Below are 115343 nucleotides of genomic sequence, written 5' to 3' on the forward strand. Positions count from 1 at the left end.
GATGAGATTGTGAATCAGGAAAAAAGACGCTTGCAGCAAGCACTAGATGCTAATGATCAGGACTTTCGGCAGAAAATGAGAGCTATGGGAGGATAAGTGATGGATGCTGTCGAATATGCATATAGAGAACTAGAAAAAAGTATACAAAAAGCAACGATAAAGTCGAAAGGGTTTTCGGCTGTTGAACGTAATCTCAGTAATACTACTAAGATTCAAGATCAGTGTAAAATGAAAATTACTCCCGTGGTTTCAAATTTAAGTGCTTCTACCAGAGCGTTAAAAGTTGCTGTTAAGGGACGCTTTGGTCAGAAATTAACACGTTTAATAAAAAAAGAAGTCGCTTCATTAACTGACTTTTAAAGTCAGTATAGGGTATATATAACCATAGCTGGAAAACAACATCATTTGGGATACTTTGACACGATAGAAAAAGCTATAAAATCTAGAAAAGAAGCAGAAAGGAAGTATATAGAAAAGTATGGAGAAAGATAAGGATATCATAGTAAATCTTACTGAGATAGAAAGCTATATCAAAAACGGCAATCTAGCAGAGCTATCCAGGGGAACAGGCATACCTTACAGAACGCTTGAAAACTGGAAAGCTGGTAACAACAAATGGTTTACAGATGTTATTGACAGAATGACAAAAATACAAAATTTTTTGGATGAAAACTAGCTAGCTTATGAAACTTGCTGAATTGCTTGATAAGTTAGTTGATCATTATAGTGTGATTTAAAAAAAGTTTTTTGGCACATTCAAAACAAAAAGCCTTATATTATAAGGCTTTTTAGCGTATTATAATGTCCCCCGCCGGAATCGAACCAGCATCAAACCCTTAGGAGGGGCCCGTAATATCCGTTATACTAGAGGGACAAATGTGGTGAATCACCACAGTATAGTATATCATTTTAGACTGATAAATTCACCAGCTTTAAGTATTTTTTCAGTTTGTTTTTGGTAGTGTTTGACATTTTTTTCATCAAAAGAATTACCAACAATGTTCACGACGTGACCTATTTTACCCATACGACCTGTACGGCCTGCTCTATGGGTGTAACTTTCGTTTGTTACTGGGATATCAAAGTTGATTACATAGTCCAAATCATCGATATCAAGTCCACGTGCAGCGATATCTGTCGCAAGGAGTAGTGTGATTTGGCCGGATTTAAATTTCTCGATAATCGTTTTTCTAAATCTACCATTCACATCACTTGCGATAGACACCGCAGCGATATTTTGGAACGTTAGTTTTTCTTCAGCATTACCAAGATCTTCTAGGCGGTTAAAGAATACAAGACCACGCATCCCTTTGATGTGGGCGATATGTTTTAACAAGTCTATTTTCTTACGATTTTCAACTTTAACCATAAAGTGATCAACTGTAGGCTCAGTTTTTGCAACATTAATCTCAACTAAGTCAGGTGCAAACTCAGACATACGCTCAAAGACTTGGTGAGCAGTCGCACTGGATGCGATAAATTGATATGCTTTTGGTGTTCTTTTAATAATCTGTTTTACAAACTGCCACTGAGAGGTTTCTAATAGATTGTCCACCTCATCTAAGATGATCGTATTAATCGCCGTCATCTTAATTTTTTTATCTTTGACAAGCTCCAACGCTCGACCAGGTGTCGCAACGATAATTTCTGGTCCTTTTTTAATCCGCTCGATTTGGCGTTTAATACTGGCACCAGAGATAACTAGATTTGCTGTAAGTCCTAAAGGCGTTGCAAGTGATTTAACGACTTCAAAGATCTGTCCCGCTAATTCACTATTTGGCGCTAAAATAAGAAGTTGTTGGCCTTGTTTTTTGTTTACAGCTAATAAACTAGGCAGCAAATAGGCTAAAGTTTTACCAGTACCAGTTGGACTAGTTGCTAGTGTATTTTTTCCAGATGAGATAGCATCAAATGAAGCGTGTTGTACCTCTGTGAATTCAGAGATATTAGCTAAGCTATCCATCCAGACTTCTGGTAGGTTATTTTTGGTCAGCATCGAATTTGATTCCTGCACTTTCTCGCATGGCATAGCTAGTTTCGGCAACATTAATGGCAAGATTCAGCCATTCTTCGTATTTGTCAAAGTTTTCCCTTGTATCTGGGTCTAACATGATGTTGGCAAAATCTAAGGCTTCTTCTTGCATATTATTTGGTGATGTTTTAATCGGTAATTCATATGTTGTCCCATCAAGAGAGATGAAACGTGCATATTTGATGGCGTTCACAGCATCTAGGACTAGCGTACCAGTTGTTGTAAAAATTTCACATGGCACAAAAGAATTATAATGGCCACCAGTTTTAATAGAGACATCAAATCCGTTATAACTCAGAATGCCAATACCTGATAGATCAACGCCTGAATCGAGTAGTTGTGCTTTATAAGTCGCATACTTAGGTTTGCCAAAAAAGGCATGTGCGGCATATAAAAGATACACACCTAAGTCAGCTAACAAGCCACCAGAAAAGGCGGGATTAAACTTGTTTGGTAACTCTCCTGCTAATAATGCGGGCATTCTTGATGAATACTTAGCATAAGTAAAATCAGCTCCGATGATTGTTTTATCCTGTAAAAATTGACGAATCACGTCAAATGATTTTTCATGTAGGTTTCTTGCAGCTTCAAAACATAATACCTTATTTTCGGCAGCCAGTTTCACTATTTCGTCAAGTTCTGTAGGATTTGAAAATGCTGGTTTTTCAACGATGACGTGTTTACCAGATAAAATCGCAGCTTTTGCTTGTGAAAAGTGGAGTGAGTTAGGGCTAGCGATATAAACAACATCTAAATCAGATGCCAACATATCTGCTAGCTCATCAAATATATCTATATGGTGGAAATCTTCAGTAAAAGTCACACCAGTTTCTAATCTTCGCGTATAGACTGCTGAGAACTCATATTTGCCTGTGGCAATCGCGCCATCTATAAAGTTACGTGAAATCCATCCAGTACCAATTACACCAAGTTTTAATTTCATTTACTTATGCCTCGTTCTAATTTTTTTTGTTGCTTCCCATATGATGAGCTTATGGATTATAAAAACGGATTCCATAGTCTCCCACCATTTATGATGACTAGACTAATACTAATTATAACAGAAAACAAAGCTAGGAGTAGGACAACCTTATCAAATGTTGTAAGTGTTGAAGCGTTATAAAAAGTCCTGTGCCTTTTTTTACCAAAATGTCGATAAGTTAAGACATTATGTTGCGTCGTTTGTATGAAAAGGATAAAAGCACGATACCTTGAAAAAGGATGATTTTGTGCAATTGCCGCTTGTTTGCGTTGCGTATAAAAAGTATTAAATCGAGAACCTAGACTGAAAAATTGTCCGATTTTATACGCTATACGATAAGGTACTTTAAGGTGTGTAAGACTAATCTCAAGTTCTGAGGGTTGACTTGTCAAAATAAAGTATTGTAAAAAATTGAGGATAACGATATCTTTACATAAGATATTTCCCAAATAAAGTGCTTCCTGAAGTGTAAAATCATAAAGCCATGTGATGTTGTAATGATAAAGACTGACACCATGATCTGGATCTATGAGATACATCACAAGCACATGAAGTAGTACCAGTATGACTAGGTTTATACGCAATTTAAGTTTTGGACTGACATAACAAGTCATCGAGATTAGCGCGAGTACTGCTAAAAATCGTGTATCGTTTGAAATTAACACTGCAACAGTCGATAAACAAAAAACTAAACATTTTGTGAGCGGGGTTAGGTGTAGACGTCTCATACATGCACCTCTCTATCCATCAGTGGTAAAAACAATTTGCTAGCTGAGGTCAAAATCACTGTAACACCTTTTTGGTCTAGATAATGTAGAATCTCAGAGAAGCAGGCTATCTCTGGTTGATCAAAGATAACGATAGGTGTGTCTTGCATCAAAATACACGCTGTGGTAAATAATTTTTGTTGTCTAAAACTAAGCGTTGATAGTTTGTCGTGCTTAAACGCTGAGAGACCACAGAGTGCTAAGATATCGTCAGAAATTGCAGCTTTGCTAATCTTGTTGACAACTATCATATCTTGGGGATTTGCCATGACATAGCCTATTTTTCGCCCTCTTTTATCAAGCGTTTGATGAGTGATATCTTCATAATAATAATCGACTTCACCTGGTGTGTCATAGAACCCCGCTATCATATCAGCAATCCTGATATCAAGTGGTGCAGTTATCATGACTTTTTCACCTTCAAACACGCTGAAACTGATATCTTTGGCTAACTCTGTTACTGAAAGAATGGCTTTGTTGGGATTAAATGCCCGAGTATAGTCGCACGCAGTATCTATATGCTCTGATTTAGATGGGGCTTTGGATAAGTCGATAACTTGATCAAATAACTCCGGATCAAAATCACCAGTGACAATCAGTGTGCCAGTGTAGTCAGCAGGTAGTGCGTAGGGGTCATCTAAAAGTAAGATAGGTGTTGGATGTATTAAGATTTGCGCCAAGGAAAGGACTTGTTTGTGGTAAGTTGATAAGGTATTTACTTGCGAGTCTAGCAGATCACTTAATCCATACAAGTCAGCCGTTGTGTTAACACTTGTTAAGATAGTATGTCTTGGTACGGCATCATTTTCTAGGTTAAAGGCAAGATTTTCCCCGACTGTGCCTGAAATAAAATTATCATTTAAAGTTTGAGATAGAAAATCAAACTGGTTTTTGGGTAGTTGTTGTGCAATGCTGAGTAAAAACTGAGTCTTGCCACTAGCCATGTCACCTTTAATCAAGATTTTCTCATCCTGATAGATGTTAAAGCTATCTATAGTTAGTATCAATTCTTTTTCCATATACTGATTATTTTACCAAAAAACAGTTTAAATTGATACAAAATATAAGATAGCTCGCGTGATTGTACCGTATTTGTCTGGTATCGCAGTGGTATTGACGATGTGATAGGTTATGATGCGAACGCATAAGGTGAATTATTTGCATTACCTGATAAAAGCATTATAATGAAGTATATACACTAAAAAATTAGAAAATTATAATGTTTTTGTGAAAATGCTATTATGCGTGATGCACATGCGTTGACATAATACTTTGAGGGAGATTGGTAATGATGAATGAGTTAGCAACAAAACGTCTGTGTCAAGGTATCTTTAGTGGTGCTAAGTTAGTCATCCAAAATAAGATAGAATTAAATCATATCAATGTATTCCCTGTGGCAGATGGTGATACAGGTAGTAATCTTGCCTCGTTGATGCAAGCTATTTTAAATGATGTACCATCAGAAAATGAATCTATAAAGGCGTTATTAGATAAGGTTTCTGCGGCAGCAATTGTTGGTGCTAGGGGGAATTCAGGGTTGATTTTTGCTCAATATTTAAGTGGTTTGGCGGAAAATTATCAAGAGGAAGGGTGTGCTGAGGTCAAGCTTGTCAGAACAGTTAAGCGCGCGGTATCAAAAGCTTATGAAGCAGTAGAAAATCCCAAAGAGGGCACTATCTTATCAGTGATGCGTGTATGGGCCGAATCTTTAAGTCAGCACTTTGAACAAACAAATACGCTTTCTGATGCACTGACGCTTGCGCATCAAGCGCTTGAAAAAGCGGTGTTAGATACCAGGTTACAGTTAGCAGTCCTAACAAAAAATAATCTAGTGGACTCTGGCGCTAAGGGATTTTACTATTTTGTCACTGGTTTGACGACGACATTTTGTAACGACAGCCAAGAGGATAATCAAGATCATGAGTCGTTAATGATTGAACAAGACAATCAGCTTGCGCACGTGAGTACAGAGAAACCAACGTATCGCTACTGTACAGAATTTATTTTAAATGATGTTAAAGTTTCAACTAGTGATATACGTGCTACATTAGCTAGTCTTGGGGATTCATTGATTGTTATTGGTAATGAAAATGTGATGAAGATTCACATACATACCAATCAACCGATGCAAGTCTTATCCTTGATTGAGCGACTTGCTCTGGTGAGTTATCAAAAGGTTGATGATATGCTCATCCAATATATGGTCACTAAAGCACAAGCCTCTCGTATTGCTATCGTGACAGATTCTATCGCAGATTTACCACATGAGTATGTCTTGCAACATCAAGTACACTGTCTCCCTATCAACATCTTAAGTGATGGACAAGCCTTTTTGGATAAGTTGACACTGGATATGGACACAATCGATCAAAAAATAAAAGCAGGACAAGTCTTGACAACGTCACAGCCTAGTATACAAACAGTCGATGCGCTACTATCCTTTTTAGAAGATAAGTATGATCATGTTTTAGTATTAACGGTGTCAAAAAAATTAAGTGGGACTTATCAATTAATTACCCAAAGAATTAAGGAAAAACAGTTGTCTGAAAATTGGATACAGGTGGTGGATTCTAGAACCAATTCTGCTGCCCAAGGGTTGTTGGTACAAAAAGCTGTCGCATTAGCAGAGCAAGACACGTCATTTTCAGACTTAGTTACTGCCGTTCAAGATTATCGAGCACAGACGTTTATCTATGTCGCTGTCGCCGATCTAAACCCGATGATCAAATCAGGCAGGATACCAAAAGTGCTTGGCCAAATTGCCAAACGTCTATCTATCGTCCCTATCGTCACTTTAGATGAAGTGGGGGCTGGTATTTTGAAAGGCGTTGGGTTGAGTCAAAAACATACTATCAATAAGATAGTTAAGTTGGTGCGCCGTATGGCGCGTGACGGACAATTAGCAGCACTTGCAGTCACACATGTCTCATCACCTAAGGTTGCCAATCGACTAGCTAAGCGATTGGTTAGCCTGACAAATGTACCGTGTGAGGTAGTTGATAGCTCAGGTGCCATAGCAATCAGCGCAGGTAGCGGTAGTATTGCCGTTGCAGGAATGAAGAAGGAGTCGTAAATGTTTTATAGTAAAATCGCTTTATCATTATTGGTCTACTTTATCATATGGTTTCTTATCTGCCTATACAAGAAAAAATATTCACTCGTAGATATTGCTTGGGGCAGTGGGTTTGTAGTTGTCGCGTGGGTGAGTTACCTCATCGCTCAGGCATCTTCTATGCAATCAACGCTTATCCTTATTTTGGTAACGCTTTGGGGAGGCCGTCTCTTTTGGCATTTGGCGAGGAGAAATTGGCATAAACCTGAGGATTATCGATATGTGAACATGAGAAAAAGATGGGGGACATCCTTCGTTTATCTTAAAGCTTTTCTAAACGTTTTTGTTTTACAAGGTATCTTATTATTTATCATTGCTTTACCTATCATGCATGTGTTTGCTCATATCGATAGTGAGATGAGATGGTGGCAATACATTGGGTGTGTCGTGTGGATCATTGGTTTCTTCTTTGAAGTGGTAGGAGACTATCAACTGGAACAGTTTAAAAAGGATCCAGCTAATAAGGGTAAGCTTTTAACGACTGGCTTGTGGCGTTTGACGAGACATCCTAACTATTTTGGTGAAGCAACTTGTTGGATAGGTATTTTCCTGATAGCAGTCACAGGTATTAGCAATAGTTGGTTAATAGTTAGCCCCTTAATCATCACACTTTTGTTACTATTTGTTTCTGGTGTGCCTTTACTAGAAAAGAAATATCGAAAGCGAGAAGACTTCAAAGCTTATGCAGCTAAAACGTCTAAATTTTTCCCAGTTATCGGGAAAAAAGGACTATAAGTTTTTCATTAATATAGAAGATACACATATTCAGGGTTAAACTTTGGTTATGTGTATTTTATTAGCGAAAAATGACAGGCTAACTATTAAGTTAGGCCCAAACAGTTTTTTTAGAATCATTGGTAAACAGATATCAGTTAGCTAATTTCTCAGCTAGTATAAAATATTTTTGATTGATTAAGCTAACAACAAGCTGCAAAGCATAGAACAGCGGATAGTTATATGCTATAATATTTCTATGATTAAAAAACCTATTATTATCGGTGTAGCGGGTGGGTCTGCATCTGGAAAAAGTTCTGTTAGTCAAGCGATATTAGCCAATTTTTCTGATGAACATATTGCGCTAATCGCTCATGATTCTTATTATAAAGACCAAACGCATTTGGCGTTTGAAGAGCGTCTGAAAACGAATTACGACCATCCTTTTGCTTTTGATACAGATTACTTGTTAACACAGCTCCAAGCCTTACAAGAGGGAAAAGAAGTCGCGATCCCGATTTATGACTACACAAAACATACACGTAGTAAAGAGACATATTGTCAAAATCCGGTTGATGTGATTATTGTTGAAGGTATCTTAGTTTTAGATGATAAAAGACTACGTGATATGATGGACATTAAAATATTTGTAGATACTGATGATGACGTGCGTATTATCCGTCGGATTAAGCGAGATATGGCTGAGCGTGATAGAAGTCTAGATAGTATCATCAAACAGTATTTAACAGCTGTTAAACCTATGTACCATGAGTTTATTGAGCCAACCAAGCGCTATGCGGATTTAATCATTCCTGAAGGGGTGAGTAATCTAGTTGGTCTGGATATCATCAATACAAAGATTGATGCAATTTTGAAGGAAAAATAAGCAAGCGAAACCGTTTACATTGTTTTATATTTTGTGCTATACTGTTTTTGAACAAATAAATAATTTACATATTATTAGGAAAGAGCATACTAATGAAGAATGACTTGTTTGACGGACTTAAAGCTAAAATTGCAGGAAAGCACTTAAAAATAGTCTTTCCAGAAGGTATCGAAACACGCATTATTGGTGCGGCATATCGTTTGCAGGCAGAAGAATTAATTACGCCGATTTTGTTAGGTAACGTAGAAGAAGTTTCAGCGACCTTGCGTGCACGAGGGTTACAATCATCAAGTTTTACGATTATTGATCCAGCTGATTATGATCAATTTGATAAGATGGTTGCGGCTTTTGTGGAACGTCGTGGTGGTAAAGTCTCAGAAGCACAAGCACGAGATATCTTATTAGATGTCAACTACTTTGGCACAATGCTTGTCTATATGGGACTTGCTGATGGCTTGGTTTCAGGAGCAATTCACTCAACAGCTGATACCGTAAGGCCGGCGCTACAAATCATTAAAACTAAACCTGGTGTATCTAGAACTTCGGGTGCCTTTTTGATGGTACGTGCTTATGGTAAAGAAAAATATATTTTTAGTGATTGTGCCATCAACATTGAGCCTGATGCTAAGGCGCTATCTGAGATTGCGATTGATTCAGCAGAAACGGCTCAGTTGTTTGATATCGAGCCTCGTGTGGCTATGTTAAGTTTCTCTACTAACGGTTCTGGTGCGTCACCCGATGTAACTAGAGTGGTCGAGGCAACTAAACTTGCTAAAGAAAGTCGCCCTGATCTTAAAATTGATGGTGAAATGCAGTTTGATGCTGCGTTTGTACCAGAAGTTGGTCGATTGAAGTTTCCTGATTCGCAAGTTGCCGGTAATGCGACAGTGTTTGTCTTTCCAGATTTACAATCAGGCAATATTGGCTACAAAATCGCGCAACGTCTAGGGAACTTTGAAGCGATTGGTCCTATCTTACAAGGGTTAAATAAACCAGTGTCAGATTTGTCTCGTGGGTCAAACGAAGAAGACGTTTATAAATTATCTATTATTACAGCAGCACAAGCATTAATGTAAGCAAAAAAACCTACCAATTATCTAGTACATGCTAGTATTTGGTAGGTTTTTTATATATAAAAGCATAAAAGTTTGATGTTTAAGACTAGAAAAGGTGTTAGATTATAGCAAATCCCAGTGTTCAAATGCATTAATAATGCCGCGGTCTGTGTTAGCAGTTGTGACAAAATCAGCGGTAGTTTTAAGCTCATCTATGGCATTGCCCATCGCTGTCGCATAATCAACATTAGCCAATAAGTCAATATCATTAGGGCCATCACCAAAACCATAGGTTTTACCAGTAAATCCAAGTAAATCTATGACTTTGTTCACACCAGTTCCTTTGTTTGATCCTGCATTAACAATATCAATAGAAAAAGGTGAGTTTTTGAAGTAAGCTAATTCTGGAACGTGCTCACGATAATAAGTGACGTCCTCTGGTTGATCGCTAAATACGAGTAACATATTGACTTCATCTGTTAAATGTTTAGTGTCATTGATCCCAGGAAGTGGCGTATTGATGTAGGCATATGCGTCCTTAACAAGCTGTGTCATACGAGAAACCCAGTTACCAGATTTATCATAGAAGGCCATGGCTTGTTGTTTAGCATCAGCTAGTGCTTTTAGTTTTGTGATATGCGCGACATCGATTGGGTCATGGTAGAGTGTCTCTCCCTCAATGATGATATATTGGCCATTCATGGCGATCGCACTTGTGATACCAGAAAGTGCCATCAACTCCGTCAACTCAAAATGTCCACGACCAGTCGCAATAATCGGTAATGTACCTTTATCACGTATTGTATGAAGTGCTTGTATCACGTCTTTATCTAACTGGCTTTTTTTATTTAAAAGCGTGCCATCTAAATCAAAGAAAGCAAGTGAATGATAGTGTTTATTAATGTTTTCCATAATTATATTTTATACTATTTTACTTTAAAATGCCAAGTATCACCCCATAAAGTTGATCAATTAAGCGGTTGATATATCCTAGATGATATCTTAGCACATATCAAGTAAAGAGGACAAGCTGTTTAATAGTGCTTATCTATATAAGATTAAATAGACTGCCTTTCTAGTATTAGGGTATGTGGTCGTATGAACTAAGGAGGAATTATGGTATAATATAGACAATTATGGCTAAAAAAACACAAAGAAAAACGACAACGAATAAAAATAGAAAAATATCTAAAAAAGCACAAGCAGCATTAGCAGAAAGAAACAAAAAAATTGCTTTCTTTGTTGTGCTTTTCTTACTCTTATTTTCTGCAACAAAATTAGGCGTTATCGGTATCATGTTATATAATTTTAACCGCATTATAGTGGGGAGTTTGGCTTATGTGTTTATTTTTGGATTAGTTGCCGTTATGTTAGCTACTTTCTTTAAAAAAGATAAGTCAGATCGATCTGGTAGACCAATTTTAGGTGCTGTTCTGATTTTTTTATCATTGGTTTTAAGTTTTCAAGCCTATTTTGATAAAGTATCAGGGACTAGTCATACTTGGCAGGTCGTCTCTAGTCAATTTTTAAAAATGAAAGTAACGGAGTTCGCTGGTGCAGGTATGTTGGGGCATTTGCTATATGCGCCGATTAAGGTATTGGTATCGGTGATAGGGGTTTACTTGATTTCAGGACTATGCCTACTTTTAGGGCTTTATTTCTTGGCGCCTAATTTTTGGCAATCATTTTTCAAATCAATAACAGATAAAGTTCAGCAGCACCATTCAGATCGCAAAGCTCGAAAAATTGCCAAACAAGAGTTGAGAGATGTTACAAATGCTCAAGATAACATGTTTGATGAGCCTGTTGTCGCTCCGACTTTGATTGAACCACCTGTACCATATGATTTTATTACAGCGAATGAACCAGAGATTGTGATGCCTGAGTACGATTATGATCAAGAGACTGGTGAGATTATAACACCTGACATGCCAGATGATAGATTAACTGATGAACAACCAATCACATTTACACAGGCACAAACGTTGTCACATTATCAGTTGCCTGATGTGGCATTACTTGCCCCAACACCTGTTAAAAATCAGGCTAATGAACGCAGTAATGTGCAGACAAACATCAAAATATTAGAGATGACCTTTAGCAGTTTTGGTATACAAGCGACAGTTGAATCGGCAGTTGTTGGCCCATCTGTTTCAAAGTATGAGATTAAGTTAGCAACAGGTGTTAAAGTCAGTCGGATTTTAAATCTTCAAGATGATTTAGCACTTGCATTAGCAGCTAAGGATGTCCGGATAGAAGCCCCTATACCAGGTAAATCATTAGTCGGTATCGAAATTCCTAACGCGGAAGTTGCCATGGTAGGGTTCCGTGAGATGTGGGAGAGTGCCAAGACAGATCCACATCAATTATTAGAAGTACCTTTAGGTAAAGCAGTTGATGGCTCAATTAAAACGTTTAACTTAGCTAAAATGCCACATATCTTAGTCGCTGGTTCAACTGGATCTGGTAAATCTGTTGCTGTGAATGGTATCATTACCAGTATTTTAATGAAAGCCTTACCTAGTCAGGTCAAGCTCTTGATGATTGATCCAAAAATGGTAGAGTTAGATGTTTATAATGATATTCCACATCTTTTAATACCTGTGGTGACCAATCCGCGTAAAGCAGCACGTGCGCTACAAAAAATTGTAGATGAGATGGAAAATCGTTATGAACTCTTTCGTCGCGTTGGCTCACGCAATATAGAAGGCTATAATGCAAAAGTTGAGAAATATAATGCTGAAAATATAGAAAAACAACAGACTTTACCATTGATCGTCGTCATCGTGGATGAACTTGCAGACTTGATGATGGTTGCATCAAAAGAAGTAGAAGATGCGATTATTAGAATTGGGCAAAAAGCAAGGGCAGCAGGCATTCATATGATACTTGCGACACAAAGACCATCAGTAGATGTTATCAGTGGTTTAATCAAGGCAAATGTACCAAGTCGTGTTGCCTTTGCTGTATCTTCTGGAACAGATTCACGTACGATACTAGATGCGAATGGCGCTGAAAAATTACTAGGTCGTGGTGATATGCTCTTCAAACCCATTGATGAGAACCATGCACTGAGATTGCAGGGCGCCTTCTTATCTGATGATGATGTCGCAAGTGTTGTGAATTTCATCAAAGATCAAGCTAGTGCAGATTATGATGAAACGTTTGATCCTGGTGAGGCAGCTGATGATGATGCACGTACTTTTGATGGCAATATGTCGAGCTCAGAAAGCGATTCAGGTGATCCTTTGTTTGAACAAGCTAAGCAACTGGTTGTAGAGTATCAAAAAGCTTCTGCTTCTATGCTACAACGTCGTTTATCAACGGGATTTAACCGGGCAACTCGAATTATGGAAGAATTAGAAGCAGCAGGTATTATTGGACCTGCAGAGGGTACTAAGCCAAGAAAAGTATTAGTTGCACATCTAGATGAGCCAGCTAATGCGCAAACGAGTGGAGAGTTAGATGACAGTATTTGATGAGCTGGCAAGATTATCTATGACAAATATGCCTCAATTTATCGTTATATCTGGTGAAGATGAGGATATCATTAGCGAGTTAAAAAGCCAATTAATGGCTAAACTAAACTTTGATCCAACAGATTTGTCACAGTCTTATTTCGATCTGACAGAAACTGATCCTGATTTGGCAATCGAAGAATTAGAAAGTTTACCTTTTTTTGGTGATGAGATGCTCGTTGTATTTGAAAATCTATGGGATGTGACGACTGTTAAAAAGACTGTGTTTTCAGAGCAACAACTTGAGCGACTAGCTGCATTTTTAGATAATCCTTTAGCATCAACTCGATTAGTGATCATCTGTCATGGTAAACTCGATGGTAAACGCCGTATTGTTAAACAGTTAAAGCAAGTCGCACTTAACTTGATTGCAACGCCATTAAAACAAAACGAATTAAGCCAATACTTTCAGAAAAACGCTAATATGGGAGCAGATATTGTTAATCTCATCATCGACAAATCTAATCATAGTTTTGCTGTGATTCGTCAAAATATTGCCTTAGTTAAGACATTTGCAGATGGTCGAGAGGTGACAAGCGATGATGTTGAACTCGCGGTACCCAAATCATTAGCAGATAATATTTTTGATTTAACTGATCTTATTTTAAAAGGAAAGACTGCTGATGCGAGACAGTTAGTGGCGGATTTAGTCTTACAAGGTGAAGATGAAATCAAATTATTGGCAATATTGACAAATAATTTTCGATTGTATTACCAAATAAAATTATTATTAGATAAGCGTTATACTGAAAGCCAGATGATAGCTTATTTAAAAATTAATCCATATAGATTAAGATTTTTAGTAGGACCGGCGAAAAATAGAGATAAGCAGTTTTTGGCACATGCCTTGCAATTTCTCATAGATACTGATTTTAAAATAAAATCAGGTCAAGCAGATAAGGCGTTTTTGATGGATATGGTACTGATTCGTTTATCTGGTATAAAATAATCGTATATAGTGATTACCCTTTGGTATCACTATTTTTTTATACTTGCGATACAATAATTATAGACTAGCAGATGCGCTACCTATCATGATTGTTGATGTTTTAGTTATCATGTCAGTCATTAGTCGTTTAGATAGCATACTTTATCATTGTAAGATTAGAGAATTATTGTAATACTATAAATATAAACCGATTAACATCGCATCCGAGGAGGAAAAATTATGCCAATTTCACAAGAACATTACGATGAATTAGTTGCCATTCGCCACTATATTCACGAAAACCCTGAATTATCAGGACAAGAATATGAAACAACGCGGTTTATAAGTGAGTACTTAACGTCGCTTGATATTACGATTTTAGAGACGGGACTCAAAACAGGGGTTGTTGCACAAATAGGGAGTGGCCAGCCTGTTATTGCTTTGCGAGCAGATATTGATGCACTACCGATTGTTGAACATACAGGATTGTCTTTTGCGTCTAAAACGAAAGGTGTCATGCACGCATGTGGTCATGATCTACATCAAACGAGTTTATTAGGTGCAGCAAAACGTTTAAAACAACTAGAATCTGAACTCACCGGAACCGTCAAACTGATTTTTCAACAAGCAGAAGAAACACATCAAGGTGCTCGTGAGATTTTAGAGACGGGTGTATTATCAGATGTACAAGTCATTATTGGCTACCATAATATGCCAGAATTACCTGTAGGTCAGATTGGCATAAGAGAAAAAGGGATCATGGCAGCAGTAGATCAGTTTTATGTGACCGTAAAAGGTATCGGCTCTCATGCAGCTTATCCACAATCTGGATGTGATAGTATTGTGGCAACTGCAGCGATTATATCAAGTTTACAACAAATTGTATCGAGAAATATTGATCCCCAACAGCCAATGGTTTTATCAGTTACGCATGTCGAGGCAGGTAATACTTGGAATGTACTGCCTGATCAAGCGATATTTGAAGGCACAATTAGGACATTTGATGAAGCAGATCGGCGACTTGCTAAAAAGCGGTTTTATGAAGTGGTCGAAAATGTCGCTGCAGCCTATGGGGTGTCTGTTGATATTAATTGGATATTTGGAGCTAATGTGACCTATAATGATCCAGAATTAACCGATTTTTTGTATCAGGAGATGCAAACTTGGCATAAAGATGTTGTCGTGCCTGCCCCTTCAAATGCAGGAGAAGATTTTGCGATTTATCAAGATCAGATACCAGGTGTATTTGCATTTATTGGGAGTAACGCACCAGGCAGTCCTGGCCTCCATTTTTCCAACATGACTGTGAAAGATGAGACAATCATTACAGCAGTTGATTATTATGTGAATAATGCGTTATCTCTTATAATGAAACTGAAAGAAAAATAACAAAAAAAATCAAAATTACGAAAGTATTACATTAGAAAAACGAGTGTTCAGAGTCAATATCTGTTAGTACAAATTAAGATAAATAGGCATAGAATATTGGTATGTATGACGTTTTTTTGTTAAATAAATGAGACATAAATTTTTAAAAATGTTATAATGTAGTGATAGTATTTTTAAAAATAATAACATTATTATAGTTTTGGAATGAAAAAGGACAAAAAAGTGAAGATCAGTAAAATTAAAGCTCAATATTTGACTAAGAAATTTGAGTTATTACCAGTAAAAAATAGTGGTAATAAAGTGAAATCTTTAATCGGTGTAAATGATAAGAATCAAACAGATTTTTGGGCTTTACGTAATATAAGTTTTACTGTATATGAAGGTGAATGTGTCGGAATTATTGGCTTAAATGGCGCTGGAAAATCAACACTTTCAAATATTATCAGTGGACAGATAGCTCAAACTACAGGACAAGTTGAAATAAATGGTGATGTATCCATCATTGCAGCAAATGCAGGTATGGAAAATAATTTATCAGGACGTGAAAACATTCGTTTAAAAGCTTTGATGGTTGGGATGACCAACAAAGAAATCAAAGCAAAAATGGATGACATCATCGAATTCTCTGAACTTGGGCCGTTTATTGATCAGCCTGTCAAAACTTATTCGTCGGGTATGAAAGCTAAACTTGGTTTTTCAATTATGGTACATCAAGATACTGATATTATGATTATTGATGAGGGGTTGTCTGTTGGAGATAAGACGTTTGTTGATAAATCAAAAGCTAAGATGTTTGAATTTAGGGATAAAGGTAAGACGATCTTGCTCGTGTCACATGATATGCGCACGACTAAAGAATGGTGTGATAAAGTTATCTGGTTGAACTATGGTGAAGTTAAGGCTTATGGGACAGCTGAAGAGGTGATACCTGAATACGAACAATTTGCAAAATGGTTCAAAAAATTGTCTAAAAAAGAGCAAGATCAGTACAAAAATACACAAAGGCAAGCACAGCTAGATTATTCTGTTGATGTACTCAAGAATGATATCATTTCTCAAAATAATACTAGAAGCAGACAGATGGGTAAAGTGCTGACAGTTGGATTAAACAATAGTAAAGATAACCACAAATTATCACTGTTATCAAAATGCTTCGTAGCATTAGCTAGCATTACTTTTATTTGGATCATGCTCGTTTCACTAAGTGACGTTACTGTCTCAGATTCTATTAAATCTCCATTTGACTTCGTGACTAACCACTTATTTAAAGCTAAACCCGTGACAAAAAATCAAGGGAGAGGTAAAAAATCTAATAGTAATCAATCATCTATGACTAATAAAAAGAAAGCATCATCTTCTCACAGCAAAAAGAAATCGTCTACAGAAAGCTCGAAAGAAAATAAAGCGGTAACAGATAGCACATATTCGATTCAAGATGGTGATTCTCTTAGCAGTATTGCCGATAATAAAGGGATCAGTGTAGAAAGCATTCAAGCCTTGAACCCAGATATAGATTTTAATTTGATCTACCCTGGTCAAGTGATAAAAATACCAGCTTCAACGGACTCATCTACAGCAAAAGATAATGAAGGAGTAGGACAATAATGAAAGATGTAGGTCTTTATTTAAAAGAACAAGTCAAATATCTTCCGATTGCAATTAATTTATCCAGGTATAGTACTAAAAGTACATCAATGCAGAACAAACTAGGTAGATTATGGGAAATTTTGGATCCATTAGTACAATTAGCGATAAACTATATTATTTTTGGTATGCTAATGCATCGAACAGCACCAGATGGCTTACCACCTTTATCATGGATGTTTATTGGGATGGGTGTCTACTCTTTTATGCAACGTGTAATTGTTGTTGGGGCAAAAAGTGTTTCTACAAAATTTAAAACTACAGCAAAAATGAAATTTCCAATTAGTATTATGCCTACTTCTTCGATGTTTGGCTTTCTCACAGAATTGTATATTATGGTAGGTATGGGATTAATCATTGCGACATTTTCAGGCTATTATCCATCTATATATTGGTTACAGATATTATATTACTTCCCATTATTAGTTTTATTCTCTTTATCAATGTCTATGCTGTGTTCATCTATAGAAATTGTATTTCCAGATTTTAAGTTCTTTTTAAATTATATTTTCAGATTTTTGATGTATGGATCAGGCGTTATCTTTTCTTTAGATCAATTTCATGTTATCCCCAAATTTTTGATTCAATCCCAGTTAATTAATCCTTTTTATTTTCTTATAGAAGGGTTTAGGGACATCGCTTTCAGTAGAGAGTGGTTCTGGGAAAAAGGGATGTACAATGTCAGTTTTATCCTATTATTAATCATCATTTTGGTTATTGCATCGAATATACACATGAAGATTAGAGATAGAATATCAGATTATTTGTAATTTAGGCAAGAGGTGATTTATGGGCGTCAGAAAAACAGTAAGAATTCTACTACCAAAAAAGTTTAGACAAAAAGTTAAAGAACAATTTCATATTGAAACTGTTGCTGATAAACAAAAGGTTATTAAGCGACAAAAAAAATTGGATGCTAAGATAAAAAAATATGAACAAGATGTTATCCAACAGATTTCTAGTAATGAACAAGCTAAACTAAGAGAATATTATGCAGGGCAATTTGACAAGATTCAAGTCAACAATAAATTGATATTGTACGAGGTACGAGATGGTACCAGTTTTACAGATTCCCCAAAAAGTATTTTTAATTTTTTAATTAATGATGTAAAGTTTGATTCATTTCAACATGTTATTATCTATGATAAAGATCATTTCAAACATTTCACTGACATTAATAACTTGTCTAGTAACATAAAATTAGTTGAACGTAATACCTTTGAATATGTGGATGCTTTATTATCAGCGAAATATTTAATAAATAATTCAACATTTAATTCATTTTTTATAAAAAAATCAGATCAAATTTATGTTAATACTTGGCATGGTACTCCTTTAAAATATATGGGAGATGCGTACGTACAAGATATGGTTAATGCGCAAAATGTCAGAAGAAATTTTTTGATGGCAGATTATATTTTATCGCCAAATGCCTTTACGTCACGTGTGTTCTTAGAAGACTATAAGTTAAATGAATTATGGCAAGGGACTATTTTAGAAAATGGTTTACCACGAAATGATTTATCTCAGTATCAAACTTCAGAAGAAATCTTAGAACGTTTGAAGATTGATGGACTGCTGATTGATGAAAATAAACCAAATTACATTTATATGCCAACATGGCAAGGTAGTGATGTTAACGATGCTAAAGACAATAGTCATTATTTGATTGCTTTAATTAATTATATCAATGAATCAAATGATGATTTCAACTTCTTAATTAAAGTGCATCCATTTCTTTTTAAAGAATTAAAAGATAATGCAGAGTTGAAACCTTATTTAATTTCTAATAAGTACGATAGTAACGAAATATTTAAGGTAACAGATCTCTTAATCACAGATTATAGTTCAGTCTTTTTTGATTTTTTAGTAACACGTAGACCTATTTTATTCCTTCATTGGGATTCAGATATCTATAAAAATGATAGAGGTAGTTATATAGCGGATTCGGAATTACCTGGACCGAAGCTTAAAGATTTAGAGTCTCTAAAAAAAGCTCTATATAGTGTATCTGATATTCAAGAAGCATACGCTGATGCTTATGAAAAATTTGTTGCAGAATATGTACCACATGAAGATGATAAAATGATCCAGGAATATGTTTCGGCTATTTTTGAACAAGATTATAGTCATATAAAGTGTGTTTCTCCTACACATTCTAAAAAGAAAATTTTATTCCATGCTGGAGCATTAATGGACAATGGTATCACAAGTTCATTTCTTAATCTGATTAATCAGATTGATTATGATAAATATGATGTTACTATTTTCCTTCATGACTCTAAACTCAAGGAAATCAGAGATAATTGGGCCAGACTTCATCCTAATGCTAGAAAAATGTTTAAACCAGGGTTACCAGTTTATACTATTTCGGAAAATGTGCATGATAGGATGTTAAAAAATAATCCGTTTGAATTTGATATTGATACATATTATCCAAAAGAAGCATATGAAAGAGAAGCGAGACGGTTATTTGGAAATGCAACTTTTGATGTTGCAGTTGATTTTTCAGGATATTCATATTTTTGGGCTAAGTATTTAGTCGCATTGGATACTCAAGTGAAAATATGCTATATGCATAATGATTTATTTGCAGAAACAAATCGAAAAGTGGATGGTGTATACCCCTTAAGAAATGATCTATTAGGACTTTTTTCAATATATGGTAAATTTGATTATTTGGCAAGTGTTTCACAAGCACTAAATGAAATTAATAAAGAAAAACTAAGTGAATATGTCAGACCAGAGCAGATGATATATATCAATAATTCAATTAATATTGACCGTGTTTTAAATGGGATCGATAATGAATCTGCTCAAGCATATGCTATTTCAAAAACGCATCAGCAAGTGTTTATTAGATCTGAACAAGAAATTATTGCTTTTAAACAGGGACTAGAGGCTGATTATGATGATCATTTTGAGTTAACATTAAGTGCAACACAAATGATAACGAAAGCAGCTGAGTTAGATTATTACGGGACTAATTATATGTATGTGCTAATAGATAATAGGCCTGTAGGATGGACCGAGTCTGCTAATTTTATGAAATCGAGTGAAGGTTTTAAAATATTATCTCAAGATGTCGATATGCATGGTTATCTTTTACACGACTTCATTTATATATTCAATTCAGTAGAGGATAAAATTTTTGATTATTCTCAAAAAATTCAAGTACAAAAATATCAGGTAGTAGTCATAAATTGTGTTGTTAATGTCCGCGGAGCTGAATATTATAGCATTATTCTTGATGGCAATTCTTATATTACAAATAAACGCAATATAAAAATTATTGAAATAGATAAAGTAACTGATAAGAATAGCTACTTATATCAGCCTGTTATTGCTAAGCATTTTTCTAAGTTCGGCAGAATTAGACATGTTGAACATGGTGAAACTTTTGATATATTTAAGACATTAACTGCAAACAAGAGTCAATCTTATCTATTACCACATGATGTATTTTATGAGATTAAAGATATCAGGTTTAGACGAAACCAATATTTTGCTAAAATTGGTGATGCTACGAGAAATATTGGGTGGATAGCAGCAACCAATATTGAGTTTTTGTCACAGTTTTTACCTAGTGATGTCAATGCTTCATGTGAGAGTCTTATGCAGGGTGATGTTATTAGTTTAACGCAAGATAAGGATGAAATTGAAGTGTTCTCAGATCTGAGAACAACTACTAAAGAAAAATTATCTAAAGGTTGTATTGCTCAATACCATTACGCAGATAAACATTTTGCCAAAATAGGTAAAGTTTACGAATTTAAATCTGCAAATCGATCTATATATGTTGAGGCAGATAGTGCATTAATCTGTCATTGGCTCTTTAAAAATTATAAAGTCCTCAAAGATATTCAAGTAATAATTAGAGGACATCAAGAAATTATTAATGAAAACACACACTTATTTGTCATACGACAACATTTTGAAGCGGATATACAATATTATGATGCTTTGATTGATGGAAAGTTTACATCTTTTGAAATTACTCCTGAATTTAAATCAAATTTAGTTGCATATGATGATCAACCTTTAATAATCGATGAACAAAATTATGAAGCATTTGTGAGTTTGAAAAATAAACGCGATATCATCTGTGAGCGGCCTTATGATAGACAAGCTGAAAATGTAAAAATATCAACGACAACCTTATTAGCAAATAGAGTGTTTAAAACTAAAAAAATTGCAACTTTATATCATGGGTTGAGATATGTCAGTCTATATATAGAGGACCAGTTTGTAGGATGGATTAATGAGGCATTAATTAACATCGCTTCTTATCAAGATTATAGCTCTGAACAAAATCTACGTTTACCTATTAGTGAAAGATTATCATTTTTTGAACCCATTGCATATGATAAATTTAGGTTTGAGCCACAAGGTAATTATTACAAACCAGGAAACTTGATTGAAAAAATGGAGGGAACTCCTTACACACGTGACGTAATTAAATCAATAGATGGGATGCTTCAACTGTCCAATGGAGAGAAATGGATCCGTGTAAGAGATGAAAACCGTATTATCGGATGGATTTTAGGCGATAAACTTTTAGACCAAGAGGCTACTTTTGTCATGCCAAAAGTAGCAGTCACGGATGATTTTTATATTACAGATAAAGATTTCTCTGCCTTGCTATCAGCTAAGTTTGATCAAATCAAACTATATGCAACAATTGATGATATTATCAGTAAGAATTATTCACTGGTCTCAATTTCAGAAGTTAGTGCGTTTAAAATTATTAGCTGTAAAAGTGGTAAATATTTCTATATTGAGAATCAAAAATTTACAGGGTTCGTTTTTGAAGATGAATTTGATATTTGTGAAACAAAGTATTTGAAAGAATTATCCCACAATATTACAGACATAGTTAAGCCAACTGATACCGTTTTTGTCACAATGGGGAGGTTATCTCCTGAAAAAAATCAATTGGCATTGCTAAAAGCAACAAAAAAACTGGTCTCAAAACATCCTGATCTACGCATATTAGTTCTAGGTAAAGGACCTTTAGAAAAAATGTTAAGCAAAAAAATTGTAGAATTTGAACTTCAAAATCATTTTTTCTTAGCAGGCCAACTGTCATATCCGTTCAATGTTATCCGTCAATCTGACTTTTTTGTATTTCCTTCAATTTGGGAAGGCCAACCAATGGTCCTTTTGGAAACTTTACTTTTAAATAAAAAAATTGTTTCTTCTAATCTGAAACAATCTGTCCATGTTTTGGAAGATGGGGCTCTTGGCATGGTTGCTGCAGGAGACCAGCCAGATGAGCTTTCGATAGCAATGGACAAGATGATGTCTGAAAGCCATAAGTATGCTCACTTTGATGGTTACAATTATAATCAAAAAGCTCTCGGTCAATTTTATCACTATATTAATAATGATAATACAAACGCTTAAATTATGTAGCAATAAAAATAAATATCAGGTGGTGGAAGGTAATGAAACGAACAGTTAAAGCATTTTCGCCTCAACCATATTATGTTGAAAATTATGACAAGGTTGATATTAATCATAATCTTATTCTTTATGAAAGCAGAGATGGTGCAGCCATATCGGATTCTCCTTTGGCCCTCTTTCTAGCTTTGATAACCCAACAAGCATACGATAACTATAAACATGTATGGGTTGTTAAAGATAAAAATACTGAGTTAAATTTTATTAATATTCCTGAAATATATCATAAAAAAATGATAATTGTTGAGCGGAATTCAAAGGAGTATGTTGAGTACTTATTAAGTGCTAAATACCTAATTAATAATTCTACTTTTCAATCTTGGTTTTCAAAAAAGACAACACAAGTTTATATTAATACATGGCACGGTACACCACTAAAAGCGATGGGATTTGATATAGACAACCAACTAGGTAATACACAAAATGTGTTGAGAAACCTATTAATGACTGATTATCTATTATCTCCTAACAAACATACAACAGATATTTTTTCTGGATCAGGCTACAAAATGCAAAGTATCTATTCAGGAGAAATTATAGAATCTGGTTATCCTAGAATTGATTTTACGATAAAGATGTCAGGCGAAGATGCCAAAAAGAAACTGGTACATTCAAATATTTCTTTAGATGGGTCGCTGCCACTTGTTGTCTATATGCCAACATGGCGAGGAGATGATATACAAAATCCAACAGATGTTATTAGTCAAATTATTGCCGAAGTAATGTATTTACGAGGCAAGTTTGTTGGGGTGTATAACATTATTGTAAAGGTTCATCCTTTTTTATATCAAAAAGCTAAAAAGTATAAGCAGCTTGATCAAATATTGATTAATGACGCCATTGATGCCAACATTGTTTTGTCAGCAACAGATATCTTGATTACTGATTTTTCTTCGGTATGCTTTGACTTTTTAGTGACAGATAAGCCAATTATCTTTTACACATGGGATCAAGACCTTTATGAAAACGAACGCGGTTTGTATCTTAATAAGTCTGAGTTACCTGGTCCAGTTTTAAAGACAGTTTTTGAGATTTCGGACTATTTATCTGACATTCAAAACCTGTCTAAAAATTATACAAGTCAATATAAACAAGCTAAAGAAAAATTTGTAAGCTATGAGGATGGCTGTGTTTCTGATAGAATTGTTGCCTATATTTTTGAAAAAAAAGTGCAAAATAATTTATATACGAAGAAACTCACTGATCATAAAGTAAAATTATTATTTTATCCTGGGAACTTAGCTAACAATGGGATTACAAATTCATTTATAAATTTAACCAATGTACTTGATTGGCAGACATATGATATTACCGTTTTTGTTGACGTGCCAGCCTCTTTATTCTTAGAAAATTATAAACGGTTATCGAAAAATGTTAGGTTGATTTTTAGAACAGGTAAACCTAATTTTAGTAATAAAGAGCTGAAATTACACGATAAAATAGTCAAGACTGGTCATATGAATGAGTTGCCCAAAAAAGCTTTTGAACGTGAAGCCAAACGATTATTTTCTGGTATTTCCTTTGATATTGCTATTGATTTTTCTGGTTACAGTTTTTATTGGAGTAAATATATCGCATTTTCAGATGCTAAAAAGAAGTTTATTTTTCAACATAATGATTTGTTTGAAGAAATGACAAAAGTCATTGATGGCAAGTCTCCTCATGCTAAACTAACATCGGTTTTCGAACTTTACTACTATTTTGATAAAGTTATCAGTGTTTCCAAAGCATTGCAAGACATCAATTCTAAAAAATTATCTCAATACGTAACAGCTGATCAGATCGATTTCTTACCAAATATCATTGCCTTTGATGTGTCTACTCAAGAAGAAATACAGAGTCAGGATATTGAGTACATTGAGGGGAAATATAAATTTTCTGTTTCATCAGTAGAAATTTATAGTCAAGCATTTAGTGATCAAAGTGATTACACACTTCAAGTTTCAGAGGATATGATTATAAATGTCATTGCTTCAGTTAAGAATAAAACTGATGAGATGTCAAAAATTTTGATAAATAATATTTATTATGGTTGGGTTAAATTATCTGCTTTAAAATTTTCTGAGCAAAGCATTTTGGTAGAAAAAAACTTGAATGAAGTTGCTAGTTTTATCAGAAAGAAAAATGCACCTATTTATTATGAAATACCTAATTTTTTATCAGATAAAAAAGATGAGTTAGTTACTGAAAGTAAATATGTTAATAATCAATATTGGTATGTTCATAAAATTGTGCAAACACCAAAAGCTAAATTAGCTCATATTTCAAATAAAATGGGAATAAGTGGATGGGTTCGTTATGATGCGCTTAACAGGTTTCATCACATAAAAAATAAACCCTACTTAGCTCTTGCATTTTTTATTCATAATTTTTTTCACCAGGTTAAGACAAGTCAAAGAATAAAGTTTGAGTCGTATTGCTTTAAACTAAAAGATACGATAAAGTCATACTATACAAGACCTTTATCCTTAAAATTTAGTGAGAAATTAAATGCCAATGTATTAAGTAGAACAGCTATTTATACAACTAATGAGCAACAAATTGTTAATCAACAAGAATGGATTAAGCTTTACCAGGACCATCAATTTATTGGTTGGGTCAAACGTAATGATATTGAAAGAACAACTGATGATATCACTACTCAAAATGGCCAAGTAGCATTATCTAAAGTAAAGAAACAAATCGAAAATTATAGAAAAAATATGATTCCGATAATGATCAATGTTGGTAGATTATCTCCAGAAAAAAATCAAAAATTATTAATTGATGCTTTTGCTGACTTAATAAAAAGTGGTGTTGATGCTAAGTTGTATATTATGGGATCAGGTATACTAGAAGATGAATTACGTATGAAAATTGTATCAAATCAGTTGAGTGACTCAGTTGAACTACTAGGGCATATCGATAATAGTAGAGATATGATTAGTGTGATGGAATTAATGGATTACTTTGTATTTCCGTCATTATATGAAGGGCAAGGCATGGCTTTATTAGAAGCTATGTCTCTAGGACTAACGCCTATTACTAGTGATATTCCTACTTCTAGAGAAGTATTAAAAGATGGTTATTACGGCGTTATTTGTGAAACTAATGATCAAATAGGTCTAGTCAATGCTATCAAACAAGCAATAAGTTCGCATCATAAATATCCATTATTTGACATAGATGACTATAATAAACAAACGATAGATAAGATGACAAAACTTATAAACGATTACTAGGTGTTCAATACTATAGGTAATTTTAGGAAGGAATAATAGATATGATTAAAGAAAAAACGGTTCTAGTAGCTGGTACTTTTGATATCCTACACGAAAGTCACGTTGATATGTTACGTAATGCTAAAAATCTAGGTAGCAGACTAATTGTGATGCTTTCTACAGATGAATTTAATGCTGGTAAAGGGAAGCAAGCCTTTCAAGAATATGACACAAGAAAATACGTTCTCGAATCAATCCGTTATGTTGACCTTGTTGTCCCGGAACAATCTTGGGATGATAAAGCTTTGTATATTGATATGTTTGATGTAGATATCTTTGCAATGGGAGATGACTGGAAGGGGAAATTTGACTTTTTAAAGGAAAAATTTCCTGATTTAAGTATTATGTATTTTCCAAGAGGAAAAACGTCATCTTCAGACATTAAAAAAGATCTTGGTAAGTTATATATTGCTAAAATGGATGGAGAACTGTAAACGTTAATGAACCAAGTTAAACAATTTTTATCAAAGTTCAATTTAGTGATGAATCCATTGAAGCTACTCAAATTATACCGCCAAATGGACAGTTTGATTAAAGACCAGCAAAATGATTACCCGAGTGATCCAGTATCTAATGCTTTATTTTTAAAGATTGATGCTCGTAACTATTACTTTAAACATAAAAAATGGCAAGAGATAGCTGAGTTGCCGTTAGAAGCAAATCTTATTGTGGTTTCGAAAAAATCAGTTGATGAGGCGATGAAGATTGTCGGAAAATCAAAAGACGACGATATTAATGTGTTATTTAGTGCATTGAAGCGCGTAGATGAGTTCACCATTTACCAAAGTATATTTGATGCATTATCAGGAGATTTTTCTACAAATGTGACGATAAAACAACTAATGAAATTGGTTTTAGCAAAAAAATAATAGTAAGAAAGGGGAATGGACAATGACGATACTAGCTAAAGTACGATTGGTAGTAATGAGACTCATACTTTATCCCCTATTATATCTGTTGGGTATCTTTGTAAAAGTAGATCCAAAACTTGTTATTTTCAGTTCATTTAATGGTAAAGCGTATTCTGACAATCCTAAATATATTTTTGAATATATGAAAGATGATGTTAATTATGCAAATTATCATTATATTTGGGGAGTTAAACACACACAAGACATAAGTGGTGCTAAAACAGTAAAATTCAATTCACTAACTTACTACTATTATTTATCCAAAGCAAAATATTGGGTGTTTAATGCGAAAATGGCTCCTTATTATTATAAAAAGAAGAGTCAAGTCTATTTACAAACTTGGCATGGGACACCACTAAAACGGTTAGCACATGATATTGTAGATAATGGCGCAACTTATTATAGGAGTAAACAAAGTTACAAGCAAATGCTTAAAAGTTACGATGCTGATAGTCAACATTGGGATTATCTGATTGCCTCCAGTCCATTTTCTTGTCAAGCATTTTCGACGGCTTTTGCTTTTCCAAAAGATAAGATGCTTAAAGTAGGGTATCCTCGTGTAGATTATTTGGTGAATGCGGATCAAGCAAAAATTATCGATTTAAAAATAAAATATCATTTACCCTTGGATAAAAAAGTCATTCTATATGCGCCAACATGGCGTGATCAATCTTTTGACAATCATGGGTATAAGTTTGAACTAGACGTTGATTTTTATCAATGGCAATCCGCTTTAGCTGATGATACAATTGTTCTCTTTAAGCCTCACTACCTTATTTCAAATCAATATCAATGTCCAGAAGAACTACGTAACTTCGTTTATTTGATGACAGCGACAGAAGATATTAATGATGCCTATTTGATGAGTGATGTCCTTGTTACAGATTATTCAAGTGTTTTCTTTGATTATGCTGTACTAAAAAGACCTATCTATTTTTATATGTATGATTTTGACTACTATGAACAAGAATTAAGAGGATTTTATTTAGATTTACAAGCGAATTTGCCAAATGATATCGTCAAAACAGAACAGGCTTTGTTGGCACAGTTAAAAACAAACGAGTTTGATTTTGAACGCTTATCTGCTTTTAATCAAAAGTTTAATCCATGGCATGATGGATTAAGTTGCGCAAAAACAGTAAAGGAGGTTTTTAATGAAAGTTAAATCAATTATATTGACGATCATTTTATCTCTCTTTTATCCTTTTACTTTTTTGTCCAGAGTCCATAAAAATCGTATTACGTTTATTTCTCTTGAACATGATAATCTATCAAAAGATTTTAAGTTGTTATATACTCAATTAGCGATGGAGCGAAAATATGAGTTGAAGACTCTACTGTTTAAATTTGAACCAACGCTTTTCGGTAATATAAAATATGGTATAGCCTGCATTAGACAGCTGTTTATTATAGAGAATTCGAAATTAGTCATTATTGATTATAATAACTTTGTCATTTCTCGTTTCCCACATCGAAAGCAAGTTAAAATATTAGAAATCTGGCATGCAACAGGAGCATTAAAGCAATTTGGGAATTACGTTAAACGAGATTATGAAATTAAAAATTATGATTATGTGATTGCTAACTCCGAATTTTTTAGAGATATTTATGCTAAAGCGTTCAATGTACCTAGTAATAATGTATTAGTAACGGGCATACCCAATAATGATAAAATCTTCTACCCGGCTTTTATTGAGTTGACAAGACAAAGACTGCTTGAAAAATTTCCATTGTTAAATGGGAAAAAAATAGTTACTTACGCGCCGACATTTAGAGGGAGAATTAGTACAAGTTTTAAAGAAGTTAAGATAGATTTAAAAACTATCCATGAAGCTTTAGGTCAAGACTATATGCTTATTTATAAAGTTCATCCTTTGATTCCTAATTCTAAATATGAAAATAATCCCAATATTATTTTTATTGAAGATGAGCTGATGTCTTCATTATTTTGTATTACAGATATTTTTATTACCGATTATTCCGCTATTGCAATAGATTGGATGGTTTTTAATAAACCCATTATTGCTTATGTCCCAGATTTTGCTAAGTACGTTAAAAAACCAGGGTTAACTATAGATTACATGAAGGAATTTCCAGGTCCAATTTGTAAGACCAGTGAAGAGCTGATTGCAGCTATCAAAACACCTGACAATGCTTTATTCCAAGAAAAAAGATGTACGTTTTATAAAAAAACGTATCAATATAGAGATGGCAATTCAACTCAAAGAGTTGTGAGTGCTATACATGATATTATGAATAGTCGTATATGATGATCATCTTATGTATCATCGTACTATAAAAAATAAAAAGATGTTTTGTATCAATGTTATCTCAACACATGAGTTGTCAAATATACATAAATAAGGTATAATAATAAAAAAGCAACGAGACCAGTGGCGTGGTGGAGCTTAAAGTTAATATGAGCGCTTGATCTAATCATCAAGAATTCAGGTGGAACCGCGTCTAAAAGGCGTCCTGATGTTATCACACTTTGTGTTGAGACATCAAGACGCCTTTTTTGTTTTGATGTTTTAACAAGTTACTTGTTGTCTACACTATGGAGGAAGAAATGTCTAAAAAACTATCATTTCAAGAAATTATTCTAACGCTTCAAAATTTTTGGAGTAATCAAGGTGCAAACCTGATGCAAGCCTATGATAATGAGGTGGGTGCAGGGACTATGTCACCATATACATTTTTACGTGCCAATGGACCAGAACCATGGCATGCGGCTTATGTACAGCCTTCACGTCGACCTGCAGATGGTCGTTATGGTGAAAATCCAAACCGTCTTTTCCAACATCACCAGTTTCAAGTGGTCATGAAACCAAGTCCTAAAAATATTCAACAACTCTATCTAGATAGTTTAGCAGCTTTAGGGATTAATGCATTGGAACATGATATCCGTTTTGTAGAGGATAACTGGGAAAATCCATCTATGGGTGCTGCTGGTATTGGTTGGGAAGTTTGGCTAGATGGTATGGAAGTGACACAGTTTACGTATTTCCAACAAGTCGGTGGTATTGAAGTCGATTCTGTAACAGCTGAGATTACCTATGGCCTTGAACGTCTTGCATCTTATATCCAAGAAGTAGAGTCTGTTTATGATCTAGAGTGGGGAAATGGCGTGCTTTATGGTGATATCTTTACAGAGCCTGAGTATGAACATTCTAAGTTTGCGTTTGAGGAAATTGATACTGATATTTTCCTTAACTTATTTGATACTTATGAAGCGCAAGCTATCAAACTACTTGATCTTGGCTTAGTCCATCCTGCTTATGACTTTATCTTGAAATCAAGCCATACCTTTAATCTATTAGACGCAAGTGGCGCAGTTTCGGTAACAGAGCGTGCAGGATATTTACATCGCGTTAGAACAATGGCTAGAAAAGTAGCAAGAACATTTATTAATGAACGTGCTAAACTAGGATTCCCGTTACTAAAAGATACAGATTTACGTGATAAGTATCTTGGAGAAAATGGCAAATACATTGAAGTTGCTGGAGGTGACAAATAATGGCAAATTATCTATTAGAAATCGGATTAGAGGAGATGCCGGCACATCTTGTTAGCGCAGCATCTGCACAACTGGAAACACGTATGGCAGCATTTTTAAAAGAAAATCGTGTGTCATTTGACTCAATAGCTAAATTTTCTACTCCTCGTCGTTTAGCTGTTTTAGTTAGTGGATTATCTGATACGTCAGAATCAATAGATGAAGCAGTAAAAGGCCCTTCTGCAAAAATTGCAAAAGATAATGAAGGCAATTGGTCTAAAGCTATCCAAGGATTTTCTCGTGGACAAGGTCTCACACCCGATGACTTGGTTTTACAAGGAGATTATTACTATGCCAACAAACATGTAGCAGGTATCTCAACAGCTAATATCTTAAAGACTGTTGGTGATGAGTTGATTAGTCGTATGCAATTTTCAACTTATATGAAATGGGCTAATAATAGCTTCTTATTTGTTCGTCCGATTCAATGGATTGTAAGTTTACTTGATGATGTCGTGATGCCATTTGAGTTGCTAGATGTTACTGCGAGTAATGTGACTTATGGTCACAGATTTTTACATGATGGTGAGATTGTACTCGCTAATGCGTTAGACTATGAAGAGAGTCTTAAAGCTGCTTTCGTCGTGGCTGATGCTGCAGCACGAAAAGCGACCATCGAAACTCAGATAGAAACAATTGCAACAGCACGTAATTGGCAGATTTATCTAGAGCCAGGATTATTGGAAGAAGTCACAAATCTTGTAGAATATCCAACAGCTTTTGTTGGTGATTTCGACGCAAAATACTTAGAGGTACCTGAAGAAGTATTGGTGACATCTATGCGTGAACATCAGCGTTATTTTGAAGTTCGAGATAGCTCGTCTGCCTTACAACCCCATTTTATCTCAGTTCGTAATGGTAATGATGCACATCTAGAAAATGTCGCTAAAGGGAATCAAAAAGTACTCGTTGCGCGTCTTGAAGATGCTGAGTTCTTCTGGAGAGAAGACCAAAAACTAAACATTAGTGACTTGGTTGAGAAATTGAAAAAAGTGACTTTCCATGAAAAAATTGGCTCTGTTTATGCGCATATGCAACGCGTCAAAATCATTGCTGAAACAATAGGTAAAGCTATCAGCTTATCTACTGAAGATCGTGCTAAACTTGATCGTGCAGCTGATATTTATAAATTTGATTTACTGACAGGTATGGTTGGTGAATTTGATGAATTACAAGGCGTGATGGGTGAAAAATATGCTTTATTAGCAGGTGAAGATGCTAAGGTAGCAACAAGCATTCGTGAACACTATCTACCGATTTCAGCAGATGGTGTATTACCTGAAACTGAGTTGGGGGCGGTGCTTGCCATAGCTGATAAGTTAGATACACTTCTATCTTTCTTTACAGTAGGCTTAATCCCAAGTGGCTCAAACGATCCTTATGCTTTACGTCGTGCGACAGCAGGTATTTTACGCATCATTGAAAGTCAAAAATGGGATATCTCATTAACGACTATCGTAGATGAGCTATACACACTTGACTTAAATGGCTTTAAGTATACAAATCAAGCAGAGGTCATGCAGTTTATTAATGGTCGTGTTGCAAAAATGCTTGAAGGTAGTGCACGATATGATATTATCGATGCGGTACTTGCGACTGGTTCATTAGATGTTGCTGACTTAAGTGAAACAGCAAAAGCATTAGATGCGCGTGTATCAGATGATACATTTAAAACGTCAGTTGAAAACTTAGCACGTGTCATTAATTTATCTCGTAAACTAGAGACAGATCCTACCATAAATGAAACCATATTTGAAAATACGTTTGAAAAAGACTTATTTGCTGCTGTAGCTGACTTGAGTTTAGTGGGAACTAGTGATGAGAAAATAGATGCTTTATTTGGTTTATCAACACCGATTACTAACTTCTTTGATAATACCATGGTCATGATTGATGATGAAGCACTTAAACTTAACCGTTTGAGCTTATTAGCTGATATCGCAAGTAAGACTTCTGATATCGTAGATTTCACAAAAATTTTGACGAAGTAATACAAGTATATAGGAGGAAACAAGATGGTCACACCTGAAGATATCGCACGCATTAATGAACTTGCTCGTAAGAAAAAAGCAACAGGCTTAACAGCTGATGAAACGATCGAGCAGGCGAAACTTCGAGAGGCATACATCACTGGTGTAAAATCAAGCCTACGCCACCATGTTGAATCAATTAAAGTGGTAGATCCAGAAGGTAATGATATTACCCCTGAAAAAGCTAAAAAAGCACAGTTTGATAAAGGCTTACGAGATACACTATAAGGATGAAAAAAAGTATTAGTCATGCTAACTAATGCTTTTTTATTTTAGTGACATGATCAACAGCTATGCAATTAAGATTAAATTTCACCCAAATCAGCATCCAAAGTGTTTTAGTTTCTGCTAGACGCATAAAAGACGTTTCATTTATGCTTATTTAAGATAAATAAAGCTGTTTCAAACATAAAAATGTAAGCGATATCGGAATTTTTAGATATAGTGGTCAACTTGTGAAATATATAGCCCAAAGTATGATATAATTTGAATAAGCATTAAAATTTGAAAGGCTATCACAACATGACATTTGACAACACTGATCTACTCGCGGTCAATGCGATTCGTACGCTATCTATTGACGCCATCCAAAAAGCAAATTCTGGTCATCCAGGACTTCCTATGGGAGCTGCACCTATGGCGTATGTACTTTGGCGTAATTTCCTAAATGTTAACCCTGCAACACACCGTGAATGGTCAAATCGTGACCGCTTCGTTTTATCAGCGGGTCATGGCTCTGCCATGCTTTATTCACTTTTACACTTAGCAGGGTATGAGCTCTCTATCGATGATCTTAAAAATTTCCGCCAGTGGAATAGTAAAACACCAGGTCATCCAGAAGTTGATTGGACAGATGGTGTTGAAGCAACAACTGGGCCACTAGGACAAGGTATTGCAAATGCTGTTGGTCTTGCCATGGCTGAGGCACATTTAGCTGCTACCTATAACCGTCCTGGTTATGAGATCGTAGATCACTACACTTATGCCTTAAATGGCGATGGTGATTTGATGGAAGGTGTTTCACAAGAGGCAGCTTCTCTAGCAGCCCAACTTAAATTAGGTAAACTTGTCCTGTTTTATGATAGTAACGATATTTCATTAGATGGACCGATTTCAAAATCATTCCCAGATGATATCAAAATGCGTTTCGAATCTTACGGTTGGCAACATATCTTAGTTAAAGATGGTAACGATCTAGCGGCAATAGAAGCGGCAATTGTTGCAGCAAAAGCAAATCTAGAGCAACCAACTATCATTGAAGTGAAAACAATCATCGGATTTGGTGCTGAAAAACAAGGGACTTCAGGTGTCCATGGTGCACCGTTAGGTGCTGAAGGTGTAGCCTTTGCTAAGAAAGCTTATGGTTGGGACTATCCTGAGTTCACAGTTCCTGAAGAAGTTGCGATGCGTTTTAAAGAAACCATCGGTGCGCGTGGTGAGGAACTTGAAGCTGCTTGGCGTCAAACATTTGATGCTTATGCAACTGACTATCCTGAATTGGCTAAACAATATGCAGATGCATTTAATAATGTGACACCAGAGCTCGAATTAGCTAAATATGAGGTGGGCACATCAGCTGCTAGTCGTGTCACATCACAAGAAACGATCCAACAACTTTCACAACAGATGCCTAATCTATGGGGTGGATCAGCTGACCTTTCTGCATCAAATAATACGATGGTTAAGGTCGAAACAGATTTTGAAGCTGGCAATTATGCAGGTCGTAATATCTGGTTTGGTGTGCGTGAATTTGCGATGACAGCAGCTATGAACGGGATTGCACTGCATGGTGGGACACGTGTTTATGGCGGAACATTCTTTGTCTTCTCAAACTATATGTTGCCAGCTATTAGAATGGCAGCACTGCAAGAATTACCAACGGTTTATGTGTTAACACATGATTCTATCGCTGTTGGTGAAGATGGCCCAACACACGAACCAGTAGAACAACTGGCAAGTGTACGTGCTATGCCTAACTTGAATGTCATTCGCCCAGCAGATGGTAATGAAGTCATTGCTGCTTGGCGTCGTGCAGTCACTGAAACTAAACGCCCAACTGCCTTGATTTTAACACGCCAAAATTTACCTGTTTTAGCGAATACAGCAGCACTAGCAGAAGAGGGTGTCAATCGTGGTGCTTATATTATCTCAAAAGAGTCAGATGCATCTGAACTTGATGGTATCATTATCGCTACTGGTAGCGAGGTAAAACTTGCTATTGATACGCAAGCAGCACTTGCTGAATCTGGTAAAAACGTTCGTGTTGTGTCTATGCCTTCACAAAATATCTTTGATGAGCAATCAGCAGCATATCAAGCAGAAATTTTACCAGCTAATGTGACAAAACGCTTAGCAATTGAAGCGGGAACTAGCTTTGGTTGGGGTAAATATGTTGGCTTAACTGGTAAAACACTTACAATCGATAAATGGGGTGCTTCAGCACCAGGTGATAAAGTGTTTAAAGAATATGGCTTTACAGTTGAACATGCTGTTGAGTTATACGACGCACTATAAGCATTGAGATGTATCATATCTGATATGACAACATCACTATAGTAAAAGACTAAGTACAAGCTGACTTAGTCTTTTTGTTATGGTTAAGCGTGTCAGAGATTAATAACCATTCATGAACTAAATCTGTCTAGATTGTTTAAAATTTTTCGATTCATAACATATAATTGACTTATTTTTAACAATAAAAACACAAAAAAGTTAGTTATATCAAGAACTGACAGCTTAACATTTGTTTAGTTTTCATTCATGATTTGTTCATATAAGAAAAGTAGTTTATAATTAATGATTAGACAACCTATAAAAAAGGTCTAGGTCAATAATTGGATGAAAATAAATGAAAAAAGAAAAAAAACGTAAATTTGGCTTATTGATGTCAATTGCTATGATTGTTGGTGTGGTAATAGGATCAGGTATCTTCTTTAAAGCCGATGATATTTTAGTACAGACACATGGTAACGTAAAGATGGGCTGTTTGGTCTTGTTTTTGGGTGCCGTTGGCATTATTTTTGGTGGGATTACTATTTCAGAGTGGGCAAAACTCACAGATGATGCGGGTGGATTGATTACATACGCAGAGAAAGCCTTTGGTAAAGCATTTGCTTTTTTATTGGGCTGGTTTCAGACTACAGTCTATTTTCCTGCCCTGGTTGCTATCGTAAGCTTTGTCGCATCGAATTACACTGTAGCTTTATTTCCAAAATTGGCCTTTGGTCATTTTGGTGTTTGGGTGATCAGTCTAGTTTATCTAATCGTGATCTACTTAATGAACGTTTACTCTAATCACATATCTGAACTTTTCCAGACGTCTGCTATGTTTATTAAACTGATTCCTTTGGTTCTGATTGCAATTTGTGGTCTCTTTTTTGGAGATGTCCATATGATATCGACACATGCGATTACTTTACCAGTTGTCCTGTCATCAACAGGTGCGATTGTCGCAGTAGCCTTCTCTTATGATGGGTGGGCAGTTGCACCGTCTATTGGTCATGAGATAAAAAACTCGAAACGAAATCTGCCACTAGCATTAATTATCAGTCCATTGATTATTTTTACCGTTTATATCGGCTATTTTGTAGGTATCTCATTACTACTTGGTCCAAGTGATATCATGAAAATGGGAGATTTAGCAGTTTATGCTGCTGCTGAGAAGTTATTTGGCTATATAGGACAAAGACTGATGTTGGTCACTGTTATCATCTCTGTATTAGGGACGTTAAATGGGCTAGTTGTTGCAAATATTCGTGTCCCATATTTCTTAGCATTGAGACAAGAATTGCCTTATAGTCATAAGATAAGTCAAGTTAATACACGGTTTAAGCTATCTATTTGGTCTACTGTGATCAGTTTTATCATGGTGTTAGTTTGGTTAAGCATCCACTTTATGTCGATCAATTTACCTAGTATGCGTCAATTTGGCATAGATATTTCAGCGATTCCGATTGTTATCATGTATCTATTTTATGGCTTATTATATGTGGGTGTTATGATACGAACATGTAAAGGATTAATTAAAAATAAAATAACTGGCTTAGTTTGTCCTATATTGGCAATAGCAGGGGCTTTGATGATTTTATACGGTGGCTTAACTGCATCAAATGGGATGATTTATCTGATTGTTTCTTTTTTAATTTTGGTGAGTGGTATTAGTCTGTATTGGATGCGCCACTTGCACAAAAGCTAATGATAAGCTATAATAAGACTATGCGATGAGTCGATTTGGTACGCAAGTACCTTATTTACGCTGAGAGATTCGGGGCCTAGCCCGTCAAGGAATGATGGAATCTTGTCAAGAAATGTGAACTTTTTGGCACGGCTATGTTTCATAGTTGCTCTGGGGTCCCTTTGTCTGATGACAAAGGGATTTTTTTATAGCCAGATAGGGCATGCTATTCATTTGAAATCCTCTCATAAAATATTCATGAAATAGCTTTCTTTCTATGTCAAAACATGATAGAATGGGGATATTAAAATTTTTTAGAAAATTCAAACGAGGAATATGAAATGTCAAAAGAATATGTTGTTGCAGTCGTTGGTGCTACTGGAGCTGTTGGTAGTCGTATGATTACGATGCTTGAGGAATCAAGTTTACCTATTAAAAGTATAAAATTACTTGCGACGATTCGCTCTGCAGGTAAAGTTTTACAATTTAAAGGACAAGATATTACTGTTGAGGAAACAACTGAGCAGTCTTTTGATGGCGTTGATATTGCATTGTTTTCTGCCGGCGGTAGTGTATCTGCAAAATTTGCACCTTATGCTGTTAAATCAGGTGCAGTCGTTGTTGATAATACGTCTCATTTTCGTATGAATACAGATGTGCCACTTGTCGTGCCAGAAGTGAATGCACATGCGCTTGATGCACACAATGGGATCATTGCCTGTCCAAACTGTTCTACTATCCAAATGATGGTAGCACTTGAACCTGTTCGCCAAGCATTTGGCCTTAAACGTATCATCGTCTCTACTTATCAAGCAGTATCGGGTGCAGGCGCAAAAGCGATTGCTGAGACAGAACGTGAAATTCAAGAAGTTGTTAACGATAAAAAAGATCCTAAAGATGTGATTGCTGAAATCCTACCTTCAGGTGGAGATAAAAAACACTATCCGATTGCTTTTAACGCCTTACCACAGATCGATGTCTTCACTGAAAATGACTATACTTATGAAGAGATGAAGATGACTAATGAAACTAAAAAAATCATGGAAGATCCAGCTATTGCTGTATCAGCGACTTGTGTTCGTATTCCAGTTATTTTAGCTCACTCAGAATCTATCTATATTGAAACTGAAAAAGTTGCCCCTATTGCGGAAGTAAAAGCTGCGATCGCAAACTTCCCAGGTGCTGTTTTAGAAGATGACCCAAGTCAACAAGTTTATCCACAAGCGGTTAATGCAGCTGGTAAACGTGAGACTTTTGTTGGTCGTATTAGAAAAGATTTAGATGCTGAAACAGGTATTCACATGTGGGTTGTGTCAGATAACTTACTTAAAGGAGCAGCATGGAATTCAGTTCAAATCGCTGAAACACTCCATGAGCGTGGTTTAGTTCATGCAACAACAGAGTTAAAATTTGACTTGTTGTAAGCTATCCTAATATTTCAAACATAAAATGAAAATTTTATGTGAGTGACATCCTTTACAAGGATTCACTTAGTGTGGTACAATATGTTTATAAATTAGAGGTTGCAGCTATGAAGAATGATAATGAAGTGGTGGACACGTTGATATTATCAGGCGGCATAGTTGCCGAAAGAAATTTGTCACCACAGATAATTTTCTTGGGTCGTTGGGTTAAATCTCGCGAACTGTCTTTCATCGACTTGTTGGTAGATGAGAGGTGAGCTAATCAAATATAAATTTGACTAACTTGATAGCCTTTAATTGAATTGAAGGCTATTTTTGTACCCAAAACAACGCGTAGAAAGAAGAAGTTATGTCATTAGAACAGTTAAGAAATGCCGAAATTATTACAGCACTAGTTACACCATTTAAAGAAAATGGTGAAATAAATTTTGAGGCATTGCCTAAATTAATCGAACATTTGCTAGCACATCATACGCAAGGGATTGTTTTAGCTGGTACAACTGGTGAATCACCAACTTTGACACATGATGAAGAGCTAAAACTCTTCGAAGTCGTACAAGACATTGTAGCAGATCGTGTCCCTTTGATTGTTGGTGTTGGGACCAATGATACAAGAGATTCTGTTATTTTCACCAAAGAAGTCTCAGATTTTGGTGGATTCACAGCAGGTTTAGCTGTTGTGCCGTATTATAATAAGCCAAGTCAAGAAGGTCTCTACCAGCATTTTAAAGCCATCGCAGATGCTAGTGACTTACCAATCATACTTTACAACGTACCAGGTAGAACGGTAGCACAACTCAGCGTTGAAACAAGTCTACGATTAGCTCAGCATCCCAACATCATTGCAATTAAAGAGTGTACTGGCGTTGACAACTTGACCTATTTGGTTGAACAAGCACCAAAAGATTTCTTAGTATATACAGGAGAAGACGGTCTAGCTTTTCATGCTAAAGCATTGGGTGCACAAGGTGTCATTTCGGTAGCCAGTCATACACATGGTGATGACTTTAATCAAATGTTTACGGATTTGGCTAGTGGTCATCTAAAAGATGCTGCTGCTATACAGCGTCAGCTATTACCGAAAATAGATGCCTTGTTTTCACTGCCTAGTCCAGCGCCCGTGAAAGCAGTCTTAAATCATATGGGATTTGAAGTGGGAGGCTTACGCTTACCAATGGTCGCAGCTAGTGAACAGGAAGCACAAGCGATTATTGATGTAGTGGCAGCTGAACATTTGAAATAAAAGCAAAAAAATGATACACTGATAGTAAGTGTAACTGTACAAGATAAGTCGGAGCTGCATGGTTTCGACTTTTGATTTACAAAAAAAATTGACATAATGGAGAACAAGTAATTCATGACTAATATAAAATTAACAGCACTGGGTGGCGTCCGTGAATTTGGCAAAAATATGTACGTAGTTGAAGTAGACGATGTCATCTTTGTTTTAGATGCTGGATTAAAATATCCAGAAACAGAAATGTTAGGTGTTGACTTTGTTATCCCAGACATGAGCTACTTAGTAGAAAACGCGGATCGCGTCGCTGGTGTATTTTTGACACATGGTCATCCAGATGCTATCGGCGCACTACCTTATCTATTAACAGAAATGGCAGTTCCTGTTTTTGGTAGTGAATTAACGATTGCTCTTGCCAAAATTTCTGCTAAAGATGTTGAAGGTAGTAAGAAATTTGATGATTTCCATGTGGTTGATGAATCTACGGAGATCGATTTTGGCTCTGCAGTGATTTCTTTCTTCTCTACAACACATACGATTCCTGATAGTTTAGGGATTGTTGTAGGCACACCAAAAGGTAATATCGTCTATACTGGAGATTTCAAGTTAGATCCAGCAGTAGGTGAAGGCTATAAAACAAACATTTCACGTTTAGCAGAAATCGGCTCACAAGGTGTTTTGGCGCTTTTGAGTGATTCAGCAAATGTACTGACTAACCTGCAATCTGCTAGCGAATCAGAAATTTCAGATAAAATTTTTGACACGATTTCTGATTGGGATGGTCGCGTGATTATCGCCTCTGTCGCTGGTAACTTAGCTAGAATCCAACAAGTTATTGACAGTGCGATTAAACTTGGTCGTTATGTTGCCTTTACTGGTCAAGACTTAGATCAGATTGTGAAAACTGCCAGTGAACTTGGCAAACTACGGATTGATGATGATAAGATGATTATCGATCCAAAAGATATCAAGAATTATGAAGATCACGAGCTTTTGATTTTAGAGACAGGTCGTATGGGTGAACCTCTAAAAACTTTAGGTGATATGTCAGTCGGTCGTCATAAATTTGTTAAGATCAAAGATGGTGATTTAGTTTATACTGTCACAAGTCCGACGATTTCTTATGAAACTAAAATTGCTAAAACTGAAAACATTGTCTATCGTGCAGGCGGTATCATGAAGATGTTATCTAGTGATTTAAGAGTTTCAGGTCACGCCAATTCTAGAGATTTACAATTTTTATTAGACATTTTAAAACCTAAAAATCTAATGCCAATTCAAGGCGAGTATCGTGAACTACAAGCACATGGTGAGCATGCGATGGAAGTTGGGATGTTACCTGAAAATATCTTCATCGGAAAACGTGGTGAGGTTGTTAGCTTTGATGATGCAGGTAACTTTGTACCAAATGGTAGTGTATCGGCTGAAAATGTGATGATCGATGGCTCTGGTGTTGGTGATATTGGTAACATTGTCTTGAGAGATCGTAAAGTATTGAGTGAAGAAGGTATTTTCATAGCCGTTATCACGATTTCAAAACATGATAAAAAAATTATCAGTAAAACAAAAGTGCATACACGTGGCTTTGTTTATGTTAAAAACTCTCGTAACTTGATGAAAGAAGCTGCCATTAAGGTAGATGAAAAAGTTAAGACGTACTTATTAGGTGAGCACTTTGACTGGGCTGAGATTAAGTCTGAAATCCGTGATACACTCGGGAAGTTCTTGTACGATCAAACAAAACGTCGTCCAGTTGTCTTACCTGTTGTGATGGAAGTCCGTCAAAATGATTTTCGTCAAAAACGTCATTTAAAAAATAAGAAAAAAGCCTAACCATAACTAAGAACCTGAGTCTTCAGGTTTTTTTTTGATGCTTGATTATGTTGTGCTCAGCTGAAATGAGATGACGTATCATAAAAAATCTAATCAACTCGTCTCAACCTCATAGCTAGTTGTTTCTTTTTACCAATTCTGTAGTTGTGTTGCTTATGCTAATCAACTACCATGTGTATAAGTTAGTTAATTTTTTTCTGGTAAAGAAGTGCTGTTCAGCTCGTCATAAAATGTACATAGGTATTAAATTATGGTAAACTTTAATTATTATCAAGTTAGTGAGACTCGATTGATAGGACAAAGGAAGTGATGATGACAAAACGGTTTAAAAAAATACTGGGTATCAGCATTGTAGGTGCTTTAATGATAGGCGGATTAGTCTTGGCATTAGGCACCCCATTTGACCATTTTTTAACACATGATGATACCAAGGTAAGTAAAAACGATCAGATAGTTTATTTGAAAAAGCATGAGAAGGAAATGACAGAAGGCGTAATGGGTTGGAACTATAAAATAAAGTCAGTCGAATGGGAGTGGGATACTATTGAAGTTGGACAGATTGGAAATGGGACACCACAAGGTGGCGGTTGGCTGTTAACTATTGGAGGTTCATTCAACGAAATAAAAAAGTCTACCTTCACAATAGGTTTTGATTTAAAGGATGGGAATTCATACCCTAGTATAAATAATTTTTATCAAATGCAACCGTTTAGAGTAGAAGGAGATTTATATGAGTAATCTAAAAAATTTCAATAATATTTTTGCTAATTTAGCTGAGAGTACCTACAACAATCGTCCTTTTAATTTTCCAAATGAAAGTTTGAAAAAAAATCAAAAAGAAATCTTAGATTCTGGTAAATCACTATAGTTCAATTTTGTTGAAAATGCATTGAATAAATAACGAGAAAACCTGGTTACAGGTGGGATCAACCTACTAAATAATGGCACCGTTTTTCTAAAGACTGATAAAACTTTGGTTACTGATACTAACTTTGGATTGACAAATTATTGTGAGTAGGTTGATAATAAATTTGCACAATATAATAAACAGTGATATACTGTAGTTATTATCTAGTTAGTGAATACTAACTTGTGCGAATGTTGTGACCTGTTGAGGACATTTAGGACTTGGCAATACATGTGCCTTTTAGAAAATTAACGATTAATAATGATGAGTAAAATGAAAGCGCATACAAGATAACTTAACGTTTTTGATAAAGATGATAATAAAGGAAACTATCATGATAAAACAGAGAAAAAAAATACTGGTGATCAGTATTGGATTAATATGCATCATAGGAGGAATCGCGATGAAATTAGGCACCCCATTTGACCATTTTTTAACACATGATTATAGCCAGGTAAATAAAAACGATCAGATAGCTTACTTGAAAAAACATGAGAAGGAAATGACAGACTATGTGAAAGCACAAAATTCAAAAGTCACTAGTGTACAGTGGGATTGGGAGAGTGTGAAAGTTGAAACTGTACAGCCTAATGCGGGTGGTATTCCAACTGGTGATAAGTATAAAGAAATGATTATCAAAGGTGGTTTTAATAATATTAAAGAATCAAGTGTTACTTTGAACTTCGATTACGATATTGATAAGGTATTTCCGAGTATAAATGATATGATGTGGTCCAGTGATTCATTGCGTGTTGTAAAAGAAATAAATGATGTCAAAGTAGGAGTGAACTATGAGTAATTTAGAAAATTTCAATAATATCTTTGCAAATTTGGCTGAAAGTGCATATAATAGACGTCCTTTAAATTTTCCCATTTATGTAAATAGTGGAAATTCCGAGTTAATCAACTACGCTGAAAATGGAATGATCAAAAATAAAAAAGGACAAATAACTAGCATCACCACAGGCGGCACCAACCTCCCAAATGATGGCATTGTTTATCTACAACCTGATAAAACTTTACATGCTGAGAACGTTTCGACAAACATACAGATACCTAACCCTAATGGCGGATATCATCAGGAGTCATATGTGACCAGCACCTATCAAAAAGGCTTACTGACAGACGAAAAAGCAGGTTTCAATGCTTATTTTGTCACAGATACGCCTCAGTTAGGTAAAGAAACGCAAAAAACCTATCTGACTGTACGTGGGAGTGACCGTGCTAGTCTTGAGACGCTAAATGACTGGGTAGATAATGATGCAAACTTTGCACTGACAAATAGCTATATCCCTCAAGCTCGACTTGCAAACAAGGCACTGGTAGAAAAGATTAAAGATATTCAGAGATATGCGCCCAATGCGACATTAGACGTGACAGGTCATTCTCTTGGTACCATGGTTTCTGCACAAGCTGTAGCCAAGCTCTATCATGATGATCCTAATGCGTTCAAAACGATTGGCAAAGTTGTGTTATTTGATGGGGCAGATGTGACCCAAAGTTTAAAAAAAATGGGATTATCAGATAAAGAGATTAAAGTAGTAGGTGAAAAAGTGACTTACTATGTTAATCCGTTTGATATCGTCAGCATGCTTAACCGTACAGCACCTTATGATGAACAGTTTGGACAAGTTGAAGTAATTGTCCCGGTTCACTTTAGTACAACTTTTGATGCGATTAGCAGTCATGATTTTGGTGAATTTCAGATGTCTGCGACGGGTGAGTTCTTAGTGGCCAGTAAAGACTTTCATCCTGAACTGTTAACAGCCGGACATCAGTTAGCTAATCTGATTGATCAATCTATTTTAAAAATAGAAGCGGTAGGGGTTACAGGTATCTCGACTGCCACGATACTTGCAGCACTTTCAGGAGGTGTCAATGGTTTAATTGGGTTAGGCATGACAGCTGATCAAGCTAAATCAATCTATAAAGCATTCATGAAAGATTACAAGACCATCGTTTTGGAAGCGAAAAAGAAATCCAAAGCCTGGAATACCAAACATATCCCTGATTATCAACAAAGAATTCGTACTGCAAGTGGTGGTCGAAAAATAGCGTTGAGAGCAGAGCTGTTACAATCTGTTGCACAAGATGCCATGATGTGCTCAGAAACCTTTACAAACGAAGTCAAAAGAGACGTATCAGAGGCTTTAGCAGATGTTCAAAAAGAAATTATGTCAGGTGTCCGTGCAGCTCATAATGTTGCCCATTATTTAACTGCATGGGAAGTAGAATCTTTGTTAACTGAGTTTAACATAGCACAGTATTGGGATAATGGGATTGAGAATCAAACGCTTAAAGCGGCCACTACCTATCAAATAGAAATGAAAGCGTTCTCTACCACCTTGCTGAAAGTTGCGCAACATATCGCGCAGGTAGATGCACAAGGTGCAGCAGGATTTAACACACTTATGAATCAAACAAAAATAAATTGGGGGTCAAGAAAATGATGAATAGCTATCAAACAAATCCTTACTTAAATATGGCCGCATTAGATCAAGGCTTGTCAGAAGTTCAGAAAGCGCAAGAACGTCAGGCTATCCTGTGTATTTTAAATGCTAAAAAAGCTAAAATAAAGGCCCGACATGTTAAGGTAACCGCTCAACTCAAAGCACAAAAAAAAAAGATGTCAGAGTTTGCAGCTAAAACAGTTACCGCAAATTTTAAAGCAGGGCTCACAGGAAAAGCTGCACAAGCTGCTGAACAATTGCTTAGCTCAAACAAATTTGAGCCTAATTTGAAATCGCCAATTAAATAATACGTTAGAAAGGTAGGATACTATGGATAATGCGACACGTTGGAGAATTGAAGAAGCACACGATAAGGCGATGCGACAGCTCAACCAAGCACAAGAGGTATTAGCTGATTATCAAAGACAACTGACGCAAACAACTGGTCAGTTAGTTGACTATGTTTATAGCTTTTATCGAGAGCTTGATGAAGGGATTCCTTACGGACTAAGTGCTCCGTTTGAAGAAGTAGTAGCCAAATATAATTTTGAGATTAGACGTAAAAGTGATGCAATAGATGAGAAACGTATGCAAGAACAAAGAATATTTCGTCAGAAGATGGATGTTTAACAGTTCAGGTTTAAAAAATAGAAAGTAGTTTATGAAAAAGAAAGTTTACAGAAATACCGCAGCATTTAAATTATTAGCATGGGGGTCGTTTGCCTTATTTGTTGGCTTGATTCTGATTGGCTTATATACCTTAAGAGAGCCTTTAATGGTGAAAGGGTATTACCTTATGGGCACAGTTGGCGTGATTTCATCATCTTTCACCATCGCAAAAGTGACTCGAGATGATCAAGAAGATGATGAGCGATACAATGAGATGTTTAGGGGAGTAAAACCAGATGATTTAGAGACTTAACACGCTTTTTAGTCTTGCTAAATTGATCGCTCATATTAATGAGTTTGCGATCACTACGTTAACAATATGTCACGTCAACTTAAGCAAGGCTATAGTAAAATAATAAAAAATTTGATATAATGAATTTAATTGTATAGTACAAACCTTTAAATCGTCCAGAGAGACGTCAAGGCAAGTTGACTAGAGTAATTCTTTTCCTTGCTGGTGCAGGGTTTTTTTGTTAGAAATTTAGAAATATAGGAGAAAACATGTCTAAAGCAAAAGAAATTATTGATGAAGTAACGATGAAACGTGCGATCACACGGATTACTTATGAAATTATCGAGCGTAATAAAGAGTTGAACAATCTAGTGATTGTTGGGATTAAAACACGTGGTGTTTATATCGCAAAACGTATTCAAGAACGTCTTAAACAACTTGAAAATATCGACATCCCACTTGGGGAACTTGATACGAAACCATTTCGTGATGATGTCAAAACTGATGAAAATACAACAGATATTCCTGTCTCTGTGACAGATAAAGAAATTATCTTGGTTGATGATGTCCTCTACACGGGTCGTACTATTCGCGCAGCGATTGACGGAATTGTCGCAATTGGTCGTCCATCAAAAGTTAGCTTAGCAGTGCTTGTTGACCGTGGTCATAGAGAATTACCAATCCGCGCAGATTATGTTGGGAAAAACATTCCGACATCACGTAGTGAAGCAATCGTTGTCCATGTTTCAGAGATTGATGGTGCTGATAGCATTTTGATCAAGAAAGAGGCTTAGTCAATGAGCCATAATTCTGATGTAATCTATGATGTTCATGATAAGCCACCAGTTGGTATGTGGTTTGGTCTGTCTTTCCAGCATCTGTTTGCCATGTTTGGGTCGACTGTTTTGGTGCCGATTTTAGTAGGTATTGATCCCAGTATCGCACTTTTTTCAAGTGGTTTAGGGACTTTAGCGCATTTGAGTGTGACCAAATACAAGATACCAGCCTATATGGGATCTAGTTTTGCCTATATTTTAGCCATGCAAAGTTTGATGAAATCAGATGGTATCGCGGCGGTTGCACAGGGTGCCGTTGTCGGTGGACTCGTTTATCTAGTAGTAGCTTTGATTATCAAGTTTATAGGTAAAGATTGGATTGATAAAGTCTTGCCACCTATCGTCGTGGGTCCTATCGTCATGGTTATCGGACTAAGTCTTGCTGGTACTGCAGTAAATGATGCAATGAATAAAAATGGTGTGTATAATCTGACCTTCTTAATGATTGCTCTAGTGACATTATTTTCTGTTATTGCGTTCAACATGTTTGGGAAAGGGATCATTAGTTTGATTCCGATTCTACTTGGGATTATTGTTGGGTATGTGTTTAGCTTAATCGTCCAAAAAATTACTGGTACAACGATTATTAGTTTTAATGAGATTGCCAAAAGCAGTTGGTTAAGCGTTCCTCATTTTAATATGATGTTTATCGATTATCATTTTAAACTGTATCCCTCTGCTATTTTGACAATGGCACCAATCGCCTTTGTCACAATGACTGAACATTTTGGCCATATCATGGTCTTAAATTCATTGACAAAACGTGATTATTTTAAAGATCCAGGCCTTGAGCGGACATTAACAGGTGATGGGATTGCACAAATCATTGCCGGATTCTTTGGTGCACCACCAGTCACATCATACGGTGAGAACATTGGTGTGATGGCGATTACTAAAATTCATTCAGTTTATGTGATAGCAGGTGCAGCAATCTTTGCTGTCTTGATGAGTTTTATCGGTAAAGTGTCTGCTTTGATTCACTCAATCCCAACACCAGTTATTGGTGGCGTATCTATCGCACTATTTGATGTCATTGCAGCAAGTGGGCTAAAAATTCTTGTAGAAAACAAAGTTAATTTTGATGAAAAACGTAACTTATTGATTGCCAGTGTCATTTTAGTTTCTGGTATTGGCGGCTTAACGCTTAATGTTGCGGGTGTTTCTATTTCTGGAATTGCTTTTTCAACAGTACTTGGTATTTTGATGCATTTAATTTTGGGCAAAACGATTGAAAAGTAGTTGGTAATCTGTTAGAATAGAACAAATGAATAAAATCCTTTAATAACAGTCCCGTGAGGCTGTGAAGGTTGTCCAGGGAACGTTGTAGCCTTATCGTGCTGCACGCAAATGGCTACCTTTAAGGTAGCCATTTTTTTATATCATGAGTTATAAAATTAAGTTTGTAACGCGTGATGCATCTAACATGTGAAAGGGATCTAAAATTGACAATTTCACCTCAAGGTCTTGTATCTATTAAACACTTAACAAGCATGGATTTGCTAGGCAATGAAGAAGTGATGGGCCTAATCAAACGTGCACATTATTTAAAGCATCATCCGGTAAAAGCTGACTTTAAACGTCAATTTTTTGTCGCTAACCTCTTTTTTGAGAATTCAACACGGACACATAAATCTTTTGAAGTAGCTGAAAAAAAATTAGGTTTAGATGTCATTGAATTTGATGCTTCAACAAGCTCAGTGAATAAAGGAGAGACGTTATACGACACGATCTTGACGATGAGTGCTATCGGTATAGATGTCTGTGTGGTTAGACATACGGATGAGCATTATTATCAAGAATTGGTTGATAGTAAGACCATTCAAACGTCAATTATTAACGGTGGGGATGGCTCAGGACAACACCCTAGTCAGTCCTTACTTGATTTGCTAACGATTTATGAAGAATTTGGGACTTTTGAGGGTATCAAGATCATGATCGCAGGAGATATCACCCACAGTCGAGTAGCAAAATCAAATATGCAGATGTTAAAAAGACTGGGAGCAGAAATTTTCTTTACAGGCCCGGAAAGTTGGTATGATAGCTCGTTTGATATTTATGGGCGATATACACAATTAGATGATGTCATAGAAGAGTTAGACGTTGCCATGCTCCTTCGGGTACAACATGAGAGACACGACTCAGGTACTAGTTTTTCAAAAACCGATTACCATACGCAATACGGCTTAACAAGTGAACGCTATGATCGGTTAAAGCCAACGGCAATCATCATGCATCCTGCGCCAGTTAACCGAGGTGTAGAGATTGCTAGTCATTTAGTTGAAGCACCAAAATCACGCATCGTAGCGCAAATGACGAACGGTGTGTTCATGAGAATGGCTATTTTAGAAGCAATTTTAAATGGTAAAGCCTAATCAGGAGCTAAGGTCAGTTGATAAAAACTGATTTAAAGTCTTCGCAATATCACGCTACTTACGATACGGATAAATACGTTATAAGTTGAGAAAATAGCCTAGCAATCGCAAGCAAACGTTCATAATGAAAGAGGATAACATGAAGCGACTTTTAATTTTAGAAGATGGAACAATTTTTGAAGGGACTGCCTTTGGTGCAGATATAGATGTGACTGGTGAGGTTGTGTTTAGTACCGGTATGACAGGCTACCAAGAATCTATTACAGATCAGTCCTATAATGGTCAGATTTTAACATTTACGTATCCTTTAGTTGGTAACTACGGTATTAACCGTGACGACTATGAGTCAATCGTCCCAACATGTAAAGGTGTCATTGTTCGTGAACATGCACGTTTGGCTAGTAATTGGCGTAATCAGTTATCACTTGATGAGTTCTTACAGCGTAAAAACATCCCTGGTATTTCAGGCATCGATACACGCGCATTGACACGTATTATCCGCAAACATGGTACGATGAAAGCGACACTTGTTAATCCAGGTGATGAGCTTAAACATATCAAAGATCAGCTTAGAGCAACTGTTTTACCAACAAATCAAGTTGCACAAGTGTCAACTAAAACAGCCTACCCAAGTCCAGGAACAGGTAGAAGTATTGTCGTTGTAGACTTTGGCTTAAAACACTCTATCTTGCGCGAATTATCAAAACGGGAGTGTAACCTAACGATTGTGCCTCATACGATAACAGCTGAGGAGATCATTGATATGAACCCAGATGGTGTGATGCTAACAAATGGTCCCGGAAATCCTACTGATGTGCCTCAAGCACTAGATATGATTCGTGGGATTCAAGATAAATTCCCAATCTTTGGTATTTGTCTTGGTCATCAACTCTTTGCGATGGCAAATGGTGCGACAACTAGCAAAATGAAATTTGGTCACCGTGGGTTCAATCATGCAGTTCGTGAAATCGCGACTGGGCGTGTTGACTTCACATCACAAAACCATGGTTTTGCGGTCGATAGTGATTCAATTGATAAAACTGACTTGATGGTGACACATATCGAGATTAATGATTTATCAGTTGAAGGTGTTCGCCATAAATATTTACCAGCGTTTTCTGTTCAATTTCATCCAGATGCTGCACCAGGACCACATGATGCAGATTATCTTTTTGATGAATTTATGGAAATGATCGATGCAAACAAAAACGAAAAGGGAGACTTTTAATGCCAAAACGTAACGATATTAAAAAAATCATGGTTATCGGTTCAGGACCAATCATCATCGGTCAAGCAGCTGAATTTGACTACGCTGGTACACAAGCTTGTCTTGCATTAAAAGAAGAAGGCTATAGTGTTGTTTTAGTGAATTCAAATCCTGCAACAATTATGACTGATAAAGAAATTGCGGATAAGGTTTATATTGAACCGATTACGATTGAATTTGTGACTCGTATTTTGCGTAAAGAGCGTCCTGATGCGATTTTGCCGACACTTGGTGGTCAGACAGGGTTAAATATGGCCATGTCTTTATCTAAAACAGGTATCTTAGAAGAGCTAAATATCGAGTTACTTGGGACAAAACTTTCAGCGATCGACCAAGCTGAGGATAGAGATTTATTTAAACAATTGATGGAAGAATTGGATCAACCGATTCCAGAATCTGAGATTGTCAATACTGTTGAGCAGGCTGTTACGTTTGCTAACTCGATTGGTTATCCAATTATTGTAAGACCTGCCTTTACCTTAGGTGGTACAGGTGGTGGGATGTGTGATAACGAAGAGGAACTACGAGAAATCGCAGAAAACGGTCTTAAATTATCACCTGTTACACAGTGTTTGATCGAGCGCTCTATCGCTGGATTTAAAGAAATCGAGTATGAAGTTATGCGTGATGCAGCAGACAACGCAATCGTTGTTTGTAATATGGAAAACTTTGATCCAGTTGGGATTCATACTGGAGACTCTATCGTTTTTGCACCGAGTCAGACCTTAAGTGATATTGAGTATCAAATGCTTCGTGATGCGTCGTTAAAAATCATCCGTGCTTTAAAAATTGAGGGGGGATGTAACGTTCAGCTTGCCCTTGATCCTAACAGTTTCAACTATTACGTGATTGAGGTAAATCCTCGTGTATCACGCTCATCTGCGCTTGCCTCTAAAGCAACTGGGTATCCTATTGCGAAATTAGCTGCAAAAATCGCCGTTGGTTTGACGCTTGATGAGATGATCAACCCGGTTACAGGAACAACATATGCGATGTTTGAACCTGCTCTTGACTATGTGGTATCTAAAATTCCACGTTTCCCATTTGACAAATTTGAATCTGGTGAACGTCGTCTTGGTACTCAAATGAAGGCGACGGGTGAGGTTATGGCGATTGGTCGTACGATTGAAGAGTCATTCTTAAAAGCCGTTCGTTCTCTAGAAGTTGGTGTGTATCATAACGAAATGCCTGAGTTGGCACAAGTCAGTGATGATGCTTTGGTCGAAAAAATCGTGAAAGCACAAGATGACCGTCTGTTTTATCTATCAGAAGCGATTCGTCGTGGTTACACAATAGAAGAACTACACAGCTTAACAAAAATTGATTTATTCTTCTTAGATAAGTTACAACATATTTTTGAGATCGAAAAAGAATTGGCTGTTAACGTCTTTAACCCAGAGATCTTAAAAGAAGCAAAGCGTAATGGCTTTTCCGATCGTAAAATTGCTGATTTGTGGCAAACTGATGCGGCAGAAGTCCGCAAACGTCGTCTAGATAATCAAATTACACCAATCTTCAAGATGGTGGACACATGTGCAGCAGAATTTGAATCTGCAACACCTTATTTTTACAGTAGTTATGAATTCGAAAATGAGTCAATCCGTTCAGAAAAAGAATCTGTATTGGTACTTGGTTCAGGACCTATCCGTATCGGACAAGGGGTTGAGTTTGATTACGCGACAGTTCACTCAGTAAAAGCGATTCAAGCTGCTGGATATGAAGCCATCATCATGAATTCTAATCCAGAAACGGTGTCTACTGATTTCTCTGTATCAGATAAACTTTATTTTGAGCCATTAACTTTTGAAGATGTGATGAATGTCATTGATTTAGAGCAACCAAAAGGTGTTATTGTTCAATTTGGTGGTCAAACAGCGATTAACCTAGCTGAACCCTTATCAAAAGCTGGCGTGAAGATTTTAGGAACACAAGTAGATGCACTCGATCGTGCTGAAGATAGAAAGCTTTTTGAGGCAGCACTTCAAGAACTAGACATCCCACAACCAGTTGGTGCAACAGCAACTAATGAAGAAGAGGCTGTAGCCAATGCAACAGCTATCGGTTATCCAGTACTCGTTCGCCCATCCTACGTATTAGGTGGTCGTGCTATGGAAATCGTTGATAACGAAGCCGATTTAAGAAATTATATGCAAACTGCTGTTAAAGCAAGTCCAGATCATCCGGTATTAGTTGACTCATATCTGTTAGGTAGAGAATGTGAAGTTGATGCCATTTGTGATGGTGAAAATGTTTTAATTCCAGGTATCATGGAACATATCGAGCGTGCTGGTGTTCACTCAGGTGACTCTATGGCAGTTTATCCACCACAGAATTTATCTGAGGACTTAAAAGCAACGATTGCAGATTATACGAAGCGCTTGGCACTTGGCTTAAACTGTATTGGGATGATGAATGTACAGTTTGTTATTTTTGATGAAACAGTCTATGTGATCGAGGTCAATCCACGTGCGTCTAGAACAGTTCCATTCTTATCTAAAGTGACTGGTATCCCAATGGCACAGGTGGCAACTAAACTTATCTTAGGTAAGACTTTACCTGAATTAGGCTATACTGAACTACTTCATCCAGAAGATGATCAAGTACACGTTAAAGCGCCAGTATTTAGTTTTACTAAGTTACAAAAAGTAGATGCTTATCTATCGCCTGAAATGAAATCAACAGGTGAGGTTATGGGATCAGATGAAACGCTTGAAAAAGCACTTTATAAAGCATTCGAAGCGTCTTATCTACATTTACCAACATTTGGTAATGTACTCTTTACTGTTGCAGATGATGCAAAATCAGAAGCACTAGCCTTAGCGAAACGTTTCTATGATATAGGCTATGGGATTTATGCAACAAATGGAACTGCTAAATACTTCTCACAAAACGGTGTTTATGCCCAAAGCATAGCCAAAATTGGAGAGCCTTCAGAAGATCAAGAAAATATCGTTGATAGCATCAGAGCTGGTCGTATTCAAGCAGTTGTTAATACGATGGGACAAGATCGCAATACACATAATACTGATGGCATGTTAATACGTCGTGAATCTATCGAACAAGGTGTGCCACTATTTACCTCGCTAGATACAATCGGAGCAATGTTAAAAGTTTTGGAAAGTCGTTCATTTGTAACTAAAGCGATTTAAAATTACCATTTATTAAAAAATGAAAAAATATGTACATGCTACATATTTTTTTTATTGTCAAATGACTTTTACTTGTCGTGATGAAATAAGTAAAAGTCGTTTGACTTATTTCTAAATTTGAATCAAATAGGCAGTAAAGTCTTATTTTAAAAGGATTTATGGTATACTAATGATAGTCAAAATTAGGAATGAGATATAAAGATTTATGAAGAACTGGCAAAAATTAACAGCGACAATTGTCATAGCTATTATGGCATTATTATTAGAATTTGGATTTCACAACCCATTTTTAACTCAATTATTAGTGACAGTTGCAGGAGCGATACTGGCCTTATCGATGTTTATCGAGATGGTTAAAACACTGAGAAGTGGTAAATATGGGGTCGATTTATTGGCGATTATCGCCATTATTTCAACATTGATCATCGGACACTACTGGGCAAGTTTGATCATTATTTTAATGCTTGTTGGAGGTGAAAGTTTAGAAGATTATGCGGCAAATAGAGCCAGTCGAGAATTACATAAACTGCTAGAAAATTCACCTACCATCGCACATAAACAAGTCAATGATGAGTATGAAGATACACCGATAGAGGAGATGGTTGTTGGAGACATCGTCTTGGTAAAACCGAGTGAGCTGGTGCCGATAGATGGTGAGATTTTAGAGGGCAATAGCTGGTTTGATGAATCTTCTTTAACAGGAGAATCACAGCCAGTAACAAAAGAAAAAGGAGATGCCGTTTTATCTGGGAGTATCAACGGGGAAACAGCTGTACTGGTCAAAGTAACAAAAAAAGCCTCAGATAGCCAATATCAAAAAATTATCCAACTCGTAAAAGAAAGTGAAGCGACACCAGCAGAGTTTGTTAGACTGGCAGATCGCTATGCAGTACCTTTTACGATCATAGCCTTAGTCATCGCAAGTGGTGCCTGGATAGTCTCTAAAGATATGACCCGTTTTGCTGAAGTGTTAGTGGTTGCAAGTCCATGTCCGCTGATCCTTGCAGCACCAATCGCTTTTGTAGGGGGGATGAGCAGGAGTTCTAGACATGGCTTATTAGTCAAAAATGGCACAACCATTGAAAAATTATCACTGGCTAAAACAGTTGCTTTTGATAAAACAGGTACACTTACAACAGGCGTTTTACAAGTCAAGCGTATACAACCTGAAACGATGACACGCTCAGAAGATGAGTTGCTACAAATTGCTTATTCTTTAGAGATAGGGAGTAATCATATTTTAGCTAAATCTTTAGTTGCGTTAGGTGAAAGTAAGCATATCCCACGATTAGCTGTTTCTGAGTTAACAGAGGAAACAGGGCTAGGCTTAAAAGGGATAATTAACGGTAAAACGTATAGAATTGGCCGAGCAACTTTTGCCAATGCTAAAGCTGAGAACATGACTGGTACAGCTGTTAGTATTAGTGAAGATGATGTATTTATCGGTAACATTTTATTTGAAGATAAAGTTCGGGAAGAATCTAAAGCGGTGATTGAGTCGCTAAATAGACTAGATATCTCACATATCATGATGTTAACTGGTGATAATATCACAACAGCCAAAACTGTAGGACAAGCTCTCGGCCTAACTGAAATTCATGCAGAGCTCATGCCGAGTGAAAAAATTGGTATTTTAAACAACTTACCAGAAACCAGCAGACCAATGGTTATGGTGGGTGATGGGATTAATGATGCACCTGCCTTAGCATTATCTGATGTTGGTATTGCACTTGGTGCAAGTGGCTCGACAGTTGCAAGTGAGAGTGCAGACGTTGTTGTCTTAAGAAATAATTTAGCCTTAGTACCAGAAAGTATTAAGATTTCTCGTCAAACGATGAAAGTAGCTAAAGAAGCCGTCTTGATTGGTATCTTTATTTGTATTGTGTTAATGATTATCGCATCAACAGGTGTACTCCCAACTATTTTTGGGGCATTGTTACAAGAGGTTATCGATACGGTATCAATTCTTTACGCTTTGAAAGCACTAAAAGATAAAGCTTAAGTCTCGTTGATTCAGGTTTAAAGTAGGTGAGAACACTGAGATGACTTGTTATTGGTCTCCAAATATGTTATACTGTTTTAAAGTCCTTTAAGTCATGCCGAGAGCATGACAAGGTTGCAGAGCAAGATAAAAGCGAACCGTAGGATTTTTCTACGGTTTTTTTATTTTTTAATGAGCTGATACAGACTGCTATCCTGCTATGAGGCATGCTAACAAACACATGTTCAGGTTGAATAAGTGTATAGCAAGAAAGGTTACAATGATTTTACAAGAAGATATGTTAATTCTCTCAAATGAAAACATTAGTCCACGTGTCTATAGAATGGCACTTAAAGGGGAGCTAGTACTAGATATCACAGGACCCGATCAATTTTTACACCTTCGCGTTCCTAGTCCTGATAAAGTATTACGCAGACCAATCTCTATTTCAGAGTACGATAAAGAAAACAAGTGTTGTGTGATCATCTATCGTGTCGAGGGAGATGGACTCGCTACCGTATCCCAGATGACGCCTGGTCAAAGACTAGACGTGATGGGACCACTTGGTAATGGCTTTGATATATCGCTGCCATTTCCACAAAAAAAAGCTTTAATCATTGGCGGAGGAATTGGAACACCACCTTTAGTAGGGTTAGCAGAAGCATTAACTAGCCAATCTATTTCAGTGACTGTCCTTTTAGGATTTGCCCAAAAATCAGCCGTGATATTAGAGCGTGAATTTAGTGCCGTATCTGATAAACTTGAGATCGTGACTGATGATGGCTCATATGGTAGACAAGGTAATGTGGGGCTTTTAATGGATGAGTTGGATGTCATGAGTTATGATGCAGTGTATGCTTGTGGCGCAACAGGAATGTTAAGAGCTGTTGCGAGTCGAACAGCGACACATCCAAACGCCTATATCTCGATGGAAGCGCGTATGGCGTGTGGTATGGGAGCTTGTTATGCGTGTGTTGTGCATGTTGCAGCAGATGAAACAGGTCAAAAATCATTAAAAGTATGTGATGAAGGGCCAGTATTCAAGGTCGGTGAGGTGGTAATATGACAGATAATAGATTAGCCATTAAGCTACCAGGACTTGATCTTAAAAACCCGATTATTCCTGCGTCAGGTTGTTTTGGGTTTGGACAAGAATACGCAAAATATTATGATTTGGACCGTTTAGGCTCAATCATGATTAAGGCAACAACTGCCCAAGCGAGATTTGGTAATGCGACACCTCGTGTTGCAGAAACGCCATCAGGGATGTTAAACGCAATAGGCCTTCAAAATCCAGGTGTAGATGCAGTTATTGCAGAAAAATTACCTTGGCTTGCATCAAATTTTCCCAATTTGCCTATCATTGCAAATGTTGCAGGCTTTTCAAATGAAGAGTATGCAACCGTTAGTAAAAAAATATCGCGTGTTCAAAATGTCACAGCGATTGAACTAAATATTTCATGTCCAAATGTCGATCACGGCAACCATGGTTTATTAATTGGTCAAGTTCCTGAACTAGCTTATGCAGCAGTAAAAGCAGCAGTATCTGTATCAGAAGTCCCAGTTTATGTTAAATTAACACCATCGGTTTCAGATATCGGTATCGTTGCCAAAGCTATAGAAGATGCTGGGGCTACAGGGTTTACGATGATTAATACATTAGTTGGGACACGGTATAATTTGCAGACAAGACAGCCCATTCTTGCCAATGGCGTAGGCGGCATGTCTGGTCCAGCTATATTCCCGGTTGCCTTAAAGTTAATTCGTCAGGTAGCGCAGCAAACAAGCCTACCGATTATCGGTATGGGTGGTGTAGATTCTGCAGCAGCAGCATTGGAGATGATGATTGCGGGTGCTTCGGCAATCGGTATTGGGACAGCTAATTTTACAGATCCATTTGCTTGTCCTAAAATAATAGATGAACTCCCAAATGTTATGGATAAATATGGGATAACAGATTTAGCAAGTTTTGTAAAAGACTGTCAGGAGGAAATACGTGGGTAAATATACAGAAGATAGACCAGTGATTGCGATGGACTTTCCTGGTATGAGTGAAGTGAAAGCATTTCTTGAACAATTTGATAAAGCAGAACAGCTTTATCTTAAAGTCGGTATGGAGTTATTTTATGCTGCAGGTCCAGATGTAATTAAATATATCAAATCTTTGGGACACGATGTATTTTTAGATCTTAAGTTACATGATATTCCAAATACAGTTAAATCTGCTATGCGCGTGATTCGTCATCTTGATGTTGATTTGACAAATGTTCATGCTGCTGGCGGTGTAGAAATGATGGCAGAAGCATTAGATGGCCTTGCAGGGACAACTAAACTGATCGCAGTAACACAATTAACCTCAACGAGTGAAAAACAAATGCATGACTTTCAAAATATACAAACGAGTTTGACAGACTCAGTCATCCATTATGCTAAAAAAACACAAGAAGCGGGTTTAGCAGGCGTTGTCTGTTCAGCTCAAGAAGTTGAAATGATTAAAGCAGCAACATCAAAAGCGTTTATTTGTTTGACACCAGGGATTAGACCAATTGGTGCAGCGGTTGGTGATCAGAAACGTGTGATGACACCAGCAAAAGCTAGAGCAATTGGCAGCGACTTTATCGTAGTGGGTAGACCAATTACCCAAGCAGAAAAACCTAATGAAGCCTACAGCCTGATAAAATCGCAATGGCTGTCTTAAACTAATTTAGTAGTTATTTTTAGTGAAAATTCTTTTGTCTACTATAGTATGATATCTCTTGTAAATACCATTAATTTTTGGTAAGATTGGAGATATAATGAAAAAGAAATAGTGAGATTTTTAATAATGGCGACTTATAATTTTACACCCAAAAATATTTATGATGCAGAATTTGATCTAAAAATGAGAGGTTACGATAAAGATCAAGTTAATGAGTTACTTGACCAAGTAATCGTTGATTACGAAACTTTTCAAGATGAGATTCTTTCTTTGAAAGAAGAGACAGAGTTTTTGAAGAAAAAAATCCAAAAACTTGAAACAACACCACACGTTGCTGTGTCAGAAAATACACAACGATTTAACCCAATCACTTCAAGCATTACTGAGGAGGTGACTAGCGGTGCTCGTGTGACAATGAAATCAGCAAATAATTTTGATTTGTTAAAAAGATTAAATCGATTAGAGCGTGCTGTTTTTGGACCTCAAGCACAACCTGTAACGTCTACAGTTGAAACTGAGACTGCAGAATAAACTAAACAGGTAGTATAATCGACATTAAGAACCAGTTTTTGGATAATTGCGCAGTTTCTTGGGTAACCTTGTGAACTGTGAGGAAAGTCCATGCTCGCGCGGGCTGAGATTGCCCGCAGTGTTTGTGCTAGGCGAAACAATAAGCCTGGGTAGGTGTGTCAGACCTAACGGCTGAATTTTAGCTAAGTTTTCTTAGAAAATATGCGACCAATTCTGTAAAAGTGCCATAGAGACGAGTTGCTTTGGAAACATAGCAAGTGGAACGTGGTAAACCCCTCAAGCGAGCAACCCAAACTTATGGTAGGGGCACTTGTCACGCGGAAATTGAACGTACGATGAGGTTAAACAAAGCATAGCTTTGAGTTAACAGACAGATGATTATCGAAGGTTAATTGAGAAATTAACTGGAACAAAACATGGCTTATAGAAAACTGGATGACAGGGGCTGGAGCGTAAAGCTCCAGCCCTTTTACAATACTATAGTGGTATGATAGAGATATAGAAAAGATAAGATGAAAAATAACTTTAAACTAGTCGCAACTGCGGCAGCAGGGCTTGAGAGCTTGACTGCTAAAGAATTACGAGATTTAGGTATAGAGGTCACTTTAGATGATCGTTCTCGCGTACTTTTTTCTGGGGATAAAACAACCATTGCAACTGCAAATCTTTGGTTAAGGACTGCTGATCGCGTAAAAATTATAGTGGGCGAATTTCCTGCAAAAACTTTTGATGAGTTATTTGAAGGTGTTTATGCTTTAGAGTGGGAAGACTTGCTACCTTTTGGTGCAAAATTTCCTATTGCTAAAGCAAAAGCAGTTAAATCTGATTTGCACAATGAGCCAAGTATTCAAGCAATCACGAAAAAAGCAGTTGCCAAAAAATTACAAGAACATTACCATAGACCAGAAAATGTACCTATTCCTGAGACGGGAGCTTTATTTTCGATTGAAGTTGCTTTACATAAAAATGTCGCGACGATCATGGTCGATACAACAGGTGAGTCTTTATTTAAACGTGGTTATCGTGTTGATAAAGGTGGGGCACCGATCAAAGAAAATATGGCTGCTGCAATTATCATGTTGACAAACTGGCGAGCAAATATGACACGTCCGTTTGTAGATCCGACTTGTGGATCTGGGACATTTTGTATCGAAGCTGCTTTGATTGGGATGAATATCGCACCTGGATTTAATAGAGACTTTGCTTTTGAAGCATGGCCTTGGTTTGAGTCTGAGATTTTTGAGAAGGTCTGTGAGCAAGCAGAGAGTCAAGCTAACTATGATGCTGTCCTGGATATTTCAGGGTTTGATGTTGATGGTAGAATGATCAAAATCGCCCAAGAAAATGCACTTGAAATTGGCCTTGATGGTATTGTTAGCTTTAAGCAAATGAGATTACAAGATTTCCATACAGAAAAGTTAGATGGTGTATTGGTTTCTAACCCACCTTATGGTGAACGGCTTGGAGATGAAGCAGCAGCTTTCCAATTGTATCAAGAAATGGGAGAGACTTTCAAACCGCTTGAAACTTGGAGTAAGTATATACTGACGAGTGATTTAGCTTTTGAAGCACATTATGGTAGTAAGGCAACAAAAAAACGCAAATTGTACAACGGTAGATTACGAACAGATTTATATCAATATTTTGGTAAGAGAATAAAATAATATGGCTAAAAAAAAGAAGCAACCCAACTTTAAAGAGAAAACGATAGCGCTAAAAGATGCTAAATCGCTAACGGTAGAACAGTTGTCTGAAAAAACAGATGCCCTAACGATGCAAAATAAAGATAATGAAAGCTCGTTAGATAAATATATACGAGAACATCGTTCTGAGATTGAATCAGCTAAAAAAGTTCGGTTAGAAAAAACGATTGAAGCTGCTACTGCATTGGATACTTTTGTTAAAACTGTCAGAGATGATGCGACTAGCACTGAAAAAACTGATAGTGATCCTGTTCAAGTCGGCACAGATAAACAACAGAGTGCACTTATCTCTCAAGAGTCAAAAGAAGCAGAGATACAAGAAAATCCTGTCTCATCAGATGAAGCTACTAAATCAGTAGACGACCCCTCTAGTAATGAGCTTGAGGAGGACACTACTATAGCAACATCGGTTATCCCGTCTGATGACAAAGCACAAGCATTAGAGACTAAGGAAAGTGATACTGACCTTCCTGACGGACAAGACGCCTATGATCACGTGACATTAGCAGATGATGCCGCACAAAATGAATCAGTGTCATCTGATATAATAGACTCACCAGATGAGAAAGTTATTACCCCTGATTTGGATGATGCATCTGAAAAAGAGGGTGAAGTCATTTCACAAGCACCAGTTGTGCTATCTGCAAACTCAGATGTCGTTGATGAGCCCATAACAGACGACACTAAAGATGATATCGTTAGCAAAGCACCAGTGGTTTTAGCTGAAGAGCCTGCAAAAAGTTATAAAAAACCAATAATTATTGGGGTATGTGCCCTAGTATTATTAACAGCTGGTGGGTTAGTTTGGCATAATCACAATCAATCTAAACAAAAAGCTGCTGAGACCGCTAAACAGTCTTCTCAACAAAAATCTGAAGAAGCAAAGCAGTTAAGCAGTTTTAATCAAAAATATGCTGCATTCTTTATGGACGATGCGCATACTAAACTGAAAAACGGACAATTCTCTAAACTTAGTGAATTAGAGAGTGAGCTTGATAAGTTGTCTGCTCATCCTGATTATCAGTCGCTAAAAACTAAAGTAGCTGCGCTAAAAACTGAGATCAAAACGATTCAAGACATCAATAATCAGTTTAATAAAGCTGTTGTGACGGATGGTAATCTTGATAAAACGGCCGAGGTAAAAGACGGTGTCACATTAAGCTATACAGCGACTGAAAATGATACGCTAAATAACCTCTTAAAAGCAGCTGTAGCACAAGGACAAGCTCAACAAGCAGAAAAAGCTGCTGCGGCAAAGGCTGCTGCAGAAAAAGCAGCAGCTGACAAGGCAGCCGCCCAACAAGCAGCTCAGGCACAAGCAGCACAAAATAATGCCAATGCACAAGCTAGTGCTACCCCAGCAAATCCAGCAACACCTTCTGGTGCGACGACTCCTAGTGGCACGACTGGATCTGGCTTATCTACAGCACAATTTCAAGGACAGTTCCCAACGATTCCACTTCAAACAAGTAAATCTAGAGTACCAGTAGACCCAAATGCTGATTTATCAAATCCTGCTTTTGGCTGGGCTGATGGGATTAAAGACTTAGTACTTGGCAAATGTCGTCAACGTGGCTATATTTCTGGAGATGCTTATATTCTTTTACCTGCTAGTATCCAAAAAGGCAATGGCTATTATAACCTTTACAAACCTGATGGGACATATCTTGTTTCAATCAATTGTAAAACAGGTTATTTTGTTGGAAATGCTGCTGGTCATGCCGATAATTTAGACTATTAAAGACCTTACTGGCTAAAAACATTAACTAAAAATGTTTGCTTGTGACAATCAATTTCTGATTGAACCTATCGATATGGGATTATAATCCGAACATTAAGGTGGAAACTGCTATAAACTGGCAGTTTTTTTGTTCTTTTTAGGTCTAGGTAAGTTATGATAGTCATATAATACTTGGATAAATAATAAAAATCTAAGATGATGTCATATAACTTTAAAAATAGGAGAATAAAATGAGTGACAAAAAGCTGTTAATGTATGAAGGCAAGGCAAAAAATATTTATAGTACCGATGATGAGCAACTAGTCATTGCTGAGTATAAAGATCAAGCTACAGCATTAAATGGTAAAAAGAAAGATCAAATTTCAGGTAAAGGAGCCTTGAACAATCAAATTACAAGCCTCATTTTTCGTGAATTGAATCGACATGGTATCGAGACTCATTTTGTTAAACAAATTTCTAAAACCGAACAATTAAATACTAAAGTAGAGATTATCCCCTTAGAAGTCGTTGTCCGCTATTATACGGCTGGCTCTTTTTCAAAACGCTTTGATTTAGCAGAAGGGATTAAATTTAAAACACCTCTTGTTGAATTTTATTATAAAAATGATGCATTAGATGACCCATTTATAAATGATGAACACGTGAAATTCCTAGAAATTGCGACAGATGAAGAAATTGCGATTTTAAAAGAAAAAGCATTAGCAGTTGGTGCAGTATTGACTGAGCTTTTCTCTCAGATTGAGCTTAAATTAATTGATTTCAAACTTGAATTTGGTAGATTACCTGATGGTCGTATTATTTTAGCAGATGAGATTTCTCCAGATACGTCACGCCTTTGGGATGCAGACAATAACCATGTAGATAAAGATATTTACCGTCGTGATTTAGGTGATATTATCCCAATTTATCAACGTGTACTTGATGACTTACAAACAAAATTTGAGGGGAAATAATTTCGTGAAAAAACGTATTTTTGTTGCTAAAAAACCTGAGTTCAATGTAAAAAATCAGTCATTATTGCGTGAATTGCAACACAATCTACAACTGAAAACTTTAACATCAGTGAAGATTGTACAAGTTTATGATGTGTTTCATGTTGCAGATGAGTTGTTAGCGACTGCTGAGAGAACCATTTTTTCTGAGCATGTGACAGATGATATTTTAAGCGAACAAGCAATTCAACAAGCGCTTGTAGACAGTAAGTTTTTTGCGATTGAAGCATTACCTGGACAATTTGATCAGCGTGCGAGTTCTGCACAAGAAGCATTATTTTTGTTAGGTGCTGATCAAGAGGCAAGTGTCAAAACAGCCCAATTATACTTATTAAATGACTCATTAGCAGATCATGAATTTGAGCAAATCAAGCATTATCAGCTAAACAGTGTTGATTCACGTTTTAAAGATATCACACTAGCTATTCATGATGAACCAATTGCAGATAAAACAGATGAAATCCCTGTATTAGACGGATTTATTAACTTTAGCGAAAGCGACATCATAGCTTTACACACTAGCTATGCGTTAGCAATGGAAGTAGCTGATTTGTTATGGATTCAAGATTACTTCAAACAAGTGAAGAGAGATCCTTTTGAGACTGAGTTGAAAGTATTAGATACTTACTGGAGTGATCACACACGTCATACAACATTTGAAACTGAACTAAAATCGATTGATTTCTCAAAATCAAAATTTGCAACACAACTTCAAGCGACATATGATAAATATCTGATGATGCGAAAAGACTTAAAACGTGAAGCAAAACCAACGACATTAATGGAATTGGCGACGATTTTTGGGCGTTTTGAACGTGCGAATGGTCGCTTAGATGACATGGAAGTATCTGATGAAATCAATGCTTGTAGTGTTGAAATAGCAGTTGATGTTGATGGTGTTAAAGAGCCTTGGTTGCTTATGTTTAAAAATGAAACGCATAATCATCCTACAGAGATCGAACCGTTTGGTGGTGCCTCAACTTGTATTGGTGGTGCGATTCGTGATCCTCTGTCAGGTCGTGCGTATGTTTATCAGGCGATGCGTATTACGGGTGCTGGCGATATTACGGCGCCAATCTCAGATACACGAACTGGTAAGTTACCACAACAAGTGATTTCTAAAGGCGCAGCTCATGGCTATAGCTCATATGGTAACCAAATCGGTCTTGCGACGACTTACGTTAAAGAATATTTCCATCCAGGATTCGTGGCTAAACGCTTAGAAACTGGTGCTGTGGTAGGTGCTGCACCTAAAGAAAATGTCCTACGATTAAAACCTGAGGCTGGCGATGCGATTGTGATTTTTGGTGGCAAAACTGGTCGTGATGGTGTAGGTGGTGCAACTGGATCATCTAAAGTACAAACAAAAGAAACTGTTGAAACAGCAGGTGCAGAAGTACAAAAAGGTAATGCCATAGAAGAACGCAAAATCCAAAGATTGTTTAGAAATCCTAAAGTAACACAACTGGTTAAGAAATCTAATGACTTTGGTGCGGGTGGTGTCTGTGTCGCGATTGGCGAATTAGCTGATGGTGTAAAAATTGATCTCGATAAAGTGCCTTTAAAATATCAAGGCCTTTCAGGAACTGAAATAGCGATCTCAGAATCTCAAGAACGGATGTCAGTTGTCGTTGCATCGCAAGATGTTGCCCAATTCATCGCGGAATGTGAGAAAGAAAATATCTTGGCCATTCAAGTTGCAGAGGTAACTGAAAAAGCTAACCTCACGATGGTTTGGAAAGGCAAAACAATCGTTGATATCGAACGCTCATTCCTTGATACTAATGGTGTCAGAGTCGTTGTTGATGCAACGGTAGTAGATTCGGATCTAGCAGTACCGTTTAACCAAACAACAAGTACTGAACAGTTATCTGAAGACTTGACGCAGTTATTCTCTGATATGAATTTTGCTTCTCAAAAAGGGTTACAAACTATTTTTGATAGTTCAATTGGTCGCTCGACAGTGATTCAGCCGATCGGGGGACGTTATCAGCTAACGCCTGCTGAAAGTTCTGTCCAAAAATTACCAGTCTTAACTGGTGTGACCAATACTGTATCGCTCTTATCTCATGGCTATAATCCTGAGATTGCATCATGGTCACCTTATCACGGTGCAGCATATGCTGTGATTGAAGCGACTGCTCGTTTGGTCGCAACAAATAGTGATTGGACTAAAGCACGTTTTTCTTATCAAGAATATTTTGAGCGTATGGATAAACAAGCTGAAAGGTTTGGTAAACCACTTGCTGCCTTACTAGGCTCTATCGAAGCACAAGAACAATTAGGCTTACCATCTATTGGTGGTAAGGATTCTATGAGTGGGACGTTTGAAGAGTTGACAGTGCCACCGACCTTGATCGCATTTGGTGTGACAACATCTGAAGCTGATCGTATCTTATCACCAGAATTTAAAGCGGCAGATGAATATATCTACTACATTCCTGGTGTATCGATTGCTGATACGATTGATTGGGAACGTGTGAAAGCGAACTTTAACTTAGTTTCTCAGTTGCAAGAAAAGTATGACATCACGGCAGCCATCTCTACTAAAGCTGGTGGATTTGGCGAAGCCATAGGATTGATGACATTTGGTAATCGCCTTGGTGCAACTGTTGAGATTGCGAATATTGGTGACGTGATTAAAGCGCAGTATGCTGGGTTTATTGTCACATCACCTGATGAGATCTCTGAACTACAAGCAATTGGAAAGACAACTGCAGCTTATGAGTTGACGATTAATGGCGTTGTGCTATCAGCTAGTGAGTTACAAGATAGTTTTGAGCGTCCATTAGCTACAGTCTATCCAACGTTATTTGAACAATCTCAAGAATTGGCAGTAGTTGCAACAACTCCTTCAAACTCGCAAATTAAGCCAAGCCAAGTTGTTGAGAAGCCTGTTGTTTATATACCTGTATTTCCAGGTACGAACTGTGAGTATGATACAGCGAAAGCGTTTGAAGCAGCTGGTGCGGTAGCTGAAATTGTACCATTTAAAACAATGGCGATAGCAGCATCTATAAAAGAGATGGTTGCACACATCGCTAAAGCAAACATTCTGATGTTTGCAGGTGGATTCTCAGCAGCTGACGAACCAGATGGCTCAGCTAAGTTCATCGTTAATATCTTATTAAATGCTGAGGTTAAAGCCGCAATTGATGCGTTTATCGCGCGTGGTGGCTTGATTTTAGGCATCTGTAATGGATTCCAAGCACTCGTCAAATCAGGTCTGCTACCTTATGGTGAATTTGATCAATTAACCAATGACTCTCCTACACTTTTCTATAACGATGCCAATCAACACGTGGCCAAAATGGTTGAAACAAAAATTGTGAATACCAACTCACCATGGTTGTCTAAGGTTTCAGTCGGCGATATTCATGCCATCCCAATGTCTCATGGTGAAGGTAAGTTTGTTGTGACACCAGAAATGTTTGATGAGCTAAACAAAAATGGTCAAATCATTACACAGTATGTTGATTTTAATGGTAATGCGACTATGGATTCTGCCTATAATCCGAATGGATCAGTAGGTGCAATAGAAGGAATCATTAGTAAAAATGGTCAAATTCTAGGTAAGATGGGACATTCTGAACGTTACGAATCTGGCTTATTTAAAAACATACCAGGGAATAAAGATCAAAAATTATTTGAAAGTGCAGTCGCTTATTTTAAAGCTAAGGCATAACAAGTAGATATGCTAGATGAAAAAGACAATCTGATGATTGTCTTTTTTCTTTTTTGGTCTAATTTTATTACCAAGTAATACGCATTCAGTACACAAAGATAGTAAAACGATAGGAGTGATGGACTCATGTATCATGCACTAAGTAGTGTTTTCAAGACAATAAAAAAAGCATCAGCTTCGATGCTTTTTTTATTGTTAGTCTAATGCTTTTGCTACACCATCAAGCATGAGTTGTGTTGATTGAAGCCCACCACCACTTAAATACCAGAGAGTAGGATCAAGATCGATGACTTTTTTATTTTTACTTGCATTCGTTTGTTTAACGAGTTCATTACTTGCAACGAGTGTTTCTGTTGTTTTACCACTAAGTGCTTTAGTTCTATCGACAACAAAGAGTACGTCTGGATTTTTTTCAAGTACATATTCATAAGATACTTGTTGCCCATGTGTTGAGGCTTTGATTGTTTTATCTACTGAGTTAAAACCAAAGACATCGTTAACGATTGCATAGCGAGATCCTGGACCAAAAGCAGCTAATTGACCTTCATTTGATAGGACAGTTAATGTAGATAGGTTAGCTTTTTGGGCTTTCTCTTTAACCGCAGCTATATTTTTTTCTAACGTCTCAACTTGTTTAGTTGCCTCAGTTTCTTTACCATAGATATTAGCAAGTGTCATGATGTTAGCTTTAGTAGACTCCCAAACTTTAGCATTATCTACTCCTAGGTATAGGACAGGTGCAATTTTTTCTAAGTCTTTTTTGAAGCTTTCTTGACGCGCAGAAATAATGATGAGATCAGGCTGTACAGCATTTATTTTTTCTAAATCTGGTTCTTTCAAACCGCCCGCACTCTCAACTGATTTGAATTCACTTAAATAAGGTGGTAAGTTTTTAAGCGCTACAGCAGCGACTGATTTACCTTCACCAAGTGCGTTGATAGTATCGAGTGAGCCATTATCAAATACAACGACTTTCTTAGGGTGTGTTGGGACAGTTAGTTTTTTACCTTTAGCATCTGTCACCTCAATTTTTTTAGGTTCAGATTTTGTTGTCTGTGATTGTTTAGCGTTGTCAGCGTTACTCTCTTTTTTAGTGCCACAAGCAACAAGTAATGTTGTGACAACAAGTGCACCTGCAAAAACAGTGATTAATTTACTAAATTTCATATATAGGTTTCCTTTAATTAATATAATGTGTTAAGTGATTAATAGTGTTTGTGTATGTGTATTAAAAATAGAGACAGAATTTCTTGCCATCTATTTCTTTGATACGAATGGACATATCGTATAAAGGATTTAAAATCTCTTCTTTAATGATATGAGATGTCTCATCATGGGCAAAAATTTTACCAGATTTCATGGCAACAATCTCATCTGCAAAACTAGCCGCAAAATTAATGTCATGTAAAACGATAATCACTGTTTTACCATATTTTGTGACTAGGGTTTGAAGTAATTGCATCATTTGAACAGCGAAGTTCATATCTAAATTATTCAATGGTTCATCCAGTAGAATAAACTCAGTATCTTGTGCTAATATCATAGCGATATAAGCACGCTGTAGTTGACCGCCTGAAAGCGTCTGAATATTTTCTTGTGCTAACTCAGTTAAGCCAAGTTGCGCAATAGATAACTTGATTTTATCTTTGTCAGTTGGCGTTAGATTCCCTTTACTATAAGGAAATCTTGCAAAAGCAACCAATTCGTAAACAGTGATGTTCATATTCAAATGATTCATCTGTTTTAAAATAGACAACTGCTGTGATAATTCTCGAGTTTTAAAAGATTTCAAATCTTGTCCATTGAGATAGATTGCTCCTGTTTCTGTCGCGATTAATCTGCTCATGGTTGTCAGGAGTGTTGATTTTCCAGCACCATTAGGGCCGATAAAAGCTGTTAATTTACCTTTTTTGATTGTTAAATCAATCTCATCTAAAATTGTTTTTTTACCAAAAGACTTGGATAGCCCTTCTATTTTCATCTTGTATGTCCATTTCTCTTATATAGTAGTTGACCGATAAAATAGCACCCACCAGTAAATTCGATAATAATATTTAATGTTGTATTAAAGCTAAAGATATGTTCCACTAAAAATTCACCAAATACTAGCAATAAGATAGCGATGAAACTACCAGTCAAAAAGAGCGTGCGATGTCTGTAGGTTTTAGCTACTTGGTAGCTGATTGTGGCAACGATAAAGCCTAGAAAACTTGTTGGTCCAACCAAGGCAGTAGAAATCCCAACTAAGGCAGAAATAGCGAGTAGGCTCATTAGCTGTAAGTTCTTAAGCTCAATGCCAAGATTGATTGCATGGTCATTACCGAGAAGTAAGATATCTAGTTGAGGAGCTAACCACCATAAAAATAGGCAAATTAGGCCCACCATGATAGCTGCTATGAGCAGATGATCTGCCTTAACATTACTGAAACTAGCAAAGAGTTTAGCTTGCAAGTGATCATATTCATTTGGATCAAGTAAAACTTGTAAAAAGCTACTGATATTGCCAAAAAAAGTGCCCAGAATCATACCAATCATCAAGAATAGAAATAAGTTATGTTTAAACTTTTTTAGCAGAGAAAACGATAAGACTGTGCTGACTGACATCATCAAAGCGATAGATAAGAAAAAGTTACCAAGGCTAGAAAGAGAGGCTAAGTTATGTGTACCTAGGATAAAGATAGATAGCGTTTGTAGCATGACATAGAGCGAATCCATCCCTAGGATTGTAGGCGTTAATAATCTATTTTGTGTGAGTGTTTGAAAGCTAATCGTGGCAAAGCTACACGCGATACCAACGATAATAAAGCCTAGTAGTTTTTTTAAACGTAAGCTAAGTGCGAACTCGAGATTACCAAACGTATGGTAGGTCAAAAACAAGGCACAGATAGCGATGATCGCCACGATCAAAAATAGATAGGTTAATTGACGTTTCATCCCCTTTGTCCTCGTCCTTCTTTTAGTAATAGCCCTATAAAGCAGATACTACCCAAGATGCCAACAATCAAACTAGTTGAAATTTCATAAGGTGCAATAATTGTTCGACCTATAATATCACAGATGATGAGAAAGGTAGCGCCAAAGTAAGCAGTCAGCGGTAGATTTTTTTTCATCTGATCACCAAATTTTAAGGTGACAAGGTTTGGCACAACAATCCCTAAAAATGGGATACTACCGATACTGACCAGTACGATACTTGATGTTAAAGCAACAATAGCAACCCCAAATAACCGCATCTTTTCATATGAAATCCCTAAGTTTGTTGTCATTTCTTGACCAGTGGCTATGATCGTAAATTGATAGGCAAACACATAAATTAAGATGAATAAGGGAACTGACAGATAAAGTAGCTCATAAGAGCCACGCATGACGATGGAGAAGTTACCTTGCAACCAAGAGGTCATGTTTTGCATGAGTTGATATTGAAAAGCAAAGAAACTCGCAATACTGCCGATAATATTACCAAACATGATGCCAATTAGTGGCAACATGATATTAGACTTACTCACCACATAACGAGAGACGAGTAAAAATAACAAGGTCCCTAGAAAGGCAAAAATGAAGGCAATGCCCATTTTTGTTAAGCTATTCGCATGAGGTAAGCAGATCATGACAAAGACGATGCCTAGTTTAGCACTATCTAAAGTGCCAATAGTATTAGGGGATACGAATTTATTTTGCATGATATTTTGCATCATAAGACCTGATACGCTGACACTTGCTCCAGCAAGCATTAAGCTGATTGTTCTAGGTAATCTAGAAGCGAGTAACACAAGATGTTGCTGACTTGTCCAAGTATTGATATCAAAAGGTGGCACGTCAACTAATCCTATAAAAATAGATGAAAAAATGAGTCCGATAAAGAAGATTATCAAGATTATTTTTTTTAACATGATATTTCCTTTCGACTCAATTTCTTTTTTTTGTATCTTATCAAGTAGAGGCCTCTACTTATATTTTTTGTATGTCAAAAAGTTTTGACATTTATAATTAAATCATAAAATATCGAGATTTACAATAGTTTCTGAATATTATGAAAAAAACAAAGTTATAGACCTAATATTTTCGTATATAGATAAGAGGTGAAAAACGATGTATGAGATTATAGAAGCAGATTATCCGATGTTACCAAGAGAACGCTTGATGCTGTTTGGAGAAGTGTCTCTTTCTGACCAAGAATTACTAGCCATATTACTGCGAACTGGTACCCCAAAGATTTCTGTAGTAGAGTTAGCTGGAAAGCTTTTAAAACACTTTGTGACATTGGAAAGTTTTAGACGTGCCAGTATAGAGGAGCTGATGACGATATCAGGCATAGGAATAACAAAAGCAGTGGAGATCAGAGCGATGATAGAGCTTGGTAAAAGGATTCAGACTACTGAGAGAACTAGATATGGGAAAATTACAGGATCTAGAGAATTTGCGGATGGCTTAAGTGATGAGATGTCAGACTTTGACCAGGAGCATCTTATCGCTGTTTATCTAGATGGTAAACATAAAATTATCAAGAAAAAAACGATTTTCGTGGGCACAGTTAATTCATCCACAGCAAATCCTAGAGAGATTCTACACTTTGCTGTTAAAACATTAGCAGTTAGTATCCTCGTTGCGCATAACCATCCTTCTGGAGATCCTAAACCATCCGAGGCAGATCTGGTTTTTACTCAGCAGATTGCGGCTGCTTGTGATCTTATGGGAATTCAGTTTGTCGATCATTTAATCATTGGTGATAACTGTTATTTTTCATTCCAAGAGCATGCGCTGTTATCCTAAATTTAGTTTAGTTTTACACGAGCTTACTCATAAAAAAACGACGTATTAAAAAGATAATAGGTCGTTTTGAGTTGATGATAGTCACGATATGAAGTTATAGATTAAAGACTGCATATCTAAAAAATCCTAAATCTTCTGGGCGTACATTATACATAAAATCTGGGTGCCATTGCACACCTAGAAAACGGATGGCAGGATCGTGAGATTGAACAGCTTCTATAACATGATCACCGATAGACGTAGCGATGACTGATAACTGTGGTGCAATTTTTTTAATACTTTGACGATGAAATGAATTAACGTGTGCACGTAAACCGTATACCTGATCCAGTGGTGAATGTTTTTTGATCATCACATCATGTGATATTTTGGTACTCGGTAATTTCTGCCAATGATTTGGTGTATGTTGGTTTAGTGAACCACCTAGGGCAACATTTACGAGTTGCATACCACGACAGACACCTATAATCGGTTTGTTTTGCTTGATTGCTTCGTTGACAAGGGCAATTTCAAAAGCGTCACGCTCACGATTGTAGTCAACAGATTCAATCGTTTCAACTTCGCCATAAAATTCAGGTGCGACATTTTGCCCACCTGCCAAGATGAGTTTGTCAATCATGGATACATAACGCTTGGCATTTGTCGGATCTCCTATGGGGATCATGAGAGGTAAGCCACCAACGAGTTGTACAGCTTTGATGTAGCCTGAAGGGTTGTATGAAATGGCCATATTACCCATATCAGTACCAGCATCTCGTCTTTCGTTTGCGGCAACACCTATGATAGGTTGTAAATTTGTCATATTACTGATTTGATGCTTTCTTATCTTGCATAAAGAATAGAAGGGTTTGCAATTCACTAGTCAAATCAACTGATTGTACAGTGATATCATCGCTAACTTCTAATCGTCTTGGTGTGAAATTTAAGATGCCTTTAATCCCAGCATCTATTAAAATATCGGCAACTTCTTGTGCACGGTCACTTTGAACTGAGATGATTGCCGTCTCAATATTTGTGTCTGCCAGATTCTTCTTAATATCAGAAATATTATAAACAGGCACACCATCTTCAGTTTTAGTGCCTACAAGAGGATTACCTGCCACATCATAAGCTTGTGTGATTCTCATCTTATTTCGATCATGAAAACGATAATGAATCAAAGCACGTCCTAGATTACCTACACCAACAAGTGCAATATTTGTTTCAGCTGAATCGCCTAATAAATTACTAAAAAAGTTACGTAAAGCAACTGTATCATAGCCATATCCACGTCGCCCCAGTTCACCAAAAAGTGAGAAATCTCGTCTAACAGTCGCTGAATCAACGCCCAGCTTTTTAGCAATCTCTTGAGAATTTGTGCGGTCTACTTTATCTGCCACAAGTTGCTTAAAAATACGATAGTATTGTGGTAATCGTTTCGCTGTAGCCTTCGGTAACTCTTCATTAAATTTTGTTACGACCATGATCAATGGCACCCCCATAAAGTATTTTGTGAATATATTACCAAATGTTTGTGAAGTTGTCAAACAAATTGCTCGGCGGTTAGATAAAAACGGTTATTTATGATAGAATAAATATATGATTTTACTACAAGGAAACAATATTGCGCGAACTTTTGGTGCAGATATATTATTTGAAAATATAAATTTTACAATACAAGATAATTCACGTGTATCTCTTGTGGGTCGCAATGGTGCTGGTAAATCTACGTTATTAAAAATAATAGCAGGTGTAGAGAGTGCGAGTCGCGGTGAGGTATCAAAAACTAAAAATTTGAGCATGTCTTATTTGGCTCAAGAACAAGCGTTTTCATCTGATCTGAGCATATATGACGAGATGTTAAGTGTGTTTAAAGAGCAGATTGCTCAAGAAAAGGCCTTACGCCAGATGGAAGCTGAGATGGGTGAGTTATCTGGCGACGCATTAGATAGTTTGATGACGCGTTATGATACAGCAACAGAATCATTTCGACAAAATAAAGGCTTTACTTATGAATCTGATATCAAGAATGTGTTAAATGGGTTTAAATTTGACCAATCGTTTTGGACTCGTCAGGTAGCAAGTTTATCAGGTGGTCAGAAGACGAGATTAGCTCTAGCGAAAATCTTACTTGAAAATCCTCAACTGCTTATCTTGGATGAACCAACCAATCACCTTGATATTGATACTTTACTGTGGTTAGAAAACTACTTGAAAAACTATAAGGGTGCGATCTTAATCGTCAGTCATGATCGCTATTTTTTAGATAAAGTCACGACTGAAACCTTAGAATTATCTCGTGGAAAATTAGACAAATATGCAGGTAACTATAGCCGATATATTGATCTAAAAGCTGAGAAAGTTGCATCTCAAGCCAAACAATACGAGAAACAGCAAAAAGAAATTGCCAGTTTAGAAGACTTTGTGAATCGCAATCTTGTTCGTGCTTCAACGACAAAACGTGCCCAGTCTAGACGTAAACAACTTGAAAAAATGGACCGACTAGATCAACCAGTGGGACAAGACAAATCAGCGCATTTTACTTTTTCTCCAGCTATTGTATCTGGAAATGTTGTATTGAGCGTCACTGACGGTGCGATTGGTTATGACAAACAAGTGCTTGCTAGTCCGATTAATCTTGATGTCCGTAAATATGATGCGATTGCAATTGTAGGGCCTAATGGGATAGGAAAGTCCACGCTAATCAAATCAATCGTTGGTAAACATGACTTGATCGATGGGGAGATTAAGCAAGGTAGTAATGTCATGATGGGGTACTATGATCAAGAACAACGAGATTTGACAGCTTCGAATACGGTCATTGAAGAACTCTGGCAAGCACACACATTAACACCAGAAGTAGAGATTAGAAATCGCCTTGGTGCTTTTCTCTTTTCAGGTGAAGATGTCAAAAAAGTCGTTGGGATGTTGTCTGGTGGTGAAAAGGCAAGACTGTTATTGGCTAAATTATCGATGGAAAACGATAATTGTCTAGTGTTAGATGAGCCCACTAACCACTTAGATATTGATAGCCGAGAAGTATTAGAAAATGCTTTAATCGATTTTGATGGGACACTTTTATTTGTCAGTCATGACCGGTATTTTATTAACCGAGTTGCAGATAAAGTATTAGAGATATCTGCTGAAGGTAGTCGCCTTTACTTGGGAGATTATGATTATTATCTTGAAAAAAAAGCTGAAGAAGCTGAACTTGAGATGTTGGAGGAGAGTACAGCGATTGAAGTTAGCATCCCAACCAAATCGACTAGCTATCAAGAATCTAAATTAGATCAGAAACTTCGTAGAAAACTGAGCAGAGAAGTGGCTGAATTAGAAAAAAAACTCAGCCAGCTGGATGAGAAAATTCATCAGCTGCATACAGAGATGATAGCGGCATCTGAGGACTTTGAAGCCTTAAATAAGCTCCAACAGACCTTAGATACTGTGATGCATGATAAAGACATGGCTGAAGAATCATGGCTTGAAAAGTCAGAAGAACTTGGCGATTAAGTCATATCTGCTGGGGTAGTTCTGTTCCAGTTGACTAGCGTTTGCTAGATATCTTGCGCAGTGCGTAAAGGATATCTAGATATAGTCATAAAAATCGTGTTTATTTATGATAAAATAATATGAGATTAAAATTTGAAAGAGAGAACATTATGCAAAATTTATCACGTGATATTGCCAAGGATTTACTAGATATCAAGGCGGTTTTTTTACAGCCTAAAGACCCTTTTACATGGGCAAGTGGTATTCAGTCTCCTATTTATACAGATAATAGGATTACGATTTCTTATCCAGAAGTACGCCGTAGAATTGCTGAAGGATTTGCTGCGCGTATTCGTGCTGAATTTCCAGATGTAGAGGTTATTGCAGGTGCTGCTACCGGAGGCGTCCCTCATGCAGCATGGGTAGCTGAAATCCTAGATTTACCGATGGTTTATATTCGTGCTAAAGCTAAAGATCATGGTGCTGGTAATCAAATAGAAGGCCGGATTGTTAAAAATCAAAAAATGGTCATCATTGAAGATTTGATTTCAACTGGTGGGTCAGTTATTGGTACTGCTGAAGCAGCACGCCGAGAAGGTGCAGATGTTTTAGGTGTTGCAGCAATTTTCACATATGAATTACCACGTGGGATTGAGAACTTTGAAAAAGCGAATCTACCTTTGATTACGTTATCAAACTACTCTGATTTGATCGAAATTGCTAAAGTCATTGGTTATGTTAATGCAGATGAGTTACAATTACTGAAAAAATTTAAAGAAAACCAAGTAACTTGGCAAGATTAAGTCAATAATAACGCCTATCCAATATAGAAAGAGCCTATCATGATACTCATAAAAAATGGACGACTTATAGATCCTAAAACACAATTTGATGCAGTTTGTGATCTTTTAATTGAAGATGACAAGATTATTGAAATCGGTGAAAATTTATCAGCTGAAGATGCTAAAATCATTGATGCGACTGGTAAAGTGATTGCTCCGGGATTAATTGATGTGCATGTTCATTTTAGAGAGCCTGGACAGACGCACAAAGAAGATATACATACTGGATCACTCGCTGCTGCAAGAGGTGGATTTACGACAGTTGTGATGATGGCAAATACAAATCCTACTGTCTCAACTGTTGAAACACTAACAGAAGTTTTAGAGTCTGCAGCACGTGAAGATATTCATATTAAAAGTGTTGCAACGATTACTGATAAGTTTGATGGTCAAACACTAACAGATTTTGAGTCTCTGCTCAAAGCAGGAGCCGTAGGCTTTTCGGATGATGGGATACCGTTTACAGATGCCTCTAAAGTCCGTGAAGCAATGCGATTAGCAGTAGCTAATGATACAGTTTTATCTTTACATGAAGAAGATCCCCAGTTGACAGACGTTTTGGGTATCAACGATGGCGCTATAGCGCACAAATGTGGTGTAACAGGTGCGCCAACAGTATCTGAGTATAGTATGGTAGCGCGTGATGCAATGTTGGCGTTAGACACTAAAGCGCGTGTGCATTTTCAACATTTATCTGCAGGAGAATCTGTGGATGTTGTTAGATTTGCAAAATCACTAGGTGCTAATGTCACTGCAGAAGTCACACCACAGCATTTTTCGATTACTGAAAATGCTATCTTGACACACAACACGATGGCTAAATTAAATCCGCCACTGCGACGTGAGTCAGATATTGCAAAATTAATCGTTGGCTTGCAAGATGGTACGATTGATGTCATTGCGACAGACCATGCACCACACACACTTGCTGAAAAAGACCAAGCAATCACTAAGGCACCATCAGGTATGACTGGGTTAGAAACATCTCTATCACTTGGTCTCACACATCTAGTAGCGCCTGGTCACTTAACATTGATGGCATTACTTGAAAAAATGACTGTTAACCCTGCAAACCTCTATGCGTTTGATGCAGGCTACATTGCAGTAGGTGGACCAGCTGATTTAGTGATTTTTGATGCAGAAAAATCTGCCGTGGTTAGCAATGATTTCGCTTCAAAAGCTAGTAATTCACCATTTGTGGGAGAAACACTACAAGGGATCATTACGCATACGATTTGCGATGGTCAGATTGTTTATCAGGCATAAACAGATGAGTAACTTTCTCTTTGGGAGATACGCTAGTAACAAAGTAAAAAGGATATAGTGAAATGAAATGTTTTGATGAGCAGTCTTTTGACGTCTTTGATGTTGAAGGTCTAGATGCTAGAATGGTAGAAATTCGTGCTAAAATTCAACCTATTTTTTCTGATATTATGACAGAAGTAGCTAAGCGATTAACAGCCTATACCGGTGAAGAGAGCTTTGTACATATTGCACAACATAGAAGACGCTCACGGTACGCGCCTGAAAGTACATGGTCGGCGATATCTGATAATAAAAGAGGCTATAAGTCGCAAGCTCATTTGCAGTTGGGTATCTGGCAAGATTATGTCTTTATGTATTTATCTATCATTGATAATCCAAAGCCTAAACAAACTTATGCGACATATCTGGCAAGTCATCATACATTTCCTGAGGACTTCATCTACTCTATCGACCATACAAAACCAGACTATTTTTCAGTCACTGAGGGGGTAGACGCTGCGATTGACCGCTTATACAATGTCAAAAAAGGTGAGTTTGAGGTTGGCCGTGTAATCCCAAGACACTCTAAGATATGGCAGGAAGATCCTACGCAATATATTCTTGAAACATTTGAAACTTTATTTCCAATTTATCAACAATTAAATCAATTAACAGACTAAAAAACTATTTATAGTTTTTTTATAGCCAAATTTTATAAGTAACTATAGGTTACTTATAGTTTTAAACTATGAATAAAGATGTTAAACTATAATTATGTGATTAACTATAGGAGGTATAGGATGCCAGTAAAAGTGAATAGCCAATTACCAGCTGTTAAACAATTAGAAGCTGACAACATCTTTGTCATGGATGAAGATAGAGCCAATCAACAAGATATTAGAACACTTAAAATTTTAGTGGTCAATCTTATGCCGCGAAAAATGGTGACCGAAAGTCAGATTTTAGCGTTATTATCTAATACGCCACTACAAATAAATGTTGATTTTTTACAAATGACTAGTCATAAATCCAAAAATATCACACAAAATCATCTGGATACATTTTATAAACGATTTGATGAAATTGAGACAGAATTCTATGATGGGATGATTGTGACTGGCGCACCAGTTGAGAATTTAGCTTTTGAAGCAGTTGATTACTGGGATGAGTTAAAAGATCTACTAGATTGGTCTAGGTCTCATGTTTATTCTACACTGCACATCTGTTGGGGGGCACAAGCAGGGTTATATGCAAGGTATGGGATACCAAAACATAAGTTGTCACAAAAGCTTTGGGGTGTCTATCAACAAAGCGTAGAGAATCCTAAACACGTCTTGTTTAGAGGGTTTGATGATGAATTTTTTAGCCCACATTCACGTAGTACAGAGAACTTTAGTGTAGAACTCCCGCAAGATTTCGACATTTTATCAGTTGGCGATAAAACAGGTTTGTCAATTGCAGCCAAAAAAAATCTACGAGAGGTCTACAGTTTTGGTCATCTAGAGTATGATCGCTTGACACTTGATTTTGAGTACCAAAGAGATAAGGCTAATGGTGAGAGTGAACAGATACCTGAACATTATTATCCTCATGATGATCCGAGTCAAACGCCCAAGATGAATTGGTCTAGCGCTGCGAGTCTCTTCTTTTCAAATTGGTTAAATTATGCAGTCTATCAAGATACACCATATGATTTGCGTAAATTAGCAAAATACGAATACTATAATTTGTGAACACGTTAAACGTGTTTTTTTTTTACAAAGAAACCTCAGATAATACTTAAATTCTAATGGTATTGTGAAACAAAAATTTAATTGTAATTAATTTTCAAAAAACTATTGAAATTATAATTCATTTTATATATAATAAATTTATACTTAAGAAATATTATTTCAATTAAGGAGGTCAATATGTACGGTTTTTCTATTTTTATGAATGCTGATTTAGATGATCGAGTCAGATCTTATATTAACACAATGGCAAGTCATGGGTTTGGTGGGATATTTACCTCCATGCACATTCCAGAAGATGATACAAGTCTATATCAAGCTCGATTAGGTGTTTTGGGAAAACTTGCAAAAGCACATCAGTTAACCTTAATGGTTGATATCTCAGGCGATGCTTTAGAAAAATCTGGTTTTTCATTTGATCGTCTAGATGACTTAAAATCAGTTGGTGTAACTGGATTGAGAATGGACTATCATATCAGTAATGAGACGATTGCCAAAGTAAGTCAAACGATGACTGTTAGCTTAAATGCAAGTACAATCACACAGGCAGATATTGATGAATTAAGGCAGTACCATGCTGAGTTTAAAAATCTTGAAGCGTGGCATAATTACTATCCTAGGCCTGAAACAGGGTTATCACGAGAAATATTTTTAAAAAAGAATCATTTTTTGAAACAAAATGGCTTTACAGTGATGGCTTTTGTACCAGGAGATGACCAACTTAGGCAGCCGCTATATGAAACATTGCCTACATTAGAAGATCATCGACAGATGCATCCTCTTGCTGCATTACTTGATATGAAACAACTAAGTGTGGATCATATCTATATTGGAGATGGTGGATTAAAACCGTATACGAGTCTACAATGTCAACGTTTTATTCATGATGATACACTCATGTTAAGAGCGATAGCTCAAACAGATGATTTTCAATATGTTGAAGGTGATCATGAAAATAGACAAGACAGTGCCCGAGATGTGATTAGAAGTGCCTATGCCCGATTTAAAACAATACCATCTATATCACCAGAAAATACAGTAGTGAGAAGTGTGGGTGCCATCACAATTGATAATTGTGATTATGGTCGTTATATGGGAGAGATACAACTTGTTAAACATGATCTAGCTGCAGATAAAAAAGTGAATAAAGTCGGTTATGTCATCGATGATGATATCGACTTAATTGCCTATATCGGTGCAGGTCAAAAATTTATAATAGAAAAAGAGACGAAAAAATGATAGACTTATCAACATTAACAACAGAACGTAGAAACACTGAAACCTTTAATCTTGATCAAATGAGTGTCCAAGAAGCTTTAAGTAAAATGAATCAAGAAGACCAAGGAGTTGCTAACGCAGTAAGATTGGCCTTACCAGAAATAGAGGCCGTTACAACAGCAGCGATAACAGCATTTAACAAAGGTGGTCGATTGATTTATATGGGCGCAGGGACAAGTGGGCGTTTAGGTGTATTAGATGCTGCTGAATGTGTGCCAACATTTGGCGTGCCTGCTACACAAGTCATCGGCTTGATTGCTGGTGGAGATAAAGCCATGACACTAGCTGTTGAAGGCGCAGAAGATAGCTTAACACTTGGTCAGCAAGATTTAGTAGATTTGGACTTGACTGATAAAGATTTGGTAGTTGGTATTGCGGCAAGTGGTCGGACACCTTATGTGATTGGTGGACTAGATTATGCTAAATCGGTTGGTGCAACAACCGCTAGCCTGTCTTGTAATATGACTGCTGAAATTTCAGATCATGCTGACATCGCTATCGAAGTTGACTGTGGCCCAGAATTTTTAACAGGCTCTACTCGCTTAAAATCTGGTACAGCACAAAAATTGATTTTAAACATGATTTCTACTGTGTCTATGATTGGTATCGGTAAAGTCTATCACAACTTGATGGTTGACGTGAAACCAACCAATAAAAAATTGGTAGAGCGTAGTAAACGTATTATCATGCAAGCAACTGAGTGCGATTATGAGCTGGCAGCAACAAAATTTGAAGAGGCGAATCAAGATGTGAAATTAGCGATTGTCATGATTTTGACGAATTGCAATGCTGAAACAGGAAGAGAAAAGTTAGCTAACGCCAATGGCTTTGTTGGCAAAACACTAGATTAATCCTAATAAAAGATAGGAGAGGGACAGATGGCAGAAGAAAAAATTAGTCGTATTTCAAGAGAAATCTATGAAAATGTAGGCGGTACAGAAAATGTCAATAAATTAATTCATTGTATGACACGTGTCAGAATGACGATTATTGATGATTCAAAAGTGAATTTTGAAGGCTTGAAAGCGATCGATGGCGTCATGGGCGTGGTAGAAGATGAAACGCTCCAAGTTGTTGTTGGGCCTGGAACTGTCAATAAAGTGGCACAAAAAATGGTTGAGACAGTCGGCGTTAGGCTAGGAGAAACTTTCCCCCATGCTGGTGAGCAATCGATAGATGACTTGATGGCTCAGACAAAAGCCCAAGCAAAAGAAAAGTACAATAAACCCTCTAAGTTTAAAGCGATATTAAATACAATTTCTAAAATTTTTGTTCCCTTAATTCCAGCATTCGTTGGTGCCGGGTTGATTGGTGGACTAGCTTCAGTTTTAGGGAATCTGGTGACATCAGGTACCTTGGACGCTGGGACTTGGATGCAGTTTATTACGGTGCTTAAAATTATTCAAGCAGGTATCTTCTATTATCTTGCACTATATGTTGGGATGAATGCAGCCCAAGAATTCGGCGCAACTCCTGCCCTTGGTGGGGTAATTGGTGCAGTATCCTTGTTAACTGGTATGAATCCTGAAGCACCACTCAAAAATATTTTTAACGGCTCAGCACTTGCAGCTGGTCAAGGTGGGATTATTGGTGTCATCTTTGCGGTATGGTTATTGTCTATCGTAGAGAAACAACTCCGCAAAGTTATTCCAGATGCTATAGATATTATCGTGACACCAACGCTTGCTTTACTAGTGATTGGGACAATAGAAATCTTTTTGATCATGCCGATCGCAGGTGTAATCTCAACAAGTCTTGTTGGTGCCATTAATACGGTACTCCAAATTGGTGGTGGCTTCTCTGGTTTTGTTTTAGGTGCTTTGTTCTTGCCTATGGTTATGTTTGGCTTACATCAAATCCTAACCCCTATCCATCTCGAGATGATTGCTAAAACAGGCTCTACTCAACTATTACCTATTCTTGCAATGGCTGGTGGTGGTCAAGTAGGTGCAGCAATTGCACTCTGGATTCGCTTAAGAAAAGATAAAGAATTTGTGGCACGCGTCAAAGGTGCACTGCCAGTTGGTATTTTAGGAATTGGTGAGCCTTTGATTTATGGGGTTACCTTACCCTTAGGTCGTCCGTTTGTAACAGCTTGTATCGGTGGTGGTATCGGTGGGGCAATTATCGGAGGATTTGGTCATGTTGGCTCAATTGCCATTGGTCCATCAGGTGCAGCTTTGTTACCGTTAATCGCACATGGTAAATGGTGGGTATACCTTCTTGGATTACTAGGTGCTTATATCGGTGGATTTATCGCAACTTATGCGTTTGGAATTCCAAAAGATATTAAAGAAAAAGCTGATCATTATGGAGAAACTGTTGAGGTGGAAACGATCCAACCAACATTACACGTCGCACCAACAGCTGAGTTCGAAACAGCTACTATCAGCTCACCCCTAACTGGACAGGTGAAAACACTTTCTGAAATTGAGGATGAAGTATTTTCTAGCGGTATGTTAGGCGATGGCATTGCGATTGAGCCAACAAGTGGTCAAGTTGTCTCACCTGTTGATGGTACAGTCAGCAGTGTATTTCCAACAAAACATGCGATTGGTATCACGAGTGATGAAGGTGTAGAAATTTTAATTCACATCGGAATGGATACTGTATCCTTAAATGGAGATGGCTTTGAAAACTTTGTTCAACAAAATGATCGTGTGACAAAAGGGATGCTGATTGCCCGTGTTGATTTGGACAAATTAAAGGCAGCAGGTTTTTCTACAATCACACCAGTAGTGATTACCAATACAGGTGATTATAAAAAAGTGAGTACAGCAGCACATCATGAAATCAAACAAGGTGATTTGCTTCTGACTATCGAGCGTTAAACAACAAAGAGGTTGGTTTATACTAACCTCTTTGTTATAATGAAGAAGATGGAATCATAGGTATTTCGTTAGTTTCTAAAAAATTGGAGAAGGCATGGATACTTTACTACTCATTAGGGAAAAATATACAACATTCACTACTGTGGAAAAAAGGATAGCCGATTATATTTTTGAATCTGGCGAACTTCTTTTAGAAAAAAGTGTACAAGAAGCATCACAGGCTATTGGCAGTTCATCTGCATCATTAGTTAGATTTTCTAGGACACTTGGTTACGATGGTTTTTCACAATTCAAACAAAAATTGAGCATTGCTTATGCGATGCATGTCGATAACAAGGACTATTTTGAAGAAGTGAGTGATAGCGAAACGCCATCATCAATTAAGAAGAAGTTGAAAGTACGTATGAATCAAATGGTTGAAACAACCAATACTGCTTTATCAGATAAAACATTGCTTACTGTAGCATCTTGTATGGAGCAGGCGGAAATTATTTATGTGTATGGAATAGGTGCTTCGGCTATAGTTGCCCAAGATCTGTCTCAAAAATTTAGCAGAATTGGTAAACAAGTTCTATTTATACAAGATCCTCATCTTCTAGTAGTAGACTTATCAGTAGAAAAAGAGCGCGCACTTTTTATTGGTATTTCAATGAACGGTAACACAAAAGAAGTTGTTGATATTGGGTTTGTTTCTAAGCAACTACAAGTGCCGATTGTTGCGATTACTGCTAAGGAAGACTCAAACCTAGGCAAGCTTGCAACACATATCTTGCACTCCATATCTGGAGAGAATTTTCAGATGAGAACTGCGGCAACCATGGATCTTATGGCGCAACTCTATGTTGTCGATATTCTTTTTTATCTGTACTTGTCAGAACATTTTGATCAAAGTTATGAGAAACTACAAATTACAAGACAAGCGGTTGAATTATTACAAGACCAACAAAAGTAGGTCGATTCATAGATAAAACAGTCAGTAAAAAGCTCAAGTTTGTAAAAAAATTGAGCTTTTTTTTGTAGTATATCTAGGTGTTATGATGATGATATGTCGATAATAAATTGGTTACAATAATGACTTTTAAAGGTATGCTAGCCAAGACGAACGTTATGAAATATGTTAAACTAGAGCTATGACTTATTATGATCAATTTAAACAAAATATCGTCTTGCCACAAGCGATATTGACTCATCTATTAACAATTTTTCCCTCAGCTGCTAGTTTTAATGTTTGGCTGTATTTTTATAGCGATGAATTACTTGCACCTAGCCAAGTTGCAGCAGCGTTAAACCTAACCACAGCAGATGTGAATCAGATGATTACAACACTAGCAGATGCAAATGTTTTAGTTGCCGAGTTTGATGAAGAGACTGGTGTCATGCGTTTTGATACAAGACCTGCTTTTGCTAAATTAGATATGCTACTTAGTGATGAATCAGGTAGTATATCTAGCGAAGCTGCTGAAGAGGTCTCTGATATTTCACGCTTAATCGCAGCTTTTGAGCCAGAAATGCCAGGTGGGCTAACACCAATTAATATCGAAGAGTTGCAGAAGTGGCTGGTAGAGGATAAGTTTGAGGTCTCTCTTATCTTACAAGCCTTGCGTGAGGCAGCATTGAACCGTAAAGTATCTTTGCCATATATTCGTGCTATCTTAAGAAATTGGCGCAGTGATGGGATCGTGACGGCGCGTGATATTGAGATACATAAAGAGGAAAAAGACCTCTTTAAGTCTAGCCAACAAACCTCACAGACACCACTTTCAGAAGACTACTTTAACTCTGTAGATAGTTTGAGAAAGATGTGGGGGTATGATAATGCTGAGTAAAAAACGGTTCTTAGCAGTACTTGATATCATAGGAGAGATGTTTCCAGAAGCACACGGTGAGTTAGATGCAAAGACGCCTTTTCAGCTGTTGATTGCTGTTATTTTGTCAGCTCAAGCAACAGATAAAGGCGTGAATAAAGCAACACCTGCGCTTTTTGCTGCTTATCCAGATAGTAAGCAGTTAGCACAAGCCAACCTTTCTGAAGTTGAGGCTTTGATCAAAACAATCGGATTGTATCGCAGTAAAGCCAAAAATATCATCAAAACGGCCATGATGATAGAAGAAGAGTTTGGTGGAGAGATCCCGCGTGATAAGCAGTTATTACAAACGTTGCCAGGTGTTGGCCGTAAGACTGCTAATGTTGTACTTGGTGATGCTTTTGGTATACCAGGTATCGCGGTTGACACGCATGTGGAGCGTATTTCAAAACGTTTACAGTTAGTGAAACAGTCAGCAACAGTGACAGAAGTAGAAGAAAAACTGATGAAAGTTGTTCCAGAGTCTGAGTGGATTGTCACGCACCATAGGCTCATCTTTTTCGGTCGATACCACTGTACAGCACGCGCACCAAAATGTGCCGCTTGTCCTGTATTACCCTATTGCCATTTCGGAGGAAAAATAAGTTCAAAATGACCAATGACAAATTATCAAAACGCCTACAACTCGTAGGTGAGTTTGTACCAAATGATGCTAGCTTACTCGACATAGGCAGTGATCATGCCTATTTACCAATTGCCTTAACTCAGATGGGAAAAATTAAGCATGCAATCGCAGGTGAAGTGGTGCAGGGTCCCTACAATAGTGCTAAACATAATGTCTTATCTTTTGGGTTAGAAAATGATATTACAGTGAGATTGGCTAATGGCTTAAAAGCATTCGATCCTAAGATAGATGACGTGGATACGATCACGATTTGTGGGATGGGTGGTCATCTGATAGCTGATATTTTAGACGCTGATTTAGAGAAACTCACGGATATTTCTACCTTAATTTTGCAACCCAATAATGGTGAACGTACGCTAAGACAGTGGTTACAAGATCATCAGTTTAAGATTAGCCACGAGAAGATCATGTCAGAAAATGATAAGATTTATGAAATTATTGTCGCACAGCCTTGTCACGCATCGTATCAACTGTCACAAGATGAGCTCGTTTTTGGACCGATACTGATGACAGAAAAATCGACAATTTTTAATCATAAATGGCAATCAGAATTAAAGGCTAACCAAGCTATTTTAGCTAAAATACCAGAATCATCTCCTGATAAACGTCAGGAATTTGAAGCAAGAATTGCCAAGATAAAAGAGGTATTACATGCTAGCAAGTGAATTTTTTAAGCAGTATGAAGCATACTGTCCTAAGGCTTTAGCGATGGAGGGTGACCCAGTTGGTTTGCAGATAGGGACACTTGATAAAGAGATAAAAACGGTAATGGTGGCACTGGATATCCGTGAGCAAACTGTTCAAGAAGCTATCGATAAACAGGTAGATGTCATCATTGCCAAGCATCCGGTTATTTTTAGAGCTCTAGATAATCTATGCGACCAAGATACGCAGCAAAAAATAGTATTAGCCTTAGCTCGTGCGAACATAGCTGTCTATACGAGTCATACAAATATTGATATTGTTGCAGATGGTCTTAATGACTATTTTTGCGACCTCTTAGATATAACAGAGGTAGAAGACTTGACAGATTTTGGTCTTGGTAGAGTCGGGAATATCGTTCCTCAAACACTGGCAGAGTTTTCTGAAAAACTGAAAACTAGATTTGACTTATCTGGCTTGACGGTTGTATCCTATGATCAAACACTTTCTCAAAATATTACTCGTGTTGCGATTTGTGGTGGTAGTGGTGGTAAATTTTATCCAGATGCTATCGCCAAAGGCGCTGATGTTTATGTGACTGGTGATATCTATTATCATACTGCACATGATATGTTGTCTGAAGGTCTGCTCGCGATAGATCCGGGACATCATATAGAGGTATTGTTTATTAAACATGTTGCCCGAGTCCTTCGTGAGTTTAAGTCAGATGTGACCATTATTGAAAGTGAAGCTCTAACGAATCCGTTTATTATCAAATCATGACCTTAAACAGTTAATGACCATAAAAAAACCGTTCTCTTGCATATCAGAGAGACGGTTTTTAGTTGACGTTAAACATTCATGATACCCTTGTAGTTTAGAGTACCCATTCGTTGATGGCATGTGCAACACCAGATGCTTCGTTTGATTTGGTAATGTATTTGGCAATTTTCTTAAGTTCAGGGTTACCATTTTCCATAACGACTGGATTACCGACAGCTTCAAGCATCGAACGATCGTTTTCTTCATCACCAATCGCCATCGTCTCTTCATGTGTGATCCCTAGTTTTTTAGCTAAATGTTGAACAGCTAAGCCTTTACTGGCATTTTTATTGAGTATCTCAAGATAAAACGGCGTAGATTTTACGATGTTATAGCGATCCCAAAAACGTTTAGGGAGGTTTTGAATTGTTTGATCTAGTTTTTCAGGCTCGTCAATATACATCATCTTCACGAGTTCATGCTTTGCCATTTCTTCAGCAGTACGATACTTTAATGGTAAGCCAGTAATATAAGCTTCATTAACTGAGTATTTGCTGATATTTCTATTATGTGTATAAATTGTTGACATGGTGATAGAGTGAAGTGGCGTATTTAGTCGTCTACTTTCCATCTCGATATCAAGATAATCATCATAGGTGAGTGGTTCATCGATGAAAGCCTCACCTGTATCAGTTGCTTGGACAAGTGCACCATTATAAGTGATCACATAATCCCCCGCATCGAGTAACTTTAATGCCGCTAGAATTGGTTTGACACCCAGTAAGGGACGACCAGTTGCAATCACAATTTTGACACCAGCCGCTTTGGCTTTTTGGATGGCCTCGAAGACTTCAGGTGTAATTTCACGATTGTTATTGAGTAGTGTGCCATCGATATCGATAGCAATAAGTTTAATAGACATAATTTAATTAACCTAAGTTAACGATAATGAGCAGCTCAGGCGCCCCCCATGATCGTTAGTTAGACTCAAGTCCTTTCTTTCCTAAAAATTGGTCATTGTTGATATAGCTGACAAATGCTTCTTGTTCAGCTTTAAATAGTGTCTGTGGGTTAAGGATTTCTCTAGGGAAATAAAAGCGACTATTTCCATGCGTCGTACCAGTCAATGATTTGACCAAACTAGATAGCTCTGATAACTCTGTTAAGGTGCCATCTTTTTGCATAATTTCGATCTGAGTTCTTGGTGCCTTAATCTCAGGACGATATAAATCATAAGGGAGATCAAAGTTTGAATGTATGGCAGTATAATACTCTGGATCAAAGCCTATTTTTTCAATAATATCACGTAATATAGACAAATCAGCTTCATCTTTATGGTCATACTTAACAGATTTTGCAAGTTTCCGATTAACAAATGAGTTACTTAAGTCTGAAAGAATAGGATCTGGATGTGTCTGCCAGTTTTGAAAGTAAGTGGTTAAAACACCATCATCAAGATGTAAATAATCCGATAGATTGAAATTTTTTTCAAAGAAAGGAATGAGTCTCGGACTTGTCACATTAAAGTAATCTTTTTGCGTTGGATAAAGGACTTTTGCACGTTTTAATAATTGATGTAACAATACCTCCATAGCCCGACTGGCTGGATGGAAGTAGACTTGCATATACATTTGATAGCGACTTACGATATAGTCCTCAACAGCATGCATGCCTTGGATTTTAAATGCAATACCATTTTCGACTGGTGTGATGACGCGCATAATACGTGTCAAGTCAAATTCACCATAGGTAGCACCTGTGTAATAAGAATCACGTAATAGATAGTCCATTCTATCAGCATCTATTTGACTAGAAATAAGTTGGACGACCTGCTGATTGTCATAATCGTGTGTAATCACACTCGCTACTTTTTCAGGGAAGTCAGGAGATACTTTTCTTAATACTGCATTGACTTGTGTTTCGGGGTTAGTGATGATCTCAACTGTGATTGCTTCATGGTCTGTACCAAATATCCCCTCAAAAGTATGAGAAAATGCACCATGACCAACGTCATGAAGTAGTGCAGCACACTGTGTGACGAGGTTTTCTTCAGGATTCCATACCTCAGGATAATTTTTAGTGAACATATCTGTGATTTGTTTGGCGATATGATAAACACCAAGACAGTGTGTAAAACGACTATGTTCTGCACCGTGAAACGTGTAGCTTGACGTGCCAAGTTGTTTAATACGACGTAACCTTTGGAACTCTGAGGTACCAATTAAGTCATAAATAATTTGATTGCTGACTGCAATATAATTATGGACTGGATCACGAAAAACTTTTTCTAATTTTTTCTGAGGCATATTACCCTTTCTAGTAGTTAAAACGTGTGAGATAATACCTTAAATTATACCTTAAATTGATAAAAATTGCACAAGTTTCTTACCCAGACATCTCTAAGTTTAATTGATAGTTCTGATAATTTTAACTATAAAATTAATCGACGTTATGCAATATTTTTCATTAAAAATAGCGTATAATAGTATTACATGTCTACTTTATTGTAGTTTCACTTAATCAAAAACTAAGGAAAGGTATTATGCAAAAAATACATAAAGATCGTGCGATCAGTTGGTATAAAACAATGGTACGCATACGAGATTTCGAAAATATTATTGATGATAACAATAGTGCAGGAAAATTATATGGGACAACACATCTATATAATGGGCAAGAAGCGATTGCAACAGCTATTTGTGATTTATTGACACCCTCAGATTTAATCCTCTCAACACATCGCAACCATGGACACGCGATTGCCAAGGGGACCTCAACTTATGAAATGTTTGCTGAAATTTTTGGTAAACAAACTGGTACTAATGGCGGACATGGCGGTTCCATGCATATCAGTGATATGTCTGTTGGTAACGTCGGAGGAAATGGTATTGTTGGGGGAAATTATCCCGTTGCACTTGGTTTAGCACAGGCTTTGAAGATGGATAAATCAGAGCATGTGGTGGTCTGTTTTTCTGGAGATGGCTCAACTAACGAAGGGACGTTTCACGAAAGTTTGAATTTAGCTAGTATTTGGCAATTACCAATTATTTTTGTAGTTGAAAATAATCAGTATGCCATGTCAAGTGACGCGTCTATGATGATTGCAGGCAGTATTGCTGAGCGTGCAAAAAATTATGATATGACTGCTTACAAAGTTGATGGACAAGATGTTTTTGCTGTACATGATATTTTTGCCCAAGCGCGTCAATCAGTAAAAAATGGTCCAGTTTTACTTGAAGCGGTGACTTATCGATTTAAAGGACATTCACGTTCTGATATCGAACAGTACAGAACACCTGAAGAATTTTTTAATTGGGAAGATCCGATTAAAAAATTACGTGATATCTTGATCCAAGATTACGAGATATCCGAAGAAGAAATTGCTTTGATTAACGAAAAAAGTTATCAATCTTTGCTAGAACAAGCAGAGAAAGCCCAAGGAGATGAGGATACAGTAAGTCCTAGTGATATTTGGAAGGCGGTGTATAGTGATTAAAACGTATCAAGAAGCCCTTAATGATGGACTACGTCAGATCCTTAGTACACTACCAGAAGCTTATATTCTGGGCGAAGATGTTGGGACTTACGGTGGTGGATTTGGTGTGACAAAAGGATTAGTGTTAGACTTTCCAGATCGTGTGTTAGATACGCCCATTTCAGAAGCTGCGATTACTGGTGTTGCAACAGGGTCAGCCTTGCTTGGTAAAAGACCGATTCTTGAGATTCAGTTTTCTGACTTTTTGACTGTTGCGATTGATCAGATTGTAAATGAAGCATCTAAAATTCACTTCTTATCACAAGGTAGTCAGTCAGTCCCGATGGTTATCAGAGCAGCAAGTGGGTCTGGTACAGGCGCAAGTGCACAGCATTCTCAAAGTTTTGAAAACTGGTTTACCCATGTGCCGGGTTTGATCGTAGCCATGCCATCTAATGCCTATGATGCAAAAGGTATCCTAGTATCAGCGGTAAAAAATAATAATCCGGTGATTATATTTGAACCTAAATCGCTATATAAAACGGCAATGGAAGTACCTGATGAACTATATGAGGTGCCGTTAGGTGTGGCTAAGCAAGTGCAGTCAGGAGATGATCTAACGATTATCGCTATTGGTCGAATGGTAGATGTCGCAAAAGAAGTTGCCAATCACTTGTCATACGGTATAGAAATTATGGACCCAGTGACTCTGTCTCCGCTTGATATTGATAGCTTAGCTGCATCTGCCAAAAAAACAGGACGTGTCTTGATTTTGTCTGAAGCTACTCAGCAATCTGGTATTTCTGCTGAAATTTTTGCTCAGTTGATTGAAGCAGGGTTTGATGGCAAAATTAGCCGTTTAGGTGCTAAATTTATGCCTATTTCGGCTGCTAAATCAGTAGAGTTAGGGCAGATTCCTACACAAGCTGATATTATGCAAGCAATTGATACCTTATTGAGTTGAGGGATGATAAAATGACACAAATCACCATTAAAAATTTGATTACAATCGATCAGCAGACAGAAACGATTCACCAGACTTTTTCTGGTGATTACTATCAAAAAAATCAGTCACATTTTTTAGTTTATCAAAACGAATTAGCTGAAAAAGTTGTGATGAAGTATGATCATGAGATGTTAACCATTACTAGGTTTTCAACGCCTAGTACACTTATAAAACTCCATCCTAAGGTATCAACTCAGGCCGTTATCACAACGCCAGTTGGGCAACAAGTGTTTGATGTTAAAACAAAAAAGCATGAAATGATACCTGAAGGCTTTAAAACAGACTATGAATTCTTTCAAGGTGACACTAAAATTGCTCAGTATGCTTTGTCAGTTCGTTTTGAAGAAGAGTAAAAACCGAACATTAATGTTTAAACCTATCATAAATGATAGGTTTTTTTGTGGTTTTATCAAAAATAGGCCTATACTATAAAAAAAGGCTATTATCAAATATCCTTAATTAAAAGAAAGTTGGAATCAAGATTGTCTGAAAAAAATGCTTACGCGCAAGCTGGAGTTGATGTAGTAGCAGGTTATGAAGTTGTTGAGCGTATCAAAAAACATGTCAAAAGAACAGAACGCCTTGGTGTGATGGGTGCACTAGGTGGATTTGGTGGTATGTTTGACTTGACGACGACTGGCGTTAAAGAACCAGTTTTAGTTTCTGGAACAGATGGTGTTGGTACAAAACTTTTACTGGCTATTGAAGCAGATAAGCATGATACGATTGGGATTGACTGTGTAGCCATGTGTGTCAATGATATCATCGCAGCTGGTGCTGAACCACTATATTTTCTTGATTATATTGCAACTGGTAAAAATATTCCTGAAAAATTGGAGCAAGTCGTTGCAGGTGTAGCAGAAGGGTGTGTACAAGCCAATGCAGCACTTGTTGGTGGTGAAACTGCCGAAATGCCTGGTATGTATGGTGAGGACGACTATGATGTGGCAGGATTTGCAGTTGGTGTTGCTGAAAAGTCAGCCTTGATTACGGGTGAAAAAGTAGCAGAGGGTGATATCCTACTTGGATTAGCATCTTCTGGGATCCATTCTAATGGCTTTTCTTTGGTACGTAAAGTATTTGCTGATACAGATTTGACAGCTAAGGTGGCTGAGTTAGAGGATCAAGTACTGATTGATAATCTACTAACACCTACTAAAATTTATGTAAATGCTTTGTTACCATTGATTAAAGCAGGATTGATTAATGGTGTGTCACATATTACCGGTGGTGGATTTATAGAAAATATTCCACGTATGTTTTCAGATGAGCTCGCCGCTGAAATCACTGAAGGGACATGGAATATCCTACCTATTTTTGACTTGCTAGAAAAAACAGGTCAGATTGCTCACCAAGAAATGTTTGAAATTTTCAACATGGGATTAGGGATGGTTCTTGCTATTTCTCCAGAAAATTTAGCGCAAGCTAAAGCATTATTAAATGAGCCAAGTTTTGAGATTGGTAAAATCGTCAAACGTGAGTCGCAAGCGGTTATCATCAAATGAGAATAGCTGTATTTGCGAGTGGGTCTGGGACGAATTTTGAAAACTTAGTGACGCAAGGCATACCAGTAACGTTACTTTTTTGCGATAAACGTGACGCACGTGTCCTTGAGAGAGCTCGTGAACTTGGTGTGACTGCGAAAACATTTGAGTTAAAAGAATTTGATGATAAAGCGGCCTATGAAACTGCACTATTGGCTTTATTAAGTGAGTTTAAGATTGACTTGATCGTCTTGGCAGGTTATATGAAACTTGTGAGTAAGACTTTACTTAGCGCTTATGAAGGTCGTATCATTAATATTCATCCTGCCTATTTACCAGAGTTCCCGGGTGCTCATGGCATTGAAGATGCTTGGCAAGCTGGTGTATCAGAAAGTGGTGTGACCATTCATTATGTGGATGCAGGTGTCGATACTGGCGAGATTATTGCCCAAAAACGGGTTCCAATTTTAGCAGATGATACGCTAGCTACTTTTGAGGCTAGGATTCATGAGATGGAGTACCAACTTTATCCTCAAGTCTTATCACAGTTAATGACAAAAGGCGATGAAGGATAAGACCACATTAGCCATTTCAATATTAAAAACCTCTTGAACATCATGTTCAAGAGGTTTTGTTTAGTTATAGTCGATGTTTTAAGTTTGGAAAGATGCGTTTATCAGCATAAGCAATCAGGGTGCCTTGGAAAAATAAAGCGACCGCTGTCCCGATATTCACAGCAACGATTTGCTTGAAAATCAGACTGAGGATGAGAATGACTAGTACAGGAATCGAAAAGTTAGTCCACTGTGCCAGTTTGGCATTACCATTAAAGTATTTGAATCTCAAAATATTGGTCATCTCATCTCCAGGATGTAAGATGAGATTTAATCGTTGATAAATAGAGATGGCAATCGCGATGAAGCAAATACCAATGATGTCAAATACAATCTTAGTCACAAGTGAGAAATTGGCAAATCCTAGATTAAGAAAGAGTTGTTTAAATAAGCCAACGAATGGTCCAAAAAAACTGATGAAGATGATATTACCTAAAATTCTAGGTAGATCTATTGATCTGGTTAATAATATATTGAGAACTATTTGTGATGCACCATAAATAACCAATACCCAAGAAATTGAGAAATTAAAATCATAGGCAATATTGGCAGCAGATGCTGTCCACATACTAGAGCCCATATTGGTTGCAACTGTCAGGCCGTTACCGATAGCATTAATTAAAAGTGAGAGGGAAAAATAAAAAAAACTCTCATAAAGTGTTGGCTTTCTAAGCCCGAATTCTGTTTCTAACATGAGTCTATTATACTATACTGATGCTTTAAATAGTATCATTGTGTGTTGATATATGCTACAAATATAAGACAGTTAAGTGATAGATTGAATATGCGTAAGGTGCATCAATAAATGTTATATTCTCTTCTTAATTCTCTCATTTTAAAAAAGAATATGCTAAAATAAAAGAATGATTAATATTTTGGGAAATTTATTGTTATTGATTCGCTCTCATATCAGTATGTTTATTATTATTATAAACATTACTTTATCTTTGATTATTATTTTTCGAGAACGTAAAAGCACATCATCGACATGGTCGTGGTTATTTGTGGTGAATGTCTTACCAATTTTTGGCTTTATCTTATATATTTTAATTGGTCGTGGTATTTCTGATTACCGAATCTTTGAGTTGAAATCTCAGATCAGACATGGCTTTAAGCAAGAAATTAAACGTGCGAAAAAAGCCTATTCTCAAGATAAATTTTTAACTAAAATAACAGATAATCGTGTATTTGGTCAATTATTACATATGCTCTTTATTTCAGAAGATGCCTTGGTATCGATGAATACGGAAGTTAAATTATTTACAGATGGTCGAGAAAAATTTGATGCCTTAATTGATGATATTTCAAAAGCAAAACATCATATCCATGTAGAGTATTATATCTTTCGGATGGATAACTTAGGTAAGGAAGTCACAAATGCACTCATTGCTGCTCGGAAACGTGGTGTTGAGGTACGTGTCCTGATAGATGCTTGGGGCTCAAATAGAACAAAGCATCGTGACTTCAAAGCACTTATTGAAGCTGGCGGGGAAGTGGTCTATTTTTTCCCGCTCATCTTACCTTTAATTAACCCTCGGACCAATTATCGACTCCACCGTAAAATTGTTGTGATAGATGGTAAAATTGGGTATACAGGCGGATTTAATATCGGGGATGAATATGTCACAGTGACTAAAAAATTTGGATATTGGCGTGATAATCATCTGCGCGTGACGGGTGATGTTGTCTACTCGCTACAAAATCGATTTATCATGGATTGGAATAGTCAGCACCGCCACGATATCAGTGAATCAATTGCTTATTTTCCTGATAGTACAGGGTCTGGCAATCTAACAACCCAGTTTGTAACGAGTGGTCCAGACAGTAAGCGTGAACAGATTAAGATGACCTATCTCAAAATGATCAATGCTGCTGAAGATGAAATTCTTATTCAGACACCTTATTTTATTCCGGATGATGCCATATACGACGCTTTAAAATTGGCATTACTCAGTGGTGTTAAAGTTAAATTATTAATCCCCAATAAACCAGATCATCCTTTTGTTTATTGGGCAACTTATTTCTTCAGTGGTAGTTTGATTGATTATGGTGCTGAGATTTATACCTATGAGATAGGATTTGTACATGCCAAAACCATTATCATCGATGGCAAATTTGCCTCAGTAGGCTCTGCTAATTTTGATTATCGTAGTTTTATGCTAGATTTTGAAGGTAACATGGTAATTTACAGTCATGAAACAGCACAGCAGCTACATGGTAACTTCTTAGAGGATTTGACAGTCAGTCTGCAGTTAACAAAAGAGCGTTACGAACAACGTTCGGCCTGGATTCGATTTAAGGAAGGTGTGGCTAGATTAATTAGTCCTATGTTGTAAAATCCGAACAATAAAAGCTAATGTGCGCATAATAATAGTAAACATCTTGGTTCTTATGGCTAAGATGTTTTATAATAGTCTATGGAAGTTGTGATGAGCAGAGAAAGCTGAACATTTTTCTATCACAATAGCGAAGTTTATCAGCATTAACGATAAATTTGGTCGGTAGCTGCCAATACTAACCTAATTTGGAGAAAAAATGAACAATTTACCAGTTTTTGATTATGAAGATATTCAACTTGTCCCTAATAAATGTATCATCAATAGCAGAAGTGAAGCAGATACATCTGTTACATTAGGTGGGCATAGCTTTAAATTACCGGTTGTGCCTGCAAATATGCAGACAATCATCGATGAACCTATCGCAGAGTATTTAGCAAAAAATGGTTATTTTTATGTGATGCATCGCTTTGATGAAGCAGCACGATTACCTTTTATTAAAAAAATGCAAGAAAAAGGCTTGATTGCCTCTATATCAGTGGGCGTAAAAGCTTATGAATATGACTTTATTGACGAATTGAAAGCAGCACAAGCTGTACCAGAATTCATCACGATCGATATCGCACATGGTCACGCTGATAGTGTGATTCGCATGATCAAATACATTAAAGAAACAATCCCAGAAACATTTGTGATCGCTGGAAATGTCGGTACACCTGAGGGTGTTCGTGAGTTAGAAAATGCGGGCGCGGATGCAACAAAAGTAGGTATTGGTCCAGGTAAAGTTTGTATTACTAAAGTCAAAACTGGCTTTGGTACAGGCGGATGGCAACTGGCAGCACTACGTTGGTGTGCTAAAGCGGCAAGTAAGCCTATTATTGCTGATGGTGGTATCCGGACACATGGCGATATTGCTAAATCGATCCGTTTTGGTGCAACTTTTGTCATGATTGGGTCTTTATTTGCAGGCCATGAAGAAAGTCCAGGACAAACAGTGACTCAGGATGGTGAACTTTACAAAGAATATTTCGGTTCAGCATCTGAATATCAAAAAGGTGAAAAGAAAAATGTCGAAGGCAAGAAAATTCTTGTCAAACATAAAGGACACCTACAAGATACACTAACTGAGATGAACCAAGATTTGCAAAGTGCTATTTCCTATGCTGGAGGTCGGGATCTTGCGAGCTTAACGAAAGTTGATTATGTCATTGTTAAGAATTCTATCTGGAATGGTGACAGTATTTAAGCACCTAATAAAAAAATATATCTGTCAAGAAAAAAACTTGACAGGATATCAAACTATGCTATAATGATAATGTAAAGAAAAAAGAAAAGAGATTTATCATGGCTGTAAAAATTCGTTTAACTCGCATGGGTTCAAAGAAAAAACCTTTCTACCGTATTAATGTTGCTGATTCACGTGCACCACGTGATGGTCGTTTCATCGAAACTGTTGGCACATACAACCCATTAGTAACAACTGAAAACCAAGTAACTTTAAAAGAAGATCGTATTCTTGAATGGCTTGGAAATGGTGCACAACCTTCTGACACTGTAAAAAATATTTTGTCAAAAGCTGGCATCATGAAAAAATTCCACGAAGCAAAATACGCTTCAAAATAAGCAAATACTTAATTTGCGAAAGAAGCGACTCATTTTGGTCGCTTTTTTCATCGCTTCATAGTAGTAAAAAATGCCTTTGGGATTATCGTACCTACCTGTAACACTAAGTGATCACATCAAAAATTTTGTGAGATATCTTGGCTGGTTACTGATACTAAATGAAAAGAGAAAACAATGGATTTAGATGTACAAGAGCTAGTCTTAACGATTGTCAGACCATTAACGCTTGATCCTGACAGTGTCAAAATTGATGTTGTAGATGGTGAGGAATTTACTGAGTTTCACCTTCATGTAGCTGAACAGGATATGGGACGGGTAATTGGGAAACAAGGTAGAATTATACAAGCAATCAGAACACTTGTTTATTCTGTACCAGTTGCAGATAAAAGAATTCGCTTATTAGTGTATAAGTAATATTTAGCTGTGATGCTATCATACAAATAGAAGCCAAAAAAAGGACATCATTTTTTATGATGTCTTTTTTTGTGGTTAAAACGATTGGATTAAGGAGTAGCTGAAATTTATTTAGGCCAAGTAGCATCCTCTTAAACCAGCAGTTAGATCGCTTTCATCTTAGCGTTACTTTAGCTGTCCACGAACAAGGTAAGTATAATATATTTTGTCTGCTCTATCTAGGTACATTTCTCTGGTGTGTTCTGATAAAAAGAAGCCTTGCCACTTCATCATCCCGCGGTCCTGATAGTTTCTAATCTCTTCAAATTGACTGTAATCTCTATTAACATGACTCATTTTAGACCATCCAATCCACCCGCTGAGTGGCCACCAACTAATTTGCTACGCGTTATCGCTCTTGACCCACTCATTAATACGGTGGCCTTTTGTACGGATAAAAAACCGTATTGACGCCTTATATCGTCAACAACTTCTTGTACAGTATCTTGTTTTGTGTTTGTGTTATCATCTTCAAATAAAGAAATCAACTCAAACGTATCCTCACATAGACTACCAAAAGCAATGCCAAGTCGTCTGACAGCTCCTGTTTGGTATTTATCACGAAAAATAGATAATATAGCACGAATTAGCGCAGCAGTACTATTTGTCGCCTCAATGCTGAGTTGGGCATGAATCGCTGGTAAGGGGCTAGCAAATCCATACCCGACATATAAGCTAATACGTCTTGTTTTTTTCTTTTCACGTCGTAAGCGAGTAGCAACCTGCTCAACAAGCTCAGATAAGACAATCTCTATCTCTCTTTGAATCGTATAGTCTCTTGGTAAAGTCTGTGAGTTACTGATTGTATGGTGCTTTGGTTTGTATCTTTTAAAGACACTTGATTCATCTATGCCATTAGCATGACAAAAAAGTTGTACGCCCAATACTCCAAATTCTTTTTTTAAACTAGCAGGATGTGTATGTGCTAAGTCAAAAACAGAATAAATACCTAGTTGAGTTAACCGTTTTTCTGTCCGCTTATTGATCCCCCAAAAATCAGTTAGATTGGGGATTTTCCATACGGTAGTTGGGATTGTGTCATAGCACCACATCGCTCGCATATTTTTGCTATGTTTAGCTGCGTTATCCAGAGCTAACTTTGCGAGTAAAGGATTGCCAATGCTCATACCAATTGTCGCATAGATACCTGTCTGTTTATAAATGGCTTGTTGGATATCACGACTTAATAAATCTAATTTTTGTGCTGGTGTGAGTTGTGGATCGGGATAGAAGTAGGCAAGAGAAGAAGTTAAGTCTACAAATCCTTCATCGATAGAATACCAACAAATTTCATCTATTGCAGCAAAATCTTGAATAATATGCTGGATTTCCATATTTTTTTTGATATAAGCAGCCATCCTAGGCGGTGCGATGATCGTTCGTTTGGCCCAAGATTCTATAAATGCTATGTCACTTTTAGCTGGCTCTGGTGCTTTGTTTAACCAGTCTCTTACGACAGTTTGATAATAGCGTTCGTAGTTAAATTTTTTAGTTGCTAAATAAAACGGTAAATCACGACTTCGACTGACATTTTTTTTGCCAAATACGCGTTTAAAAGTGGGAGAACTTGCTAAAATTAAACCAGTCGAGTTGGCAGCATTACTCATGACACATAATGACGTTGTCAACGGATCAAGGCCACGTTCAATACACTCAATACTGGCATAAAAGGATTTCATATCAATAAAAGCAATCGCACGATGTTGTTCTTTACGATAATCAAAATCAGGTATAATCATCGGTTAGACCTACTTATCTTTCTTTTTCTATCGGTGTGAAGTTACCGATAATTTTGCCTATAATCCGTGGTGATTCGTCAAAAGGTGCAAATTTGTCCTTATATTTTGGATTTGCTGATACTAAACGTAGGCCAGTCGCTTCTTTATAGACGTGTTTGATATAAGTCTGACCATCCCATTCTATGGCGTAGACGGCACCATCATAGTCAAAAGTAGTATCACGTATTAGGGCAACAGACCCATTTTCAAATTCGGGTTCCATAGAATCACCAAACACCCATGAGGCAAAATCATAATCATATGCTTTATCAAAATAGACAGTGTCATATGAACCATCATCAAAATAACCAAAGCCACTACCTGCTGATAATTTTTCATAGACATGGTAGTGAAATAAGTCTCTGAGCTGTTGTGTATCGCTATGTTGTAGTTGCTCTTCTTGTTGTGTTTTTGTATATGATAATACGTTTTCTTGACGTGTAGTCGTTAGGTTGTCATAGATGCTAATCAGCTCACTCTTTTTATCCTCAGTTAATTCAGCAAGTGTGACATCAAATAATTGGGCTAATTTATGCAGCTTATCTGCTTTGGGCTTAGTTGTCCCTTTTTCCCAAAAGCCATATGCGGGTCTTGATACACCGATGTGTCTAGCGACATCTCCCTGACTAAGGCCTTTAGTTTGTCGTAATTGAATTAGTTTTTTATCGATACTCATCTGTTTGCCTTTCTACAAAAAAACTAGTGGTAAGTTTTTTACTTACCACTAGTTTAATATTTTTAATAGATTTGGTCAAGATATAATAGTTAAATTAGTTTATATTAATCTTTTTGTATGTATTTACTAACAATAAATGTATACAAAATAGAAGTACATATGATAATCTACTGTTTTTTATACGATTTATGAAACTGATTAGTATACGGTGTGTATAGCTTAACCTATAATAGATAAATATGTGAAAGATTGTTGGTTTACAGGAGATTGCTCTAGCCTTGTCGTGACATAGGTAGCATGTTCTTGAATGTAGAGCTCATTATTAGTATCGTCAGAAATACCAAATTTTGTCTGAATTAACTTATATAACTCATGATAGACTAGATGATCCAGAGAAGATGGCAGTGATAGTGATGTTCTGATTTGATTGTAGTTAGTTAATGGTGTGAAATCGTAAATTTCATCTAAAAAACGTAGTATATGATGAATCATAAAGCGATTGGCTTCATATTCTATGCGACTATTTTGACGGTAATTTGAAACAATTTTGGTATCGTCTCCATTTAGGAAGTGATAGGATTCATGTAACAGTGTGATAGCAGTCGCTAGGGTATCTAGTTGACTGTTGATAATAATAATGGGTGTATCCTGATAAATACCAAAAAATCCGTTGTTATCCAAAGGGGCGTATTTTATTTCAATCCCTAATGCATTGAGTTGTTTTGTGATTTGTCTGATCATGGCTTACCTATCTTTGAACATTTCTGTTAATATGTTACGAATCGTATCACGGTCTGTGCCTGTCATAGGCTTACCATTGAAAGCCTTGAATGAGTCAAGTGCAATATCAAGATCTTTATCTATGTTATGAGTACGCTTATTGTCAGTACGGCCTAAAAGATAGTCAGGTGAGACATCAAAAAACTCAGCAATCTCTTGTATCTTTTTAGGATGTCTTTTACCACTTTCCCATAATGCATAAGATTGTTGTGATATCCCTAAATGTTCTGCAACTTGTTTTTGAGTGAGGTTGCTCTCTAGCCTCAGATTTTTCAATTTTTCTGGTAACATATCCATTTCTCCTTAAAAAAATAGTTTTTTTATAATATCACTTGACTGAAAACAACAAAAGTTGTATACTTAACTTAACAACAAAAGTTGTGTTGATTGAATCAAAAGCACGCAAAAAAGTGAGCGGTTGTTTCAAAAAACATCTGGTGATCTTTGAAAATTAAATACTGAGTTATCGCTTAGCAAAACTCTCAATCTATTGTGTTTATAATAATGCCTAGACAGTATCATTATATCACGAAGACCAGAGATTATCAGTAATTAGTATGAAATTGTTGCACATTTTATACACTCCCAACAGTAAACAGTATGATTTGGTGAAAATAGTTCGAACTAACAATCTTATAGTGTGAGATGCTTAGACGTTTCAAGATAAAAATGTGTGCTGTAGCTGAACTTTAGTTAATTGTTTGCGAATACACGATTGATTAGTCCTGTCTATAAACGCGATGCTTATCATGAGTAATTTTGTTATACCTTAGGAATTAACTGATCAATTTAAAGCTTGTCTCTAAATGATAAGCGCTATATGTTACGTATAGTTAATAAATGCTCCCATTTCTCACATGGGTATAATTAAGACGATAGGAGCAGTGAATGGTTAATCACTTTCATTAGTAACTTAACTTGTCGGCTCAGCTGTCTAAATATTTCCTTGACATGAAACCTCCCCTTTTCCTGTTTGTTTTTGCACCATACTATGAGTGAATCAATCTTTCTGTTACGCTACTATCTGGCAAGTGACGAGGTATCTTAATTTTACATATTCCCCAATGTTTTGTATCTCAGCTTTTGTTGTCATAAGAAAACGACGCCTAAATATATCTAACTTGATTTTTGATTTCAAGTAGATAGTTTAGGTGTTTTTTGCTCATGACTGCAATCCATCATACATGGCATAGCGCCATGATATATGTTATAATATAAGAATGAATTATTACAAAGTAGGAACAATTGTTAACACACAGGGATTGCAAGGAGAAGTGCGCGTTCTTTCTGTGACGGATTTTGCTGATGAACGCTACAAAAAGAATGCCGAACTCGCACTATTTGATAAGCAAGATCAGTTTGTGAAAATTTTAAAAATAAAGACACATCGCAAACAAAAAAATTTAGATATTATAAAATTTGATGGTCTGTATAGTATTAATGATGTTGAAAAATATCGTGATTATTCACTAAAGATTGCAGCAGAGGATCGTGCTGAATTGGAGAGTGACGACGAGTTTTATTATGATGATATTATCGGCCTCACTGTAATTGAAGATGGTGTTGAGATTGGGAAAGTGAAAGAGATTTTGCAGCCTGGTGCAAATGATGTTTGGGTCATCAAACGCAAAGGTAAAAAAGATTTACTACTCCCTTTTATTGAGTCAGTTGTTTTATCAGTCGATATCGCAGGGAACTGTGTAACGGTTGAAGTTCCGCAAGGATTGGACGATTAACATGCAAATCGATATTTTAACGCTATTTCCTGAGATGTTTTCAAACTTAGAACATTCTATTGTTGGTAGAGCAAGAAAATCAGGAAAAATTGACATCAACTTTCATAACTTCAGAGACTTTGCGACTAATAATCAAAAACATGTTGATGATATGCCTTATGGTGGTGGGCAAGGGATGTTACTGATGCCACAACCTATTTTTGATACCTTAGATTCTTTTCCTCATGAAAATGCGCGTGTGTTGATGATGGATCCTGCAGGCCGAACGTTTGATCAAGCATTTGCAGAAGAGCTGGCATCTGAGGAACAACTTGTTTTTTTATGTGGACATTACGAAGGATTTGACGAGCGTATCAAGACATTAGTGACCGATGAGGTGTCTCTTGGGGATTATGTCTTGACGGGTGGAGAAGTTGCAGCGAGTGTCATGATTGATGCAACTGTGAGATTGATTCCAGATGTTTTAGGCAAAAAAGCGAGTCATGAAGATGATAGCTTTTCATCAGGGCTATTGGAGTATCCACAGTATACTCGACCAGAAAATTTTAGAGGCTTGAGCGTACCTGAGGTATTGATGAGTGGACACCATGAAAATATTCGCAAATGGCGACTAACTGAGAGCTTGGCGAAGACGCTACGGTTACGTCCAGATTTATTAGACACCTATGACTTCACTGAAGAAGTCTCGGATATCGTGAGACAGCTAAAACAGACGGATAAAGCAGAGCTATGAATATAAAAAATTACATTTGGGATTTTGATGGTACTTTGTTTGATACTTATCCAGTCATGCTCAGTGCGCTTAAACAAGCGATTACTAAACATGGTATACAGTATGATTGTGAGCTTGAAAGGTTTGTTAAAGAAAAATCAATTCGACAATTTGCTGATCAATATGGCACGCAAGCCTTTTTAGATGACTATCATCAAATAGAAACTGAGCTGCAACAGGCACCTACATATTATCCAGAAATTCCGATGATATTAAAAACGATTGTAAAACGTGGTGGGCAACATTTTGTTGTGAGTCACCGCGATGACAAGACTTATGCCTATCTGGGTGAGTTAAGACCTTTATTTACTGAAATCATCACAAGTGATCATCACTTTGCTCGCAAACCAAATCCTGAAAGCTTGTGCTATCTTATTGATAAATATCAGTTAGATCGTAATGAAACAGTTATGATTGGCGATAGACCATTAGATATTTTAGCTGGCCAACATGCAGGAATCAAAACAATTTTATTTGATGAAGCAGCTATCTTTTCAAAGCAACAGTTAAAAGCAGATGCTATCGTAACAACATGGGAGGATTTTAAAAATGAATATTGAACGTGAAAAAGAATTTGTACATCAATTCCACTACGATGCAAGAAATCTAGAATGGGAAGAAGAGAACGGGACACCTGAAACAGGCTTGAATGTTCACTTTCAATTAGTTGATCAAGCAGATAACGATACAGACACAGCGATTAATGCAATGCTGAGTTTTGTAATTGTACTTGAGGATCTAGTTATCTCAGGTAATATTGGACAACTTAGTATCATCCGTGGTCAAGTGATTGAAAATAAAGAACAACTGACTCAAGAAGATATGTCTGAATTAGCAACGCCATTATTTGATTTACTAAAACGTTTGACTTATGAAGTGACAGAAGTAGCGTTAGATCAACCTGGCATCAGTCTGGAATTTTAATAACTTATGAAAACTGCAATTATTACAGATAGCTCAGCATATTTGAGTGAAGAAATTAAGCAAAAAGAAACTGTATTTGTGCTTGATATTCCCATCACTATCGATGGGGAAACTTATATTGAAGGACAAAATATAACAGTTCCAGAGTTTTATCAAAAAATGGCAGCAACACAGGAATTACCTAAAACAAGCCAGCCTAGTATCCATGATTTGGCGACGTTACTACAAAAATTGTCAGATGAACACTACACACATGTGATTGGCTTGTTCTTATCGTCAGGGATTTCAGGTTTGTGGCAAAATATACAATATTTAAAAGATGAATTTCCGAACTTAACAATTGCTTTTCCTGATACTGTGATTACGTCAGCACCTTTAGGCTACATGGTTGAGGTAACTGCTAATATGATCAAAACAAATGCAACATTTGACTTTATCTTATCAGAGTTAGCAGAAATCATTGATAAAACAACGGCGTTTATCATCGTCAATGATTTGAATCATTTGGTAAAAGGAGGCCGCCTGTCTAATGGTGCGGCCATTCTTGGTAATCTTTTAAATATTAAACCAATTCTACGATTTGATGACTCTGGAAAAATCGTTGTCTACGAAAAGATTCGGACAAGTAAAAAAGCCTTTAAAAAGCTTTATAAAATTCTAGCAGATACAACAAAAACAGGGGATTACAAAGTATATGTGATTCATGCTAACGTACCTGAAACCGCACAAGAAGTTGCTAAGGAACTAACCGAAAAGGGATTTGATGTTTCTATTGCCACATTTGGTGCTGTGATTGGGACACATTTAGGGGAAGGGGCACTCGGATTTGGTATCAGTCCGAAGTTAAAATAAGATGATAAAAGTAATTATAGCAGGATTTAAAGGACGTATGGGATCAGCTGCAGTTAAGATGGTGCAAGAAGATGAGAGTCTTGAACTCGTCGCTTTAGTAGATCCTAAAACAAGTGAAACAGCAGTTGATGGGATACCAGTGTTTAACGATAAGTTATCACTCGTCGGGTTTGATGCTGATGTATGGGCTGATTTTACGATTCCAGCTGTGGCGTTTGAAAATACAAAGTTTGCTTTGGAAAATCATTTCTGTCCAGTTGTTGGGACAACTGGATTTACAGAATCACAGATCTCAGAACTTATATCGTTATCGCAAGTTAACAAAGTAGGTGGTTTGATTGCACCTAATTTCGCGATTGGTGCCATTTTATTAATGGAATTTGCACAAAAAGCTGCTCAATATTTTCCAGATGTAGAAATTATCGAGTTGCATCATGATAATAAACAAGATGCGCCTTCTGGTACAGCGATTAAAACAGCAGAGCTCATCAAAGAAAAACGTAGCTTTAAAAAACAAGGTGCTGCTGATGAAGTTGAAACAATGGCAGGTGCTAGAGGGGCTGAATTTGATGGCATGCGCATTCATTCAGTTCGCTTACCAGGACTTGTCGCACATCAAGAAGTTATTTTTGGTGCTAAAGGTGAGGGATTAACGATTCGCCATGATTCATATGACCGTGTGTCATTCATGGGTGGTGTCAATGTCGGGATAAAAAAAGTAGTTGAAATTGATACTTTAGTTTATGGATTAGACCATTTATTATGAAATTAGAGAAGATGCCGGCGGAGTTTGTAAAAGCTCTGCCGATTTTGGAAAAAATCAGAGTCTCAGGTTATCAAGCGTATTTTGTTGGTGGTAGCGTGCGAGACGTTTTATTAAACCGACAAATTCATGACGTTGATATCGCAACCAGCGCTTATCCAGCAGAAGTGAAACAAATATTTGAACATACGGTTGATATTGGTATTGAGCATGGGACAGTGCTTGTCTTAGCAGGTGATGATACGTATGAAATCACAACATTTAGAACAGAAGATGTCTATGTTGATTATAGAAGGCCTTCTCATGTGAGTTTTGTCAGAGAGTTGTCAGAGGATTTATTGCGACGTGATTTTACGATTAATGCGTTTGCACTTGCTAATGATGGCGAAATTATAGACTTATATGATGGCCTAACTGATTTAGATAAAAAGATTCTAAGAGCAGTAGGTCACCCTTCAGAACGCTTTAACGAAGATGCCTTAAGGATTATGCGCGGTGTAAGATTTATGGCGACCCTTAATTTTAGCTTAGAGTCAGAGACTTATGAAGCCATGAAAAGACAAGCTCATTTATTAGCAAAAATCTCTATTGAGCGTATTTTTATTGAGCTAGATAAGTTACTACAAGCTGATTATTGGCAAAAAGGATTTGATGCGCTATTAGCAATTGATGCGTCAGCATATTTACCAGGATTTTCAGATAAAAAAGCCCTTTTAAGTCTATTAACCTTACCAAAAAGATTTAAATTTACAAATAGTGTACAGGCGTGGGGATTTTTACTGCACCAGTTAGGCTATGTGGATGGTAAGTTTTTGATGAAAAAATGGAAAGTATCTCGTGAGTTTGCAACAGCTATCACACATTTCCTAAGTGCTTATCGGAAACGACAAGTCGCTGCATTTTCTCTAGAAGATCTCTATCAGCATCACTTATCTAGTTTACTTTTGGTAGAAAATCTGTTTGAGGCACAAGGCTTAGATACCGATTTTGAGCATATTGCAGTACTAGATAAGACATTACAAATCCGAGATAAAAAAGAGATTGTTGTATCAGCTGGTGAGATCATGAAACAATTCAGCATTAGTCCAGGGCCAGGCATTGGCAAACTCTTTCATGAGATAGAGATGGCTATTGTGATCGGAAAGTTACGCAATCATCCGGATGATATTTTTAATTATGTAAGAGAAAGTAGTGAATATGGCAGCAATGACTGATTTTCGAGTTGAAAATTTAAGCAAATCCGTTGGTGATAAGATGGTTTTTGCTAATCTTGATTTTATTATTCATCCTTTAGATCGTATTGGTTTAATTGGCGTTAATGGTACAGGTAAAACAACATTACTAGATGTGATTGCAAAAAAATCTGGATTTGATGGTGATAACTCACCATTTTTTGTACAAAATGATTTTAAGATTGAGTATCTGACGCAAGAGCCAGAGTTTGATGAGTCGCTATCGATTATGGATACTGTCTTATCAGATGATCTACCACAGATGAAAGCAATCAAACAGTATGAACAAGTGTTAATCGCGCTAACCCATGATCCTGAAAATCAAAAGTTACAGCATGATTTATCTGAAATCGAAGGGAAGATGACTGCGATAGATGCTTGGGAAGTTGAAAATCAAGTCAAGACTGTCCTCTCAAAACTAAAATTACCAGAGCTTAGTCTCCCAATCAAACAGCTATCAGGCGGACAAAAACGCCGTGTGCAATTGGCACAAGCCCTATTAAATCCTTCTGATTTATTGCTTTTAGACGAGCCGACCAACCATTTGGATGTCGATACGATTGCTTGGTTAGAAAATTATGTGACGAGTGCTAAGCAGACTGTTCTGTTTATTACGCATGATCGTTATTTTTTAGATACCATAGCGACACGTATCTTTGAGCTCGATGGTGGTAAATTATATGAGTATCAAGGTAATTACCAAGATTATCTAGCACAAAAAGCTGAGCGAGATGAGCAAGAGCAAGCACAACATCATAAAAATAAACAACTGTATAAGCAAGAGTTAGCTTGGATTCGCAAATCACCACAAGCACGTGCGACAAAACAGCAGGCAAGAATTGATCGTTTTGAAGCAATCAAAGATGATGTCAATCGTGTCACATCAACAGATAATCTTGCGATTAATGTTGCAACATCACGTATTGGTAAAAAGGTGATTAATTTTAGCCATGTCGATTTTGCTTTTACACCTGACAAGCCTATTTTAAAAGACTTTAATTTATTGATTCAAAATACAGACAGAATTGGTATTGTTGGGAATAACGGTGTTGGTAAATCTACCTTACTTAATTTAATTGATGGTGAATTGACACCAGACTCAGGTACTGTTGAGATTGGTGAGACGATTAAAGTTGGTTACTTTTCACAGCAAATTCGGGGATTAGATGACTCAAAACGCGTCATCAATTTTCTTCAAGAAGTCGCTGACAATAGTGTGACGGCATCAGGAGAATCAATCAGTATTGTTAATTTATTGGAGCAGTTTTTATTTCCACGTTCGACACACGGCACCTTAATTGCTAAACTATCTGGTGGTGAGAAGAAGCGTTTATATTTGCTAAAAATCTTATTAGAGCAGCCGAATGTTTTGCTATTAGATGAACCGACAAATGATTTAGACATTGCGACGTTAACTGTCTTAGAAAACTTTATTCAACACTATCCAGGTGTTGTCATTACGGTTAGTCATGACCGATATTTTCTAGATAAAGTCGTGAATAAATTATTGGTTTTTGATAAAGGATTAGTATCAGAGTTTCATACCAGTTATTCAGAGTATCTAGCTGATAAACTAAGTGAAGAAAAAGAAGAAAAAGTCGTCAAAAAAACACTCGAAACTGTGACTCCATCTTTGAAATCAAGCGAAAAAAAACGCATGACATATCTTGAGAAAAAAGAATGGGCAACACTTGAAGATGACATCAGTGAGTTGGAATCTGACATTGCTGATATTGAGCAAGAAATGCGTGAGCATGGCTCAGACTTTACAAAGTTAGGTGACTTGCAGGCAGAGCTTGATAGTAAAAATACGGCGTTATTAGCTAAATACGAACGCTATGACTACTTAGCAGAATTTTAACTGAGATACGAATGTTTTGACCAGTTTTTTTTGCTGTGGATGGTTGAGATATACCTAAAATGATATAGAAATGATAGTATAAAGACATGAGAAAAGCAGATAAACTTTTTATTGATAATATCAATGACATCTTAACAAATGGGGTTTGGAGTGAGCAAGCTAGACCTAAATATAAGGATGGTGTGACAGCCAATTCAAAATATATTACAGGAAGTTTTGCTGAATATGACCTAAGTAAAGGAGAGTTTCCAATTACAACTCTCCGGCCTATCGCCATCAAATCAGCAATTAAAGAATTACTATGGATTTATCAAGATCAAACAAGTGACTTAGCTGTCTTAGTGGATAAATATGGTGTGAATTATTGGAATGAATGGGAAGTTGCTGATACTGGTACGATAGGTGTACGCTATGGTGCCACAGTAAAAAAACATGATATCATTGGCAAACTATTAAGTGGACTTGAGAAAAATCCATGGAATCGTAGAAATATTATTAATCTGTGGCAGTATGACGATTTTGATGCTTCAGAAGGGCTACTACCGTGTGCGTTTCAGACGATGTTTGATGTAAGACGCGTAGATGGTATGATTTATTTAGACGCGACATTAACACAACGTAGTAATGATATGCTTGTAGCCCATCACATCAACGCCATGCAATATGTCGCACTACAGCTGATGATTGCGAAGCACTTTGGCTGGCAAGTTGGTAAATTCTTTTATTTCGTCAATAATTTACATATCTATGATAATCAGTTTGATAATGCTAATATCTTATTATCACGGACACCATCAGATAAGAATCCAGTTTTGAAACTAAATGTAGCTGATGGGACTAACTTTTTTGATATCAAAGATACAGATTTTGAGTTGGTTGATTATGAACCAGTTAAACCGCAACTGCGATTTGATCTAGCCATATGAGGCAACACTTGCTGATATAACGAGGTAAAATAAAACAGGTTTAAAATTAGGGATAGGATATAATGTTATGACAAATTATAGCACTGATATTCGGCTTGAAATGTTAAAACAAGCTAATACAAATGCGCACATTTTGATGGAGTCTTGTTTACTCGCAGGACAGATTTTAATGGCAAATGGATCTGAAATTTCACGTGCAGAAGATGTCATCTTACGAATGGGTTCAGCGGCCGGTATCAAAGACTTACAAGTATACATCTTGTTAAATGCAATTACGATTACTTTTCCAGAACAAGGCATGACACAAATGAGAGGTATTCCGCCTCGCATACAGACTATGGATATGGAGAAGATTGTGGCTGTTAATGATCTAACACGAAAATTTACAGCTCATAACATCACGATCGAAACATTCGCAGATCAACTGAGTAAAATTGATATGACGATTCCTAGATTTTCTCTCAAACTCCAAGTCGTCAGTGCTATGCTGATTGCTGTGAGTTTTATGATTATGTTGACTAGGAATACTGAACCGATTAATCTGTTTTTGACAGGAGTAACAAGTGGGTTAGCCTATGCGATCGCCTTTAAAATCCGAAATAAGTTTCATTTACGGTTTTTTGGTTTGTTTGTTGCTAGTTTATGCATGTCTTTGATGATGCTGATTTGCGCCAAACTATTAGCTCCGCCATTTAATCCGGACATTGTCATTATTGGTGCGATTATGCCATTTGTTCCTGGTGTCGCACTTACAAATGCTGTTCGAGAGATCATGGCTGGGAATTTTATTTCTGGACAAGGACGGATTATAGAAGCATTGTTGACAGCTGCTTCTGTAGGACTAGGGATTGTCCTACTTTCATTTTTTTATTAAGTGAAGGAGTTTTTATGATGCTTATCTTGCTACATTTGGTTGCACAGACAGTTCTAGCCTATATAGGTACATTAGCATTTGGGATTATTTTGAACATTCCTAGACGAACACTTAATCGGGCTGGTATAGTTGGTGGGGTTGCATGGTTAACTTATGAACTTGTGGTACTCATGACCCAGCATTTGCTAGATAAAAACTGGTGTATTATCTTGGGATCTTTTATCGCAACGATGATGATAGGGATGTTGAGTTTGACCATGAGTCGTGCACAAAAAGTACCCATGTTGATTTATCAAATTCCCGGTATTTTTCCCTTGGTCCCTGGAGGTCAAGCTTATCAAGTGGTCAGAAGTTTGGTTACTGGAGATCGTGTGACAGCGACAACGAATTTTGAGTTATTAGTGATTATTATAGGCGCGATTGCAGCTGGATTTTGGTCTGCTGAATTGCTCAATCTCTTAAGAGGTATGAATCGTTTGACTTAGGTCAACGATTTTTTTGTTATATCTTAAAACTATAACTAAACCTTGTTTTTATATATTTTACAACTATATCACGAGATGATAGAATAATGACATACTAATAAAGAAATAGAAGAGGCAATTTATGACAACATCAATAGTTGGTTATCCACGTATCGGCGCAAAACGAGAATTAAAATTTGCAATTGAGAAATTTTTCAAGAAAGAACTTAGTGAATCAGAATTACAAGAAGTTGCTAAAGCACAACGTGAACTAAATTGGCAAACCCAATTTAAAGCGGGTATTGATTATATCCCATCAAATGATTTTTCATTTTATGATACAACACTTGACACTGCATTTGCACTCAATATTGTACCTGAGCGTTATCAAGCATTAGGGATTTCACCACTTGAAAAATATTTTGCAGCAGCGCGTGGTCATCAGTCTCAAGCAGGTGATGTGAAAGCGTTAGCCATGAAAAAATGGTTTAATACGAACTACCACTATATGGTTCCTGAATTTGACGATGGTACTGAGCTAAAACTTGACCTTACAAAACTATTATCAGAATATCAAGAAGCTCTAGCACTTGGTATTGCAACAAAACCCGTGCTAATTGGTCCTTACACACTACTAAAATTAATCCGTTTTACAGGAAAAACAACAATTGATACAGTATTAACAGATTTTGTTGCGATTTATAGTGATATTTTTAAAGCATTAGCTGAAGAAAAAATTGAGTGGTTACAACTTGATGAACCAGCACTTGTCTTTGACTTAACTGATGCTGATATCACATTGTTCAAATCAATCTATACACCACTATTAGCTGGCAAACAGACTGTAAAAGTCTTATTACAAACTTATTTTGGTGATGTGAGAGATATTTATAGTGAGTTGATCAAGTTAGATGTAGATGGTATTGGTCTTGATTTTGTCGAAGGTCGTAAGACAGCTGAACTGGTCGAGACTTATGGGTTTCCTACTGATAAAAAATTATTTGCTGGTGTCGTAAATGGTAAAAATATTTGGCGAAATAATTATGAGAAAACACTTGATGTATTAGCTAAATTACCTGAAAAACCTTTAGTTATTTCATCATCTTGTAGCTTACAACATGTCCCTTATACAGTAAGTGCTGAAACGGATTTATCTGAAGATATCTTGAAACATTTTGCTTTTGCACAAGAGAAGTTACAAGAACTTAAAGATATCAACGATATTTATTACAAACGCGAGACTGATAGCTTGTCTGTTAATAAAGCCTTGTTTGCACAAGATCGATTTGAAGCAGATGCTACAGTGCAAGCTAAAGTAGCAGGTTTGACAGATCTTGATTTCACTAGAACACCAGAGTTTTCAGACCGTGAAACAATCCAAAAAGACGTGTTTAATCTACCTGTTTTACCTACGACAACTATCGGTTCTTTCCCTCAAACAGCAGATGTTCGTAAAAACCGGCTTAACTTTAAACGTGGAGACATCACAAAAGAAGCTTATGATCAATTTAATGAAGCAAAAACAAAAGAATGGATTGATTGGCAAGAAGCGGTTGGCTTTGATGTGCTTGTCCACGGAGAATTTGAACGAAATGACATGGTAGAGTATTTCGGTGAAAAATTATCTGGTTACGTGTTTACAAAATATGCCTGGGTACAATCTTATGGGACTCGTTGTGTTAAACCACCGATTGTATGGGGAGATATCGCACGCGTACAACAACTTTCAGTAGCTGATTCTTTCTATGCACAAAGTCTAACAGACAAACCCGTCAAAGGGATGCTAACAGGACCTGTGACGATCTTGAACTGGTCATTTCCTCGTGAAGACATCTCTCTTAGTGACTCAACGTTACAAATCGCTTTAGCGATTCAAGAAGAAGTCTTGGATTTAGAGAAAAATGGCATCAAAATTATTCAAATTGATGAAGCTGCATTACGCGAAAAACTCCCATTACGTCAAACTGATTGGAATAGCGAATACCTCGATTGGGCAATTCCTGCCTTTCGTCTAGTACATGCTAAAGTAGCGCCAACGACACAAATTCATACACATATGTGTTATTCTGAATTTACAGATATTATCCCTGCAATCGATGCGATGGACGCTGATGTCATTTCATTTGAAGCAAGCAGAAGTGATTTATCTATCTTGGATGCGTTACAAGAAAATGGCTTCAGAACACAAACAGGACCTGGTGTATACGACATTCACAGTCCACGTATTCCACCAGTTGAAGAAATTGAAGCTGTGATACAAAAAATATTGGCTAAAGTACCTGTCGAAAAAGTTTGGATTAATCCAGACTGTGGGTTAAAAACTAGGGGTGTAGCTGAAGTGAAAGCATCACTTGAAAATCTGGTTACTGCAACACAAGAAATCAGAAAAGGTCTTTAAAGACATAAAATAATGCATTAAAAACATACAAGTTGTGAACTGAGTAGTGTAATAGTTCTGACTGTATGTTTTTTCTATGAAATAAAGTAAAAAATCAAGTCATAGTTTGAATAAAGTACTATTTATTTAATATCCAACAGTCATTTCTAGTTTTTTTGATTTTTTAATGATATACTAAATTTATAGAATTATGAAAGAGAGAAACGGATGTCTGGAAAAATTCAATCAAATACCATTGAAGCACAAGGTGCAATTTCAGAATTAACAGGATTAACGGGAATTATGAACTTTAAAACCGTTGATTTTGGAGATAGTAATGTGCAAGCGATGCTTAACGGGAAACAAATAACTAATGAACTGATGAAAGATGTTTCAAAAATTACTTCTTGCGTCTTAACACAAGCTAATAAATTTCCTGAACTTGCACAACTTATTGAATTTCGTGATAGACAAGATGGGAAAGGCTGGCACTAATGCCTAAAATTGTAAGAGAAGACGATAATTTTTCGTCATTTATATGGAAAGATTTACCTCTAGAAGCCCTTGCTTTTGTTCACGAAAACTATTTTAGTGATGAAATGACCGTTGATGAGTACATAAAGATTTATTTTTTAAATAACATAAAATATTTTAAATATGAAGCAGACAGACTTTTTGAAGAGGCAAAAGAAAAAGCGATTTCTGAAGGTACTTTTCCTGAAATTCTGAATCAAGTTTGGACAAGACAAGTTATAAAAAAATCAGATACTACCTCTGAAAATGAACTTAAAACATTATTTAGTCCAAACAAGTCAAAAGATAAAAGCGTAGTTGAACGACGAATCATGACTCAAAAAATGCAGCAAATCGAAAATGAGTTGGAAGACCTCTCGCGTATGGGTCGGAATTTTGAAGAAAATAATTTAGCATTTATTAGTTCAACTCAAACACTTTTCAATACTTTAGATGAATTAGCAAGTCAGACTTCTCAACATGATCAAAATGAAGCTTATCAAGAACAAGCTATTTTTTATGAACTTAAACAAATGCTTTTATCCAGTATAAATCTACAAAATGACATGCTCAAAGAAAAATCACGCAAAATAAAAATAGAAAAGGAAGATATTTTTGAAAAAATTTATAAGGAAAGGAATAATTTGGTATGGTAATTTATGATAGGGGTGATTCAGACCTATTAATTCAGTCGCTCTCTGAAAACCTAAAAAGTGCAACAGCTATATTTGATAAAATAAACCAAGGTACGCAACATCTTAATTCGGTTATTGATTCTGGAGTATTATCTGGAGCTGCTTATCGAGTAGGACAAAGTCTTTTTCAAAGCTATATATCGCCAATGATTCAGAAATTGTCATCGGCTATTACTGATATTAGAAGAGATTTAGAAACTTATAAAAGATCCGAACAAGAAGTTCGGTATTTAAGTTCACATCTAGATGAGGTACAGCTGAATGAAAAACTAGTAAATACAAATCAGCTCATTTCTTTAATTGAACAAAAGATAGAAGAAGATAGAAAACTCATACAAAAATTTATGTCTAGTGGATTTGAAGGTGTAGCAAATGGACTTGCGGAACTGCCTGAACTTGACAGACAGTTAGATAATTTAAAACATCTCAAAAATGATTACGAAAAAAAATTGCAGGCACTTCAAACATTCTCGAGTACAACAACCTATCTATTTACAGATAGTCTACAAGCTTTTAAGTATGCTTTACAAGGCGTTGAACTTATCAATCAATCAAAAGCAAATAGTGATGGGATAATTTCTTTTCCTGCTGGTGCAGATATGTCTTGGTCTAAAAAGCTTCAAGCTGAAAAATTAAATTCAAGTCTTCCTACAGAAAATGAATTGATAAAAAAATACAAAAAAGATCCCGCTGCTATTGAAGCTATTAAAAAGTTTAGCTCTAGTATGTCTATCTCAATTAAAGAAGCAGAAAACCTTTATCTTCAATTTCAAAAAATAGGAAAAGATCAGCGTGAGTTAGATAAAATTAAAAAGAAGCTAAAAATCGAAAATACTCACTTAAGAAATATGCCTAAAGTTAAGAGAAACGATAAACTGAAAGATCTTACTGCCAAAAAAATAATTGGAAACTACGGTGCTATTGAGGTTTTTAAATTAACTTCAGAGGAATCCATTGCGAGCGGAAAGCATGATATAATATCAAATACTAAAGAGAAATTTGG

Annotated in this window: 102 protein-coding genes, 1 tRNA gene, 1 other RNA gene and 1 riboswitch (1 of these 105 running past the window's edge); of the genes, 85 read left to right on the plus strand and 19 right to left on the minus strand. The window is 36.7% G+C overall.

Annotation, left to right across the window (positions count from 1 at the left end):
* Window positions 1–99 precede the first annotated feature (99 nt).
* Window positions 100–360, plus strand: a complete 261-nt coding sequence (locus tag RU87_RS05290) for a hypothetical protein (protein ID WP_068162038.1) — start codon at window positions 100–102, stop codon at window positions 358–360.
* A 118-nt stretch (window positions 361–478) separates the two neighbouring features.
* Window positions 479–676: a hypothetical protein gene (locus RU87_RS05295; protein ID WP_068162041.1), complete on the plus strand. Its 198-nt coding sequence runs from the start codon at window positions 479–481 to the stop codon at window positions 674–676.
* Between the two features lie 126 nt (window positions 677–802).
* Here RU87_RS05295 and RU87_RS05300 read toward each other — a convergent pair.
* The 5 genes from RU87_RS05300 to RU87_RS05320 form a co-directional block, all read right to left on the minus strand.
* Window positions 803–874 (minus strand) — tRNA-Arg (locus tag RU87_RS05300).
* 30 nt (window positions 875–904) lie between these two features.
* On the minus strand, window positions 905–1996 hold the full coding sequence (locus tag RU87_RS05305; protein WP_068162043.1) for a DEAD/DEAH box helicase: 1092 nt from the start codon (window positions 1994–1996) through the stop codon (window positions 905–907).
* Window positions 1980–2975, minus strand: a complete 996-nt coding sequence (locus RU87_RS05310; protein WP_068162048.1) for a Gfo/Idh/MocA family protein — start codon at window positions 2973–2975, stop codon at window positions 1980–1982. The genes RU87_RS05305 and RU87_RS05310 overlap by 17 nt, the downstream gene beginning before the upstream one ends.
* Window positions 2976–3031: 56 nt before the next feature.
* Window positions 3032–3742: an energy-coupling factor transporter transmembrane component T family protein gene (locus tag RU87_RS05315; protein ID WP_068162050.1), complete on the minus strand. Its 711-nt coding sequence runs from the start codon at window positions 3740–3742 to the stop codon at window positions 3032–3034.
* The gene (locus RU87_RS05320; RefSeq protein ID WP_068162054.1) at window positions 3739–4800 is read right to left on the minus strand and encodes an ATP-binding cassette domain-containing protein; all 1062 of its coding nucleotides are present in this window, start codon (window positions 4798–4800) and stop codon (window positions 3739–3741) included. The genes RU87_RS05315 and RU87_RS05320 overlap by 4 nt, the downstream gene beginning before the upstream one ends.
* Window positions 4801–5069: 269 nt before the next feature.
* On the opposite strand from RU87_RS05320, the gene RU87_RS05325 reads away from it, so the two are divergent.
* The 4 genes from RU87_RS05325 (at window position 5070) to pta (ending at window position 9569) form a co-directional block, all read left to right on the plus strand.
* On the plus strand, window positions 5070–6854 hold the full coding sequence (locus RU87_RS05325) for a DegV family protein (protein WP_068162057.1): 1785 nt from the start codon (window positions 5070–5072) through the stop codon (window positions 6852–6854).
* A complete protein-coding gene (locus RU87_RS05330; RefSeq protein ID WP_068162059.1) occupies window positions 6855–7628 on the plus strand; it encodes a DUF1295 domain-containing protein in 774 nt (257 codons plus the stop codon).
* Window positions 7629–7869: 241 nt separating this feature from the next.
* Window positions 7870–8493, plus strand: a complete 624-nt coding sequence (udk, locus tag RU87_RS05335) for a uridine kinase (protein WP_096835825.1) — start codon at window positions 7870–7872, stop codon at window positions 8491–8493.
* Window positions 8494–8585: 92 nt separating this feature from the next.
* On the plus strand, window positions 8586–9569 hold the full coding sequence (gene pta / locus RU87_RS05340; RefSeq protein ID WP_068162064.1) for a phosphate acetyltransferase: 984 nt from the start codon (window positions 8586–8588) through the stop codon (window positions 9567–9569).
* 102 nt (window positions 9570–9671) lie between these two features.
* Here pta and RU87_RS05345 read toward each other — a convergent pair whose 3' ends face one another.
* Window positions 9672–10460 (minus strand): Cof-type HAD-IIB family hydrolase, encoded by a 789-nt coding sequence (locus RU87_RS05345; protein ID WP_068162067.1) that lies wholly within the window; start codon window positions 10458–10460, stop codon window positions 9672–9674.
* A 224-nt stretch (window positions 10461–10684) separates the two neighbouring features.
* On the opposite strand from RU87_RS05345, the gene RU87_RS05350 reads away from it, so the two are divergent.
* From RU87_RS05350 to RU87_RS05550, 41 genes are all read left to right on the plus strand, one after another.
* The gene (locus RU87_RS05350) at window positions 10685–13027 is read left to right on the plus strand and encodes a DNA translocase FtsK (protein WP_068162070.1); all 2343 of its coding nucleotides are present in this window, start codon (window positions 10685–10687) and stop codon (window positions 13025–13027) included.
* The gene (gene holA / locus RU87_RS05355) at window positions 13014–14015 is read left to right on the plus strand and encodes a DNA polymerase III subunit delta (protein ID WP_068162073.1); all 1002 of its coding nucleotides are present in this window, start codon (window positions 13014–13016) and stop codon (window positions 14013–14015) included. The genes RU87_RS05350 and holA overlap by 14 nt, the downstream gene beginning before the upstream one ends.
* Window positions 14016–14234: 219 nt before the next feature.
* Window positions 14235–15383 (plus strand): amidohydrolase, encoded by a 1149-nt coding sequence (locus RU87_RS05360; protein ID WP_068162076.1) that lies wholly within the window; start codon window positions 14235–14237, stop codon window positions 15381–15383.
* 222 nt (window positions 15384–15605) lie between these two features.
* Window positions 15606–16988, plus strand: coding sequence for an ATP-binding cassette domain-containing protein (locus RU87_RS05365; RefSeq protein ID WP_068162079.1), 1383 nt, complete (start codon window positions 15606–15608; stop codon window positions 16986–16988).
* Entirely contained in the window at window positions 16988–17797 is an 810-nt protein-coding gene (locus tag RU87_RS05370) for an ABC transporter permease (protein ID WP_068162081.1), read from the plus strand. Before RU87_RS05365 ends, RU87_RS05370 begins: the two co-directional genes overlap by 1 nt.
* 19 nt (window positions 17798–17816) lie before the next feature.
* Complete coding sequence (locus RU87_RS05375; RefSeq protein WP_068162084.1) at window positions 17817–22433, plus strand: CDP-glycerol glycerophosphotransferase family protein; 4617 nt, start codon at window positions 17817–17819, stop codon at window positions 22431–22433.
* A gap of 41 nt (window positions 22434–22474) precedes the next feature.
* Window positions 22475–25711, plus strand: coding sequence for a CDP-glycerol glycerophosphotransferase family protein (locus RU87_RS05380; RefSeq protein WP_068162087.1), 3237 nt, complete (start codon window positions 22475–22477; stop codon window positions 25709–25711).
* A 41-nt stretch (window positions 25712–25752) separates the two neighbouring features.
* Complete coding sequence (tagD, locus tag RU87_RS05385; RefSeq protein ID WP_068162089.1) at window positions 25753–26184, plus strand: glycerol-3-phosphate cytidylyltransferase; 432 nt, start codon at window positions 25753–25755, stop codon at window positions 26182–26184.
* A gap of 6 nt (window positions 26185–26190) precedes the next feature.
* A complete protein-coding gene (locus tag RU87_RS05390) occupies window positions 26191–26619 on the plus strand; it encodes a hypothetical protein (RefSeq protein ID WP_068162091.1) in 429 nt (142 codons plus the stop codon).
* A 22-nt stretch (window positions 26620–26641) separates the two neighbouring features.
* On the plus strand, window positions 26642–27826 hold the full coding sequence (locus tag RU87_RS05395; protein ID WP_068162093.1) for a CDP-glycerol glycerophosphotransferase family protein: 1185 nt from the start codon (window positions 26642–26644) through the stop codon (window positions 27824–27826).
* Window positions 27816–28931, plus strand: coding sequence for a CDP-glycerol glycerophosphotransferase family protein (locus RU87_RS05400; protein ID WP_068162096.1), 1116 nt, complete (start codon window positions 27816–27818; stop codon window positions 28929–28931). Before RU87_RS05395 ends, RU87_RS05400 begins: the two co-directional genes overlap by 11 nt.
* A 299-nt stretch (window positions 28932–29230) precedes the next feature.
* Window positions 29231–30178 (plus strand): glycine--tRNA ligase subunit alpha, encoded by a 948-nt coding sequence (glyQ, locus tag RU87_RS05405; RefSeq protein ID WP_068162099.1) that lies wholly within the window; start codon window positions 29231–29233, stop codon window positions 30176–30178.
* On the plus strand, window positions 30175–32208 hold the full coding sequence (glyS, locus tag RU87_RS05410; RefSeq protein ID WP_096835823.1) for a glycine--tRNA ligase subunit beta: 2034 nt from the start codon (window positions 30175–30177) through the stop codon (window positions 32206–32208). The genes glyQ and glyS overlap by 4 nt, the downstream gene beginning before the upstream one ends.
* 24 nt (window positions 32209–32232) lie before the next feature.
* On the plus strand, window positions 32233–32475 hold the full coding sequence (locus RU87_RS05415; RefSeq protein WP_068162105.1) for a DUF896 domain-containing protein: 243 nt from the start codon (window positions 32233–32235) through the stop codon (window positions 32473–32475).
* Between the two features lie 294 nt (window positions 32476–32769).
* On the plus strand, window positions 32770–34761 hold the full coding sequence (gene tkt / locus RU87_RS05420; RefSeq protein WP_068162107.1) for a transketolase: 1992 nt from the start codon (window positions 32770–32772) through the stop codon (window positions 34759–34761).
* A 334-nt stretch (window positions 34762–35095) separates the two neighbouring features.
* Window positions 35096–36442 carry an APC family permease gene (locus tag RU87_RS05425; protein WP_068162110.1) on the plus strand — a complete coding sequence of 449 codons (1347 nt, stop codon included), beginning with the start codon at window positions 35096–35098 and terminating at the stop codon, window positions 36440–36442.
* 320 nt (window positions 36443–36762) lie between these two features.
* Entirely contained in the window at window positions 36763–37845 is a 1083-nt protein-coding gene (locus RU87_RS05430; RefSeq protein ID WP_068162112.1) for an aspartate-semialdehyde dehydrogenase, read from the plus strand.
* An 85-nt stretch (window positions 37846–37930) separates the two neighbouring features.
* Window positions 37931–38114, plus strand: a riboswitch (Lysine riboswitch).
* An 80-nt stretch (window positions 38115–38194) separates the two neighbouring features.
* Complete coding sequence (gene dapA, locus RU87_RS05440) at window positions 38195–39088, plus strand: 4-hydroxy-tetrahydrodipicolinate synthase (protein WP_068162118.1); 894 nt, start codon at window positions 38195–38197, stop codon at window positions 39086–39088.
* 114 nt (window positions 39089–39202) lie between these two features.
* Window positions 39203–40915 carry a ribonuclease J gene (locus RU87_RS05445; protein ID WP_068162122.1) on the plus strand — a complete coding sequence of 571 codons (1713 nt, stop codon included), beginning with the start codon at window positions 39203–39205 and terminating at the stop codon, window positions 40913–40915.
* Window positions 40916–41227: 312 nt separating this feature from the next.
* Window positions 41228–41653 (plus strand): hypothetical protein, encoded by a 426-nt coding sequence (locus tag RU87_RS05450; RefSeq protein ID WP_231860435.1) that lies wholly within the window; start codon window positions 41228–41230, stop codon window positions 41651–41653.
* Entirely contained in the window at window positions 41646–41783 is a 138-nt protein-coding gene (locus tag RU87_RS09640) for a hypothetical protein (protein WP_156470815.1), read from the plus strand. Before RU87_RS05450 ends, RU87_RS09640 begins: the two co-directional genes overlap by 8 nt.
* A gap of 442 nt (window positions 41784–42225) precedes the next feature.
* Window positions 42226–42621, plus strand: a complete 396-nt coding sequence (locus RU87_RS05455; protein ID WP_231860436.1) for a hypothetical protein — start codon at window positions 42226–42228, stop codon at window positions 42619–42621.
* A complete protein-coding gene (locus RU87_RS05460; RefSeq protein ID WP_068162127.1) occupies window positions 42614–44272 on the plus strand; it encodes an alpha/beta hydrolase family protein in 1659 nt (552 codons plus the stop codon). Before RU87_RS05455 ends, RU87_RS05460 begins: the two co-directional genes overlap by 8 nt.
* Window positions 44269–44580, plus strand: a complete 312-nt coding sequence (locus RU87_RS05465) for a hypothetical protein (protein ID WP_068162130.1) — start codon at window positions 44269–44271, stop codon at window positions 44578–44580. Before RU87_RS05460 ends, RU87_RS05465 begins: the two co-directional genes overlap by 4 nt.
* Before the next feature lie 22 nt (window positions 44581–44602).
* Window positions 44603–44902 (plus strand): hypothetical protein, encoded by a 300-nt coding sequence (locus RU87_RS05470; RefSeq protein WP_068162133.1) that lies wholly within the window; start codon window positions 44603–44605, stop codon window positions 44900–44902.
* 31 nt (window positions 44903–44933) lie between these two features.
* The gene (locus RU87_RS05475) at window positions 44934–45194 is read left to right on the plus strand and encodes a YiaA/YiaB family inner membrane protein (RefSeq protein WP_068162136.1); all 261 of its coding nucleotides are present in this window, start codon (window positions 44934–44936) and stop codon (window positions 45192–45194) included.
* Window positions 45195–45442: 248 nt separating this feature from the next.
* The gene (gene pyrR / locus RU87_RS05480) at window positions 45443–45967 is read left to right on the plus strand and encodes a bifunctional pyr operon transcriptional regulator/uracil phosphoribosyltransferase PyrR (protein WP_068162138.1); all 525 of its coding nucleotides are present in this window, start codon (window positions 45443–45445) and stop codon (window positions 45965–45967) included.
* A gap of 3 nt (window positions 45968–45970) precedes the next feature.
* A complete protein-coding gene (locus RU87_RS05485) occupies window positions 45971–47248 on the plus strand; it encodes a uracil-xanthine permease family protein (protein ID WP_096835824.1) in 1278 nt (425 codons plus the stop codon).
* Window positions 47249–47421: 173 nt separating this feature from the next.
* The gene (locus RU87_RS05490) at window positions 47422–48381 is read left to right on the plus strand and encodes an aspartate carbamoyltransferase catalytic subunit (RefSeq protein WP_068162145.1); all 960 of its coding nucleotides are present in this window, start codon (window positions 47422–47424) and stop codon (window positions 48379–48381) included.
* Between the two features lie 139 nt (window positions 48382–48520).
* Complete coding sequence (locus tag RU87_RS05495) at window positions 48521–49609, plus strand: carbamoyl phosphate synthase small subunit (RefSeq protein WP_068162147.1); 1089 nt, start codon at window positions 48521–48523, stop codon at window positions 49607–49609.
* On the plus strand, window positions 49609–52797 hold the full coding sequence (gene carB / locus RU87_RS05500; RefSeq protein WP_068162150.1) for a carbamoyl-phosphate synthase large subunit: 3189 nt from the start codon (window positions 49609–49611) through the stop codon (window positions 52795–52797). Before RU87_RS05495 ends, carB begins: the two co-directional genes overlap by 1 nt.
* 205 nt (window positions 52798–53002) lie before the next feature.
* Window positions 53003–54799: a heavy metal translocating P-type ATPase gene (locus RU87_RS05505; RefSeq protein WP_068162153.1), complete on the plus strand. Its 1797-nt coding sequence runs from the start codon at window positions 53003–53005 to the stop codon at window positions 54797–54799.
* Between the two features lie 259 nt (window positions 54800–55058).
* On the plus strand, window positions 55059–55844 hold the full coding sequence (locus RU87_RS05510) for a dihydroorotate dehydrogenase electron transfer subunit (protein ID WP_068162155.1): 786 nt from the start codon (window positions 55059–55061) through the stop codon (window positions 55842–55844).
* On the plus strand, window positions 55841–56782 hold the full coding sequence (locus RU87_RS05515; RefSeq protein WP_068162158.1) for a dihydroorotate dehydrogenase: 942 nt from the start codon (window positions 55841–55843) through the stop codon (window positions 56780–56782). The genes RU87_RS05510 and RU87_RS05515 overlap by 4 nt, the downstream gene beginning before the upstream one ends.
* Entirely contained in the window at window positions 56775–57476 is a 702-nt protein-coding gene (gene pyrF / locus RU87_RS05520; RefSeq protein WP_082782157.1) for an orotidine-5'-phosphate decarboxylase, read from the plus strand. Before RU87_RS05515 ends, pyrF begins: the two co-directional genes overlap by 8 nt.
* A gap of 126 nt (window positions 57477–57602) precedes the next feature.
* Window positions 57603–58007, plus strand: a complete 405-nt coding sequence (gene gpsB / locus RU87_RS05525; RefSeq protein WP_068162161.1) for a cell division regulator GpsB — start codon at window positions 57603–57605, stop codon at window positions 58005–58007.
* Window positions 58008–58041: 34 nt separating this feature from the next.
* Window positions 58042–58436, plus strand: an RNA gene (gene rnpB / locus RU87_RS05530) — RNase P RNA component class B.
* A gap of 83 nt (window positions 58437–58519) precedes the next feature.
* Complete coding sequence (locus RU87_RS05535; RefSeq protein ID WP_068162163.1) at window positions 58520–59671, plus strand: THUMP domain-containing class I SAM-dependent RNA methyltransferase; 1152 nt, start codon at window positions 58520–58522, stop codon at window positions 59669–59671.
* A gap of 1 nt (window position 59672) precedes the next feature.
* The gene (locus RU87_RS05540) at window positions 59673–61451 is read left to right on the plus strand and encodes a cell division site-positioning protein MapZ family protein (protein WP_068162166.1); all 1779 of its coding nucleotides are present in this window, start codon (window positions 59673–59675) and stop codon (window positions 61449–61451) included.
* Window positions 61452–61681: 230 nt separating this feature from the next.
* Window positions 61682–62404 carry a phosphoribosylaminoimidazolesuccinocarboxamide synthase gene (gene purC, locus RU87_RS05545; protein ID WP_068162169.1) on the plus strand — a complete coding sequence of 241 codons (723 nt, stop codon included), beginning with the start codon at window positions 61682–61684 and terminating at the stop codon, window positions 62402–62404.
* Between the two features lie 4 nt (window positions 62405–62408).
* Window positions 62409–66128, plus strand: coding sequence for a phosphoribosylformylglycinamidine synthase (locus RU87_RS05550; RefSeq protein ID WP_068162473.1), 3720 nt, complete (start codon window positions 62409–62411; stop codon window positions 66126–66128).
* Window positions 66129–66323: 195 nt separating this feature from the next.
* Here the strand turns inward: RU87_RS05550 and RU87_RS05555 are convergent, their stop codons facing one another.
* The 4 genes from RU87_RS05555 to RU87_RS05570 form a co-directional block, all read right to left on the minus strand.
* The gene (locus RU87_RS05555) at window positions 66324–67295 is read right to left on the minus strand and encodes a siderophore ABC transporter substrate-binding protein (protein WP_068162172.1); all 972 of its coding nucleotides are present in this window, start codon (window positions 67293–67295) and stop codon (window positions 66324–66326) included.
* A gap of 61 nt (window positions 67296–67356) precedes the next feature.
* Window positions 67357–68109 carry an iron ABC transporter ATP-binding protein gene (locus RU87_RS05560; RefSeq protein WP_068162175.1) on the minus strand — a complete coding sequence of 251 codons (753 nt, stop codon included), beginning with the start codon at window positions 68107–68109 and terminating at the stop codon, window positions 67357–67359.
* Window positions 68106–69062 carry an iron chelate uptake ABC transporter family permease subunit gene (locus RU87_RS05565; protein WP_068162178.1) on the minus strand — a complete coding sequence of 319 codons (957 nt, stop codon included), beginning with the start codon at window positions 69060–69062 and terminating at the stop codon, window positions 68106–68108. Before RU87_RS05565 ends, RU87_RS05560 begins: the two co-directional genes overlap by 4 nt.
* On the minus strand, window positions 69059–70018 hold the full coding sequence (locus RU87_RS05570; protein WP_068162181.1) for an ABC transporter permease: 960 nt from the start codon (window positions 70016–70018) through the stop codon (window positions 69059–69061). The genes RU87_RS05565 and RU87_RS05570 overlap by 4 nt, the downstream gene beginning before the upstream one ends.
* A gap of 199 nt (window positions 70019–70217) precedes the next feature.
* Between RU87_RS05570 and radC the strand changes: the two genes are divergently transcribed.
* Window positions 70218–70898, plus strand: coding sequence for a RadC family protein (radC, locus tag RU87_RS05575; protein ID WP_068162184.1), 681 nt, complete (start codon window positions 70218–70220; stop codon window positions 70896–70898).
* Between the two features lie 94 nt (window positions 70899–70992).
* Here radC and RU87_RS05580 read toward each other — a convergent pair whose 3' ends face one another.
* Together RU87_RS05580 and RU87_RS05585 are read right to left on the minus strand one after the other, a co-directional pair.
* The gene (locus tag RU87_RS05580; RefSeq protein WP_068162190.1) at window positions 70993–71700 is read right to left on the minus strand and encodes a gamma-glutamyl-gamma-aminobutyrate hydrolase family protein; all 708 of its coding nucleotides are present in this window, start codon (window positions 71698–71700) and stop codon (window positions 70993–70995) included.
* Window position 71701: 1 nt separating this feature from the next.
* Window positions 71702–72361 carry a redox-sensing transcriptional repressor Rex gene (locus RU87_RS05585; RefSeq protein WP_068162195.1) on the minus strand — a complete coding sequence of 220 codons (660 nt, stop codon included), beginning with the start codon at window positions 72359–72361 and terminating at the stop codon, window positions 71702–71704.
* Window positions 72362–72476: 115 nt separating this feature from the next.
* Here RU87_RS05585 and RU87_RS05590 point away from each other — a divergent pair, with 115 nt between their 5' ends.
* From RU87_RS05590 to RU87_RS05650, 13 genes are all read left to right on the plus strand, one after another.
* Window positions 72477–74387, plus strand: a complete 1911-nt coding sequence (locus tag RU87_RS05590; protein WP_068162198.1) for an ABC-F family ATP-binding cassette domain-containing protein — start codon at window positions 72477–72479, stop codon at window positions 74385–74387.
* Window positions 74388–74536: 149 nt separating this feature from the next.
* Window positions 74537–75169: an orotate phosphoribosyltransferase gene (gene pyrE, locus RU87_RS05595; protein ID WP_068162201.1), complete on the plus strand. Its 633-nt coding sequence runs from the start codon at window positions 74537–74539 to the stop codon at window positions 75167–75169.
* Window positions 75170–75208: 39 nt separating this feature from the next.
* On the plus strand, window positions 75209–76474 hold the full coding sequence (locus tag RU87_RS05600; RefSeq protein ID WP_068162204.1) for a dihydroorotase: 1266 nt from the start codon (window positions 75209–75211) through the stop codon (window positions 76472–76474).
* Between the two features lie 62 nt (window positions 76475–76536).
* The gene (locus tag RU87_RS05605; protein WP_068162229.1) at window positions 76537–77133 is read left to right on the plus strand and encodes a DUF1054 domain-containing protein; all 597 of its coding nucleotides are present in this window, start codon (window positions 76537–76539) and stop codon (window positions 77131–77133) included.
* Between the two features lie 120 nt (window positions 77134–77253).
* Window positions 77254–78186, plus strand: coding sequence for a homoserine O-succinyltransferase (locus RU87_RS05610; RefSeq protein ID WP_068162231.1), 933 nt, complete (start codon window positions 77254–77256; stop codon window positions 78184–78186).
* A 177-nt stretch (window positions 78187–78363) separates the two neighbouring features.
* Window positions 78364–79422: a DUF871 domain-containing protein gene (locus RU87_RS05615; protein WP_068162236.1), complete on the plus strand. Its 1059-nt coding sequence runs from the start codon at window positions 78364–78366 to the stop codon at window positions 79420–79422.
* A complete protein-coding gene (gene murQ / locus RU87_RS05620) occupies window positions 79419–80312 on the plus strand; it encodes an N-acetylmuramic acid 6-phosphate etherase (protein WP_068162240.1) in 894 nt (297 codons plus the stop codon). The genes RU87_RS05615 and murQ overlap by 4 nt, the downstream gene beginning before the upstream one ends.
* A 27-nt stretch (window positions 80313–80339) precedes the next feature.
* Window positions 80340–82292, plus strand: coding sequence for a glucose PTS transporter subunit IIA (locus RU87_RS05625; RefSeq protein ID WP_082782158.1), 1953 nt, complete (start codon window positions 80340–80342; stop codon window positions 82290–82292).
* 94 nt (window positions 82293–82386) lie between these two features.
* Window positions 82387–83244 (plus strand): MurR/RpiR family transcriptional regulator, encoded by an 858-nt coding sequence (locus RU87_RS05630; RefSeq protein ID WP_068162244.1) that lies wholly within the window; start codon window positions 82387–82389, stop codon window positions 83242–83244.
* 178 nt (window positions 83245–83422) lie between these two features.
* Entirely contained in the window at window positions 83423–84118 is a 696-nt protein-coding gene (locus RU87_RS05635; protein WP_068162249.1) for a DnaD domain-containing protein, read from the plus strand.
* Window positions 84108–84752, plus strand: coding sequence for an endonuclease III (gene nth / locus RU87_RS05640; RefSeq protein ID WP_068162251.1), 645 nt, complete (start codon window positions 84108–84110; stop codon window positions 84750–84752). Before RU87_RS05635 ends, nth begins: the two co-directional genes overlap by 11 nt.
* Window positions 84749–85447 carry a tRNA (adenine(22)-N(1))-methyltransferase gene (locus RU87_RS05645; protein WP_068162253.1) on the plus strand — a complete coding sequence of 233 codons (699 nt, stop codon included), beginning with the start codon at window positions 84749–84751 and terminating at the stop codon, window positions 85445–85447. The genes nth and RU87_RS05645 overlap by 4 nt, the downstream gene beginning before the upstream one ends.
* Window positions 85434–86207, plus strand: a complete 774-nt coding sequence (locus RU87_RS05650; protein ID WP_068162255.1) for a Nif3-like dinuclear metal center hexameric protein — start codon at window positions 85434–85436, stop codon at window positions 86205–86207. The genes RU87_RS05645 and RU87_RS05650 overlap by 14 nt, the downstream gene beginning before the upstream one ends.
* 94 nt (window positions 86208–86301) lie before the next feature.
* Here the strand turns inward: RU87_RS05650 and yidA are convergent, their stop codons facing one another.
* Window positions 86302–87108 (minus strand): sugar-phosphatase, encoded by an 807-nt coding sequence (gene yidA / locus RU87_RS05655; protein ID WP_068162258.1) that lies wholly within the window; start codon window positions 87106–87108, stop codon window positions 86302–86304.
* Between the two features lie 55 nt (window positions 87109–87163).
* The gene (locus RU87_RS05660; RefSeq protein WP_068162261.1) at window positions 87164–88492 is read right to left on the minus strand and encodes an HD domain-containing protein; all 1329 of its coding nucleotides are present in this window, start codon (window positions 88490–88492) and stop codon (window positions 87164–87166) included.
* 236 nt (window positions 88493–88728) lie between these two features.
* Between RU87_RS05660 and RU87_RS05665 the strand changes: the two genes are divergently transcribed.
* The 5 genes from RU87_RS05665 (at window position 88729) to purN (ending at window position 92726) form a co-directional block, all read left to right on the plus strand.
* Complete coding sequence (locus RU87_RS05665; RefSeq protein WP_068162264.1) at window positions 88729–89682, plus strand: thiamine pyrophosphate-dependent dehydrogenase E1 component subunit alpha; 954 nt, start codon at window positions 88729–88731, stop codon at window positions 89680–89682.
* Entirely contained in the window at window positions 89675–90625 is a 951-nt protein-coding gene (locus tag RU87_RS05670; protein ID WP_068162266.1) for an alpha-ketoacid dehydrogenase subunit beta, read from the plus strand. The genes RU87_RS05665 and RU87_RS05670 overlap by 8 nt, the downstream gene beginning before the upstream one ends.
* An 11-nt stretch (window positions 90626–90636) precedes the next feature.
* Window positions 90637–91020, plus strand: a complete 384-nt coding sequence (locus RU87_RS05675; protein ID WP_068162271.1) for a YwiB family protein — start codon at window positions 90637–90639, stop codon at window positions 91018–91020.
* Window positions 91021–91149: 129 nt separating this feature from the next.
* Complete coding sequence (gene purM, locus RU87_RS05680; RefSeq protein ID WP_068162274.1) at window positions 91150–92172, plus strand: phosphoribosylformylglycinamidine cyclo-ligase; 1023 nt, start codon at window positions 91150–91152, stop codon at window positions 92170–92172.
* On the plus strand, window positions 92169–92726 hold the full coding sequence (gene purN, locus RU87_RS05685; protein WP_068162277.1) for a phosphoribosylglycinamide formyltransferase: 558 nt from the start codon (window positions 92169–92171) through the stop codon (window positions 92724–92726). The genes purM and purN overlap by 4 nt, the downstream gene beginning before the upstream one ends.
* A 64-nt stretch (window positions 92727–92790) precedes the next feature.
* On the opposite strand, the gene RU87_RS05690 is transcribed toward purN, so the two are convergent.
* Window positions 92791–93459, minus strand: a complete 669-nt coding sequence (locus RU87_RS05690) for a DUF6198 family protein (protein WP_068162280.1) — start codon at window positions 93457–93459, stop codon at window positions 92791–92793.
* Window positions 93460–93628: 169 nt separating this feature from the next.
* On the opposite strand from RU87_RS05690, the gene cls reads away from it, so the two are divergent.
* The 4 genes from cls to RU87_RS05710 all read left to right on the plus strand — a co-directional run bounded on the left by cls (window position 93629) and on the right by RU87_RS05710 (window position 97078).
* Window positions 93629–95101, plus strand: a complete 1473-nt coding sequence (gene cls / locus RU87_RS05695) for a cardiolipin synthase (protein WP_068162281.1) — start codon at window positions 93629–93631, stop codon at window positions 95099–95101.
* A 199-nt stretch (window positions 95102–95300) separates the two neighbouring features.
* A complete protein-coding gene (gene guaC / locus RU87_RS05700) occupies window positions 95301–96287 on the plus strand; it encodes a GMP reductase (protein WP_068162284.1) in 987 nt (328 codons plus the stop codon).
* A 98-nt stretch (window positions 96288–96385) separates the two neighbouring features.
* A complete protein-coding gene (gene rpsP / locus RU87_RS05705) occupies window positions 96386–96664 on the plus strand; it encodes a 30S ribosomal protein S16 (RefSeq protein WP_068162289.1) in 279 nt (92 codons plus the stop codon).
* A 174-nt stretch (window positions 96665–96838) separates the two neighbouring features.
* Window positions 96839–97078: a KH domain-containing protein gene (locus tag RU87_RS05710; RefSeq protein ID WP_068162292.1), complete on the plus strand. Its 240-nt coding sequence runs from the start codon at window positions 96839–96841 to the stop codon at window positions 97076–97078.
* A 332-nt stretch (window positions 97079–97410) separates the two neighbouring features.
* Here the strand turns inward: RU87_RS05710 and RU87_RS05715 are convergent, their stop codons facing one another.
* The 4 genes from RU87_RS05715 to RU87_RS05730 all read right to left on the minus strand — a co-directional run bounded on the left by RU87_RS05715 (window position 97411) and on the right by RU87_RS05730 (window position 100642).
* Window positions 97411–98856 carry a Y-family DNA polymerase gene (locus tag RU87_RS05715; protein WP_068162296.1) on the minus strand — a complete coding sequence of 482 codons (1446 nt, stop codon included), beginning with the start codon at window positions 98854–98856 and terminating at the stop codon, window positions 97411–97413.
* A gap of 13 nt (window positions 98857–98869) precedes the next feature.
* Entirely contained in the window at window positions 98870–99571 is a 702-nt protein-coding gene (locus RU87_RS05720) for an XRE family transcriptional regulator (protein WP_068162299.1), read from the minus strand.
* A gap of 219 nt (window positions 99572–99790) precedes the next feature.
* A complete protein-coding gene (locus RU87_RS05725) occupies window positions 99791–100312 on the minus strand; it encodes an ImmA/IrrE family metallo-endopeptidase (protein ID WP_068162302.1) in 522 nt (173 codons plus the stop codon).
* A gap of 3 nt (window positions 100313–100315) precedes the next feature.
* Window positions 100316–100642 carry a helix-turn-helix domain-containing protein gene (locus tag RU87_RS05730; RefSeq protein ID WP_068162305.1) on the minus strand — a complete coding sequence of 109 codons (327 nt, stop codon included), beginning with the start codon at window positions 100640–100642 and terminating at the stop codon, window positions 100316–100318.
* A gap of 929 nt (window positions 100643–101571) precedes the next feature.
* On the opposite strand from RU87_RS05730, the gene rimM reads away from it, so the two are divergent.
* The 15 genes from rimM to RU87_RS05805 all read left to right on the plus strand — a co-directional run.
* Window positions 101572–102087, plus strand: a complete 516-nt coding sequence (rimM, locus tag RU87_RS05735) for a ribosome maturation factor RimM (protein ID WP_068162309.1) — start codon at window positions 101572–101574, stop codon at window positions 102085–102087.
* Between the two features lies 1 nt (window position 102088).
* Complete coding sequence (gene trmD / locus RU87_RS05740) at window positions 102089–102820, plus strand: tRNA (guanosine(37)-N1)-methyltransferase TrmD (protein ID WP_068162312.1); 732 nt, start codon at window positions 102089–102091, stop codon at window positions 102818–102820.
* Entirely contained in the window at window positions 102817–103419 is a 603-nt protein-coding gene (locus RU87_RS05745) for an HAD-IA family hydrolase (protein WP_068162317.1), read from the plus strand. The genes trmD and RU87_RS05745 overlap by 4 nt, the downstream gene beginning before the upstream one ends.
* Entirely contained in the window at window positions 103409–103783 is a 375-nt protein-coding gene (locus tag RU87_RS05750) for a DUF1149 family protein (protein WP_068162319.1), read from the plus strand. The genes RU87_RS05745 and RU87_RS05750 overlap by 11 nt, the downstream gene beginning before the upstream one ends.
* Window positions 103784–103789: 6 nt before the next feature.
* Entirely contained in the window at window positions 103790–104635 is an 846-nt protein-coding gene (locus tag RU87_RS05755) for a DegV family protein (protein WP_068162322.1), read from the plus strand.
* Between the two features lies 1 nt (window position 104636).
* On the plus strand, window positions 104637–105401 hold the full coding sequence (dapB, locus tag RU87_RS05760; RefSeq protein WP_068162324.1) for a 4-hydroxy-tetrahydrodipicolinate reductase: 765 nt from the start codon (window positions 104637–104639) through the stop codon (window positions 105399–105401).
* A complete protein-coding gene (locus RU87_RS05765; RefSeq protein ID WP_068162329.1) occupies window positions 105398–106612 on the plus strand; it encodes a CCA tRNA nucleotidyltransferase in 1215 nt (404 codons plus the stop codon). The genes dapB and RU87_RS05765 overlap by 4 nt, the downstream gene beginning before the upstream one ends.
* Window positions 106605–108491 carry an ABC-F family ATP-binding cassette domain-containing protein gene (locus tag RU87_RS05770; protein WP_068162476.1) on the plus strand — a complete coding sequence of 629 codons (1887 nt, stop codon included), beginning with the start codon at window positions 106605–106607 and terminating at the stop codon, window positions 108489–108491. The genes RU87_RS05765 and RU87_RS05770 overlap by 8 nt, the downstream gene beginning before the upstream one ends.
* An 86-nt stretch (window positions 108492–108577) precedes the next feature.
* A complete protein-coding gene (locus tag RU87_RS05775) occupies window positions 108578–109417 on the plus strand; it encodes a thymidylate synthase (RefSeq protein WP_068162333.1) in 840 nt (279 codons plus the stop codon).
* A 67-nt stretch (window positions 109418–109484) separates the two neighbouring features.
* Window positions 109485–110291 carry a threonine/serine exporter family protein gene (locus RU87_RS05780; protein ID WP_068162336.1) on the plus strand — a complete coding sequence of 269 codons (807 nt, stop codon included), beginning with the start codon at window positions 109485–109487 and terminating at the stop codon, window positions 110289–110291.
* 14 nt (window positions 110292–110305) lie between these two features.
* Window positions 110306–110776: a threonine/serine exporter family protein gene (locus tag RU87_RS05785; protein ID WP_068162339.1), complete on the plus strand. Its 471-nt coding sequence runs from the start codon at window positions 110306–110308 to the stop codon at window positions 110774–110776.
* A 121-nt stretch (window positions 110777–110897) separates the two neighbouring features.
* On the plus strand, window positions 110898–113153 hold the full coding sequence (metE, locus tag RU87_RS05790) for a 5-methyltetrahydropteroyltriglutamate--homocysteine S-methyltransferase (protein WP_068162342.1): 2256 nt from the start codon (window positions 110898–110900) through the stop codon (window positions 113151–113153).
* Between the two features lie 207 nt (window positions 113154–113360).
* The gene (locus RU87_RS05795; RefSeq protein WP_068162343.1) at window positions 113361–113627 is read left to right on the plus strand and encodes a hypothetical protein; all 267 of its coding nucleotides are present in this window, start codon (window positions 113361–113363) and stop codon (window positions 113625–113627) included.
* Window positions 113627–114301, plus strand: a complete 675-nt coding sequence (locus tag RU87_RS05800; RefSeq protein WP_068162347.1) for a hypothetical protein — start codon at window positions 113627–113629, stop codon at window positions 114299–114301. Before RU87_RS05795 ends, RU87_RS05800 begins: the two co-directional genes overlap by 1 nt.
* Window positions 114295–115343 carry the 5' portion of a hypothetical protein gene (locus RU87_RS05805; protein WP_068162350.1) on the plus strand. Its footprint extends 391 nt past the window's final position, so only the first 1049 of its 1440 coding nucleotides appear in the window; it begins with the start codon at window positions 114295–114297; the stop codon falls past the right edge of the window. The genes RU87_RS05800 and RU87_RS05805 overlap by 7 nt, the downstream gene beginning before the upstream one ends.

It is taken from the genome of Pseudolactococcus plantarum, assembly GCF_002441715.1.
Taxonomy (GTDB): Bacteria; Bacillota; Bacilli; order Lactobacillales; family Streptococcaceae; genus Pseudolactococcus; species Pseudolactococcus plantarum.

Coding starts and splice junctions, on each gene's coding strand:
- RU87_RS05585 (WP_068162195.1), bottom strand. CDS start 72,361: ATGGTCGTAACAAAATTTAATGAAGAGTTACCGAAGGCTACAGCGAAA.
- RU87_RS05730 (WP_068162305.1), bottom strand. CDS start 100,642: ATGTTACCAGAAAAATTGAAAAATCTGAGGCTAGAGAGCAACCTCACT.
- RU87_RS05485 (WP_096835824.1), top strand. CDS start 45,971: ATGAGCCATAATTCTGATGTAATCTATGATGTTCATGATAAGCCACCA.
- RU87_RS05490 (WP_068162145.1), top strand. CDS start 47,422: ATGCATCTAACATGTGAAAGGGATCTAAAATTGACAATTTCACCTCAA.
- RU87_RS05580 (WP_068162190.1), bottom strand. CDS start 71,700: ATGACAAATTTACAACCTATCATAGGTGTTGCCGCAAACGAAAGACGA.
- RU87_RS05475 (WP_068162136.1), top strand. CDS start 44,934: ATGAAAAAGAAAGTTTACAGAAATACCGCAGCATTTAAATTATTAGCA.
- RU87_RS05465 (WP_068162130.1), top strand. CDS start 44,269: ATGATGAATAGCTATCAAACAAATCCTTACTTAAATATGGCCGCATTA.
- tagD (WP_068162089.1), top strand. CDS start 25,753: ATGATTAAAGAAAAAACGGTTCTAGTAGCTGGTACTTTTGATATCCTA.
- rpsP (WP_068162289.1), top strand. CDS start 96,386: ATGGCTGTAAAAATTCGTTTAACTCGCATGGGTTCAAAGAAAAAACCT.
- RU87_RS05295 (WP_068162041.1), top strand. CDS start 479: ATGGAGAAAGATAAGGATATCATAGTAAATCTTACTGAGATAGAAAGC.
- rimM (WP_068162309.1), top strand. CDS start 101,572: ATGAATTATTACAAAGTAGGAACAATTGTTAACACACAGGGATTGCAA.
- RU87_RS05515 (WP_068162158.1), top strand. CDS start 55,841: ATGACAGATAATAGATTAGCCATTAAGCTACCAGGACTTGATCTTAAA.
- RU87_RS05290 (WP_068162038.1), top strand. CDS start 100: ATGGATGCTGTCGAATATGCATATAGAGAACTAGAAAAAAGTATACAA.
- holA (WP_068162073.1), top strand. CDS start 13,014: ATGACAGTATTTGATGAGCTGGCAAGATTATCTATGACAAATATGCCT.
- RU87_RS05315 (WP_068162050.1), bottom strand. CDS start 3,742: ATGAGACGTCTACACCTAACCCCGCTCACAAAATGTTTAGTTTTTTGT.
- RU87_RS05450 (WP_231860435.1), top strand. CDS start 41,228: ATGACAAAACGGTTTAAAAAAATACTGGGTATCAGCATTGTAGGTGCT.
- RU87_RS05710 (WP_068162292.1), top strand. CDS start 96,839: ATGGATTTAGATGTACAAGAGCTAGTCTTAACGATTGTCAGACCATTA.
- RU87_RS05770 (WP_068162476.1), top strand. CDS start 106,605: ATGACTGATTTTCGAGTTGAAAATTTAAGCAAATCCGTTGGTGATAAG.
- pta (WP_068162064.1), top strand. CDS start 8,586: ATGAAGAATGACTTGTTTGACGGACTTAAAGCTAAAATTGCAGGAAAG.
- dapB (WP_068162324.1), top strand. CDS start 104,637: ATGATAAAAGTAATTATAGCAGGATTTAAAGGACGTATGGGATCAGCT.
- RU87_RS05555 (WP_068162172.1), bottom strand. CDS start 67,295: ATGAAATTTAGTAAATTAATCACTGTTTTTGCAGGTGCACTTGTTGTC.
- RU87_RS05370 (WP_068162081.1), top strand. CDS start 16,988: ATGAAAGATGTAGGTCTTTATTTAAAAGAACAAGTCAAATATCTTCCG.
- RU87_RS05565 (WP_068162178.1), bottom strand. CDS start 69,062: ATGAAACGTCAATTAACCTATCTATTTTTGATCGTGGCGATCATCGCT.
- RU87_RS05645 (WP_068162253.1), top strand. CDS start 84,749: ATGACCAATGACAAATTATCAAAACGCCTACAACTCGTAGGTGAGTTT.
- RU87_RS05665 (WP_068162264.1), top strand. CDS start 88,729: ATGCAAAAAATACATAAAGATCGTGCGATCAGTTGGTATAAAACAATG.
- RU87_RS05460 (WP_068162127.1), top strand. CDS start 42,614: ATGAGTAATTTAGAAAATTTCAATAATATCTTTGCAAATTTGGCTGAA.
- RU87_RS05605 (WP_068162229.1), top strand. CDS start 76,537: ATGAAATGTTTTGATGAGCAGTCTTTTGACGTCTTTGATGTTGAAGGT.
- RU87_RS05615 (WP_068162236.1), top strand. CDS start 78,364: ATGTACGGTTTTTCTATTTTTATGAATGCTGATTTAGATGATCGAGTC.
- glyQ (WP_068162099.1), top strand. CDS start 29,231: ATGTCTAAAAAACTATCATTTCAAGAAATTATTCTAACGCTTCAAAAT.
- RU87_RS05395 (WP_068162093.1), top strand. CDS start 26,642: ATGACGATACTAGCTAAAGTACGATTGGTAGTAATGAGACTCATACTT.
- RU87_RS05780 (WP_068162336.1), top strand. CDS start 109,485: ATGACAAATTATAGCACTGATATTCGGCTTGAAATGTTAAAACAAGCT.
- RU87_RS05360 (WP_068162076.1), top strand. CDS start 14,235: ATGCCAATTTCACAAGAACATTACGATGAATTAGTTGCCATTCGCCAC.
- RU87_RS05415 (WP_068162105.1), top strand. CDS start 32,233: ATGGTCACACCTGAAGATATCGCACGCATTAATGAACTTGCTCGTAAG.
- purN (WP_068162277.1), top strand. CDS start 92,169: ATGAGAATAGCTGTATTTGCGAGTGGGTCTGGGACGAATTTTGAAAAC.
- RU87_RS05320 (WP_068162054.1), bottom strand. CDS start 4,800: ATGGAAAAAGAATTGATACTAACTATAGATAGCTTTAACATCTATCAG.
- tkt (WP_068162107.1), top strand. CDS start 32,770: ATGACATTTGACAACACTGATCTACTCGCGGTCAATGCGATTCGTACG.
- RU87_RS05455 (WP_231860436.1), top strand. CDS start 42,226: ATGAAATTAGGCACCCCATTTGACCATTTTTTAACACATGATTATAGC.
- RU87_RS05800 (WP_068162347.1), top strand. CDS start 113,627: ATGCCTAAAATTGTAAGAGAAGACGATAATTTTTCGTCATTTATATGG.
- radC (WP_068162184.1), top strand. CDS start 70,218: ATGTATGAGATTATAGAAGCAGATTATCCGATGTTACCAAGAGAACGC.
- RU87_RS05660 (WP_068162261.1), bottom strand. CDS start 88,492: ATGCCTCAGAAAAAATTAGAAAAAGTTTTTCGTGATCCAGTCCATAAT.
- dapA (WP_068162118.1), top strand. CDS start 38,195: ATGTCATTAGAACAGTTAAGAAATGCCGAAATTATTACAGCACTAGTT.
- RU87_RS05720 (WP_068162299.1), bottom strand. CDS start 99,571: ATGAGTATCGATAAAAAACTAATTCAATTACGACAAACTAAAGGCCTT.
- RU87_RS05310 (WP_068162048.1), bottom strand. CDS start 2,975: ATGAAATTAAAACTTGGTGTAATTGGTACTGGATGGATTTCACGTAAC.
- RU87_RS05330 (WP_068162059.1), top strand. CDS start 6,855: ATGTTTTATAGTAAAATCGCTTTATCATTATTGGTCTACTTTATCATA.
- pyrE (WP_068162201.1), top strand. CDS start 74,537: ATGCAAAATTTATCACGTGATATTGCCAAGGATTTACTAGATATCAAG.
- nth (WP_068162251.1), top strand. CDS start 84,108: ATGCTGAGTAAAAAACGGTTCTTAGCAGTACTTGATATCATAGGAGAG.
- murQ (WP_068162240.1), top strand. CDS start 79,419: ATGATAGACTTATCAACATTAACAACAGAACGTAGAAACACTGAAACC.
- RU87_RS05600 (WP_068162204.1), top strand. CDS start 75,209: ATGATACTCATAAAAAATGGACGACTTATAGATCCTAAAACACAATTT.
- RU87_RS05750 (WP_068162319.1), top strand. CDS start 103,409: ATGAATATTGAACGTGAAAAAGAATTTGTACATCAATTCCACTACGAT.
- carB (WP_068162150.1), top strand. CDS start 49,609: ATGCCAAAACGTAACGATATTAAAAAAATCATGGTTATCGGTTCAGGA.
- RU87_RS05610 (WP_068162231.1), top strand. CDS start 77,254: ATGCCAGTAAAAGTGAATAGCCAATTACCAGCTGTTAAACAATTAGAA.
- RU87_RS05775 (WP_068162333.1), top strand. CDS start 108,578: ATGAGAAAAGCAGATAAACTTTTTATTGATAATATCAATGACATCTTA.
- RU87_RS05430 (WP_068162112.1), top strand. CDS start 36,763: ATGTCAAAAGAATATGTTGTTGCAGTCGTTGGTGCTACTGGAGCTGTT.
- RU87_RS05765 (WP_068162329.1), top strand. CDS start 105,398: ATGAAATTAGAGAAGATGCCGGCGGAGTTTGTAAAAGCTCTGCCGATT.
- RU87_RS05725 (WP_068162302.1), bottom strand. CDS start 100,312: ATGATCAGACAAATCACAAAACAACTCAATGCATTAGGGATTGAAATA.
- RU87_RS05560 (WP_068162175.1), bottom strand. CDS start 68,109: ATGAAAATAGAAGGGCTATCCAAGTCTTTTGGTAAAAAAACAATTTTA.
- RU87_RS05350 (WP_068162070.1), top strand. CDS start 10,685: ATGGCTAAAAAAACACAAAGAAAAACGACAACGAATAAAAATAGAAAA.
- RU87_RS05495 (WP_068162147.1), top strand. CDS start 48,521: ATGAAGCGACTTTTAATTTTAGAAGATGGAACAATTTTTGAAGGGACT.
- RU87_RS05785 (WP_068162339.1), top strand. CDS start 110,306: ATGATGCTTATCTTGCTACATTTGGTTGCACAGACAGTTCTAGCCTAT.
- RU87_RS05630 (WP_068162244.1), top strand. CDS start 82,387: ATGGATACTTTACTACTCATTAGGGAAAAATATACAACATTCACTACT.
- RU87_RS05505 (WP_068162153.1), top strand. CDS start 53,003: ATGAAGAACTGGCAAAAATTAACAGCGACAATTGTCATAGCTATTATG.
- yidA (WP_068162258.1), bottom strand. CDS start 87,108: ATGTCTATTAAACTTATTGCTATCGATATCGATGGCACACTACTCAAT.
- RU87_RS05755 (WP_068162322.1), top strand. CDS start 103,790: ATGAAAACTGCAATTATTACAGATAGCTCAGCATATTTGAGTGAAGAA.
- RU87_RS05625 (WP_082782158.1), top strand. CDS start 80,340: ATGGCAGAAGAAAAAATTAGTCGTATTTCAAGAGAAATCTATGAAAAT.
- pyrR (WP_068162138.1), top strand. CDS start 45,443: ATGTCTAAAGCAAAAGAAATTATTGATGAAGTAACGATGAAACGTGCG.
- cls (WP_068162281.1), top strand. CDS start 93,629: ATGATTAATATTTTGGGAAATTTATTGTTATTGATTCGCTCTCATATC.
- RU87_RS05375 (WP_068162084.1), top strand. CDS start 17,817: ATGGGCGTCAGAAAAACAGTAAGAATTCTACTACCAAAAAAGTTTAGA.
- RU87_RS05425 (WP_068162110.1), top strand. CDS start 35,096: ATGAAAAAAGAAAAAAAACGTAAATTTGGCTTATTGATGTCAATTGCT.
- trmD (WP_068162312.1), top strand. CDS start 102,089: ATGCAAATCGATATTTTAACGCTATTTCCTGAGATGTTTTCAAACTTA.
- RU87_RS05650 (WP_068162255.1), top strand. CDS start 85,434: ATGCTAGCAAGTGAATTTTTTAAGCAGTATGAAGCATACTGTCCTAAG.
- RU87_RS05510 (WP_068162155.1), top strand. CDS start 55,059: ATGATTTTACAAGAAGATATGTTAATTCTCTCAAATGAAAACATTAGT.
- RU87_RS05325 (WP_068162057.1), top strand. CDS start 5,070: ATGATGAATGAGTTAGCAACAAAACGTCTGTGTCAAGGTATCTTTAGT.
- RU87_RS05380 (WP_068162087.1), top strand. CDS start 22,475: ATGAAACGAACAGTTAAAGCATTTTCGCCTCAACCATATTATGTTGAA.
- purC (WP_068162169.1), top strand. CDS start 61,682: ATGAGTGACAAAAAGCTGTTAATGTATGAAGGCAAGGCAAAAAATATT.
- RU87_RS05590 (WP_068162198.1), top strand. CDS start 72,477: ATGATTTTACTACAAGGAAACAATATTGCGCGAACTTTTGGTGCAGAT.
- RU87_RS05305 (WP_068162043.1), bottom strand. CDS start 1,996: ATGCTGACCAAAAATAACCTACCAGAAGTCTGGATGGATAGCTTAGCT.
- RU87_RS05535 (WP_068162163.1), top strand. CDS start 58,520: ATGAAAAATAACTTTAAACTAGTCGCAACTGCGGCAGCAGGGCTTGAG.
- RU87_RS05570 (WP_068162181.1), bottom strand. CDS start 70,018: ATGTTAAAAAAAATAATCTTGATAATCTTCTTTATCGGACTCATTTTT.
- RU87_RS05400 (WP_068162096.1), top strand. CDS start 27,816: ATGAAAGTTAAATCAATTATATTGACGATCATTTTATCTCTCTTTTAT.
- guaC (WP_068162284.1), top strand. CDS start 95,301: ATGAACAATTTACCAGTTTTTGATTATGAAGATATTCAACTTGTCCCT.
- RU87_RS05390 (WP_068162091.1), top strand. CDS start 26,191: ATGAACCAAGTTAAACAATTTTTATCAAAGTTCAATTTAGTGATGAAT.
- RU87_RS05795 (WP_068162343.1), top strand. CDS start 113,361: ATGTCTGGAAAAATTCAATCAAATACCATTGAAGCACAAGGTGCAATT.
- RU87_RS09640 (WP_156470815.1), top strand. CDS start 41,646: ATGAGTAATCTAAAAAATTTCAATAATATTTTTGCTAATTTAGCTGAG.
- metE (WP_068162342.1), top strand. CDS start 110,898: ATGACAACATCAATAGTTGGTTATCCACGTATCGGCGCAAAACGAGAA.
- RU87_RS05470 (WP_068162133.1), top strand. CDS start 44,603: ATGGATAATGCGACACGTTGGAGAATTGAAGAAGCACACGATAAGGCG.
- RU87_RS05745 (WP_068162317.1), top strand. CDS start 102,817: ATGAATATAAAAAATTACATTTGGGATTTTGATGGTACTTTGTTTGAT.
- RU87_RS05715 (WP_068162296.1), bottom strand. CDS start 98,856: ATGATTATACCTGATTTTGATTATCGTAAAGAACAACATCGTGCGATT.
- gpsB (WP_068162161.1), top strand. CDS start 57,603: ATGGCGACTTATAATTTTACACCCAAAAATATTTATGATGCAGAATTT.
- RU87_RS05345 (WP_068162067.1), bottom strand. CDS start 10,460: ATGGAAAACATTAATAAACACTATCATTCACTTGCTTTCTTTGATTTA.
- RU87_RS05635 (WP_068162249.1), top strand. CDS start 83,423: ATGACTTATTATGATCAATTTAAACAAAATATCGTCTTGCCACAAGCG.
- RU87_RS05690 (WP_068162280.1), bottom strand. CDS start 93,459: ATGTTAGAAACAGAATTCGGGCTTAGAAAGCCAACACTTTATGAGAGT.
- RU87_RS05675 (WP_068162271.1), top strand. CDS start 90,637: ATGACACAAATCACCATTAAAAATTTGATTACAATCGATCAGCAGACA.
- RU87_RS05445 (WP_068162122.1), top strand. CDS start 39,203: ATGACTAATATAAAATTAACAGCACTGGGTGGCGTCCGTGAATTTGGC.
- RU87_RS05540 (WP_068162166.1), top strand. CDS start 59,673: ATGGCTAAAAAAAAGAAGCAACCCAACTTTAAAGAGAAAACGATAGCG.